Below are 115,343 nucleotides of genomic sequence, written 5' to 3' on the forward strand. Positions count from 1 at the left end.
CGACGAGCTACCAGGCTGCTCCACCCCGCGTCCGTGGATGCGCACTATACTCTGCTAACATTTTCATGCAACCCTTTTTTCACCTGGATCACGGTTTAAGGGCGAAATTGAACAAAAACAAGGCATTTCAGTTTAAATTTTGCGCGGAATTTGCGTCAGGGTAACCCTGCTCGTTTCATTAGCTGGCGGGGTTTGTTATCTTCTTTGCGTATGAATGACAGCGAAAAGATGAGAACAATGAAAGGACGTTGGGTAAGTTATCTTCTTTTGGGGGCGGTGGTTGCTATGCTTGCTGCCTGTTCCTCTAAACCGACCGATCGCGGACAGCAGTATAAAGACGGGAAGTTTACCCAGCCTTTCTCACTGGTGAACCAGCCTGACGCCGTTGGCGCCCCCATCAACGCCGGTGATTTTGCCGAGCAGGTGAGCCAGATCCGCAGTGCCTCTCCGCGCCTGTACGGCAGTCAGAGCAGCGTCTATAACGCCGTTCAGGACTGGCTACGTTCCGGCGGCGATACCCGTACCATGCGCCAGTTTGGAATCGACGCCTGGCAGATGGAAGGAGCCGATAACTACGGCAACGTCCAGTTTACCGGTTATTACACACCAGTTGTTCAGGCGCGCCACACGCGTCAGGGCGAATTCCAGTATCCCATTTACCGTATGCCGCCAAAACGCGGACGCTTGCCGTCTCGCGCAGAGATTTACGCTGGCGCGCTGAGCGACAATTACATTCTTGCCTACAGCAATTCTTTGATGGATAACTTCATTATGGATGTGCAGGGCAGTGGCTATATCGATTTTGGCGACGGCTCCCCGCTTAATTTCTTCAGCTATGCAGGGAAAAACGGGCATGCTTATCACAGTATCGGTAAGGTCCTGATCGATCGCGGCGAAGTGAAGCGGGAAGACATGTCGATGCAGGCGATCCGTCACTGGGGGGAAACGCACAGCGAAGCGGAAGTCCGCGAACTGCTGGAACAAAACCCGTCGTTTGTTTTCTTTAAGCCGCAGTCTTTCGCGCCAGTGAAAGGCGCAAGCGCGGTGCCGCTGATTGGCCGGGCTTCCGTTGCCTCTGACCGCAGCATTATCCCGCCGGGGACAACATTGCTCGCTGAAGTCCCGCTGCTCGACAACAACGGCAAATTCAACGGTCAGTATGAGCTGCGTCTGATGGTGGCGCTGGATGTCGGCGGTGCGATAAAAGGCCAGCACTTCGATATTTATCAGGGAATTGGTCCGGACGCCGGACATCGCGCAGGTTGGTATAACCACTATGGTCGCGTCTGGGTGCTGAAAAGCGCGCCTGGCGCTGGTAACGTGTTTAGCGGCTGAATATGGTATTCTGAGCGCTGTTTCTATGGATCAGACAGGGTGAGGGATAACCTCGCCCTTTTTAATTCTGAGGTGGTATGTCAGTAGTAATAAGTGATGCCTGGCGTCAGCGCTTCGGCGGCACGGCGCGTTTGTACGGTGAAAAAGCGCTGCAACTGTTTGCCGATGCGCATATTTGCGTGGTCGGGATTGGCGGCGTTGGTTCGTGGGCGGCAGAGGCGCTGGCGCGTACGGGCATCGGCGCCATTACCCTTATTGATATGGATGACGTCTGCGTCACCAACACTAACCGCCAGATTCATGCCCTGCGCGATAACGTTGGTCTGGCGAAAGCAGACGTCATGGCAGAACGTATTCGCCAGATCAATCCGGAATGCCGGGTCACCGTGGTCGATGACTTTGTCACGCCGGATAATGTCGCGGAATATCTGCGCGCAGGCTTCAGCTATGTCATTGACGCCATTGACAGCGTGCGACCGAAAGCGGCGCTGATCGCGTACTGTCGTCGCAACAAAATTCCGCTGGTCACCACCGGCGGCGCGGGCGGACAGATCGATCCCACTCAGATCCAGGTGACGGATCTGGCGAAAACGATTCAGGACCCGCTGGCGGCAAAGCTGCGCGAGCGGCTGAAAAGCGACTTTGGGGTGGTGAAAAACAGCAAGGGTAAGCTGGGCGTTGACTGCGTATTCTCCACTGAGGCGCTGGTTTATCCTCAGTCAGACGGCAGCGTTTGCGCGATGAAAGCGACCGCGGAAGGACCCAAACGGATGGACTGCGCATCGGGATTCGGCGCGGCGACGATGGTGACCGCCACGTTTGGCTTTGTCGCGGTCTCTCATGCGTTGAAGAAAATGATGGCGAAGGCGGCGCGTCAGGCTTAGTGGGATCCGAAATGGCGCCGGCAATCAGGGAGATGAAGCTGCGCTTATTTTGCCTACGGTTCGTTAAGATCCGGCGTCCTGGGCCGCGACCATAATCGCCTCGTTCAGCGCGTTCAGCCCCTGACTGCGCGACGCGCTCAGTTGCGCGCGCAACCCCAGTTCATCGAAGAACGCCAGCGGTGACTGCGCCAGCAGCTGCGCCGCGGTTTTCCCTTCGACAGCTGCCAGCAACACCGCCAGCAGTCCACGTACAATCCGCCCCTCGCTATCGCCGTAAAAGTGCAGCGCGCCATTTTCTCCACGGGTGTAACCCAGCCAGACGCGATTTTCGCAGCCCGCGATCTCCTTCGCCTGGGCTTTGAGAGCGTCGGGCAGCGTCGGCAGCTGTTTTCCCAGTAATATCAACTGGCGGTATTTATCTTCCCACTGGTTGAGCGGCAGGAAGGTCTTGCGCAGCGTCTCTTCATTCACGGTTGTGCCGAACGGGTGTCCGGCAAACATTGGGCTTGTCATTCATCCACCAATAGCTCAAGCGCCCGATCAACGGCGTTGACCAGCGCATCCACATCACTCTTTGTATTATACGGCGCAAATGAGGCGCGCAGGGTACCCGTTACGCCCATTTCCGCCAGCAGCGGCTGGGCGCAGTGCTGTCCGGCGCGCAGGGCGATACCGTATTCCGCCAACAGCGTGACCATATCGCTATGGTGAACGCCTGCAAAATCAAAGGCCAGCAGGCTGGCGTCCTGACAGCGGAAGGAGCGAAAACCGGGACGCTTCGCCAGCGCGTCTTCCGCCAGCGTCGCCAGCCCGCGGCTCCAGTTTTCCGCCTGGGCAGTATCGGTATCGGCTAACCATTCCAGCGCCGCGCTCATCCCGATGACGCCTGCGACGTTAGGCGTTCCAGCTTCCAGCTTCCACGGCGCGGCCTGAGTAGTGAAGCCGTCAAAGCTGACGGTGTCGATCATCTTACCGCCGCCAAGCCACGGCGACATGGCCGCCAGCAGTTCTGGTTTGCCGTAGAGCACGCCAATTCCCGTTGGACCGTACAGCTTATGCGCGGAAAACGCGTAGAAGTCGATGTCGAGCCGTTGTACATCGGCGGGAAAATGGACCACGCCCTGCGCGCCATCCACCATGACCACCATGCCTGCACGATGGGCAAGGGTAATGGCGCGGGCTAAGTCCGGACAGCCGCCGGTAACGTTCGACATTTGTCCCAGCGCGAGGATGCGGCTACGCGGCGTTATTCTCTCCGCCAGGCGCTCAACGTCCGGTAAAAATTGCGCATCGAGCGGCAATTTAACCACTTTCGCGCCGGTTTGCTCCGCCACCATCAGCCAGGGAACGAGATTGGCGTGATGTTCGGCGGCGCTGACGATGATTTCATCGCCAGGCTGAAGGCGGGGGCGAGCGTAGCTTTGCGCCACCATGTTAATGGCCTCGGTGGTGCCGCGAGTCCAGACGATGGTTTTGTCATTCGGCGCGTTCAGCAGCCGTGCGACCTGCTCCCGGGCGGCTTCGTAGCGTGCGGTAAGGCGTTGAGCTTCGGCAAACTGGCTGCGATGCACGTTTCCGGCGCTCAGGCTGTAGAATTGCTGCGTCGCGTCAATAACGGCCTGTGGCTTCAGCGCCGTGGCGGCGCTGTCGAGATAAACCCCGGCGTCGGCCAGTGCGGGAAACTGCGCGCGAAACTGCGCGGGATTGAAAGCGTTCATGGTATTCCTCAGTTCAGTCAGCCGATCGTGGCGCAATTTTGCCGCCGTGACAAGGCTTGCCTGTCACCAGGAATCTTCTGGATAACCTGGCGAAATCAGACCAGTGTCTTATGCTGAATAGTGTTAGGCAAATGTTTCTGCCTGTTACGGAGTACGTTTTTAATAGCATAAACAGCTTTAAGGAGAAGAAGATGAAAAAGACTGCCGCAATTATTTCTGCATGTATGCTGACTTTTGCCCTGAGCGCCTGTTCCGGTCCGAACTATGTAATGCACACCAACGATGGTCGCAGCATCGTGTCTGACGGTAAACCGCAGACCGATAACGATACCGGGATGATTTCTTACAAAGACGCTAACGGCAACAAACAGCAGATCAACCGTACTGACGTGAAAGAGATGGTCGCGCTGGAAGACTAATCCGTAGCGGACAGGTAAAAAAAAGCACCGCAATTTGGCGGTGCTACATTAATCACTATGGACAGACAGGGTAAATGTACAGGAAGTGAAAAAGGGTAGCTTCGCTACCGTGGTCTGAATCGCAGACCAATTGCAAACACAACAACACAACATCACAACCGTAAGCCAAAAGCCCACCAGAACACGCATTCCGATAAAACTTTTCGTTCCGGCTCAGGAAGTGCCGCCACTATAGGTATTTGCTGGTAGTTCCTCAACGGACAAATTATAATGGCTCAGATAAAAAAAACTAATAGGTTACAGCTTGTAATCTAATTGTTAAATTGTTTTAACATCAAAGTCTAATAGCCATGTCTAAACGTCTTCCACCTCTGAACGCATTACGTGTTTTTGATGCCGCCGCACGGCATCTCAGCTTCACTCGCGCAGCAGAAGAGCTTTTTGTGACGCAGGCCGCAGTAAGCCACCAAATCAAGTCACTTGAGGATTTTTTGGGACTTAAACTGTTTCGGCGACGCAACCGTTCTCTTCTTCTCACCGAGGAAGGCCAAAGCTACTTCCTCGACATCAAAGAGATTTTTTCGCAATTAACCGAAGCGACGCGTAAACTTCAGGCGCGAAGCGCAAAAGGGGCGCTGACGGTCAGTTTATTGCCCAGTTTTGCGATCCAGTGGCTGGTTCCCCGACTCTCTAGCTTTAACTCAGCTTATCCGGGAATCGACGTCAGGATCCAGGCGGTGGACCGTCAGGAAGACAAGCTGTCGGACGATGTCGACGTGGCGATTTTTTATGGTCGCGGCAACTGGCCGGGCTTGCGCGTCGAAAAATTGTACGCAGAATATCTGTTGCCCGTCTGTTCGCCGCTGCTGCTGACGGGGGATAAGCCATTGAAGTCGCCAGAGGATCTGGCGAAGCACACGCTATTGCATGACGCCTCGCGCCGCGACTGGCAAACCTATACGCGCCAGCTGGGCCTGAATCATATTAACGTCCAGCAGGGGCCGATCTTCAGCCACAGCGCGATGGTGCTGCAGGCGGCGATTCACGGTCAGGGCGTTGCGCTGGCGAATAACGTGATGGCGCAATCGGAAATTGAGGCCGGACGTCTGGTCTGTCCGTTTAACGATGTGTTGGTGAGTAAAAACGCATTTTATCTGGTTTGTCATGACAGTCAGGCAGAACTGGGTAAAATAGCCGCCTTCCGTCAGTGGATCCTGGCGAAAGCGGCGGCTGAACAAGAGAAATTCCGCTTTCGCTACGAACAATAACTTACTTAGGGTATTACCATGACCAGCCGTTTTATGCTGATTTTTGCCGCTGTCAGTGGCTTTATCTATGTTGCTCTGGGCGCTTTCGGGGCGCACGTGCTAAGCAAAACCCTTGGTGTGGTTGAGATGGGCTGGATCCAGACCGGTCTGCAATACCAGGCGTTTCATACGCTGGCGATCTTCGGTCTGGCGGTCGCGATGCAGCGCCGCATCAGCATCTGGTTCTACTGGAGTAGCGTTTTTCTGGCGTTAGGCACTGTGTTGTTTAGCGGCAGCTTATATTGCCTGGCGCTGTCGCATTTGCGCCTGTGGGCGTTTGTGACCCCGGTTGGCGGGGTGAGTTTCCTGGCAGGGTGGGTGTTGATGTTAATCGGCGCCGTTCGTTTGAAGCGTAAGGGCGTTGTTCATGAATAAAGTGGTGTTGTTGTGTCGCCCGGGCTTTGAAAAAGAGTGCGCTGCGGAAATTACCGATAAAGCGGGACGTCGCGAATTGTTTGGCTTTGCGCGCGTTAAAGAAAACGCGGGATATGTCATTTATGAATGTTATCAGGCCGATGATGCGGAAAAAATTATCAGCGAGCTGCCGTTCAGTTCACTGATCTTCACCCGCCAGTGGTTTGTGGTGGGCGAGCTGCTGCAGCATTTGCCGCCGGAAGACAGGATCACGCCGATCGTCGGTATGCTGCAGGGCGTGGTCGAGAAGGGCGGCGATCTGCGGGTTGAAGTGGCGGACACCAATGAAAGCAAAGAACTGATGAAGTTCTGCCGCAAGTTTACGGTGCCGTTGCGCGCCGCGCTGCGTGACGCAGGCATTCTGACGCACTATGAAACGCCGAAGCGTCCGGTGGTCCACGTCTTCTTTATCGCGCCGGGATGCTGTTATACCGGTTATTCGTATGCCTCAAATAACTCCCCGTACTACATGGGCATTCCGCGCCTTAAGTTTCCCGCCGACGCCCCAAGCCGCTCGACGCTCAAGCTGGAAGAAGCGCTGCACGTGTTCATTCCGGAAGATGAGTGGGATGAGCGTTTGGCGAACGGGATGTATGCGGTGGATTTAGGCGCCTGCCCCGGCGGCTGGACTTACCAACTGGTGAAGCGGAACATGTGGGTTTACTCGGTCGATAACGGTCCGATGGCGCAAAGCCTGATGGATACCGGACAGGTGACCTGGCTGCGGGAAGATGGCTTTAAGTATCGCCCGAACCGTAACAACATCTCATGGATGGTATGCGATATGGTGGAGAAACCGGCGAAAGTGGCGGCGCTGATGGCGCAGTGGCTGGTGAATGGCTGGTGTCGTGAAACCATTTTTAACCTCAAGCTGCCGATGAAAAAACGCTATGAAGAAGTCTCCCAGAACCTGGCGTATATTCAGGCGCAACTGGATGAACATGGCGTGAACGCGCAGATCCAGGCGCGTCAGCTCTATCACGATCGCGAAGAAGTCACGGTGCACGTGCGTCGCCTGTGGGCGGCGGTAGGCGGGCGTCGCGACGAACGCTAAAACTACGCCGGAAGAGGCCTCGTTTGGCGCTATCTTGCCGACACGTCTGAAACAATAGACGTCACCTCATCCAGATGACCCAGCCGGGCCTCTCCCGAACGGTTGAATTTGCTTTTATCGATCAGCAGCAGCGACTGCGCGGCGCGACTCAGCAGTACGGATTTATATTCAGCGTTAAAAGCACTGGAATCCCACAGCGCGCCGTGGCGGTCGATTCCTTCACAGGAAAAGATAAACAGATCAATTTCCAGCGTTTTCAGTTGAGAAATGAGTGAGGGATTCACATAACAACGGTGTTTACGCTCAAGCGTACCGCCAGAACAAATCAGTTGAATGTGCTCGCGCTTGCCTAGCGCCTGGCAGATTGGCTGACTGTTGGTGAACACCTGAATGTCGATATCCGGTAGCTGCCGCGCCAGATACCAGCAGGTTGAACTGGCATCCAGCGCAATGACCATACCGTTTTCGATCCAGCCGAGCGCCTTTCTGGCAATGTCTGCTTTGTGGGCGTAATGGCTTTTCAGACGAAGAGAAAACGGATCGCCGTTATCTCCGTTTTCCCGCCGAATGCTTTTTGCCCGTCCGTGGCTACGCAACACTTTGCCCTGACTTTGTAACGCGCTGAGATCGCGGCGGATGGTCTCTTTACTGACATTAAGCAGCGCGGCCAGCGCGTCAGTGGTCAGGCTTTGATGCTGACTAAGCAGATGCACTATCGCTTGCTGACGTACCGCTTTCATCGCTGACCCTCTCACCGTCCGGAAAACTCTGCCGCAGGTGAGATTACGGCGTTACGCCTTTTTTTAAAAGAATATTCCCGTATTTGGCGCGCTCGCCGGTGATGACGATCGCAAAAGCCTTTTGCGCGCGTTCGTAAAAAGCGAAGCGATCGATGCGCACAATGTCAGGGCAAGGCATTTGCAACGAAAGGGCATCGCGATAGCGGGTCTCAACATCCGGGTCGAGGGTATCACCCTCAACCGCCGCCATCATCACCACCGGCGGCGCATAGCTGTCCAGCTCGAACAGCGGAATGATCGCCCGCAATAATTCGCTAACCTGCAGTCCATCGGCGCGGATTGTCTGCGGCCCCATGCTGTGTGCCGGAAAGTGCGCGTCCGAGAAAACGATCTCGTCGCCATGTCCCATTTCCGCCAGCACCTTGAGCAGTTCAGGCGAGATTAATGGAGAAAGTGTTTTAAGCATGAACCACTCCTTTAGTGTGATGGATAGGGTGACTGAGGATGAAAATAACGGTACTGGTAGCGCACCTGCTCGCGCGCCTGCTGCGGACTGGCAAATTCGCCAACGCCATACCAGCCAAACATCGCCGCCCCGGCGACGGTGGTCTCCGCGTCGTCAAGCACCTTAATGGGGAGGTTCAGCACGTTGGCTTTGATTTGATTCCACAACGGGTTGCGGCTTCCTCCCCCCACCAGCAGAAGCTCCGTTGCCCGGAAGTGCCCGATGCTTTCCAGCATATGCAGGTTTTGGCGAAGCTGTTCCGTTAAGCCTTCCAGCGCCGCGCGGTATAAATGCGCGCGAGTGGTGGCGAGCGTTACCCCTTGCCAGCCCGCCAGCGGGGAGGTAAGCAGTTCACACTGCATTCTGACCCCTTCAGCGCCAGGCGGTACACGCTGTGCCTCATCAATTAGCGTTTGCCAGGGCGTGTCGGGCGTCCATAACAGTTTGCGCGTCCATTCAAGTACGCCGGAGGCCAGCCACTGCATGCCGGGGTTATACAATCCGCTCTGGCTGTCCAGCTCACAGGTTGATCCGGCATAGCGGCTTAACGTCGCGGTATCGACCTGGCGACTGCGTACCATCAGGATTTCCCAGGTGCCGGAGGAGAGCACCGGCTCGTCCTGCGCCGCGCCCGCGCCAAACAAGGCAAACTGAGTGTCGTGTCCGGCGGAGATCACCGGAACGCCCGGCGGCAGTCCCAGCAGCGTCGCAGCGGTAGGCTGCAGCAAGCCGATTCGTTCACCCGCTTCTACCAGCCGGGGAAACAGCGCGCGCGTCAAACCGGCGGCCTGCAAAATATCGCCGCTGAAATCGCGCTGGTGAAGGTTCAGCAACTGGCTGGTGCCGGCCATTGTGATATCGGTGGTGAATTCGCCGGTCAGACGCTGATTAATCAGTGAGGAGATAAACAGCCAGGCATGCGCCTGCGCCAGAAGCGCAGGGTGATTCTCTTTCAGCCACACCAGCTTATACAGGGTATTAAAGCTGAATGCGCCCACGCCGGAAATCGCCTGAAGCTGGCGTGGCGGCATAAAACGGCCGATGGCGTCCATGACCGCCGCCGTGCGCGGGCATTTCCAGCTAATTACCGGATACAGCAGTTCGCCGCGCGCATCCACCAGCGCGCCGTCAACGCCAAAGGTGGTCACCGTAATGCCGCGAACCCGGCAGGCGGACAGTTCGCCGCTCAGCATCCGGCAACACCCGGCGAAGCGTTGCAGTATGGCGTCAAGCGACCACTGATGCCACGCGCTGTTTTCAGTGGCCGCCTCGCTGGCGTTAGGCACCGAGGCGCGGGCGACAATCTTGCCCTGCTGATCGACGGCTATCGCCCGCACGTTGGTTGCGCCACAGTCGAGAACCAGAATAACGTCATTTTTCATAAGGACTCCCGTTGCCGGATGGCATTACGCTATCCGGCCCACGTCGAATCTTAACGCTTATACAGCGGCCCGTAGTTCTGGCAGGCGCGGTAATCCTGACCTTCGATATCCATGCCGTGCGCGGCCCAGGCGGAAGGGCGATAAATTTTCGCTTCGTCCACGTTATGCATACAGACCGGAATACGTAGCATTGCAGCGAGGGTAATGAAGTCAGCGCCAACATGTCCCACGGTGAGCACCCCGTGGTTTGCGCCCCAGTTTGCCATGACCGAATAAACGTCAGTGAACGGTCCTTTGCCGGTTAGCCGCGGAGCGAACCAGGTGGTCGGCCAACTGGAGTCAGTACGCTTGTCGAGTGTGTCATGAACCGCTTTCGGTAGCGCCACGCTCCAGCCTTCGGCGATCTGCAATACCGGCCCCAGTCCCTTGATGATATTCACACGGGTCATGGTGAACGGGACGCCGCCTTCGCTCAGGAAGCGTGACGAATAGCCGCCACCGCGAAAATACTCGTGGATCGCCGGGCACCATTCGGTGGCTGCCAGACAGGCGTCGGCTTCCTCTTGCGTCACCTCCCAGTGCGGTTTCAGCGTCGGGTTGCCGTCACTGTCCCGCTGTTTACAGGTGCCGTCGAGCGCGGCGGAACCGGAGTTGATCAAGTGGATGATGCCGTGTTCCGCCGTACCGCTGAGGGTATGGCCGGTGACGCGTTTAACCGCGTCCGGCGACCAGTAGGTACGCACGTCAGCGAAGACCTGCGCCGTGCCGGTCAGTTGATGGCCGAACAACATCGCGACGCCGTTCAGGCTGTCGTTTTCAGTGGCGACCACCAGCGGTTCGCGCACTCCGTTCCAGTCAAAGGAGCTGTTTAGCAGCGCTTCGGCGGTATCGCCGTTCGGGTATTGATCGGTCCAGTGGCGCTGTCCCTGAAAACCTGCCGCGATGGCGTTGTAGCCGAGGGACTCTTCCACGCGTCCCCTCTCCGCCAGCTTGCTGTTGCCCTGCATCATGTCGCGGATGCACATTGCCATCAGCAGGCTTTCGCGCAGGATGTGTCGGCTCTGTTCAGCGTTGCGCTGGTACTGTTTCGCATTTTTATCTTCGCCAAAGCGGAAATGGGCATCGGCCCAGGCCAGCGCCATTTCCAGTTCGGCTTCGTCGTAAATGTTATGATCGATACGGCGGCGCAGTTCGGTCATATCGACGGACTGCACCTTCATGCCGAGCCAGGACTCAAAGAAATTATGATCGACTATCGATCCGGCAATACCCATTGAGACACCGCCCAGCGAGAGGTAGCTTTTGCCCTTCATGCTGGCCACCGCCAGTCCTGCCCGCGCAAAGCGCAACAGCTTCTCTTCCACGTCGGCAGGAATGGCGCTGTCGCCTGCATCCTGCACATCCTGACCGTAAATGGAAAACGCCGGGATCCCTTTCTGGCTATGGGCCGCCAACGCCGCAGCCAGATACACCGCTCCCGGGCGTTCAGTGCCGTTAAATCCCCAGATAGCCTTTGGACGCATTGGGTCCATATCGATGGTTTCGCTGCCGTAGCACCAGCACGGGGTAACGGTGATTGTCAGACCGACGTTCAGGCCGCTGAATTTTTCTTCGCAAGCGGCGGCTTCCGCCATCCCGGCAATGCAGCTGTCGGCAATGACGCATTCGACGGGCGCGCCGCAGGCATAGCGCAGCTTTTCCGTCAGCAGAGCGGCGGTAGCTTTCGCCATATTCATGGTTTGGGTTTCCAGTGATTCGCGAACGCCCATACGGCGTCCGTCGATCACCGGACGAATACCGATTTTTGGCAGGGACATTTTCTTCATGCGTGGTTCCTCATCTTCGTTTAGACGCGCTGCGCAGGCGAAAAGAGGCGCCACCGCGGCAGTCGGCTGAAAAAATGTGTTTTTGCTAACTCGAGTTAGCTTAGGTATTGGCAGGTTTTTTACACAACTTTTTTCTGACGGGATTGTGAGAAACTTCACGAGAAGTGGTTAAAATTCGATCTACGTCAAATAAAAGCGCATGACGATTTCTATAAAAATCAATCTATTTCAATTGGTTAAAATAAAGAGTCTGCCCGGCGTCACAAATTCACGCCAAATAATTTGGCTATTTGGGGTGGCTAAAATAGCTTTAAAAGGCAAATCGCTAACTCGAGTTAGCAATATTCAGCATTGAGCCAACGTGACGTATCACTGTTTTCAGGAAGAATTCACATTCGCGGTAAGGGGCGGCCCTGAGAACGTACTTCGCCTGATTTACAGCCTGCGGTTTCTGATTATTGAGGAAAGCAGCAATGTCCGAAACATTTTTACAGATGAATCATATTACGAAACGCTTTCCCGGCGTATTAGCGTTGAGTAATGTGAATTTCACGCTCCGTAAAGGCGAAGTCCATGCGCTATTAGGTGAAAATGGCGCGGGTAAATCAACGCTAATGAAAATTTTAGCGGGCGTTTATCAACCGGACGAAGGCGAGATTATCTTTGAGGGAAGACCGATCGCGTTTAGCGATCCGCTTAGCGCGCAAAATGCTGGCATCACCATTATTCATCAGGAATTTAATTTATTTCCTGAATTAACCGTTGAAGAGAATATCTTTATTGGCCGCGAGTATTGTAAAAATAACCGTTGGCGGCTGGATGAAAAACAGCAGCGCCAGGCGGCGACGGATATTTTGCAAAAGCTCAATCTGAATATTGCCCCCGATACGTTGGTCTCAGACCTGACGGTCGCGCAGCAGCAAATGGTGGAAATCGCCAAAGCGATCTCGGTTAACGCCAAAATTTTGATTATGGACGAACCCACCGCGGCGCTTACCGAAACGGAGATTGAGAGCCTGTTTCGCGTTACCCGACTGCTCAAGGCGCAGGGGACCGGCATTGTTTACATCTCGCACCGTCTGGAAGAACTGGCGCTGATCGCCGATCGCGCCACCGTGATGCGCGACGGTCAGTACATCGATACCGTGGAGTATGAAACGGTAAAAATCAGCGATCTGATAGCGATGATGGTGGGCCGCGAGTTGGGCAATATCTTTCCCCCTCGCGCGCGAAAGGCGCGCCGGGAGCCGGTGCTGGAGGTCTGCGGGTTAACGCGAAAAGGCGTGCTGAACGATATTCACTTTACCCTTCACCGCGGTGAAATTCTTGGTTTCGCCGGGTTGATGGGGGCTGGACGAACCGAACTGGCGCGGGCGATTTTTGGCGCCGATCCGGTCGATGCCGGGACGATAAAGCTCCACGGCAAAGCGATCGTGATTAACGATATTGCCGATGCCATCGCGCAAGGTATTTGTTATTTAACGGAAGACCGCAAGAAGGAAGGGCTGGCGCTCAATCTTTCCGTCGAGCGTAACATTATGCTGGGCAATTACCCTGAGTTTTCTGACCGCTTTGGCAATGTTGATACCCGACGTTGCCAGCAAATCAGCGAGGAGCAGGTAAACGCGCTCAGAATAAAAACGCCGCATCTCGAACAGGCAGCCATTAATTTAAGCGGTGGGAACCAGCAGAAAATTATTATTGCCCGCTGGGTGTGTAAGGATACTGAAATTCTCATTTTTGATGAGCCAACCCGGGGAATTGATGTCGGGGCAAAACTGGAAATCTATGAATTAATGAATCGCCTGGTGGCGAAAGGTAAATCGATAATCATGATTTCCTCTGAATTACCGGAAGTGTTAGGCATGTGCGATCGCATCTTAGTGATGCGCAGCGGTCGTATTACCGGTGAATTAACTGCCGATAACGCCACACAGGAAAAAATCATGCAGTTCGCGACGTTAGAGGATTAAATCATGACCATCTCTGTCACCTCATCTGCTACGAATAATAAGAAATTAAAAGTTAACAAAGCGCTACTGATGCGCCTCGCGCCGCTGTTGAGTCTGATCATTCTGATCATTTTCTTTAGCTTCAGTTCGCCCTTTTTCTTTAATACCGAAAATATCATGACCATCGCGTTACAAACCTCGGTGATTGGCATTATGGCGATTGGCGTGACCTTTGTGATTATCACCGCAGGAATCGACCTTTCATTAGGCTCAGTGGTGGCGTTTTCCGGCGTCGCGGTGGGAATTTGCGCCACCCTCGGGCTGCCGCTGCCCGTCTGTATTCTGGCGGGCGTCATTGCCGGAGGGCTTTGCGGTTACGTCAACGGCCTGCTGGTCACCAAAATGACCATCCCGCCGTTTATTGCCACCCTCGGGCTGATGATGTCCGTTCGCGGGATCAACATGGTGATGACGGATGGCCGCGCAATCTATTTTGCCGATTACCCCACCTTTAAGCTGCTGGCCCAGGGGCGTTTGTTCGACGTGCTGCCGTATCCGGTGTTTTATCTCGTTATCGTGGCGCTGGTGGCCGGGTACATTCTCAAGAAAACGGTGATTGGCCGCTATGTCTATGCCGTCGGCAGCAATGAGGTGGCGGCGCATCTCTCCGGTATTAAGGTCCAGCGGGTCAAAATATTCGTTTACGCCTTTTGCGGGCTACTGACCGGCATCGCGGGCGTCATTCTGGCCTCACGCCTGAACTCCGGGCAGCCTACGGTTGGCGTCGGCTATGAACTGGAGGCGATTGCGGCAGTCGTTATCGGCGGCACCAGCCTGATGGGCGGCATTGGCACCATCGGCGGCACTATCATTGGCGCGTTCATCATGAGCGTACTGAAAAATGGCCTGAACCTGATGGGCGTTTCCCAGTTCTGGCAAATGGTGGCGATGGGCATTGTGGTGGTGGCCGCTGTGTACCTTGATACCTTACGCAAAAAAATTCGTTGATTTACGCTCCCGGCAGTCACGGGGCATACAGACCCTGACGTAAAGGGTGAGACACTCACAACGGAGTCACATAATGAAAACCAGGCATCTTGTTTATGCGTTATCCCTGCTGGCGTGCATCTCTTCCGGCGCGCTGGCGAAAGATTTAAATCTTCCGGTGATCAGTAAAGGTTTCCAGCATGAATTCTGGCAAACCGTGAAAATGGGGACCGAAGCGGCGGCGAAGGAGCTGGGCGATAAAACCAGCTATGTCGGCCCTGCCGATGAAACTCAGATCGCCGAGCAAATTCAACTGGTGGAAAACGCAATGGCGAAGAAGCCCAATGGCCTGCTGCTGGCGGCGCTGGACGCTAACGCGCTGGCGCCGCTGGTAGAAACCGCCAATTCACGCGGTATCAAGGTGGTGACCTTTGACTCTGGCGTTAATTCTGATATTCCGGTGAGCTTCGTGGCGACCAATAACCGCAAAGCCGGGGCGGAAGCCGCCGACGCGCTGGCGGCGCAGGTGAATAAGAAAGGCAAGGTTGGCATTATCGCCCACGTAGCGGGGACGTCGTCGGCGATTGAACGTTCGGAAGGATTCATTGCGCGCATGAAGGAGATGTACCCGGATATTCAGGTGCTGCCGGTACAGTACAGCGACGGCGATCCGCAAAAAGCGATGGATAAAACCATCGATATGATCCAGGCGAACCCGGATCTGGCGGGGATCTACGGCACGAATGAGGGATCAACGCTCGGTGTCGCCAACGCCATCGACAGCCAGAACCTGAAAGGCAAAGTGAAAGTCATTGGCTTCGACAGCACTGAGGCGATTATCAATTTCCTGAATGCTGGCGTGATTCAGGGGTTTGTGGTGCAGGATGCGTTTCAGATTGGCTATCAGGGGATCAAAACGCTGAATGCGGCGCTTTCTGGCCAAACGGTGCCGAAAGAGATCGACATTCCGGTGAAATTTGTCAGTGCGCAAAATATCAATACGCCGGAAATTGACAAGCTGTTGCATCCGTTTGGCAAGAAATAAGGCCGTGGGGGGCGAGGCCTGCGCCCCCGTTTATGCGTAACGCCCGCCGGCTCACGCTTAAGCGACTGATGCGGTAAGACAAAAGTGTAAAATGCTTTTATGATTGTGAATTGACGCTTGGACGGTGACTGGGGCAATGACATGGCTAAGACAGTAGAACAGATAGCCAGCGATCTGAATTTATCGGTAACGACCGTGAGACTGGTGCTAAATGGAAAAGCTGAACAGTATCGCATCAGCCTCAAGACACAAACGCGAATAAACGAATATGTGGAGCGCTATGGATATGTCATTAACCATTCCGCCCGTAGCCTTAAGCTAAATAAAACGTATACCCTGGGACTCATTGTTCCCAATATTTCTAACGTCTTCTTCGCCACGCTGGCAGAAAAGCTGGAACAGCGCTGTCGGCGTTCCGGCTACCAGTTGATGATCAGCTGTACCTATGACGATGTGGATTACGAAAATAAGTTAACGAAAGCGTTAATCGCCCGTAATGTCGATGGTCTGTTTATTGTGCCTTCGACCCTGGAAAATCAGCAGCACCATTTACGCCAGGTGAGAAAACCGATGGTATTGCTGGATCGTGATTTTAAATATACCGATAACGCGCTGGTGGAAAGCCATAATATGTCGGGCGGTGAGCAATTAACCCGGCAATTACTGGACGCAGAAAAATTACCGGTCTGGTTTCTGGTGGGCGATACCGGTTTACCGAGTATCAGCGACCGTCTTAACGGTTATCTGAACGCACTCAGAGAAAAAGGCATTCACCATCGTGACTGGGTGCGCGAAGGGCCGGTAAACACCCCGGAAGGCGGTTACGAGATCATGCAAACGCTGATGGATGAACAAGGATGCCCGCAAGCGTTTATCGCGTCCTCATTGCCGGTTCTCGAAGGGGCGGTGAGAGCGATCCGCGATCGCGTTGGCGTCGTGCCGCCTGACATCAATATCGGCACCTTTGACGAACATCCGATGCTTGGGTTTTTGTCGAATAACGTCTGGTCGATGCAGCAGGATGAAAACGCCTGGGCTGAAAAGGCGGTGGACATGATGCTCAGTGCAATCGATGAACGACCAGTGAAAGAAACCGTAAAAGTGGAAATGAAATTAATTAAGCGCGTAAGACAAAAATAAGATGCGCAAAAAAATCAGCCATTGAACCGATTACCCGGAGAACAAAGATGGAAAGAACGCAATTATCCCGTGAAATCATTGAAACCTGTTTAGAAATGACCCGACTGGGGCTTAATCAGGGAACGGCGGGAAACGTCAGCGCGCGTTATCAGGACGGCATGTTAATTACGCCCAGCGGCATTCCTTACGAACGCATGACGGAAAATATGATCGTCTTTGTCGATAACGACGGCCATTATGAAGACGGGAAATTGCCCTCCAGCGAATGGCGTTTTCATCTGGCGGCGTATCAGACGCGCCCGGACGCGAATGCCGTGGTCCACAACCATGCGATTCATTGCACCGCGGTTTCTATCCTTAACCGCCCGATCCCGGCTATTCATTACATGATTGCCGCAGCGGGGGGGAATACCATTCCTTGTGCGCCTTATGCGACCTTTGGCACCCGTGAGCTTTCCGGGCACGTCGCCGTCGCGCTGAAAAATCGTAAAGCCACGCTGTTGCAGCATCATGGGTTGATCGCCTGCGAAGCGAATCTGCAAAAAGCGCTGTGGCTGGCGCATGAGGTGGAAGTGTTAGCGCAACTGTACATGAGTACGCTGGCGGTGGTTGACCCGGTGCCCGTGTTATCAGATGCAGAGATTGCCGTGGTGCTGGAGAAATTTAAAACTTACGGTTTGCGCATAGAGGAATAATTACAATCACTACGCTTTGACCAGCCGTAGCTGCTGCAGGTTGCCGTCGAGTTGTAAATCCGTTTGCAGTCGGGCGATATCGCGACAGAGAAAAGCCATCTCTTTATGCTCATCCAGTTTTTTACGCCACTTTTCCGGCACTTCCGCCAGGTGTGCGTAAAGTCCTTCCAGCGTCTGAAACTGCGCCAACAGCTGCGTGGCGCTTTTCGGACCGATACCGGCGACGCCGGGCACCTTTGAGCTACTGATCCCCGCCAGTCCCCAATAGTCTGGTAACTGTTGGGGCGAGACGCCAAACTCTTTTTCAATGAAGGGGGCATCCAGCCAGCGCTTCTGAAAGTAGTCGCGGATGCGCAGCGTCGGGGAGAGAAGCTGGCAATAACCTTTGTCTGTCGACACGATGGTGGCCTGATGACCGGCCTGAGTGACTTTCACCGCCAGCGTTGCCGCCAGGTCGTCAGCTTCGTGACCGTCAGATACCCAGCAGGCGACGCCGCGCTGTTCAAAGGCGGCACGCAGAGCGGGCATCTCGTCATGCAGGTCATCCGGCATTGGCGGGCGACCCGCTTTGTAATCCGGAAGCCGTTGGTGACGCCATCCGCTGTTTCGCGCTTCATCATCAAATACCGCCACGGCGTGGGTGGGTTGGCTGTGGAGAATCAGCTGATCCAGCGCGTGCTGGCAGGTCTGCGCGCACGGCGAACCCTGCACGGCATGAATGCGGCGAATCAAATTGAGCGCGTCGACAATAAGCAGATGGACAGCCACGGTGTTCTCCCTTTACAACCTGCGGGTAGGGTAACATTCACGGCGAAATGAGGCGAGCCTGGCATGGTTTGCCCGGTAAGCGCTGTGCCACCGGGCAGACGGCAGGCGTTAGTCGCAGGTGACGATTTTCATCGCCAGACCGCCGCGAGAGGTTTCGCGGTATTTGGCGTTCATGTCTTTTCCGGTTTCATACATGGTTTCGATCACTTTATCGAGGCAGACGCGCGGTTCGCTGGTGCGACGCAGCGCCATACGCGCCGCGTTGACCGCTTTCACCGAGGCGATCGCGTTACGTTCGATGCACGGCACCTGTACTTGTCCCGCGACCGGGTCGCAGGTCAGACCGAGGTTGTGTTCCATGCCGATTTCCGCCGCAATGCACACCTGCGCCGGGCTGCCGCCCAGCAGTTCCGCCAGACCCGCCGCCGCCATAGAGCACGCCACGCCGACTTCGCCCTGGCAGCCTACTTCCGCACCGGAAATGGAGGCGTTCATTTTGTACAACGAGCCAATCGCACTGGCAACCAGCATATAGCGGGCCAGCGAGTTCGCATTCACTTCACGGATGAACTTATCGTAGTACGCCAGCACCGCCGGAACGATACCGCAGGCGCCGTTGGTCGGTGCGGTGACTACGCGCCCACCGGCGGCGTTTTCTTCGTTAACCGCCAGCGCGAACATGTTGATCCAGTCCACGACGGCCATTGGATCGGTCGTGGTTTTATCCTGGCTGACCAGCATCCGGCGCAGCGCCGCCGCACGGCGCGGCACACGCAATTTCCCGGGCAGAACGCCTTCGGTGGTAATGCCGCGCTCAATACCGCTGCGCATCACTTCCCAGACGTTGGCAAAGTGCTGTTCCAGCTCTTCTTTGCTGTGCAGCGCCAGTTCGTTTTGCATCATCAGGCCGGAAAGCGAGAGCCCGGTTTCTGCGCAATGTCTTTGCAGATCGGCGGCAGATTTGTATGGATAGGGCACTTCGACTGGCGCACTGTTCGGTAAACCGAAATGGTCTTCATCGACGATGAAGCCGCCGCCAATGGAGTAATAAGTCTGGCTGTAGAGGACGGTTTCTCCTGCCAGCGCGGTAATGCGCATTCCGTTCTCGTGCAGGGACAGGTTGTCGGCATGGAAATTCATGCACTTATCCACCGGGAATTCGACCTCATGCTGACCATTTGCCAGCAGCAGACGCCCGTGGGTATTCACATCCTGAATGAAACTCGGAATGGCATCGATGTCGACGCTGTCCGGCAGATTTCCCGCCAGACCCATAATAATCGCGATATCGGTGTGGTGGCCTTTCCCCGTCAAAGACAGAGAGCCATAAACATCCACTACGACGCGGGTGACATCGGTAAGCATGTTGCGGGCAATCAGATCGTCCGTGAACTGTTTGCCTGCCTTCATTGGTCCAACGGTATGAGAACTGGAAGGGCCAATGCCGATTTTGAAGATATCGAAGACGCTAATCATAGGACTTCCATTAAATAAAGCTCGGGAGGACGCGCCGCCCACAGGCGGCGCTGTAAAACTTAGCTGAACAGAGAGTAGAAAATTGCGGAGATAGCGATCAGACCCATGATGACAACGAAGACGTTGCTGATATGGCCGCTGTACTTACGCATTGCCGGTACTTTCTGAATCGCGTACATCGGCATCAGGAACAGAATCATCGCGATGATCGGGCCGCCCAGGGTTTCGATCATACCGAGAATGCTCGGGTTCAGCGTCGCGACAATCCAGGTGGTCACCAGCATGAACAGCGCGGTAATGCGGTTCAGTTTGTTGATCTCGATGGATTTACCTTTACCACGCAGAGATTTGATAACCATGCCGTTGAAGCCTTCACGCGCGCCCAGATAGTGGCCGAGGAAAGACTTCGTGATGGCGATCATCGCAATGATCGGCGCCATCCAGGCGATGATCGGCGCGTTAAAGTGGTTCGCCAGGTAAGACAGAATCGAGATATTCTGCTCTTTCGCCGCAGCGAGATCCGCCGGGGACAGGCTCAGTACGCAGCTGAAGACGAAGAACATGACCGTCAGCACCATCATGATGTGGGCGAACGCCAGAATCTTAGCGCATTTTTTCTCGGCGCCGTCGCCGTACTCTTCACGCTTCGCTACCGCGAAAGAGGAGATGATCGGCGAGTGGTTGAAGGAGAAGACCATCACCGGGATCGCCAGCCACAGGGTCATCCACAGGCCGTTGCCGGTAGAGGCGGCGGTATCAAAGGACAGCGTTTCCAGCGCCGCGCCGTTCCACTGCGGGATCAGGTACAGAGCCAGCAGCATCAGCGCTGCCACAAACGGGAACACCAGGATGCTCATCGCTTTCACGATCATCTGCTCGCCGAAACGCACGATAGTCATCATACCGACAATCAGGATCAGGGACAGAATCGCACGCGGCGGCGGCGTGATAGCCAGCTGATGCGTCAGAAAGCTTTCCACCGTGTTGGTGATCGCCACGCTGTAAACCAGCAGGATAGGGTAAATGGCAAAGAAATAGAGCAGGGTAATCAGCTTACCTGCGCCGATACCGAAGTGCTCTTCAACCACTTCAGTGATGTCTTCGCCCGGGTTTTTACCGGACAGAACAAAGCGGGTCAGGCCGCGGTGGGCAAAAAAGGTCATCGGGAAAGCGATAATCGCCATGATGATCAGCGGAATCATGCCGCCGACGCCTGCGTTGATTGGCAGGAACAGTACGCCCGCACCGATAGCCGTGCCGTAAAGGCCCAGCATCCACATGGTATCTGTCTTGCGCCATGCGCTTCGGGAATCAATCGAAGCAATAGTGCTGGTTTGAGTGGTTTCCATCTATTTCTCCTGGAGGATGCTAAAAGTCAGGTTGCTGGTCTAATCCAATGAAAAAAGTCCCGACCGTAAAACGAAATTTCATCAAAGACGATTTTTATATAATTTTTCGCCGTAATAATTTGCGGGCGGAAAGATACAGATAACCAATGAATCTATCAGTGATCGCGATCCCAAATGCAATAATCCACCTTTAATGTGGATAAAATTGGATCATTAATCTGTCAAAAAATCATCAAAGCGAATTTACGCGCGCGAAGGCTAGCATTAACGATACAGTGACGGGAAGTTTTCCCCGAGAGATGCGGAGGTTACGCTGTAAAAGTGCCATTTATTGGTGGTTTCTGATGCCTAAGCAAAGTTAAGAATGATAAAACGCGGTATCTCAGGGCGGGTAATCGTTTGCGTAGAAAAATAATGAGTATGATTTATAAGTGAAACTAATTAATTAGCGAGGCTATCTTATTGGTATCAATAAAAAAACCGGAAGGGCCTGCAGCCGTTTCCGGTTCGTTCAGGACTTTTCGCCTCAGGCGCAGATTTCGTAGCAGGGAATGTATGCAGAGCCAGGCAGCTTCATACGGTGTTGCGCGACAAACCCTTGCAGTAGATCGTCCATGCGCCGCATCATCGCCTTATCGCCATGGATTTTGTAAGGACCATATTGCTCGATGGCGCGAATGCCGACTTCCTTCACGTTACCCGCGACGATCCCGGAGAACGCGCGACGCAGGTCTGCCGCCAGCACTTCAACGGGCTGGTCAGGGTACAGCTTCAGGTTAGCCATATTTTCATGGGACGGTTCGAACGGCATTTGCAGATCCGGCGCGATGCGAATCGACCAGTTGAAGCTGTAGGCATCGCCAGTGTCACGACGGTTCTCTTTCACCCGCGGCATCGCTTTTTTCATCAGACGCGCCACTTCCGCCGCATCGTCGATAATAATCCGGTAGTGACTGCGCGCCGCTTCACCCAGCGTGTGCACGATAAACTCGTCCAGAACGCGGAAGTAGTCGGCGCTCTCTTTCGGGCCGGTGAGGATCAGGGGCAGCACCTGATCTTTGTTCGCCGGATTCATCAGGATCCCCAGCAGGTACAGCAGTTCTTCCGCAGTACCGACGCCGCCCGGGAAGATGATAATCCCGTGGGCGATGCGTACGAACGCTTCCAGACGTTTTTCAATGTCCGGCATGATGATCAGTTCGTTGACCAGCGGATTTGGCGGTTCGGCGGCGATGATCGACGGTTCGGTCATGCCGATAAAACGACTGTCTTTGTAACGCTGCTGGGCGTGACCCACTGCCGCGCCCTTCATTGGCGCTTCCATTGCCCCCGGCCCGCAGCCGGTGCAGATGTTCAGTTCACGCAGACCCAGTTGCGTGCCGACGCGGCGGGCGTACAGGTACTCATTTTCATTAATCGAGTGGCCGCCCCAGCACACCACCATGTTTGGCGCTTCGCCCACGTGTAGCGCTCTGGCGTTACGCAGAATGGAGAACACCAGGTTGGTAATGTGTACCGAACTTTCGAGATCCAGATGCTGGAAACGACCCGCGTTATGGATCTGGCCGTTGACAAACAGGATGTCGCGCAGCACGGCAAACAGGTTGGCCTGTAGCGCGCGGATAATACGTCCGTCAACGAAAGCGTCTTCCGGTGGGTTGATCAGCTCCAGCTTCACGCCGCGCTCGCGGCGCAGCACGTTGATGTCGAAGGTTTCAAAGCGGGACAGCAGCTCTTTGCTGTTGTCAGTCAGACTGCCGGAGTTTAAGACGGCAAGCGAACAGTTACGAAACAGTTGATACAGGTCGCTGCTGGCCGTGCGTTTAAGCATATCGACTTCCAGTTGCGACAGCATGTCCATTGAGCCAAGCGGGCTAATATGTGTAATCAAGTAAACTCCTTATGGGACGCAAAACGTCATTCCCTGTTGATTACAATAGCCCTGGCTTATGATCTTTCACAACCTTGAGTGCGGAATCAGGCACGCAAAACGGTGAAATAATTTACTGGCGAACCAGTCTGCCGAGCGCAGGAACGAAATCGGTATTGCTCCGCCATGGGTTAATATCCAGTCCGCCACGGCGGGTGTAACGCGCGTAAACGCTGAGGGTTTCCGGCTGGCAGAAGCGCAGCAGGTCATTGAAGATGCGTTCCACGCACTGTTCATGGAACTCGTTATGATGACGGAAGGAAACCAGGTAACGCAGCAGCTTTTCGCGATCTATTTTCCGGCCGCGATACTGGATCTGAATGGAGCCCCAGTCCGGCTGGTGAGTGATCAGACAGTTGGATTTCAGCAGATGGCTGACCAGTGTCTCCTCTACGACTTTTTCGCCGTTGGCGGCATCCTGCAGTGCGTCGGTGGTGAACTGATAGTTGTCGATGCTGATGTCCTGATCGTCAATACAGGCGCCATGAAAATGGGCGATCGGCTGGCCTTCCAGCTCATCCAGGCGGTACAGCGCGACGCTGACTTGTCCTTGCGCGCAAGCGCTGAGATCGTTTTCCAGCGTCTGGCGCACCGCGTCCCAACTGTCAAAACGGGTCTGGTTAAAGCTGTTGAGATAGAGCTTAAAGCTTTTGGATTCAATCAGGTTAACGCTGGCGTAATCCAGTTCCACCTGCCCGACCGCGACCTGCGGCAGGCCTTTGGCGTTCAGCCACGACAGTTCGTACAGCGTCCAGATGTCGCCGCCGTGAAAGGGCAGGCGGTCAGCGTGGAGGCCGAGCGGGTCGCGATTGAGGCTGCGGGGAACGCCCTGTAACAGGCTGGCGTCGTAATTATCCCGGTAATCGGTTGATTTACCAAGAGTCAGGCCGTCAAGCGCCTGATGGTTTTCATAAGAAGACATGTTTCACCGTCGTAAACCAGATACACTATGGCTCCAGTGTATCCTGGCTTTTATGATGAGAGAAACCGGTGAACGAACAGACTGCATTGGCCCTGAAGGCTTTTACGACGCGTTATTGCGACGCATGGCATGAAAAACAGCAAAGTTGGCCGATGAGCGAGGAGCTGTATGGCGTGCCTTCTCCCTGCATCATTTCCTCTACTCAGGACGCGGTTTACTGGCAGCCGCAGCCGTTTGAGGGCGAGTCGAATGTAAACGCGGTTGAACGCGCCTTTGATATTGTGATACAACCTGCCCTTCACGCGTTTTACACCACGCAGTTTGCCGGCGATATGCCCGCACAGTTTCACAATGAAACGCTGACGCTGCTGCAAACCTGGAGCGCTGACGATTTCCGTCGGGTTCAGGAAAACCTGATTGGTCATCTGGTTACGCAAAAACGTCTGAAGCTGCCGCCGACGCTGTTCATCGCCACCCAGGAAAATGAACTGGAGGTGATTTCAGTGTGTAATCTGTCTGGTGATGTCATCAAAGAAACGCTGGGAACGCGGCAACGCACCGTTCTGGCTCCCTCCCTTGCGGAATTCCTTACTCAGCTTAAGCCTGTTCTGTAATCCATTTACCTGGTAATGTTGTGAGAGATCTCTTACACGCCCTGTAGGAGATCGCCAGGTGATAAGTGAAGACTTAAGGGCATAAGAATTATCAATATCCTAATAAATCAGATGGTTAACTAATTCGTGTCAACTTTCATATGAAATTTTCCTTAAGGCATTGCCTGTAAGTCCCTTGTAAGACGGCGTAAAAAAGGCGATTCTATGTACGTCGACAGGGAGTCGCACAACGAAGCGAACATCAGGATGATGGCGCTTTGGCAGGACACACCAGGACGGTGTTGCAAGGAGAGGCTTCAGGACGAAGCAAAGTGGAAAACGCAGGAAGGCGTTAAAGGACACCTCCAGGAAGGAGAACGAGAGCCGGTCAGGATGGTCGGTGGGTCAGGAAGGCCAGGACACTTCAGGATGAAGTTTTCACATCGGGGTGGTGTGAGCAGGATGCGCACGTTCAGGATGAACAACGGGTCGCAAGACCGCTGGAAAAGTTGTCAAGGATGAGCAGGGAGCACTAAAAGTAGCTGGAATGCTGCGAAACGAACCGGGAGCACTGTTTTTACAGTGCTCCCTTTTTTTATTTCTTTTTTTACTGGTGGTATTCTTCGCGCCACATTTTTCTTTACTGAGGTGACTTCATGACGACTCATGACCGTGTGCGTCAGCAGCTTCACGCACTGGAAGCGCTGCTGCGCGAGCATCAACACTGGCGGATGGATGAACCCGAAGCCCACCTGTTTACCAGTACGCAGCCTTTTTGCATGGATACCATGGAGCCGCTCGAGTGGCTGCAATGGGTGTTGATCCCCCGGATGCATGCCCTGCTGGACAGCGCCCAGCCATTGCCTGAGGCTTTTGCCGTCGCGCCGTACTACGAAGTGGCGCTGAGCGCCGATCATCCGCAGCGTGAGGTTCTGATCGCCGCGCTTCAGGCGCTGGATGCGCTGTTTGCGCAAGATAAATCCTGATGCTGGAGATTCTGTATCAGGATGAATGGCTGGTGGCGGTCAATAAACCCTCCGGTTGGCTGGTACACCGCAGCTGGCTCGATCGCGATGAAAAAGTGGTGGTGATGCAGACCGTGCGCGATCAGATTGGTCAGCACGTTTTTACCGCCCACCGTCTCGACAGGCCCACCTCCGGCGTCCTGCTGATGGGGTTGTCCAGCGAAGCCGGACGACGGCTGGCGCAGCAGTTTGAGCAGCATCAGATCCAAAAGCGCTACCACGCGATTGTACGCGGCTGGCTGATGGACGACGCGGTGCTCGACTATCCGCTGGTAGAAGAACGGGACAAAATCGCCGATAAATTTGCCCGCGAGGATAAAGAGCCGCAGCCAGCGGTGACCCATTATCGCGGTCTGGCGACCGTAGAAATGCCGGTGGCAACCGGGCGGTATCCAACGACGCGTTACGGTCTGGTGGCGTTAGAGCCAAAAACCGGCCGCAAGCATCAGCTCAGGCGTCACCTCGCGCATCTGCGTCATCCGATTATCGGCGACAGCAAGCATGGCGATCTGCGGCAAAACCGCAGCGCAGCGGAACATTTCGGCTGCCATCGTCTCATGCTGCACGCCAGCGCGCTTTCTCTGACTCATCCCTTTACCGGCGAGCCGCTGACGATTCGCGCCGGGCTGGATGCGGTCTGGATGCAGGCGCTGGCGCATTTTGGCTGGCGAGGATGTCTCCCCGACAATGAAAGGGTTGAGTTAAGCGCGTCGGCAGGTCAGGATGAAGGCGTAAATTCGTAACTCAGGGAGTCAGTAAGCATGGCGAAAATAGGCATTTTTGTCGGGACGATGTACGGAAACTCGCTGTTGGTTGCCGAAGAAGCCGAAGCGATCCTCACGGCGCAGGGACATGAGGCGACCGTTTATGAAGATCCTGAACTGAGCGACTGGCAGAACTATCAGGATAACGTCGCACTGGTGGTGACCTCCACAACGGGGCAGGGAGATTTACCTGACAGCATCGTGCCGCTGTTTCAGGGCATAAAGGATAATCTGGGGTTTCAGCCCAATTTGCGCTACGGCGTTATCGCGCTGGGCGACAGCAGTTACGTGAATTTCTGTAACGGCGGCAAACAATTTGATGCCCTGCTGCAGGAACAACGCGCGCAGCGCGTCGGCGAGATGCTGTTGATTGATGCCAGCGAACATCCGGAACCCGAAAGCGAATCGAATCCCTGGGTGGAACAGTGGGGAACGCTTTTATCGTGAGAGTAAACCCTCCCCCTACCGGGAGGGACTCCTGCTTGCGCCAGTAAGCAAGGGGGACAACCTGAAATCAGTTTAGTCAAAACTGAATCGTGTTAGCATCGGGCAAATGCCTAAAATCCTTTCAGACGAAAGGGTTTTTATTGACGTTTTCATAGGGTCAAGCGACCTGATTCACACTCCTGCCTTTTCTGCCTCTCCTGCCGGGCGAATTCCCTGACTGCTTTTCATTTCCGTGAAGTCGCTTCCATTACCCTGGGCTTTTGCCACAAACCGACGCGTTATCCCCCTGAAATGTTGTGTTGTTGCACGGTGAGCAACCTCCTGGCGCTTTTTATACTTCTCCTGCCAGTTATAAAAAAGCAGTACGCAAGGCGAACGACCTACAAAAAGCTGCCATGTATGAAACGTCACCTCTGATTCCCTACCGGCTGTGCAGTTCAGAGTGAGCGTGACTAACGCGAAAATTCAGGAGTGCAACAATGAGTTCATTAAGTCAGGCTGCGAGCAGTGCGGAAAAACGCACTAACGCCCGCTACTGGATAGTGGTGATGCTGTTTATCGTCACATCCTTCAACTACGGCGACCGCGCGACGCTTTCTATCGCTGGTTCCGAGATGGCCAAAGACATTGGCCTCGATCCGGTCGGTATGGGTTACGTTTTCTCTGCGTTCTCATGGGCCTACGTTATCGGTCAAATTCCGGGTGGCTGGCTGCTCGACCGCTTTGGTTCCAAACGCGTCTACTTCTGGTCCATCTTTATCTGGTCGATGTTTACCCTCCTGCAGGGCTTCGTCGATATCTTTAGCGGCTTCGGCATTATCGTCGCGCTGTTTACGCTACGTTTCCTGGTCGGTCTGGCGGAAGCGCCCTCTTTCCCGGGCAATAGCCGTATCGTCGCAGCGTGGTTCCCGGCGCAGGAAAGGGGAACCGCGGTGGCGATTTTTAACTCCGCGCAATACTTTGCCACCGTTATTTTCGCCCCCATCATGGGCTGGCTGACCCACGAAGTAGGCTGGTCGCACGTGTTCTTCTTCATGGGCGGACTGGGTATCGTCATCAGCTTCATTTGGTTGAAGGTGATCCACGAGCCGAACCAGCATCCGGGCGTCAACCAGAAAGAGCTTGAGTACATTGCAGAGGGCGGCGCGCTGATCAACATGGATCAGAAGAGCAACAAAGCTAAAGTGCCGTTCAGCGTGAAATGGGGACAGATCAAGCAACTGCTGGGCTCACGCATGATGATCGGGGTTTATATCGGCCAGTACTGCATCAATGCGTTGACGTACTTCTTTATCACCTGGTTCCCGGTTTATCTGGTGCAGGCGCGGGGCATGTCGATACTGAAAGCGGGTTTTGTGGCCTCGGTTCCCGCCATCTGCGGCTTTGTTGGCGGCGTACTGGGCGGCATTATCTCCGACTGGCTGATGCGCCGTACCGGCTCGCTGAATATCGCCCGTAAAACGCCGATTGTGATGGGGATGCTGCTGTCGATGGTGATGGTGTTCTGTAACTACGTTAACGTCGAGTGGATGATCATCGGCTTTATGGCGCTGGCGTTCTTCGGTAAAGGGATTGGCGCGCTGGGCTGGGCGGTAATGGCGGACACCGCGCCGAAAGAGATCAGCGGTCTGAGCGGCGGTTTGTTCAACATGTTCGGCAACATCTCCGGTATCGTGACGCCTATCGCCATCGGCTACATTGTCGGCACGACCGGCTCCTTCAACGGCGCGCTGATCTACGTGGGGATCCATGCGTTGGTCGCGGTGCTGAGCTACCTGGTGCTGGTGGGTGATATTAAACGTGTCGAACTGAAACCTGTTGCGGGGCAATGATCATGACAACGCAATCGAGTCCTGTTATCACCGACATGAAGGTCATTCCGGTGGCCGGACATGACAGTATGCTGCTGAACATCGGCGGCGCGCATAACGCGTACTTCACCCGAAATATCGTGGTGCTCACCGACAACGCCGGGAATACCGGCGTTGGCGAGGCGCCGGGCGGAGACGTGATTTATCAAACGCTGGTCGATGCCATTCCGATGGTGCTCGGTCAGGAGGTGGCCCGGCTGAATAAAGTGGTTCAGCGGGTGCATAAAGGCAACCAGGCTGCAGACTTTGACACCTTCGGCAAAGGGGCGTGGACGTTTGAACTGCGCGTTAACGCGGTCGCCGCGCTGGAAGCGGCGCTGCTCGACCTGCTGGGCAAAGCGCTGAATGTGCCAGTCTGTGAGCTGTTAGGGCCTGGCAAGCAGCGCGATGCGGTGACGGTGCTGGGTTACCTGTTCTATATCGGCGATCGTACAAAAACCGATCTGCCCTATCTGGAAAACACCCCGGGGAACCACGACTGGTATCATCTGCGCCATCAGGAAGCATTAACCCGCGACGCGGTCGTGCGTCTGGCGGAAGCCTCGCAGGATCGCTACGGCTTTAAAGATTTTAAACTCAAGGGCGGCGTTCTGCCGGGCGAGCAGGAGATTGAAACTGCCCGTGCGCTGAAAACACGTTTTCCGGATGCGCGTATCACCGTTGATCCGAACGGCGCCTGGCGGTTGGATGAAGCCATTGCGTTATGCAAAGGGCTGAACGATGTGCTGACCTACGCGGAAGATCCCTGCGGCGCGGAACAGGGCTTCTCTGGTCGCGAAGTGATGGCGGAATTCCGTCGGGCGACCGGGCTGCCGGTCGCAACCAACATGATCGCGACCAACTGGCGCGAGATGGGCCACGCGGTGATGCTCAACGCCGTTGATATTCCGCTCGCCGATCCGCATTTCTGGACGCTTTCCGGCGCGGTACGCGTGGCGCAACTGTGTGACGACTGGGGCCTGACCTGGGGCTGCCATTCCAACAATCACTTTGATATCTCTCTGGCGATGTTTACTCACGTTGGCGCGGCCGCGCCAGGCAAACCGACCGCCATTGATACCCACTGGATTTGGCAGGAGGGTGATTGCCGCCTGACCCGACATCCTCTGGAGATCAAAAACGGCAAAATTGCCGTTCCGGACGCGCCTGGGCTGGGCGTTGAGCTGGACTGGGATCAGGTGCATAAGGCGCATGAAGCGTACAAAAAGCTGCCCGGCGGCGCGCGCAATGACGCAGGCCCGATGCAGTATCTGATCCCCGGCTGGACTTTTGACCGCAAACGCCCCGTTTTCGGTCGTCACTGATTTTGAAAAGGACAAGATTATGAGCGCACAATTTACCACTCCCGTTGTTACCGCCATGCAGGTGATCCCGGTTGCCGGTCACGACAGCATGCTGATGAACCTGAGCGGCGCGCACGCTCCGTTTTTCACGCGTAACATCGTCATTATCAAAGATAACTCTGGCCACACCGGCGTTGGTGAAATTCCCGGCGGCGAAAAGATCCGTAAGACACTGGAAGATGCGATCCCGCTGGTGGTGGGGAAAACGCTGGGCGAATACAAAAATGTGTTAACCGCGGTGCGGAATGAATTTGCCGATCGCGACGCGGGTGGTCGTGGATTGCAGACCTTCGACCTGCGTACCACCATTCACGTGGTGACCGGTATCGAAGCGGCGCTGCTTGACCTGTTGGGTCAGCATCTTGGCGTTAACGTGGCGTCACTGCTCGGCGACGGACAGCAACGTAGCGAAGTGGAAATGCTCGGTTATCTGTTCTTCGTCGGTAACCGTAAAGCGACGCCGCTGCCGTACCAGAGCCAGCCGGATGAGCAATGCGACTGGTATCGCTTGCGCCATGAAGAAGCGATGACCCCGGATGCGGTGGTGCGCCTGGCGGAAGCCGCGTATGAAAAATATGGTTTCAACGACTTCAAACTGAAAGGCGGCGTGCTGGCCGGAGAAGAAGAAGCCGAGTCCATCGTGGCGCTGGCGAAACGCTTCCCGCAGGCGCGGGTGACGCTCGACCCGAACGGCGCATGGTCGCTGAATGAGGCGATTAAAATTGGTAAGTACCTGAAAGGTACGCTGGCCTATGCGGAAGATCCGTGCGGCGCCGAGCAGGGTTTCTCCGGACGCGAAGTGATGGCGGAGTTCCGTCGCGCTACCGGCTTGCCGACGGCGACCAATATGATCGCAACTGACTGGCGTCAGATGGGCCATACTCTGTCGTTGCAATCTGTGGATATTCCGCTGGCGGATCCGCACTTCTGGACGATGCAAGGTTCTGTGCGCGTGGCGCAGATGTGCCACGAGTTTGGTCTGACCTGGGGCTCGCACTCTAATAACCATTTCGATATTTCACTGGCGATGTTTACCCATGTCGCGGCCGCCGCGCCGGGCAAGATCACCGCTATCGACACTCACTGGATCTGGCAGGAAGGCAACCAGCGTCTGACCAAAGAACCGTTCGAGATCAAAGGCGGTATGGTTCAGGTTCCGGCGAAACCGGGACTGGGCGTTGAGATCGACATGGATCAGGTGATGAAGGCGCATGAGCTGTATCAGAAACACGGCTTAGGCGCGCGTGACGACGCGATGGGCATGCAGTATCTGATTCCGAACTGGACCTTTGATAACAAGCGTCCTTGCATGGTGCGTTAAGACCTGTGCCGGTCCCCTTTCGGACCGGCCATTTTTTTATTTGTAGTATGACGGGTATATGCTTAACAGAGTCAACATGCGTAAGGACGATTTATGAAAATAGTGATCGCACCGGACTCATATAAGGAAAGTTTGAGTGCTCTTGAGGTGGCGAGCGCCATTGAACAGGGGTTTCGCGAGATCTGGCCCGATGCGGATTACGTCAAGCTGCCGGTCGCTGATGGCGGTGAAGGAACGGTTGAAGCCATGGTTGCGGCGACGGCGGGACGCATTGTTGACGTTGAGGTCATGGGGCCTCTGGGCGAGCCGACGCAGGCTTTTTATGGATTATCCGGCGATGCGCGCTCCGCCTTTATTGAAATGGCGGCGGCCAGCGGGCTGGAGCAGGTTCCTCCCCATCGGCGCGATCCGTTAAAAACCACCTCCTGGGGTACCGGAGAGCTTATTCGACATGCTCTGGACGCGGGCGTGGAACATATCATTATCGGGCTTGGCGGCAGCGCGACCAACGACGGCGGCGCGGGTATGGTTCAGGCGTTAGGGGCAAAACTGCTCGACGCCCGGCATGCCGACATCGCCCAGGGCGGCGCGGCGCTGGAAACCCTCGACCGCATTGATATTAGCCAGTTAGACCCGCGTCTGGCCGGATGTCGCATTGAGGTAGCGTGCGACGTCACCAATCCGTTGACCGGTAAGCAGGGCGCTTCGGCGGTGTTCGGGCCGCAAAAAGGGGCGACGCCGGAGATGATTGTGCGCCTGGATCGGGCGCTGGAACATTATGCGCAGCTCATCGCCCGCGATCTGGATGTGGATGTCTCTACGCTTGCGGGCGGCGGCGCGGCAGGGGGAATGGGCGCGGCGCTGTATGCATTCTGCGGCGCGCAGCTGCGGCGCGGCATTGAGATTGTGACCGACGCGCTGCATCTCGATGCCTGCGTCGCCGACGCCGATCTGGTGATTACCGGCGAAGGGCGCATCGACAGCCAGACCATTCACGGTAAGGTGCCGGTTGGCGTGGCGAACGTGGCAAAACGCTATAACAAGCCAGTGATCGCGATTGCCGGCAGCCTGACCGCGGACGTTGGCGTGGTGCACGAACATGGGCTGGATGCGGTGTTCAGCGTCATTTACTGCATCTGTACTCTGGACGACGCCCTGAAAAATGCGGAAGACAACGTGCGGATGACGGCGCGAAATGTGGCTGCAACGATCAAGATTGGGCGGCTTTCAGGCTAATTTCCCCAATGGCGCAACGCTTATCAGGCCTGCAATTATCCTGTCCGCAGGCCCGGTAAGCCGCTTACATTACTTTCCGCCAATAGACAGTCACCCCAGTATCTTCTTCGCTTCGCGCGCCACGTTGTCCATCTCGTCGAGCAGTTCGAGGAATTCAGGTTCCAGTTCGCTTTCGGGCGTACCGTTACGTAACTGGCCTTCCAGCAGCTGACAGAGATTTTTCATCCGTGGAACCCCGCTGTAGCCACAGCTGCCGTGCAGCTTATGAATTAAATCGACTAACCCATCCGGGTTTTCGCCGACCAGTTGTTCTTCGATGCAGTTACGCACTTCCGGCAGGAAATCGATCAGCATTTGCAGCATATCGCGCGCCAGATCCGGTTTTCCTGCCGCCTGGCGCAGCGCCAATTGCCAGTCGAGCGTCGCGTTTGGATTAAAAATCGGCTCGGGCGGCTCAGCCGTCAGCATCCGCGTGGTGACGCCGGTGCCCGGTTTGTAGCGCAGCAGCAGGTTATGCAGCTTTTCTTCTTCAATCGGCTTCGCCAGATAATCATTCATACCGGCGCTCAGCAGCTTCTCCTTCTGACCCGCCATTGCATGTGCGGTCACGGCAATCACCGGCGTTTGCTGTTGGTGAGGAAGCTGGTGGATCAACTCACAGGCGCGAATGCCGTCCATATCCGGCATCTGAATATCCATCAGGATCAAGTCGAACTGCATCTGTCTGGCGCGATCCACCGCCTGTTGGCCGCTGTCGCAAAGCTCAACGTGCTGCACCAGATCGTCCAGTAAGGCGCCGATCAGTTTCAGGTTAGCGGGGTTATCATCTACCGCCATTACCGTCATGGCGATCTTGTTTTCGTCGGATGGCAGGGCGTCATGATGGTAATTCTGGCGGCACAACTCCACCAGCGCGGGCAGCAGTCGCGTTGAGGTCAGCGGTTTTAACAGACAACTCGCCACGCCGTCTTGCTTAAGTTTTTCCGCGTTAACCTGCGCGTGACACGGCAGCGCCAGCATCAGGAAGTCGGTCATTTCCGTCGCCTGAATCAGGCGTTCATGCTGCATGGTCAGCGGTTCGTTGAAGGTCACGGCGACGCCCAGCAGCATGTAGTCGTAATGCTCTACCGCCAGCGCGGAGAACGAAGGACTGTAAATCACCTCCAGCGGCGTTTCCGCGAGGATATCTAAAGTGCATTGCGCGGCAGCGGCATTTGGCTCAACGTAAGCGATGCGCTTCCCGGTCAGGCAGCCAGTGGCCGGACCATCGCTGACCACGTTCGGATTCAAATCCAGGTTGATATGGAACCAGAACGTCGAGCCCCGGTTCGGCTGGCTATGGAAGGAGATATCTCCCCCCATTTCATTGACCAGCTTCTGTGTAATCACCAGCCCCAGCCCGGTACCGCCATGGCGACGGGAGATACTGGCATCGGCCTGACGGAAGGCCTGGAACAGGCGTGACTGGTCGCGTTCAGGAATACCGATACCGGTATCACGAATCTGGACCTCTATCTGGACTTTGGTATTACTGATCGCGCGTTTCTCGACCAGAATATCGATGTTGCCGCTTTCGGTAAATTTGATCGCGTTGCCGACCAGGTTGGTAATCACCTGCTGTAAGCGCAGCGGGTCGCCGATGACGTTGTCCGGAACGTCATTTTTAATGTTAAGCGTCAGCTCAAGGCCTTTATCGTGGGACGAGTGCGCCAGCAACGTCACCACTTCATCCAGCGTATTGCGCAGGGCGAAGGGAATGCTTTCCAGAATCAGTTTGCCCGCTTCCAGCTTGGAAAAGTCCAGCACGTCGTTAATGATCGCCAGTAGATTATTTGCCGAACGCTCAATGGTGTTCAGGTGGTCACGCTGGGTGGTGTTCAGCTCTGTTTTCAGCGTCAGGCGAGTAAAGCCGATGACACCGTTAAGCGGCGTGCGTAGCTCATGGGACATATTGGCCAGAAACTCGGACTTGATGCGGGCGGCTTCCTGGGCGCGCTTCTTCGCCAGATCCAGCTCAACGTTCTGGATCTCCATCTGTTCAAGCGTTTCACGCAGATCGGAGGTCGCCTGATCGATGTTGTGCTGCATCTCTTCGTGATAGGCGGCAAGCGACATCGCCATGGAGTTAATGCCGTTTTTCAGCATGTCCAGTTCACCCAGCATGAAACCTTCAACCCGGCTGTCGAGCTGCCCGCGACGAATGCGATCCACCGTGTTGACCATGTTACGAATAGGCCCGGTCACGTCGCGCATCAGGCGCCAGCCAAAAATGAGCGCGATGCCGATGCAGAACAGCATCATCACCGTGGAGATGAAAATTTCTTTATACTGCTGCAGGCGAACAGACTTGAGATCCAGCTCAAGCGCCACATATCCCAGCATATTATGCGCATTTTTCGCATCGGTTAACGCAGACTCGTCCGGTGAATAGCTTTCCGACACGATCGGCGTTCGCAGGATTAAAATGTCGCCATGGCGTTCCACGCTCAACCGGCGTGGAAACGGCAGACCCGGCGGAAGCTGGAGCTCCGACGGGTTAAGATTAAAGTTCGATGTGACGAACAGGCGGTTATTCTCGTCGTAGACCGAAATCGCCCGCACGATCTCTGAATGGCGGCGATGCAGAACGCTAATCAACTGGCCGATAGATTCGCGGTTTTGCAGATTCATACCATATTCAGTGGAGACGGCGAGCGGCTCAATAATGCTCGCGCCGGCATCTTCCAGTTGACGCTGCAGGTCGTGATAGCGATGAACGACAAAAAAGATACTTAGCAATAAACCGATCAGTACGGTCGGCGCCAGGATCAGAATCATCATGCGAGCGCGCAGGCTGTAGTTGGTCATGGAGTTCCGTTATGGGACAATTAGGGTCACACTGTTAATTTGAGAATAATCTCGTCGATGGCGCAATTCTACTCTGCAAAACGGCGCGTGACGACGCGCCAGATCATAACCGTTACAGTCACTGACCTGGATGCCTTTGGTCAGGGCGTGGCGCGGCATAACGGAAAGGCGCTGTTTATCCCAGGATTACTGCCGCAGGAAAGTGCGGAGGTGGTCATTACTGAAGATAAAAAACAGTACGCCAGAGCGCAAGTGAAGCGCCGGTTAAATGAAAGCCCTGAGCGCGTCGCGCCGCGCTGCCCCCATTTTGGCGTTTGCGGCGGCTGCCAGCAGCAGCACGCCAGCGTTGCCCTGCAACAGCGCAGCAAACGCGCCGCGTTAGCGCGCCTGATGAAAAATGACGTGGCAGAGGTCATCGCCGGGGAGCCGTGGGGTTATCGCCGTCGCGCGCGCTTAAGCCTCCATTACCCGCCGAAAACCCAGCAACTGCAGATGGGCTTTCGCCAGTCGGCATCCAGCGACATTGTTGACGTCACCCGGTGCCCTGTTCTGGCGCCCCAGCTTGAGGCGCTGTTGCCTGACCTCAGGGCATGTCTGGAGACATTACAGGGAAAACGCCATCTGGGGCACGTCGAACTGGTGCAGGCGGGCAGCGGCACGCTGATGATCTTGCGCCATACGGCGCCATTAAGCGCCCATGACCGGGAAAAACTGGAACGCTTTTCGCATTCACAGAACCTGGCGCTTTATCTGGCGCCCGCAAGCGAGATACTGGCGTCCGTTTCGGGGCAAACGCCCTGGTACGAGTCAAACGGGCTACGCTTAAACTTTAGTCCGCGCGACTTTATCCAGGTCAACGAAGGGGTGAATCAGCAGATGGTCGCCCGGGCGCTGGCGTGGCTTGACGTACAGCCGGACGATCGCGTGCTTGACCTTTTTTGCGGCATGGGCAACTTCACGTTGCCGCTCGCGACGCTGGCGGCGAGCGTAGTGGGCGTCGAAGGCGTACCCGCGCTGGTTGAGAAAGGGCGTGAAAACGCGCGGCAAAATGCATTACAGAATGTGACATTCTTTCATGCCAATCTGGAAGAGGATGTAACCCAACAGCCGTGGGCGAAAAACGGCTTCGACAAGGTCCTGCTGGACCCTGCGCGCGCCGGGGCGGCGGGCGTGATGCAGCATCTTGTAAAATTACAGACTGACCGCATTGTTTATGTATCCTGTAACCCTGCCACGCTGGCGCGGGACAGTGACGAATTATTACGTGCGGGATACCAAATTCAGCGGCTGGCAATGCTCGACATGTTCCCGCACACTGGGCACCTGGAATCAATGGTTCTGTTTGAGCGCAAGTAATAACTTCCGGCTTGCTGAATTCGGCAGGCCCGGTCCCTTAAGGAGAGGACAATGGTTGCGGTAAGAAGTGCACATCTAAATAAAGCTGGGGAATTTGATCCGAAAAAATGGATCGAAAGTCTTGGGATCGCCAGCCAGCAGTCGTGTGAACGCTTAGCCGAAACCTGGGCGTATTGCCTGCAACAGACACAGGGGCATCCGGACGCGGAACTGCTGCTGTGGCGCGGCGTCGAGATGGTGGAAATCCTTTCGACGCTGAGTATGGATATCGACACGCTGCGGGCGGCGCTGCTGTTCCCGTTAGCCGACGCCAACGTGGTCAGCGAAGACGTTCTGCGCGAAAGTGTGGGCAAATCGATCGTCAACCTGATCCATGGCGTGCGCGACATGGCGGCGATTCGCCAGCTTAAAGCCACGCACACCGACTCCGTTTCGTCCGAGCAGGTCGATAATGTTCGCCGTATGCTACTGGCGATGGTGGACGATTTCCGCTGTGTGGTCATTAAGCTTGCCGAACGTATTGCCCATCTGCGTGAGGTGAAAGACGCGCCGGAAGATGAGCGCGTGCTGGCGGCGAAAGAGTGCACGAACATTTACGCTCCGCTGGCCAACCGTCTGGGTATTGGTCAGTTGAAATGGGAGCTGGAAGATTACTGCTTCCGCTATCTGCATCCGGCGGAATACAAGCGTATCGCCAAACTGCTGCATGAGCGTCGTATCGATCGCGAACACTATATTGAAGAGTTCGTTGGCCATCTGCGCGCCGAAATGAAAACCGAAGGCGTGAAGGCGGAAGTTTACGGACGTCCGAAACATATCTATAGCATCTGGCGCAAGATGCAGAAAAAAGATCTGGCCTTTGACGAGCTGTTTGACGTACGCGCCGTGCGTATCGTCGCCGAGCGTTTGCAGGACTGCTACGCCGCGCTGGGCATTGTACACACCCACTATCGTCATTTGCCGGATGAGTTTGACGACTACGTCGCTAACCCAAAACCAAACGGTTATCAGTCTATTCATACCGTGGTGCTGGGGCCGGGCGGTAAAACCGTTGAGATTCAAATCCGCACCAAACAGATGCACGAAGATGCCGAGCTGGGTGTCGCCGCGCACTGGAAGTATAAAGAAGGGGCGGCGGCAGGCGGCGCGCGTTCGGGTCATGAGGATCGCATCGCCTGGCTGCGTAAGCTGATCGCCTGGCAGGAAGAGATGGCGGATTCGGGCGAAATGCTCGATGAAGTGCGCAGCCAGGTTTTTGACGACCGGGTGTATGTGTTTACGCCAAAAGGCGATGTGGTCGACTTACCTGCGGGCTCCACGCCGCTTGACTTCGCCTATCACATTCACAGTGACGTGGGGCATCGTTGCATCGGGGCGAAAATTGGCGGGCGTATCGTGCCGTTTACCTATCAGTTGCAGATGGGCGATCAGATCGAAATCATCACCCAGAAGCAGCCGAACCCCAGCCGCGACTGGCTTAACCCGAACCTGGGCTATGTCACCACCAGCCGCGGACGCTCAAAAATCCACGCCTGGTTCCGCAAGCAGGATCGCGACAAGAATATCCTTGCCGGTCGCCAGATCCTTGACGATGAGCTGTCGCATCTGGGGATCAGCCTGAAAGAGGCGGAAAAACTGCTGCTGCCGCGCTACAACTTTAACGAGCTGGAGGAACTGCTGGCGGCGATCGGCGGCGGCGATATCCGCCTTAACCAGATGGTCAACTTCCTGCAGTCGCAGTTCAACAAACCGAGCGCGGCTGAAGAAGATGCCGCCGCGCTGAAACAGCTTCAGCAGAAAACTTACGCGCCGCAGAATCGCCGGAAAGACGACGGTCGGGTTGTGGTGGAAGGGGTTGGCAACCTGATGCACCACATCGCGCGTTGCTGCCAGCCGATTCCGGGCGATGAGATCGTCGGATTCATCACTCAGGGGCGCGGGATTTCCGTTCACCGCGCCGACTGCGAACAACTGGTGGAACTGCGCGCGCATGCGCCGGAGCGGATTGTGGATGCGGTGTGGGGCGAAAGCTATTCGGCGGGTTACTCGCTGGTGGTGCGCGTTCAGGCTAACGACCGCAGCGGGTTACTGCGTGATATCACCACCATTCTGGCGAACGAAAAGGTCAACGTGCTGGGTGTTGCCAGCCGCAGCGACACGAAGCAGCAACTGGCGACCATCGATATGACCATCGAAATCTACAACCTGCAGGTGCTGGGGCGCGTTCTCAGCAAGCTCAACCAGGTGCCGGATGTGATTGACGCGCGTCGTCTGCACGGCAACTAACGATAATACAGGCCGGATCGCGCGGTACGCCGCCATCCGGCTTTTTTTTGCCCGACAGCGTTTGGCTTGACGGGCCTGGAGGTTCAGGACATACCCATGACACAAATTGATCGCCTGCTTAACATCATGCAGCGCCTGCGCGACCCGGAAAACGGCTGCCCGTGGGACAAAGAACAGACTTTTGCCACCATTGCGCCCTATACGCTGGAAGAAACCTATGAAGTCCTTGACGCGATTGCGCGCGAAGACTTTGACGATCTGCGCGGCGAATTGGGCGATTTGCTGTTTCAGGTGGTGTTTTACGCGCAAATGGCGCAGGAAGAAGGGCGCTTTGATTTCAATGATATTTGCGCTGCCATCAGCGACAAACTCGAACGCCGTCACCCGCACGTTTTTGCGGACGTTTCCGCCAGCAACAGTACGGAAGTCCTGACTCGCTGGGAGCAGATCAAAACCGAAGAACGGGCGCAAAAAGCGCAGCATTCCGCGCTGGATGATATCCCGCGCAGCTTACCCGCGCTGATGCGGGCGCAGAAAATCCAGAAGCGTTGCTCAAACGTCGGGTTTGACTGGACCACGCTCGGGCCGGTCGTCGATAAAGTGTATGAAGAAATCGACGAGGTGATGTATGAAGCCCGACAGGCGGTGGTTGACCAGGCTAAACTCGAGGAAGAAATGGGGGATCTGCTGTTTGCCACCGTCAATATGGCGCGTCATTTGGGGACCAAAGCCGAGATTGCCCTGCAAAAAGCCAACGAAAAATTTGAGCGTCGCTTTCGCGAAGTCGAACGGATTGTTGCGGCGCGCGGCCTGGAAATGACAGGAGTCGATCTGGAAACCATGGAAGACGTGTGGCAGGAAGTAAAACGCCAGGAAACTGATCTCTAACGGAATTTTGCGAACAAGCGCTATTTGTGCGGTTTTTTAAATGACAAGCGCTTGATTTGCGTCAAAAACATTTACCCAAAAGGGGCTATTTTCTCACTCCTTATGATAGTCCTGGCCTGGGAAGGAGACGGAGAATGAAAGTTTGTGGCGCTCGCTGTGTTCGGGTATACTACTTTCCCGTCCTGGTTATTCCATCGTTTCACCCTAACTTCTCAGGTTCAGCATGACAACGAACTATATTTTTGTGACCGGCGGGGTCGTATCCTCTCTGGGTAAAGGCATTGCCGCAGCCTCCCTCGCAGCCATTCTTGAAGCCCGTGGCCTCAATGTGACCATGATGAAACTGGATCCGTACATCAACGTCGATCCTGGCACCATGAGCCCAACCCAACACGGGGAAGTGTTCGTTACTGAAGACGGCGCTGAAACCGATCTGGATCTTGGCCACTACGAGCGTTTCATCCGTACCAAAATGACCCGTCGTAACAACTTTACGACTGGTCGTATCTACTCTGATGTTCTGCGTAAAGAGCGCCGTGGTGACTATCTGGGCGCAACCGTGCAGGTTATCCCACACATCACCAACGCCATTAAAGAACGCGTCCTTGCCGGTGGCGAAGGGCATGACGTTGTGCTGGTTGAAATCGGCGGTACCGTAGGGGATATCGAATCCCTGCCTTTCCTCGAAGCGATTCGTCAGCTGGCGGTCGATATTGGTCGTGAACATGCGCTGTTCATGCACCTGACGCTGGTGCCTTACATGGCGGCGGCTGGTGAAGTAAAAACCAAACCGACACAGCACTCCGTTAAAGAGCTGCTTTCCATTGGTATTCAGCCAGACATCCTGGTTTGCCGTTCCGATCGCGCGATTCCGGCAAACGAACGTGCGAAAATTGCATTGTTCTGTAACGTGCCTGAAAAAGCCGTTATTTCAATGAAAGATGTCGATTCCATTTATAAAATTCCGGGCCTGTTGAAATCTCAGGGTCTGGACGATTATATTTGTAAACGATTCAGCTTGAACTGTCCGGAAGCTAACCTGTCTGAATGGGAACAGGTAATTTATGAAGAAGCCAATCCGGGCGGCGAAGTGACTATCGGTATGGTCGGCAAATACATTGAACTGCCGGACGCCTATAAGTCGGTTATCGAAGCGCTGAAACACGGTGGTCTGAAGAATCGCGTCTCCGTCAACATCAAGCTGATTGATTCGCAGGATGTTGAAACGCGCGGCGTCGAAATTCTGAAAGATCTGGACGCTATTCTCATCCCTGGCGGCTTCGGCTACCGTGGTGTTGAAGGCAAGATCGCCACTGCACGCTATGCGCGTGAGAACAATATTCCTTACCTCGGCATTTGCCTGGGTATGCAGGTTGCGCTGATCGAATTTGCGCGCAACGTAGCGGGAATGGAAAACGCGAACTCTACGGAATTTGTGCCAGACTGTAAGTACCCTGTCGTGGCGCTGATTACGGAATGGCGCGACGAAGACGGTAACGTCGAGGTCCGTACCGAGAAAAGCGATCTGGGTGGTACTATGCGTCTTGGCGCACAGGCTTGCCAGTTGTCCGACGATAGCATGGTTCGCCAGCTGTACGGCCAGCCAGTCATCACCGAGCGCCATCGTCACCGCTATGAAGTCAACAACATGTTGTTGAAACAAATTGAAGCTGCGGGTCTGCGCGTTGCGGGCCGCTCCGGGGACGATCAGTTAGTCGAGATCATCGAGGTGCCTAACCATCCATGGTTCGTTGCCTGCCAGTTCCACCCGGAATTTACTTCAACGCCGCGTGACGGGCATCCGCTGTTTGCAGGCTTCGTGAAGGCCGCCAGCGAGTATCAGAAGCGTCAGGCGAAGTAAGAAGTAAAAAAGTTAGAACGGCAACGCGTACCAAAGGTACGCGTTGTTTGTCTGGAGTTTTAGTTAACTAGTGACTCGAGGAAAACCTAATGTCCAAAATCGTTAAAGTCATCGGTCGTGAAATCATCGACTCCCGTGGTAACCCGACTGTTGAAGCCGAAGTACACCTGGAAGGTGGTTTCGTCGGTATGGCTGCTGCCCCGTCAGGTGCCTCTACGGGTTCCCGCGAAGCGCTGGAACTGCGCGATGGCGACAAATCCCGTTTCCTGGGTAAAGGCGTAACCAAAGCAGTTGGCGCGGTTAACGGTCCGATCGCTCAGGCTATCCTTGGCAAAGACGCCAAAGATCAGGCTGGTATCGACAAGATCATGATCGATCTGGACGGTACTGAAAACAAATCCAACTTCGGTGCGAACGCAATCCTGGCGGTATCTCTGGCTAACGCCAAAGCCGCTGCTGCCTCTAAAGGCATGCCGCTGTACGAGCACATCGCTGAACTGAACGGTACTCCGGGCAAATATTCCATGCCGGTTCCGATGATGAACATCATCAACGGTGGCGAGCACGCTGACAACAACGTCGACATCCAGGAATTCATGATTCAGCCGGTTGGCGCGAAAACCGTTAAAGAAGCCATCCGCATGGGTTCTGAAGTTTTCCATCACCTGGCAAAAGTGCTGAAAGGCAAAGGCATGAACACTGCGGTGGGTGACGAAGGGGGTTATGCGCCGAACCTGGGTTCTAACGCCGAAGCACTGGCTGTTATCGCTGAAGCGGTAAAAGCTGCTGGCTACGAGCTGGGCAAAGACATCACTCTGGCGATGGACTGCGCAGCGTCTGAATTCTACAAAGACGGTAAATACGTTCTGGCTGGCGAAGGCAACAAAGCGTTCACCTCTGAAGAATTCACTCACTTCCTGGAAGAACTGACCAAGCAGTACCCGATCGTCTCTATCGAAGACGGTCTGGACGAGTCTGACTGGGACGGTTTCGCATACCAGACTAAAGTGCTGGGCGACAAAATTCAGCTGGTGGGCGACGACCTGTTCGTGACTAACACCAAGATCCTGAAAGAAGGTATCGAGAAAGGCATCGCTAACTCCATCCTGATCAAATTCAACCAGATCGGTTCTCTGACCGAAACCCTGGCTGCAATCAAGATGGCGAAAGACGCGGGCTACACTGCCGTTATCTCTCACCGTTCTGGCGAAACTGAAGATGCGACCATCGCTGACCTGGCTGTAGGTACCGCTGCTGGCCAGATCAAAACCGGTTCCATGAGCCGTTCTGACCGCGTTGCTAAATACAACCAGCTGATCCGTATCGAAGAAGCGCTGGGCGAAAAAGCACCGTACAACGGTCGTAAAGAGATCAAAGGCCAGGCGTAATCCTGAACTTTCGTTCTTCTAAAAAACCCGCTTCGGCGGGTTTTTTTATGCCTGCGGTAAAGCAGCTCTCGCACATGACCTTAAGGGCAACATCTGCGATACTTAACGTTTATTCCCCTTACAGAGATGACTATGCAGTACCCGATTAACGAGATGTTCCAGACCCTGCAAGGCGAGGGTTATTTTACCGGCGTTCCCGCTATTTTTATTCGCTTACAGGGATGCCCGGTTGGCTGCGCCTGGTGTGATACCAAACATACATGGGATAAGCTCGCGGATCGGGAAGTGTCGCTGTTCAGCATTCTGGCGAAAACTAAAGAGAGCGACAAATGGGGGGCAGGCAGTGCAGAAGATCTGCTTGCCATCATTGGTCGACAGGGCTGGACGGCTCGCCATGTGGTGATCACAGGAGGGGAACCCTGCATTCACGATCTGATGCCGCTAACCGAACTGCTCGAAAAGAATGGCTTTAGTTGCCAGATAGAAACCAGCGGCACTCATGAAGTGCGCTGTTCTCACTCAACCTGGGTCACCGTCTCACCAAAAGTGAATATGCGTGGCGGTTACGACGTGCTGTCGCAAGCGCTTGAGCGTGCTGATGAAATCAAACATCCTGTGGGACGTGTGCGTGACATTGAAGCGCTGGACGAACTGTTGGCGACGCTGACGGACGAAAAGCAGCGCGTTATCGCACTCCAACCCATCAGCCAGAAAGACGATGCGACCCGTCTGTGCATTGAAACCTGTATCGCCCGCAACTGGCGGTTGTCGATGCAAACGCATAAATATTTGAACATTGCCTGACAACCGCGTCAGACGTCACAGTGCAGGCCGGATAAGGCGCTTCGCGCCGCTATCCGGCACAGGGCGGGGCCGCCATGCCGGATCTGACGGTGTAGCGGGTACGTTATGCGTTAGACCAGCTTTGAATCGAGTCGACGTTATCCAGACTGCCATGCAGCACTTCATACGATTTTTTCAGAATCACATCGGTATGGCTGGTTAAATCGCGGAAGATCCCTTTATTCAATGCATCATAGCGCCTGGCGTGGCTCTCTGTCGGCATGAAGACATCTTTTACCCGCACCATTTTTTCTGTCGCCGTCTCATAGTCCGGATATAATCCAAGCCCTACCGCTGTATTGATAGCGGCCCCAAGACTGGCGCAACCGTTTATCACATTCCGCCTCGTTGGCAGGTTGAACACATCGGCAAAGATTTGCATAAACAGATCGCTGTTTGAACCGCCCCCCGTAATGATGAGATGTCTGGCAAAGCGGCCCATTTCATTACACATCTCGTCGTAGTTATTTTTCAGGGTCAGGGCAACGCTCTCCAGAATGGAGCGATAGATCCAGGCGTAGTCCATACTGGAATCAAAACCAATCATTATGCCGCGCTTGAAGGGTTCCCAGGGATTGGTGAGCCAGTCCAGAACGGTCATCAGGCCGTTGCAGCCAGGTGGAACGCAGGCGGCTTTTTTATTTAACAAATCCTCCGGTGAAAGATCCTGCGCTTTTGCCTCCGCAAACAACGATTCACCCAACATATCGCGCAACCAACTGACCGTCCACATGCCTTTACGGATACCATAGCCTTCATACAGTAAGGTTTCAGGAACAGAAGACATAATCGGCCAGTAAGCGCGCGGTTCTACAGGCAGCGTTTTACCGTTCATCATCAGGGCGATATAAGTGCCCAGAGAAATCACTGCGGTTTCGTCGTCCAGTAATCCCGCGCCCAGCGCCTCTACCGGTTTATCGCTGGTGGTGCAGACGACGGGTAATCCAACTGGGAAATGGGTAGCCAGTGCAGCCTCGCGGGTCAGATGACCGAGCACGGTGCCGGGCATCTGAACATCAAACAGCATATTGCGTGGAATATTGAATTTCCTGATAACCTCTTCATCGTCACTCCATGTCCAGGTCTTATAATCCACCGGCCACTGGCCAAAATAATTGGCGATGTTGTCTTTAAACTCGCCGGTTAAGCGATGAGACAGATAACCTGAAAATGACGTAACGTAGGCCACATCGGGGTTGTTGTGCTCATAGGGACGCGTAACGCGCGTATCCTGCCAGCTTATCAGCGGAGCGGCCGGGGTGCCGTCGGCTTTAAGCAAAGCGCGACAGCAGCGAATGGAGCCAAGCCCAATGCCGACAATGTCCTTTTTATCTCCCGCGAATTGGCTCATTAATTCTCTGCCGGCAAAGCATAAAGAGGTCCATAAATCGTCGTCAGGATGTTCCGCGGTATCAGCATCCGGCGTGTGCATAGGTTGCAGTTGCCCTTTACCTTCACAAACAATATTGCCATTCAGATCGTACATCACAACTTTGGTACTCTGACTTCCACCATCAATTCCAATGATGTATTTCTTCGACATTGCCATTCTCCTTTAATTTTCTCTCTTCACTCTCCGGTGGTATCAGCAGCCAGTGAGGTTAACTTTTCCGGTACGGCGTTGGCGGTACGAATTTTGCGAAACAGTAAGAAGGTAAAAAAGATCACCATGCACAGCGCCGCCAGCCCCATCAGCCACATGTTGCGGTAAGCTTCGGCAGCTGGCAGGGTGTCCTGCCAGTACCCGACGATCGGATAGACAAAGACGTCGGGCAGGAAACCGATCACTGAACAGATCCCTACGGTGGTTCCCATAATGTAAGACGGCGTTCTGGCTTCGCCGGGACAGGCCCAGTACAGTCCACGGGAGGCGTAGCAGGTGAAACCGAGGAGCAGAATCAACCCGATCCCCATCACCACAGACTGCGGGTTGGTATTGGTCGCCAGCAGTGCGATGAGCGTGAGCGCGCCGACACAGGAGAGCAACTGGATCACCCGCGTAGGGGATTTGATTTTGCTGTAAGTGGTAATGATCCCGCCCAACGGTCCGCAGATCGCACGGAAGATTTTATTGATGACGATCCCCATGTAGCTTGCCGCCACCAGCGACATGCCGTACATTTCGGTCAGATAATTGGTGGAGTAGCTGAGAATGGCATAGATGGTAAAGACGCCGAAAATGACCATACTGCAGTACCATGTCGTGCTGATACGCAATACCGCCAGAATATCGCGTAGCTGAAACGTCTGTTTTTCGACCGCCACACTGTCGCGACGGGCGTGGCTGTCGCTAACGAAGAACCAGCATAAAATGCCCAGCAGGATGTACACAACGCTGTAAATCAGAATCACGGCCTTCAGGCTGTTGCTGTCATCCGGCGCGAAGCGGGAAAAGACCCACATAGTGAATACCGCCAGTGACATAACGCCCACGCCGCGAAGCCCTTCCATCCAGCCCATTATTTTGCCCTGCTCGCTGTGGTCTCCCAGCAGTGACGCGGCTTTGATTGAGACTGACCACAGCATCAGGATCGTGGTGACTGCAAAAGCGACCTGGATACAGAGCATGACCCACAACGGTGGGTAAGTCATCATCAGCAGACCGAGCATGCCGGTTAATATCATTGCTGAGGTAATCATTTTGCGATGCGAAAATTTATCGGCAATAACCCCGCTGGGAGCATAAAGAATAATAGCGGCAACGCCGAACGTACTCATTATTAGCCCGATTTCGGTATTGCTAAACCCCATAAATTTTGCCATGGGAATCTGATATATATAGCGTAAATAAGCCAGATCGAAACTGACGCCTCCGCTAAAGCTTATAATAGCGAGGGTTATCCAACGACGATATGAGTTCTGGTGCATATCGAATTCCCATTTTTGACAGACAAAAAAAAGAGAAAAGTAAACCGCCTTTTCAGGTGGATTACTTTTCTCAGGTCTCTAGTAATTGCATTCAGAAATAGCATGGAAGGGCTAATAAGTGTGTGAGAATAATCACGCTTCTGGATGTTTGGCTTATTTATAAAATGAAACGGGCAACTGTGATTTCGATCACGTAAGATAGATTAACGCTGTGTTAAAACATATCACAGTTACCAGAGATAATGAGAAAGGTAACTTCCCTGTCGCCGGGGAAGTTACCTTTCTTTTTTTTTGCCTTAAGGAATGTGGAGCTTACTATGTCGATCGAATCTCTCAATGCGTTCTCAATGAATTTTTTCTCGTTGCAAGGAAAAACCGCGATCGTAACGGGCGGCAACAGCGGCCTGGGCCTCGCTTTCGCAACGGCGTTGGCGAAGGCTGGGGCGAATCTGTTTATCCCGAGCTTTATAAAAGACCATGAGGAAAGCAGGGAACTTATTGAAAAACAGGGTGTTGAAGTTGAGTTTATGCATGTGGATATCACGGAAAAAGGGGCGCCGCAGAAGATTATCGCCGCCTGCTGCGAACGTTTCGGCACAGTGGATATTCTGGTGAATAACGCCGGGATTTGTAAGCTGAACAAAGTACTGGACTTTGGCCGCGCGGACTGGGATCCGATGATTGACGTTAACCTGACCGCGGCATTTGAGTTAAGCCATGAGGCCGCCAAAATAATGATCCCGCAACATAGCGGTAAAATTATTAATATCTGTTCTTTGTTCTCTTATCTTGGCGGGCAATGGTCGCCAGCTTATTCCGCAACTAAACATGCGCTTGCCGGGTTGACGAAAGCATATTGTGATGAACTGGGGCAATACAATATCCAGGTTAATGGCATTGCCCCTGGCTATTATGCAACAGATATTACATTAGCGACGCGCAGTAATCCGGAAACAAATCAACGGGTGTTGGATCATATCCCGGCAAATCGTTGGGGAGATACTCAGGATTTAATGGGCGCGGCGATATTCCTTGCCAGTCAGGCTTCTGATTATGTTAACGGTCATTTACTGGTCGTCGATGGTGGTTATCTGGTCCGCTAATTTATGGCGGTGGTTTCTGTTTTTATTCATTATTCCGAATGACTTATCAGGAAGGAAGGGCTATGACTTTATCTCGAGAAGCGATTGTTGACCAGTTAAAAGAAATTGTCGGTTCAGAACGTGTCATTACCGATGAAACGGTGTTAAAGAAAAACAGTATTGATCGCTTTCGCAAATATGCGGATATTCACGGCGTTTATACGCTGCCACTGCCCGCGGCTGTCGTGAAGCTGGGATCGACAGAACAGGTGTCCCGCGTACTGGCGTTTATGAACCAGCATAAAATCAATGGCGTACCGCGTACCGGCGCATCCGCAACCGAAGGCGGGCTGGAAACCGTAGTCAAAAATTCCGTTGTCCTTGATGGCGCAGGGATGAATCAGATCCTGAGCATTGACGTTGAAAATATGCAAGCGACGGCGCAGTGCGGCGTTCCGCTTGAGATTCTGGAGAACGCGCTACGTGAGAAAGGTTATACCACCGGCCATTCGCCGCAATCTAAACCCCTGGCGCAGATGGGTGGGCTGGTAGCGACCCGCAGTATTGGGCAGTTTTCCACCCTGTACGGCGCGATTGAAGATATGGTCGTCGGGCTGGAAGCGGTGCTGGCGGATGGAACTGTCACCCGAATTAAGAACGTCCCGCGCCGCGCTGCCGGGCCGGATATTCGCCATATTATTATCGGTAATGAAGGCGCGCTGTGCTATATCACTGAAGTCACAGTGAAAATTTTTAAATTTACGCCGGAAAACAATCTCTTTTACGGCTATATCCTTGATGACATGAAGGTTGGTTTCGATATCCTCCGCGAGGTGATGGTAGAGGGATATCGGCCCTCCATTGCGCGCCTGTATGACGCCGAGGACGGCACCCAGCACTTCACCCATTTTGCCGATGGCAAATGCGTACTCATCTTTATGGCCGAGGGAAACGCGCGGATAGCGAAAGCGACCGGTGAAGGGATTGCTGAGATCGTGGCGCGCTATCCGGAGTGCCAGCGTGTGGACAGCAGGCTTATTGAGAACTGGTTCAATCAACTGAACTGGGGGCCGGAGAAAGTGGCGGCTGAGCGGGTGCAGATCCTGAAAACCGGCAATATGGGATTCACGACAGAAGTGTCGGGCGGTTGGGGATGTATTCACCAGATCTACGAAAATGTGATCAGGCGTATCCGTAATGAGTTTCCCCACGCGGATGATATCACCATGCTCGGCGGTCACTCTTCTCACAGTTATATCAACGGCACCAATATGTATTTTGTCTATGACTACAACGTAGTGGACTGTAAGCCGGAAGAAGAGATCGATAAATACCATAATCCACTGAATAAGATCATCTGCGAAGAGACTATCAGACTGGGCGGCTCAATGGTGCATCACCACGGCATTGGTAAGCATCGCGTTCACTGGAGCAAGCTGGAGCATGGCAGCGCATGGCCGCTTCTGGAAGGTCTCAAACGCCAGTTTGATCCGAACGGCATAATGAATACGGGGACGATTTATCCCATCGAGAAATAACGTAACAGGTGGCTTCCCGCTCGGGAAGCCACTTTTTTTACCGGACAATGAAGGGGTAGAAATGAACACTTCACCGGTGCGCATGGATGACTTACCGTTAAATGCTTTTCACTGCCGTATTGCGGCGTTAACCTTTGGCGCGCATCTTACTGACGGATATGTTCTTGGTGGGGTGGGTTACGCCATTATCCCATTGATGTCAGCAATGCAACTGACGCCTTTTATGGCCGGGATGATTGGCGGAGCCGCGTTGCTCGGGCTTTTTCTCGGTAGCCTTATACTGGGCTGGGTGTCCGATCATATCGGCCGACAGAAGATTTTTACCTTCAGCTTTATGCTGATCACTATCGCTTCATTTTTGCAGTTTTTCGTCTCAACGCCGGAACAGCTGATCGCGTTACGGATCCTCATCGGGATTGGGCTTGGCGGCGATTATTCCGTCGGCCATACGCTGTTGGCTGAATTTGCGCCGCGACGTCATCGGGGAGTTCTGCTCGGAGCATTCAGCGTGGTATGGACTATCGGCTACGTACTGGCGAGTCTGGTTGGACATCATTTCATTTCCGCAAGCCCGGATGCCTGGCGCTGGCTGCTTGCCTCGGCGGCGTTGCCCGCACTGTTGATTACTTTGCTTCGTTGGGGAACGCCGGAATCACCTCGCTGGCTGATACGCCAGGGACGCTTTGCGGAAGCTCATGCGGTGGTTCATCGCTATTTTGGCCCGCACGTCCTGCCCGGCGATGAAATTGCCGCCGCGTCCACTAAACATATTAAAACGCTCTTTTCCGCTCGCTACTGGCGGCGAACAGTTTTTAACAGCGTTTTCTTTGTCTGCCTGGTGATCCCGTGGTTTGTTATCTATACCTGGCTGCCGACGATTGCCCGGACTGTTGGTCTGGAGGATGCGCTTACCGCCAGCCTGCTGCTGAATGCGCTATTAATTGTCGGCGCACTGCTGGGGCTACTATTAACGCATCTGTTGACGCATCGTCGGTTCCTGCTCGGCAGTTTCCTTCTGCTTGCGGCAACGCTGTTCGTGATGGCTTTCTTGCCGCCAGGCAGCGCTTTCACATTGCTGCTGTTTGTTCTGTTCAGCACCACGATTTCTGCTGTCAGCAACCTGGTGGGGATCCTGCCTGCGGAAAGCTTCCCGACTGATATTCGTTCGCTGGGCGTTGGATTTGCGACGGCGATGAGTCGGCTTGGCGCTGCGATAAGCACCGGTCTGTTACCTTTGATGCTGGCGCAATGGGGAATGCAGGTCACGTTGTTGCTATTGGCGGGCGTGTTACTGATTGGATTTATCGTGAGCTGGCTATGGGCGCCGGAAACGAAGGCATTGCCGCTGGCGGTGGCCGGGAGGGTGGAGAAAAGACAGGGAGGGGTAAATGAACATTCTGTTAGCGTTTAAAGCAGAGCCGGACTCCGGCATGCTGGCGGAAAAGGACTGGCTGGCTGCGACACAGGATACCTGCGGCCCCGACACCGCTTTGCTGCGCAGCTCGCCTGGCACCGACGAGCAGGCCGCCGCCGCATTGCTGTTGGCTGAGCGCCGGGCAGGTTGTGAGATGGTCCTGACGGCGCTGAACATCGGCGATGAACGGTCGCTGCACTGGTTACGCTATTTTTCCGCGCTGGGTTTTGATAAGACGGTACTGCTGGAGAACGGGGCGGATCTGCGATTTGCGCCAGCATTCATCGCCGGGCAGATCGCCGACTGGCATTACCGTCACGGGGCCGACCTGATTATCACCGGATGCCAGAGTAGCGAAGGGCAGAACGGGCAAACGCCGTTTCTGCTGGCGGAAATGCTGGGGTGGCCATGCTTTAGCCAGGTGACGCGTTTTGCGCTTGAGGCGCCCTTCATCAGCGTTGATCAGCGAATGGAGTCCGGGCTTCGTCGTTGCCGGGTACGTCTTCCGGCGGTCATCGCCGTCAGACAGTGTGGCGAAGTGGCGCTCCCTGTGCCCGGCATGCGCCAGCGCCTGGCGGCGGCCAAAGCGGAGATTATCCGCCAGCCCGTCGACATTGTGGTGCCTCAGGGGCGCAATTGTCTGGCGCTGACGCGACCGGAACAGCGACGGCGCGCGAAAATTATCGACGGCGCGACGGCGCAAGAAAAGGCCCGGATTTTATGGCGGGACTATTTGCGTCAGAGGTGCGCGCCATGAAAATAGCAATGATTACCACGCCCGGAGAATGTGCGGCAATGGTGGGATGGATCGCGGCAAATGCCCCCGGTGCGGCGGAAGTGGAGCGCTGGGTAATCGATTCCGTACCGGCGGTTGCGGAACAGGTGCTCGACGCGCTGGCCGCCCAATGGGCGATAACGCCTGCCGGGGTGCTGATCTTTCCCTCTGGTTCGTTCGGCGATGAGCTTGCAACACGTCTGGCCTGGCGGCTACGGGGTGATAGCGTATGTCAGGTGGTTACCGCAGACCTGCAACAAGGGCGGGTGAGTAAATCACATTGGGGGGGCGCGCTCTTAGCGTCCCTGCCTGTCTCCGGTTGTCCTGTGTGCCTCTCACTGGCGCGCCAGCCTGATGCGGGCGCGTCAGCGTCGGTTTTGCCAGTTATGACGGAACGACGTATCGTCCCGGCGGAACCACCTGACTGGCTCGAACACCTTGAAAGCGTGAAAAGCGAAAACAGGCACCCTCTGTTACAGGCCAGCCATGTTCTGGTGGTTGGGCAGGGAGGCCGCGAGGTTGAAGAGGATAAAATCACCGCTCTGGCCCAGGCGCTACGCGCCGAGGCGGGATACAGCCGGGCGCGGGTGATGAACGGCGGAGTGGATGTGGAACGGATGGTTGGCATCACCGGCCATCTGCTTTCGCCGGATGTCTGTATTGTGGCGGGAGCTTCCGGCGCGGCGGCGTTGATGGCCGGGATTCGCCAGAGTCAGTTTGTCGTGGCGATAAATTGCGATCCCGACGCGCCTGTTTTTTCCCAGGCGGATGTCGGTATCGTCGATGACTGGCCAGAGGTGCTGGAGGAACTCGTGGCGTGTACGAAAACGTAGCCTCAGGGTGTTTGCCCTCCGGCCGCTGAGGCTAATTCAGCTTTTTAGCCAGCGTCCAGACGTCGGTATTGGTGGTGGAAAGCGCCGCCACGCCGGCTTTTATAGCATTGCGCGCGTCTTCCTCATCGCAGACCAGCCCGCCGGCAATCAGCGGCTGGCGTATTTTTTCCGTGACCCAACCCAGCACTTTTGGCATGCAGCCGGGCAAAATCTCAATACAGTCCGGATTTGACTGCGCGACTTGCTTATCAATATTGTGAAAAGAGATGGAGTCGACGATAAACAGGCGATGGATGCAGAAAAAGCCCTCCGCCCGTGCGGCTTTAAGCATCGGGGCTTTGGTGCTGATGATGCCATCTGCCTCGGTGACCAGCTTCAGAAACTGAATGACCACCTCTTTATTCGATGCTCCCTCCAGCAGATCAACGTGGATAAACGCATATTTTCCGGCATTCTTGATCTTCTTCACGATGTTGCTGATGGTGCAGATATTGCCATACAGCACGGAGATGAACAGACATTCGGAGTCAATCGCTAACTGCAGGCTGGCATTATCTTTTACGGCGGCAATGACGGGATTCTGGCGGAGCAGGTGTAACAGGGGCATAGATTATCCTTATAAATATTAGCCGAAGCGGTAAGCGATGCCAGCACCGGACGCGGGATAGCGCCACTGTAGCAACATTTCATCGTCGCACAACAGGCGACAGGCGCCGCACTCCAGACAGCCGCGAAAGTCGATGAGCAATTCGCCTTCCGGTGACAGGGAATACAGCCCGGCAGGGCAGGCGGCGATCAACCGCGCGGCCGTTTCGTGGTCGATCTGCCTGGCGGGAACGATATGGGAAAAACTGGCGGGACGCCAGACGTTGCGGGCTACAGACATCGTATGCTCCTGATAATATCGCCTGCTAAATGACGCAGGCCGTGACGACGGAGATGACGCCAGACAACCTGGCGCAGCGGGGCCACCGGTCCCTCTCCCTGACGCCAGATTTCGCGGGAAACATCATCCATCAGCGCGGGCCATTGACGATACCATCCCGGGCGCTGTAACAGGTCCGGAAGATGACGGTAGCGTTGCAGAACGTCCCACAGCAGACTGTGCTGAATATCCTGATGGTAGGCCGGAAAAAGATTTTGCGGATCGCGTTTCTGGCAGGCGTGAATTAGCGTTTGCGCCGCGGCCTGCGCGCCGAGAAGCGCCATGTCCATTCCTCTGATTGTGAAGCCGGTATTGACGCAGCTACGTAGCGCATCTCCGACCAGCAGCCAGCCTTCCCCTGCATATTGCACGGGCAGACTATGCAGGCCGCCTTCCGGCACCAGATGGGCGCCGTACTCCAGTGTTTCGCTGCCTTTGAGTAAAGGGCGAAGCGCCGGATGCGTTTTCAGCCGCTCCAGCAGTCTGCCTGCCGGAATATCACCCTGCGCCAGCGAGGAGAGGGGACAGACGACGCCAAAAGAGAGCGTGTCCTGATTGGTATACAGGAACGCTCCGCCGGGCCGATCGGCACAAATTTCACCACTGAACAATATCGCTGCGCCTTCTTCAGAAGATAAGCGAAAACGCTCCTCAAGCAATTGTTTGTCCAGCGCCAGCGTTTCTTTTATCCCCAGCGCCATACTGCTTCGCGATGGCGGCGGCAAAAAACCATAACGTTCCGCCAGAAGGCTGTTTGCGCCTTCCGCCAGGACAACATAGCGGGCGCGCAGCGTCTCGTTGTCAGCAATCACGCCGCAAACCCTGCCCTTTTCACAATGCAGCGCTTCAACCGTCACGCCGCTGATAAACTGAACACCTTCGGCTTCCGCCTGGGCGACAAACCAGGGATCGAAGCGGGCGCGCAACAGGCTCCATGACTCCCCGTCCGAACGCAGGCTGGAGTAGGTTGTCGCGCCGTCATGCGTGAGTAACGTGAGGTTTTCCTGGGTAATTCGTCGTTCCAGCGGGGCGGTGCGTTGGAAGTGGGGGAGAAGTTCGGCGAGCGCATGCGCGTAGAGTCGTCCGCCGGAAAGGTTTTTACTGCCGGGGCGTTCTCCACGCTCAAGCAACAGCACCGACAGTCCGGCGCGGGCGCAACGTAAAGCACAAGCGGTTCCCGCTATCCCTGCCCCGACAAAAATAATATCGAAATCGTCAACCATGCTGTGCTCCTTTATCCAGAGCACATAACCCTATCAGATTGACGGTAAAGGAATGTTGACTCCCGGCACATCCCGGTTATACGCCAGGCAGTTGGGGAAAAATGCGGATCATTCGCCGCGATAGACGCAGCCTGCCGTACACGTTTCTTTTACCATCACCGCGCTCAGTAACGGTACTGCGGGTTTTACCTGTTCCCAAATCCACTTCGCCAGCACTTCGCTGGTGGGATTCGACAAACCCGGAATATCATTCAGGTAGTAGTGATCCAGACGGTCATAGGTCGGCTTAAACGCCGCCTTCAGTTCTGCAAAATCAATAATCCAACCCGTGTGCGGATCAACTTCGCCGGTAACCTCCAGGCGCACCATAAAAGAGTGCCCGTGCAGACGACCACATTTATGTCCTTCCGGGACGTGCGGCAAACGGTGAGCGGCTTCGAAGGTGAAATCTTTAAACAGGGTGGTGGTCATCTTAAATTCTCAGTCAGGCAAAAACCGCCGTAGGGTACAGCAAAGTACATTTTTTCGCATTAACTAAAGCGGCCATGACGCGTTGATTACGGAATTGACGCGATGAATAATGTGTATCTCTATATATTTCAGTGGGTTATTTAATCGCTTTTATTGTTAATAACGATAACTAAAACAGGTTAGTCCATTTGGTTATTTGATATTTCCAACCCTTCTTTAATTGTTATTATCCCCGCCGTTAACCTTACCCTCAGTTTGGGTTTTATCGCTTAAATCCGCTTTGCTTACTGGAACATAACGACGCATGACGACACAGGCCCCACCTTCCGCTTTGCTTCCGCTGAACCCGGAGCAGTTGGCGCGCCTTCAGGCGGCCACAACCGATCTCTCGCCCACGCAGCTTGCCTGGGTCTCTGGCTATTTCTGGGGCATGCTGAATCAGCAGCCGGGCGCAGCCGTGTCACCGCCTGCGCCGGTCGCTGAAATGCCGGGCATCACGCTGATTTCCGCTTCCCAGACCGGCAACGCGCGCCGTGTCGCGGAAGCGCTGCGTGATGATTTGCTGGCGGCTAAACTCAGCGTCACGCTGGTCAACGCAGGCGACTACAAATTCAAACAGATCGGCAATGAAAAGCTGCTGGTTGTTGTGGCTTCCACGCAGGGAGAAGGGGAACCGCCGGAAGAAGCCGTCGCGCTGCACAAGTTCCTGTTTTCGAAAAAAGCGCCGAAGCTGGAAAATACCGCCTTTGCCGTGTTCGGTCTTGGCGATACGTCGTATGAATTCTTCTGCCAGGCCGGGAAAGATTTCGACAGCAGGCTGGCGGAACTGGGCGGTGAGCGTTTACTGGATCGCGTGGATGCCGACGTCGAATACCAGCCCGCCGCCGCAGAATGGCGTGCGCGCGTGGTTGACGTGTTGAAATCCCGTGCGCCGGTCGCTGCCCCTTCGCAGGTCATTGCCAGTGGTGCGGTTAACGAAATTCACTCCAGCCCCTACACTAAAGAAGCGCCGCTCAGCGCATCGCTTTCGGTCAATCAAAAGATTACCGGGCGTAATTCAGAAAAAGACGTGCGCCATATCGAGATCGATCTTGGCGATTCCGGCCTGCGTTACCAGCCCGGCGATGCGCTGGGCGTCTGGTATCAGAACGATCCGGCGCTGGTTAAAGAGATTGTCGAGCTGGTATGGCTGAAAGGCGATGAACCCGTAACGGTTGACGGGAAAAACCTCCCGCTGTCGGAGGCGTTGCAGTGGCATTTTGAGTTAACGGTCAACACCGCCAATATCGTTGAAAACTACGCCACGCTAACGCGCAGTGAATCCCTGTTGCCGCTGGTGGGCGATAAAGCGCAGTTGCAGCACTATGCGGCGACGACGCCGATTGTCGACATGCTGCGCTTCTCACCGGCACAACTGGACGCAGACGCGCTGATCGGCCTGCTGCGTCCGCTTACGCCGCGCCTGTATTCCATTGCCTCATCGCAGGCGGAAGTGGAAAGCGAAGTGCATATTACCGTCGGCGCGGTACGTTATGAGGTGGAAGGCCGTGCCCGTGCCGGTGGTGCGTCCAGTTTCCTCGCCGATCGTGTCGAAGAAGAAGGCGAAGTGCGCGTGTTCATCGAACACAATGATAATTTCCGTCTGCCGGAAAACCCACAAACGCCAGTCATTATGATCGGTCCTGGTACCGGCATCGCCCCCTTCCGCGCCTTTATGCAGCAGCGCGCGGCGGATGAAGCGCCGGGGAAAAACTGGCTGTTTTTTGGCAATCCGCACTTTACCGAAGATTTCCTCTACCAGGTGGAATGGCAGCGCTACGTTAAAGAGGGCGTGCTCACGCGCATCGATCTGGCCTGGTCACGCGATCAAAAAGAAAAAGTCTACGTACAAGACAAACTGCGCGAACAGGGCGCAGAACTGTGGCGCTGGATTAACGACGGCGCGCACATTTATGTCTGCGGCGACGCCAATCGCATGGCGAAGGACGTTGAGCAGGCACTGCTGGACGTGATTGCTGAATTCGGCGGGATGGACGCCGAAGCAGCGGATGAATTTTTAAGTGAGCTGCGCGTAGAGCGCCGTTATCAGCGAGATGTCTACTAATGAGCGAAAAACATCCAGGACCACTGGTGGTCGAAGGTAAACTGTCAGACGCCGAGCGCATGAAGCTGGAAAGCAACTACCTGCGCGGCACCATTGCTGAAGATCTGAATGACGGTCTCACCGGCGGGTTTAAAGGCGACAACTTCCTGCTGATCCGCTTTCACGGTATGTATCAGCAGGACGATCGCGATATCCGCGCCGAGCGCGCCGAGCAGAAGCTGGAGCCGCGTCACGCGATGCTACTGCGCTGCCGTTTGCCGGGCGGCGTCATCACCACGAAACAGTGGCAGGCGATCGACAAGTTCGCGGCTGAAAACACGATTTACGGCAGCATCCGTCTGACCAACCGTCAGACCTTCCAGTTCCACGGCATTCTGAAGAAAAACGTGAAGCCGGTGCACCAGATGCTGCACTCCGTTGGACTGGATGCGCTGGCGACCGCCAACGACATGAACCGCAACGTGCTCTGCACCTCGAACCCTTATGAGTCTGAGCTGCATGCCGAAGCCTACGCGTGGGCGAAGAAAATCTCTGAGCATCTGCTGCCGCGCACCCGCGCTTATGCGGAGATCTGGCTGGATCAGGAAAAGGTCGCGACCACCGATGAAGAACCGATTCTCGGTCAGACCTATCTGCCGCGTAAGTTCAAAACCACGGTGGTGATCCCGCCGCAGAATGATATCGATCTGCATGCCAACGACATGAACTTTGTCGCCGTGGCGGAAAACGGCAAGCTGGTGGGCTTTAACCTGCTGGTGGGCGGCGGATTGTCCATCGAACACGGTAACAAGAAAACCTATGCCCGCACCGCGAGCGAGTTCGGCTTCCTGCCGCTGGAGCACACGCTGGCGGTGGCGGAAGCGGTGGTCACCACCCAGCGCGACTGGGGTAACCGCACCGACCGTAAAAACGCGAAAACCAAATACACCCTGGAGCGCGTGGGCGTTGAGACATTTAAAGCGGAGGTTGAACGTCGCGCGGGGATCACATTTGCGCCGATTCGCCCGTATGAATTCACCGGTCGCGGCGATCGTATCGGCTGGGTAAAAGGCATCGACAATAACTGGCACCTGACGTTGTTTATTGAAAATGGCCGTATTCTGGATTATCCGGGCCGTCCGCTGAAAACGGGTCTGCTTGAGATTTCGAAGATCCATAAAGGTGAATTCCGCATTACCGCTAACCAGAACCTGATTATTGCCGGCGTGCCGGAGAGCGAAAAAGCGAAAATAGAGAAGATCGCGCAGGAGAGCGGCTTAATGAATGCCGTAACGCCGCAGCGGGAAAACTCAATGGCTTGCGTCTCGTTCCCGACCTGTCCGCTGGCAATGGCAGAGGCTGAACGCTTCCTGCCGACCTTTATTGATAAGGTCGATACGCTGATGGCGAAGCATGGGGTGAGCGATGAGCATATTGTTATGCGCGTGACCGGTTGCCCGAACGGCTGTGGCCGCGCCATGCTGGCGGAAGTGGGGCTGGTCGGGAAAGCGCCGGGGCGTTACAACCTGCATCTGGGCGGCAACCGCATCGGAACGCGTATTCCCCGCATGTTTAAAGAGAATATCACCGAGCCGGAGATTCTGGCCTCGCTGGATGAACTGATCGGGCGCTGGGTGAAAGAGCGCGAAGCGGGTGAAGGCTTCGGCGACTTTACGGTGCGTGCGGGCATTATTCGCCCGGTGCGCGATCCTGCGCGGGATTTTTGGGAATAACCACGCCTTTGCCCGGAGGCGCTTCGCTTACCGGGCCTTTAGGTTTTCAGGCCGGGCAAACGTCATTGCCGCCCGGCAATGCAGGCAAACGAGGTTCTTATGTCCATACTCGATCTAAACGCCCTGAACGATCTGCCAAAAGTTGAACGTGTTATGGCGTTGGCAGAAATCAACAGCCAGCTGGAAAAACGGGATGCAGAAGGCCGCGTGGTCTGGGCGCTGGAAAATCTGCCCGGTGAATACGTGCTGTCGTCCAGCTTTGGCATTCAGGCGGCGGTCAGTTTGCATCTGGTCAATCAGATCCGCCCGGACATTCCGGTGATCCTCACTGATACCGGTTATTTGTTTCCGGAAACCTACCGCTTTATTGATGAGTTAACGGACAAGCTCAAGCTGAACCTGAAGGTGTACCGCGCGACTGAAAGCGCCGCCTGGCAAGAAGCGCGCTACGGCAAACTCTGGGAACAGGGCGTTGAGGGCATTGAGAAATACAATGAGATCAACAAAGTCGAGCCGATGAACCGTGCGCTGAAAGAGCTGAACGCGCAAACGTGGTTTGCTGGTTTGCGTCGCGAGCAGTCCGGGAGTCGGGCCCATCTGCCGGTGCTGGCCATTCAGCGTGGGGTGTTTAAGGTGTTGCCCATCATCGACTGGGACAACCGCACGGTGTACCAGTACCTGCAAAAACACGGCCTGAAATACCACCCGCTGTGGGATGAAGGCTATCTCTCGGTGGGCGACACGCACACTACCCGCAAGTGGGAGCCGGGGATGGCAGAAGAAGAAACCCGCTTCTTTGGCCTGAAACGCGAATGCGGTTTGCACGAGGGGTAATTTCTTCAGGAAGGTTGAATCACCATAATACTTGCCCTGGTGAAACATAAGAAAGCCTACAGGCTCTTTTATTCCATATTCTAATACCACTCAACCACTGCGTTTTGATGTTATGGAATAATCAGTAAAGCATTCAATGAAAAACTCTTGATACTCCAGTGAGTTATGTGTTGACAGATCCCTGCGAAAGCGGGGATTTAATGACGATAACCATGTTGTTATAGGGCTAAAATTCTGAGACTTCCGTCACGGTATCCCGCCATCATGCGCGCGCTTATTTTCCCGAAAATGTCTGACCTCATCCAGCCTGTCATGATACTTTAGCAAAAAGTGCTGAAAGTGAAATTTCGTTATCTCATAAAAAGAGAGCAATATTCCTGGAGTGGTTAAGAAAAATCAGCCAAAAAAAGCATCGGCAATTTTATCTAACTGTTTTTGCAATATGTAAAATTTATATTTATTGGCGATAACTCATTTTGGTTAGGATTTTTCCATTAAAAATCACGTTTCGTAATTATATCACCATCTTGCTTAGTTTTATTCTTTTCCATACCATAGCAATTAAGGGACGGTATATATAGGAAGGAAATCCAACCTGCTGATTTTTTTAATGTATCAGTCGCATCATTTTATTTCCCTCCCGCTATCACCCGCTAAAAATCCCCAAGTATTTTACGCAAGAGGGGCGTTTTTTTTATTTTTATCTGTATCACACGCATGGTATTAAATGATGAAGCTTAAAACACAACTGACGACACTTGCATTTCTGACGGCGATATCATTATCGCAATCTTCCTTTGCCGCGACATTTTGCGGTAGCCGCACCAGCGTATCGTATGGCGGCTCTGCAACGGTGACTGGCGATCTTGACGCAAATCGCTGCATCGAAATTGGCGCATATAACTATGGTGGGGTTAATGGCTACGCTGGCACGGCAATGAACGTCAATATGTTGAGCGGTAGCCTGATGAGTGTGCTCGGTTTTATGGAAGATTCTATCGTCAACTCGGGCGCCGAAGTTTACATCACGCAGGTCTCAAAAATAGCGAATGGTGGTTTTGATAGTACAGTACCCGCTACCGCATCCAATATAAAAATTAAAAGTGGCGGCTTAGTACGCGTATATGATGGTGGCACGCTGCAAAATTCTCATCTGGAAGGGGGGACCGCTTATGTTTCTAACAGTGGGAACACCGGGAGTACTGGTAAAGCCATAGATAATAACGTCAGTGATGGCGGGAAATTATTTGTCTACGAAGGTGGCAGCAGCAGCGGTACCGTTATTGATCAAGGCGGCTACGAATATGCTCAGCAGTCTGGAGTCTCCAGTAATGCGCAGATTAACGGCGGCATCCAGTATGTGACCTTATCGGGTATCGCAAATAGCGCGACCATCAATGAAGATGGACGTCAATATGTCTATAACAGCGGCGTAGTGAATGATACAACCATCAAAAGCGGTGGCATTCAGTACTTGTTTATCAACGGTTCGGATACATCAGCCATTGCCGGCGTCGCCAATAATACGACGTTGTTTGGTACCGGGGCGCAGGTATTACAACAGGGCGGTACGGCTAACATCGTCACCCTGAACGATAATGCCGTACAGACGATTTACGCTGGCTCTGCGGCGAATAATGTGACGCTGAACGATGCGGCGATACAGACGGTGTATGGTAATGCGACCACGGAAAATGCCACCATTAACGGCAGCGCGAAATCCTGGTTGGCGAATAGCGCAACAATGACAGGAGCAACGCAGGTTAATGACCGGGGGCAATTGCAGCTTTCTACATCCGCTGATGGCGGGGCGAGGGCAGATAACGTAGCGCTGAATGGCAGCGATTCAACATTGTTGATTATCGCCAACAGCAGTGACAGTGACGCGGCAACCGTAGGGGCCTTGTCTGGACAAGGTAATGTCAGGTATTACACTGGCAGCTATGCCACCAGCGGTGCGGCTATTTACTCCAGACTGAATGTTGACTCACTGTCTGGCAATTTACATTTTTACTTCAATACCTCTTTAGAAGGCGGCAAAGGGGACTACCTGAACATCACCACGGGTACCGGCAACCATAACGTTACCGTAGCCGATTCAGGTGCGGAGATCACAGAGCCGGATAGACGCAGCCTTGATATTATTTCCGATGCAAGCGGTGGAGCGAGTTTTAGCCTTGCCACGCTCGCCGGTACCAATATTAATGCCATTGACGGCGGTACTTACATGTATTCGCTTTATGAAAGAGATGAAGACACCGGTAAAATTTGGTATCTGGCAGCAGAAAAAGAGCCTGTAGTCGAAATTCCGGAGCCAGAACCGGGAGAAGAAACTCCGACTCCTGAACCGGGCGAAGAAACCCCGACACCTGTCGAACCTACACCTGATCCGGGTCAGGAAATTCCGTCCATCACGGACAAGCCGAAAACCACGCCCGCGACGGATGCTGTGCTTTCTATGTCAGCGGCGCCCGTTATCATGTTTAAAAACGAGATGCAGAATTTACGCTTCCGGCAAGGCCTGGCGGAGAAAACGGAAGGTGACAATGGCGCATGGGTGCGTTTCACGGGTGGAAACTCAAATATCGACAGCGGGCATACTGACTTTAAACTTGAACAATCAGGAATAGAGTTAGGCGTTGACCAAATAATGGCAACCGAAGGCGCCAAAACACGTGTTGGTCTGTTTACAAGCTATAACAGCGGTAAGGTGAAGCATGCGCGAGGGGGCGTAAGCCGTATTGATAGCCTTAGCATTGGCGCACAGGCCACCTGGTTTCACAACGAGGGATGGTATGTTGATGGCATACTGAAGTACAACCATTTTGATAACGCTTTAAATGCAGTATCGACAAATGGAAGCGGTATTTCGGCCGATTACAGTCAACATGCTCTGGGCGCAGCGATCGAAGTGGGTAAGAGCATCCATTTCCAGAACCATTTTTGGTTTGAGCCGTATGCAAAGGTTGCCGCAATTCAGGTTAAAGGTCAGGATATCAAACTGAATAATGGCATGAAAGGCAGCATTGACGATCAGGATTCGCTGACCACAGAAGCTGGTTTTAATCTTGGACGCACTTTCCTGCTAAACAAAGGGACATCTATTACGCCGTATTTCAAAGCGGCGTGGGTGCATGAATATGTCGACAACAACAGTACGACAATTAACCAGCGCAATACGTTTACCACCAATCTTTCCGGTGACCTGGGAAAAGCGGGTATCGGGGTAAGTGCGTCCTTCAACAAGGAGCTTTCACTGTTTGCCGAACTTGATTATGCAAAAGGGAATAAGCAAGAAGACCCTGTTCAGGCGAATCTTGGATTCCGTTACAGCTTCTAATCATCCATGTTCTCTCTTCTGAACAACAAACCGGTACGTTGTGCCGGTTTGTTTACCAGCTGACCCGATGTTTCAGACGTAACTGCTCTAAGCGTTTTAAATTACCCAGTTTCTTACACAGCGAGTATTGGTAATTATAAACACTCTTAACAGAACAGTTGAGTTTTTGTGCGATGAAAGACGTTGAGTGCCCACTTCCAAACATCCTTAAAACTTGCATTTCATTTTCTGTTATTTCAACAATACCTTTAGGTTTGACCTTTTTTCCGCGTAAGATATCTTCTGCGTCCTTCATAAAGGAGGCGCGTTCGTTGCCTGCCACCAGTATAGCAATAATCTCTTTTCTTCTGTTGAACCAGTACCTGGCCATTGACTTCATTGACCGGTCGGTGACCAGTACAATGCTCATCTCAAAATTTTTAAGTTTTTCCAGCCAGGCAATGTCGATGAACAATGGCAGATTCTCAATGCAAAAATCAACAAAGATAACGCCCCTTGGTAATTTGCACGCGTATTTTCTGAAGACTAAATGATGCAGTGATGCCGAGAAAAAATAGTTGTCCTCAGGCCATATGATTATTTTTTTATTTTCACAAAGTACAGCCCAAATGGTTTTTTGATCGCTGGTTGGACAATGTAACCCACAACCTACACAGTGAGTGATATCGGGTATTTCTTTTATTTTCAAAATGTACCTTCACTATTAATTTATTTTCGAAGAGAACCATAATGAAGCGAGTATGAACAAACAGTAAACATGTTTCTTTATCGAAATATATTTACGTTGACATACAGAAAATAGCGGAAATTTAAGAAAAGCCCTTTTCCCGTTAAGCACCCGATCGCCTAAAAGTTAAAAAAGTAGAAAAGAAAAAGCAATGATACTTTGTGATGCCAGGTGTTTTTCCCACACAGAGCGAGAGCTGCTTTCATTTTCGAAGCATTTTGTGAAATACATTTAACATTTTGTGCTATTTACCTTTACATAAACCCGCGCCATCGCCAGCAATAATCCTAAAATTGTCTGGAAAGAATCCTGGTAAACAGGATAAAAAGCAATATCAGTATCGCATAACCTTGAGATACTTTTCTGCGAAGCATCAGAATAATCCATCTTTTCCATAATAATAGAGAAGTGAAATATATCTAGAATAGCAACAAATAAAACAATAATATTTAGATAAGGAATGTTATTTCTCCATAATGGACGCATTGTGAACTACCATAAAGATTACCCCATTAAATGCCAAAGCTGTGCCTGGCAATGTAATATGACCGATACTTTTAACGTGCGCATGCTCAATTGCATGGAGAGTCAATATATTATCTGGCCTATAGGGAATTTCCTACTGGAAAAAGGAATAACTCTCTTGCTGAAGGATAATTATTACAATATTCATTCGGGTGGGATGATTTTTGTTGATTTTTCCCATTATTATCTTTCTCTATTTTCTGACGATGCATGGCTGAATCATTTGAAAAAAGTGCCGATGAAGATAGTTTTGCTTAGCGATCAAACGATGGAGCCTCTTGCCGGTTACTGGAAACATAAGGAAACGTGTATCGTTGATGTATTGACTGTACGAACCTACAAGCCGTTAGCATTGCGCAAGTCCGGACGTATGGTTTCAATGAACCAGAGCCAAAAGATAACGAGGGCGACGGGTCTTGAAGTAAAGATCCTGCATTTACTCCTTTCCGGTTACAGCACCCAGGAAGTGGCGGAAATAGTCAGAATAAGCAACAAAAGTGTTTTTAACCTAAAGTACTCCTTAGAGCGGAAGATGGGTAAAAAGTTGAAAGAATTGATTATTTTATAAATGCCAGTCTTTCTTATCAGCCTCTTCTCATCTGAGGGGCAGGGTTAAAAATGTCGTCAGGCGTCGAACTGTGATCTGTTTGTCGAAAACTAAAATGAATAATCTGAAAATAATGTCTGAAGCTGTTTTACCCTCTCGTTTGCATTACTCTTGATGACGTTATTGCCGGAGGCAGTAACGTCATTTTAACACTGAGGGAAAAACAGATGAAAAAAATCATTTTTGCTACGGCACTGACGCTGGTGTCCGGCACTTCTTTTGCAGCAATCACCGAAACCTGTCAGCAATATTTTGACGATGTTGATACATTAATTGTTGAAGCGTCAAAATCCAGCGAACAAGCTAAACAACAAATGGAGGCCATGAAACCGCAGTTGGAACAGGCTAAAAAACAACTTGCGGAATTACCGGCGGAAAACCAGGATGCTGGCTGTAAGCAAGGTGCGGCGGCGCTGGTTCAAATGAAACAGTCCATGGGTCTCAAATAACGCCCTGGTTATACCGCGTACCGCAATTACTTCCGGGCCGGATAAATCGTTGACGTTATCCGGCTTTTTGCGGTTTGCTATTCCCGTAGGCAAAATGCACCCTTCACATCACATTACTCGTCATCGATTTACTTTGCGTTAAATTGCTTGTTTTATAACGATTCTTCAAGGTGATTATTGGATTTTCTCTTCTCTCATTTTACAGTGCTGACTATTTCGGTAGAAATTTTCAAATAATAATTCCGTATTCCTGCTACTTAATAACAGTTTTATTTCATGAAAAAATAGTGTGGCGCCAGAGAATTGCGTGAAGGCGATCTGTGGTCATGTAGACTGGCAACTGGCCCTGCGTGCGTCAGGGCCAGGCGATATGGGAAACTTAAGACGCTTTCGCCAGCTCTTTCACCAGCGGCAGCATGATACGCATCACGTCCCGGTTGCGGCGCTCAATGCGCCCGGGAAGCGCTTTATCGATATGCTGCTGGTTATCCAGGCGAACGTCGTGCCAGCTGTTGCCTGCCGGGAAGGACGCCGTTTTCGCGCGCTGCTGATACCCGTCTTTTTTACCGAGGTTCCAGTTCGTGGCCTCAACGGAAAGCACCGCAATTCCGGCTCTGTCGAACACTTCCGCATCGTTACAACAGCCGGTGCCTTTCGGGTAATCCTTATTCATCCCCGGATTGGTGGTCGCGGCAATGCCGTGACTGCGGGCAATGGCGAGCGCCCGGTCGCGGGTTAATTTGCGCACGGCTTCCGGAGTGCGCTGTCCGCTATTAAAGTACAGCTTATCGCCAGTAATCAGGTTATCGAGATTAATCACCAGCAGGGTGTTTTTCTTCTCCGCTGCGCTCATACGCTTAAGGAGATTTTCCGCGCCGAGTTTGCCTTCTTCCTCGCCGCTGGTGGCGATAAAACGAATGCCGTATTCGGTGGGGACATCTTTCAGACGTTCGGCCAGCTCGAGCATCACGCCCAGACCCGCGGCGTTATCGTCCACGCCCTGTAGGGTCAACCCGCCCAGATTCGCGTCGATGTCGGCGTCGCTTTGCGGGGCGTAGGTATCCAGGTGCGCCATGATAATAATTTGCTGCGGCGCTTTGCCTTCATGGGCGGCAATCACGGTGCTACCGGTCAAGTTATGCCAGTTCTTGCGGTTATCTTTCGCGGTATAAATATAACGGCTGTTAAAGGTACGAATATCGCTGCGATACCCCATTTGCGCAAACTGCTGACGTAAATAGTCAGCGGAAAGCATTTCAGCCGGGGAACCCGTCATTCGACCGGGAAAGACGGTCGCAATATGCCGGGTTTGTAATGTCGCAAAATCGCCAGGTGACGATGCTGACACCTGTGCGGGAGCCATAAAGCAGACGCCGAGGGCCAGAATGGCGACAAAACGGCGCGTTGCGGAAAACATAGTGAGTCCTTAAATAGCCTGCCAGGGAGACGCCCTGAATACAAAGCAAAAATTTTAACCCGCCTAGTATGAAACCGCGGCCCGACTAACACAATTTCATTTGCTCTGAAATGCCCGAAAAACCGCTGGCTTAAGCACTTTTTGATATTTGCTTTCCCAGATCGTTATTCCTTTGAGGAACTACTCATTCCAATTCGTAATTTCATTCGTTCTGCTGCGCTCCCTATAGTCGGGTTATCTGACGCGCTCGACAGTAGCGGTATTGTAAAGGAACGGCTATGGACCAAAAACGACTCACCCACCTGCGACAGCTGGAAGCGGAAAGCATCCATATTATTCGCGAGGTGGCGGCAGAATTCTCCAACCCGGTAATGCTCTATTCTATCGGTAAAGACTCCAGCGTCATGCTGCATTTGGCGCGTAAGGCGTTTTACCCGGGAACGCTGCCGTTTCCGCTGCTGCACGTCGACACCGGTTGGAAGTTCCGCGAAATGTACGAATTCCGCGACCGTACCGCGAAAGCTTACGGTTGCGAGTTGCTGGTGCATAAAAACCCGGAAGGGGTAGCGATGGGCATTAACCCGTTTGTCCACGGCAGCGCCAAACATACCGACATCATGAAAACCGAAGGCTTGAAGCAGGCATTGAACAAGTACGGGTTTGACGCTGCGTTCGGCGGCGCGCGTCGTGACGAAGAAAAGTCTCGCGCTAAAGAGCGCATTTACTCTTTCCGCGACCGTTTTCATCGCTGGGATCCCAAAAACCAACGCCCGGAACTGTGGCACAACTATAACGGACAGATTAACAAAGGCGAGAGCATCCGCGTCTTCCCGCTTTCTAACTGGACGGAACAGGATATCTGGCAGTACATCTGGCTGGAAAACATCGAGATTGTCCCGCTGTATCTGGCGGCTGAGCGTCCGGTGCTGGAGCGCGACGGCATGTTGATGATGATCGACGACGATCGCATTGACCTGCAACCGGGGGAAATGATCAAAAAACGGATGGTGCGCTTCCGCACCCTCGGCTGCTGGCCGCTGACCGGCGCGGTTGAATCGAATGCCCGGACATTACCGGAAATTATTGAAGAGATGCTGGTTTCGACCACCAGCGAACGTCAGGGGCGGGTCATCGACCGCGACCAGGCAGGCTCTATGGAGCTGAAGAAACGTCAGGGGTATTTCTAAGGAACCGCCATGAACACCACACTTGCACAACAAATCGCCAATGAAGGCGGCGTCGAAGCCTGGATGGTCGCCCATCAGCATAAAAGCCTGCTGCGTTTCTTAACCTGCGGCAGCGTGGATGATGGCAAAAGTACCCTGATTGGTCGTCTGCTGCATGACACGCGCCAGATTTACGAAGACCAGCTCTCATCGCTGCATAATGACAGCAAACGTCACGGGACGCAGGGCGAGAAACTGGATCTGGCGCTGTTGGTGGATGGCCTACAGGCTGAACGCGAGCAGGGGATCACCATTGACGTCGCGTACCGTTATTTCTCCACCGAGAAGCGCAAATTTATCATCGCCGATACGCCTGGGCACGAGCAATATACCCGTAACATGGCGACCGGCGCGTCCACCTGCGATCTGGCGATCCTGCTGATCGATGCGCGAAAAGGCGTGCTGGATCAAACCCGACGCCATAGCTTTATTTCCACGCTGCTGGGGATCAAGCACCTGGTCGTGGCGATCAACAAAATGGATCTGGTCGGTTTCAGCGAAGAGACTTTTGCGCGCATTCGGGAAGATTACCTGAACTTTGCCGGGCAGTTGCCGGGGGATCTGGATATCCGCTTTGTGCCGCTGTCTGCGCTGGAAGGCGACAACGTGGCTTCCCGAAGCGAGAGCATGCCGTGGTACAGCGGCCCGACACTGCTGAAAGTGCTGGAAACCGTTGAGATCCAGCGGGTGGTGGACAACCAGCCAATGCGCTTCCCGGTGCAGTACGTTAACCGTCCGAACCTTGATTTTCGCGGTTACTCCGGCACTCTGGCCTCCGGGAACGTCCACGTGGGTCAACGCGTTCGGGTGCTGCCGTCCGGCGTGGAGTCCAGTGTGGCCCGCATCGTCACCTTTGACGGCGATTTGGAGCAGGCGTTTGCCGGTGAGGCGATCACCCTCGTTTTAAAAGATGAAATCGATATTAGCCGCGGCGATTTGCTGCTGGATGCGGGCGACACGTTACCTGCCGTACAACGCGCCGCTGTAAATGTGGTGTGGATGGCAGAACAGCCGTTGGCACCGGGTCAGAGCTACGAAGTCAAAATTGCCGGCAAAAAGACTCGCGCGCGCATTGACGGCGTGCAGTATCAGGTAGATATCAACAACCTGACCCAGCGTGAGGTGGAAAACCTGCCGCTGAACGGCATTGGCCTGGTTAATCTGACCTTTGACGAACCGCTGGTGCTGGACACCTATTCGCAGAATCCGGTGACCGGCGGACTGATCTTTATCGACCGTCTCAGCAACGTTACCGTCGGGGCGGGCATGGTGCGTGAGCCCATTGCGCAGGCAGCGACAGCCTCAACCGGGTATAGCGACTTTGAGCTGGAACTGAATGCGCTGGTGCGCCGTCACTTCCCCCACTGGGGCGCGCGCGATCTGCTGGAGGGCAAATAATGGCGCAGCATGACGAAAATGTCGTCTGGCATGCGCATTCCGTTACGCCGCACCAGCGTGAGCAACGCCATGGTCATCGTGGGGTTGTACTGTGGTTTACCGGACTTTCTGGGTCGGGAAAATCGACGGTGGCCGGCGCGCTGGAAGAAGCGCTGCACGCGCTCGGCGTCAGCACATATTTGCTTGATGGCGATAACGTGCGCCACGGCCTGTGCAGCGACCTGGGCTTTAGCGATGCCGACCGCAAAGAGAACATTCGTCGGGTCGGCGAGGTAGCGAATCTGATGGTGGATGCCGGGCTGGTGGTGCTGACAGCGTTTATCTCGCCGCACCGGGCGGAGCGGCGGATGGTGCGTGAGCGGGTAGGCGAAGGGCGTTTTATTGAGGTGTTTGTCGATACGCCGCTGGAAACCTGTGAAGCGCGCGATCCAAAGGGGTTATATAAGAAGGCGCGCGCCGGTGAGTTGCGCAACTTTACCGGTATTGATGCGGTTTACGAAGCCCCTGAATCGCCAGAGATTCATCTGAATGGTGAACAATTAGTAACAAATTTGGTGAGTCAATTGTTAGACCTGCTGAGACAGGACGATATTATCAGATCCTGAGACACCTGACCTGTTTGCCCGGTCAGTCAAGGTTACAGGATTCGATATGCGTAATAGCCAGAACATCACCCTCCCGGCGTCCGAAACGTTTTCTGCCGATGACGAAACCACCTGGTCGCTACCCGGCGCCGTGGTGGGATTCGCGTCATGGCTGCTGGCGCTGGGGATCCCTTTTTTGGTGTATGGCCCTAACACCTTGTTTTTCTTCATCTATACCTGGCCATTCTTTCTGGCCCTGATGCCCGTCGCGGTTGTCGTGGGCATCGCCCAACATTCCCTCTTCAACGGAAAATTGCGCTACAGCATTGTCGCCACGCTGCTGACGGTGTGCGCGATGTTCGGCGCGCTGTTTTTGTGGCTGCTGGGCTAAAGCGCGACCGCTGTCCATAATTCAAACCGTAACCAACAATGAGATGATGTTCCCGGGGTGCCGGGTATACGTTATGCAGGGCAAATGTGGTACATTTGCCCGCGTTGTCGCGGCATTCCCGCCCACAGCATAGAGTCGTTTGTGGAAGTATGGGATGATAGTGCCGTTTTTCAGGGGGCAGGATGGGTAAACTAACGCTGCTGTTGCTGGCTTTACTGGTCTGGCTGCAGTATTCGCTGTGGTTCGGTAAGAACGGTATACATGACTACAGTCGCGTCAACGATGACGTGGCGGCGCAGCAGGCGACGAACGCCAAACTTAAAGCGCGTAACGATCAGCTTTTCGCCGAAATTGACGATCTCAATGGCGGTCAGGAAGCTATCGAAGAACGCGCACGCAACGAACTCAGCATGACGAAACCGGGCGAAACGTTTTATCGCCTGGTGCCCGACGCGTCTAAACGCGCGCAAACTGCGGGGCAAAATACTCGATAAACCATCCAGGGATTTAACATGGCAGCCACTTATTTGGATGTTTGCGCCGTGGTGCCGGCGGCCGGCTTTGGCCGCCGTATGCAAACTGAATGTCCTAAGCAGTACCTCTCGATCGGCAATAAAACCATTCTCGAACACTCGGTCCATGCGCTGCTGGCGCACCCCCAGGTCACTCGCGTGATCATTGCCATCAGCCCAGGCGACAGCCGCTTTGCACAACTTCCGCTGGCGCAACATCCGCACATCACCGTGGTGGACGGCGGCAATGAGCGTGCCGATTCCGTTCTGGCCGGGCTTCGCGCCGCAGGCGACGCAGAATGGGTGCTGGTGCACGATGCGGCGCGCCCCTGTCTGCATCAGGATGATCTCGCCCGCCTGCTGGCGATCCGCGAAACCAGCCGCACCGGCGGGATCCTTGCCGCCCCGGTGCGCGACACGATGAAGCGCGCCGAACCGGGCGTTGCGGCCATCGCCCATACCGTCGAACGCACCGATCTATGGCATGCGCTGACGCCGCAATTTTTCCCGCGTGAACTGCTGCATGACTGTCTGACCCGCGCGCTGAACGAAGGCGCGACCATTACCGACGAAGCCTCGGCGCTGGAGTACTGCGGCTTCCATCCACAGCTTGTTGAAGGGCGGGCTGATAATATCAAAGTAACGCGTCCGGAAGATTTAGCGCTGGCTGAATTTTATCTGACCCGAAAAAACCATGAGGAGATAGCGTAATGCGAATTGGACACGGTTTCGACGTACATGCCTTTGGCGGCGAAGGCCCGGTTATCATTGGCGGCGTGCGCATCCCGTATGAGAAGGGCCTGTTAGCGCATTCTGACGGCGACGTCGCGCTCCACGCGCTGACCGATGCGCTGCTCGGCGCAGCCGCGCTGGGGGATATCGGCAAGCTGTTTCCGGATACCGATCCGGCATTTAAAGGCGCGGACAGCCGTGAATTGCTGCGTGAAGCCTGGCGTCGCATTCAGGCCAAAGGCTATACCCTCGGAAACGTTGATGTGACGATTATTGCCCAGGCGCCAAAAATGCTGCCGCACATTCCGCAGATGCGCGTGTTTATCGCGGAGGATCTCGGCTGTCACATGGATGACGTTAACGTGAAAGCCACCACCACGGAAAAACTCGGCTTTACCGGACGGGGGGAAGGGATCGCCTGTGAGGCGGTCGCGTTACTGATAAAGGCGGTGAAATGACAGCGTTTGACGATCTCACCTGGCTCCACGGCAAACCGCAGAGCACCGGGCTGCTGAAAGCCAACCCGGAAGATTTTGTGGTTGTGGAAGATTTAGGTTTTGAGCCCGACGGTGAAGGTGAGCATGTCCTGGTGCGGATCCTCAAAAACGGCTGCAATACCCGTTTTGTCGCGGACGCGCTGGCGAAATTTCTGAAAATTCACGCCCGGGAAGTCAGCTTTGCCGGGCAAAAAGATAAGCATGCCGTCACCGAACAGTGGCTGTGCGCGCGTGTGCCGGGCAAAGCGATGCCGGACCTGAGCGCCTTCCAGTTGGAAGGTTGCAAGGTGCTGGAGTATGCGCGCCACAAGCGTAAGCTGCGTTTAGGCGCCCTGAAGGGTAACGCGTTTACGCTGGTGCTGCGCGACATCAGTCAGCGTGATGAGGTGGAATCCCGTCTGAAGGCGATTAATGAGGCGGGGGTGCCCAACTATTTTGGCGCGCAGCGCTTCGGCATTGGCGGCAGTAACATACAGGGCGCGCTGCGCTGGGCGCAAAGCGATGCGCCGGTGCGCGATCGCAATAAACGCAGTTTTTGGTTGTCGGCGGCCCGTAGTGCGTTGTTTAATCAAATTGTCAGCGAGCGTTTGAAAAAACCAGACTTTAATCAAGTTGTTGACGGCGATGCGCTACAATTAGCGGGACGCGGAAGCTGGTTCGTGGCGACGTTGGAAGAGCGGGCGGAATTACAGGCTCGCGTCGACGCTAAAACGCTGATGATTACGGCTTCGCTTCCCGGTCGCGGTGAATGGGGAACCCAGCGTGATGCGCTGGCGTTTGAACAGGCCGCTATCGCGGAAGAAACGCAGTTACAGTCATTACTGGTGCGTGAAAAAGTAGATGCGGCGCGCCGGGCGATGCTGCTTTATCCGCAACAGATGCGCTGGAACTGGTGGGACGACGTCACCGTCGAACTGCGTTTCTGGTTGCCTGCGGGGAGCTTCGCCACCAGCGTAGTGAGGGAACTGATTAACACAATGGGTGATTATGCGCATATTGCTGAGTAACGATGACGGGGTCCACGCACCCGGTATACAAACGCTGGCGAAAGCGCTGCGGGAGTTTGCCGACGTACAGGTCGTCGCCCCGGATCGTAACCGCAGCGGCGCGTCGAACTCATTAACGCTGGAATCTTCGCTTCGCACCTTCACCTTTGATAACGGCGACATTGCGGTCCAAATGGGTACGCCCACTGACTGCGTTTATCTGGGCGTAAATGCGCTGATGCGTCCGCGTCCGGACATCGTGGTGTCCGGGATTAACGCCGGGCCGAATCTCGGCGATGATGTGATTTACTCGGGGACCGTCGCCGCGGCGATGGAAGGACGGCATCTTGGTTTTCCGGCGCTGGCCGTTTCGCTGGACGGCTATCAGCATTACGAGACCGCCGCCGCCATCACCTGCCGTATCCTGCGCGCGTTAAGCCGTGAGCCGCTGCGTACAGGACGGATCCTGAACATCAACGTCCCGGACCTGCCGTTGGATCAGATCAAAGGGATCCGCGTAACCCGCTGCGGCAGCCGCCATCCGGCGGATAAAGTGATCCCGCAGGAAGATCCGCGTGGCAATACGCTGTACTGGATTGGCCCGCCGGGCGACAAGCATGACGCCGGGCCTGACACCGATTTTGCCGCGGTGGAGGACGGTTATGTCTCCATTACGCCGCTGCATGTGGATTTAACCGCGCACAGCGCGCATGATGTGGTTTCTGACTGGTTAGACAGCGTGGGAGTTGACACGCAATGGTAAGCAGACGCGTACAGACGCTTCTTGATCAACTTCGCGGGCAGGGGATCCGCGATGAGCATGTGCTTGAGGCGCTAGCCGCCGTGCCGCGCGAAAAATTCATCGATGAAGCGTTTGAACATAAAGCCTGGGATAACATCGCGCTACCGATAGGACAGGGGCAAACGATCTCGCAGCCCTATATGGTCGCGCGTATGACCGAATTGCTGGAACTGACGCCGCAGTCGCGGGTGCTGGAGATCGGCACGGGTTCCGGGTATCAGACGGCGATACTGGCGCATCTGGTGCACCATGTCTGCTCGGTCGAACGCATCAAAGGGCTGCAATGGCAGGCGCGCCGTCGCCTGAAACAGCTTGATTTACACAATGTTTCAACTCGTCACGGCGATGGATGGCAAGGTTGGCAAGCACGTGCGCCGTTTGACGCTATCATTGTGACGGCAGCACCGCCGGAGATCCCGACTGCGTTAATGACGCAACTGGACGAGGGCGGCATTCTCGTTTTGCCCGTGGGCGATGAGCATCAGTTTCTGAAACGGGTGCGTCGTCGGGGCGGCGAATTTATTATCGACACCGTGGAAGCCGTGCGTTTTGTTCCCCTGGTCAAGGGCGAACTGGCATAGAAAACGGCCCGAATACCTGGAGTTTTCCTGGTTATTTTGCAACAGGTCAGCGTATTGTGAAGACGTTTTCCAGTGCTTTCATGGTTATTATGTCACTAGTTGTTAACCAATTTTTTCCTGGGGGATAAATGAGCGCGGGAAGCCCAAAATTCACCGTCAGCCGCATCGCGGCATTGTCACTGGTTTCGTTATGGCTGGCAGGCTGTTCAAATTCCTCTAATCCGCCAGCGCCAGTCAGTTCCGTTAATGGCAGCGCCCCTGCGAACACGAATTCTGGGATGCTGATTACGCCCCCGCCGACAATGGGGAGCGCGAATACCGCACAGCAGCAAACGCCGCAAATTCAGCCGGTCCAGCGTCCGGTGAGTCAACCGACGCAAATCCAGCCCGTTGCGGAGCAACCCGTTCAGATGGAAAACGGTCGTATTGTGTACAATCGTCAGTATGGGAACATTCCGAAAGGTAGCTATACCGGCGGCAGTACCTACACCGTTAAAAAGGGCGATACGCTATTTTATATCGCGTGGATCACCGGCAACGACTTCCGCGATCTTGCGCAACGGAATAACATTCCGGCCCCGTATGGCCTGAATGTTGGGCAGACCCTCCAGGTCGGCAACGCGTCCGGTGCGCCAATCACGGGCGGAAATGCGATCACCCAGGCCGATGCGGCCGCGCAAGGAGTTGTGACCAACCCTGCACAAAATTCCGCCGTCGCTGTTGCGTCGAAACCGACAATTACGTATTCTGAGAATTCAGGTGAACAAAGTGCTAACAAAATGTTGCCTAACAACAAGCCTGCTGGGACAGTTGTCACAGCGCCTGTAACGGCTCCGGCGGTTAGCACAACCGAATCGACTGCAAGCAGTACGTCTACCAGTTCGCCAATTTCAACATGGCGCTGGCCGACGGAAGGCAAAGTGATCGAAAACTTTGGCGCTACCGAAGGGGGCAATAAAGGGATCGACATTGCAGGCAGCAAAGGACAGGCAATTGTCGCGACCGCAGATGGCCGCGTCGTGTATGCCGGTAACGCGCTGCGCGGTTACGGTAATCTTATTATCATCAAACATAACGATGATTACCTGAGTGCCTACGCCCATAACGATACAATGCTGGTCCGGGAACAACAGGAAGTGAAGGCGGGGCAAAAAATAGCGACCATGGGTAGCACCGGAACCAGTTCTACACGCTTGCATTTTGAAATTCGTTACAAGGGGAAATCCGTAAACCCGCTGCGTTATTTACCGCAGCGATAAATCGACGGAACCTGGCTGACACTTGCTAGTTCCGTCAAGGGATCACGGGTAGGAGCCACCTTATGAGTCAGAATACGCTGAAAGTTCATGATTTAAATGAAGACGCGGAATTTGATGAGAACGGAGTTGAGGTTTTTGACGAAAAAGCCTTAGTTGAAGAGGAACCCAGTGATAACGAGTTGGCTGAAGAGGAGCTGTTATCGCAGGGGGCCACACAGCGTGTGTTGGACGCGACTCAGCTTTACCTTGGTGAAATCGGATATTCGCCACTGCTAACAGCCGAAGAAGAAGTGTATTTCGCGCGTCGCGCACTGCGCGGAGATGTTGCCTCACGCCGTCGGATGATTGAAAGCAACCTGCGTCTGGTGGTGAAAATTGCCCGCCGATACGGCAATCGTGGTCTGGCGTTGCTGGACCTGATCGAAGAGGGCAATCTGGGGCTTATCCGTGCCGTCGAGAAGTTTGACCCGGAACGCGGGTTCCGCTTCTCAACATACGCAACCTGGTGGATTCGCCAGACGATTGAACGGGCGATTATGAACCAAACCCGTACCATTCGACTGCCTATTCACATTGTAAAAGAGCTGAACGTTTACCTGCGTACCGCCCGTGAGTTGTCCCATAAGCTGGACCACGAACCGAGCGCGGAAGAAATCGCAGAGCAACTGGATAAACCGGTTGATGACGTTAGCCGTATGCTTCGTCTTAACGAGCGCATTACCTCGGTGGACACCCCGTTGGGTGGCGACTCCGAAAAAGCGTTGCTGGACATCCTGGCCGATGAAAAAGACAACGGTCCGGAAGACACCACGCAGGATGACGATATGAAGCAGAGTATCGTCAAATGGCTGTTCGAACTGAACGCCAAACAGCGTGAAGTGCTGGCACGTCGTTTCGGTCTGCTGGGTTATGAAGCTGCGACACTGGAAGATGTGGGCCGCGAAATTGGTCTCACGCGTGAACGTGTTCGTCAGATTCAGGTTGAAGGTCTGCGTCGTCTGCGGGAAATTTTGCAGACTCAGGGACTGAATATCGAAGCGCTGTTCCGCGAGTAAGCAAAGTTCCATCAAGAAAGACCAGTCTCTGTGAGGCTGGTCTTTTTTTTGGGGATTGTCCGGCAAGTCCAGGGGAACGGGCTTCAGGCCGGATAAGGCGTGAGCCGCGCCAGGAAAATCATTCCATCATTTTACGCACCAGGCGCGTGAACTGTTCGCGCTCTTCTTCGCTTAGCCGCCCCAGAAATTCCTCATCCACGCGGTTGCCCAGCGGCATCGTCGTTGTCAGCAACGCTTCGCCCTGCGCAGTGAGAAAAACAAAGCGTCGACGTTTATCCAGCGGATCGTTTTCTCGCCTCACCAGCCCGCGTTTTTCCATTCGGCTTAGCATCTCCGCCAGCGTAGCTTTCGTACTTACCGCAGCCTCGGTGAGGTCGACCTGCTCAATGCCAGGGCGCTCGGCAATAGCGCGCATGACGGCGTACTGAGGTTTGGTCAGCTCCGGTAATTCATGCTGCCAGCGTGCGGTATGCTGCTGAAAAAGCTGCCGTAACAGGTGAAACGCTGTGTTTCGTAACGCCATGGGAACTCCGGTTTGCGTATCGGCTTCTATCATAGCGGTTTCTTACCGGTTTTTTAATGCAGCCGTTTTAAGCGATCCGTGCGGTGCAATTTTCAGGATCTTGTTGTTACTTCATCGCTGGCGTATTTTAATGCAAACGTTCGTATACGAACAATATTGAGGCGATGAATGAGACTGATTGTTGGGATGACCGGCGCAACAGGCGCGCCGCTTGGCGTGGCGCTGCTTCAGGTGTTGCGGCAGATGCCGGAGGTGGAAACGCATCTGGTGATGTCAAAGTGGGCCAAAACCACCATTGAGCTGGAAACGCCCTGGCGGGCGCGGGACGTTGCGGCACTGGCTGATTACTGTCATAGCCCGGCGGATCAGGCGGCCACGATCTCCTCGGGATCCTTTCGTACCGACGGCATGATCGTCATTCCGTGCAGTATGAAAACGTTGGCCGGTATTCGCGCAGGCTATGCCGAAGGCCTGGTGGGGCGCGCTGCCGACGTGGTGCTGAAAGAGGGGCGCAAACTGGTGCTGGTGCCGCGCGAAATGCCGCTTAGCACCCTGCATCTGGAGAACATGCTTGCCTTATCCCGCATGGGCGTGGCGATGGTGCCGCCGATGCCCGCGTTCTACAACCATCCACAAACCGTAGATGACATCACTCAGCATATCGTGGCGCGCGTACTCGACCAGTTCGCGCTTGAGCATCCCCACGCCCGCCGCTGGCAGGGGTTGCAGCAGGAGCGGAATTTTTCTCAGGAGAATGAATAATGGCATTTGATGATTTACGCAGCTTTTTACAGGCGCTGGACGAGCAGGGGCAACTGCTGAAGATCGGTGAAGAAGTGAGCGCCGAGCCGGATCTGGCGGCAGCCGCTAACGCCACCGGACGTATTGGCGACGGCGCGCCCGCGCTGTGGTTTGATAACATTCGTGGCTTCACCGACGCGCGCGTGGCGATGAACACCATCGGTTCGTGGCAAAACCACGCGATCTCACTGGGCTTGCCACTGAATACGCCGGTAAAAAAGCAAATCGATGAGTTTATTCGTCGCTGGGATCACTTTCCCGTTGCGCCGGAACGCCGGGCGAATCCAGCATGGGCGGAAAACACCGTCGACGGCGATGCGATCAACCTTTTCGACATCCTGCCGCTGTTTCGACTGAACGACGGTGACGGCGGTTTTTACCTCGATAAAGCCTGCGTGGTCTCCCGCGATCCGCTTGACCCGGACAACTTCGGCAAGCAAAACGTCGGGATTTACCGCATGGAAGTCAAAGGCAAGCGCAAACTTGGTCTGCAACCGGTGCCGATGCATGACATCGCGCTGCATCTGCATAAAGCGGAAGAGCGCGGTGAGGATCTGCCGATTGCGATTACCCTCGGTAATGATCCGATCATCACTCTGATGGGCGCCACACCGCTGAAGTACGATCAGTCGGAGTATGAAATGGCCGGCGCGCTGCGCGAAAGCCCGTATCCCATCGCCACCGCCCCGCTGACCGGCTTTGACGTACCCTGGGGCTCCGAAGTGATCCTCGAGGGCGTCATCGAAAGCCGTAAGCGCGAGATCGAAGGGCCGTTCGGGGAGTTTACCGGCCACTACTCCGGCGGACGCAATATGACGGTGGTGCGTATTGATAAAGTCTCTTACCGCAGCAAACCGATTTTTGAGTCGCTTTATCTCGGGATGCCATGGACTGAAATCGACTATCTGATGGGACCGGCGACCTGCGTACCGCTGTATCAGCAACTGAAAGCGGAATTCCCGGAGGTTCAGGCGGTAAACGCGATGTACACCCACGGCCTGCTGGCGATTATTTCGACCAAAAAGCGCTACGGCGGTTTTGCCCGCGCCGTGGGCCTGCGCGCGATGACCACGCCGCACGGTCTCGGCTACGTGAAGATGGTGATTATGGTTGACGAAGATGTCGATCCGTTCAACCTGCCGCAGGTGATGTGGGCGCTGTCGTCGAAGGTCAATCCAGCGGGAGATTTGGTGCAGTTGCCGAATATGTCGGTGCTGGAGCTGGATCCCGGTTCAAGTCCGGCGGGGATCACCGACAAGCTGATTATTGACGCCACCACGCCGGTTGCGCCGGACAACCGCGGACATTACAGCCAGCCGGTCTGCGATCTCCCGGAAACCAAAGCCTGGGCGGAGAAACTGACCGCCATGCTGGCTAACCGTAAATAAGGAGGAGCAGATGATTTGTCCACGTTGTGCCGATGAGCAGATTGAAGTGATGGCGACCTCGCCGGTGAAGGGGGTCTGGACGGTTTACCAGTGTCAGCATTGCCTGTATACCTGGCGCGATACCGAACCGCTACGCCGTACCCGCCGCGAGCATTATCCCGAGGCGTTTCGCATGACGCAGAAGGATATCGACGACGCGCCGATGGTGCCTGCTATCCCGCCGTTGCTGGCGGAAGATAAGCGTTAATACAGAACCGGATAGCAGCGACGCTTTATCGGGCCTACGAATTCTTAACGCCGTAGGCCCGATAAGCGCAACGCCACCGGGCGATAACGGTTACACCAGGCTCTTGAGCCGATAAATCCACTCCAGCGCCTGGCGCGGCGTCAGCGAATCCGGATCGAGATTTTCCAGCGCTTCCACGGCAGGAGAAGTGTCTTCTGGCATCGACAGCAGGGACATCTGCGTGCCATCGACCTGCGTAGCGGCAGCGTTCGGCGAAATGCTTTCCAGCTCGCGTAACTTCTGGCGCGCGCGCTTAATCACCTCTTTCGGCACACCCGCCAGCGCCGCCACCGCCAGACCATAGCTTTTGCTGGCCGCGCCGTCCTGCACGCTGTGCATAAAGGCGATGGTATCGCCATGTTCCAGCGCATCCAGATGGACATTGGCTACCCCTTCCATTTTTTCCGGTAATTGGGTCAGCTCGAAGTAGTGTGTCGCAAACAGCGTCAGCGCCTTGATCTTATTCGCCAGGTTTTCCGCACAGGCCCATGCCAGCGACAGGCCGTCGTAAGTGGAGGTGCCGCGTCCGATTTCATCCATCAGCACCAGGCTGTTCTCGGTGGCGTTATGCAAAATGTTGGCGGTTTCAGTCATCTCCACCATGAAGGTGGAACGCCCGGAAGCCAGATCGTCTGCCGCGCCGACGCGGGTGAAGATGCGATCAATCGGACCAATCTCCACTTTCTGGGCGGGCACATAGCTGCCAATGTATGCCAGCAGCGCGATCAGCGCGGTCTGACGCATATAGGTGCTTTTACCCCCCATGTTCGGCCCGGTGATAATCAACATCCGCCGCTGCGGCGTGAGATCCAGCGGGTTGGCGATAAACGGCTCATTGAGCACCTGCTCAACCACCGGATGACGGCCTTCGGTAATGCGAATGCCCGGCTTATCGGTGAAGACAGGGCAGGTATAGTTGAGTGTGTAAGCGCGCTCTGCCAGGTTCACCAGCACGTCGAGTTCCGCCAGCGCATTAGCGCTTTGCTGCAGATCAGCCAGATGTGGCAGCAGCAGGTCGAACAGTTCGTCATAAAGCTGTTTTTCCAGCGCCAGCGCTTTGCCCTTAGAGGTGAGCACTTTATCTTCGTACTCTTTCAACTCCGGTATAATGTAGCGCTCGGCGTTTTTCAGCGTCTGACGGCGGACGTAGTTGATTGGCGCCAGGTGGCTCTGCCCGCGGCTAATCTGAATGTAGTAACCGTGTACGGCGTTAAAACCGACTTTGAGGGTGTCCAGTCCGGTACGTTCGCGCTCGCGGATCTCCAGCCGGTCGAGATAGTCGGTCGCGCCGTCAGCCAGCGCGCGCCATTCGTCCAGCTCTTCGTTGTAGCCCGGTGCGATAACGCCGCCGTCACGGACCAGCACCGGCGGCGCGTCGATGATGGCGCGCTCCAGCAGATCGCGCAGTTCAGCAAATTCGCCCATCTTTTCGCGCAGCCTCTGCACGGGAGCGCTGTTTACCGACTCCAGTTGCGCGCGCAGTTCCGGAAGCTGCTGGAAGGCGTGACGCATACGGGCGAGATCGCGAGGACGGGCGGTTCGCAGGGCCAGACGCGCGAGGATACGCTCCAGATCACCGACCTGACGCAGCACCGGTTGCAGGTCGCCAGTGGCATCCTGTAACGCGCCGATAGTTTGCTGACGTTCGGTGAGGATGTTGATGTCGCGCACCGGCATATGCAGCCAGCGTTTGAGCATACGGCTGCCCATCGGTGTCACGGTGCAGTCGAGCACCGAGGCCAGCGTATTGTCCACGCCGCCCGCCAGATTCTGGGTGATTTCCAGATTACGACGCGTAGCGGCATCCATAATGATGCTGTCCTGCTGGCGCTCCATGGTGATGGAACGGATATGCGGCAGAGAGGTGCGTTGGGTATCTTTCACATACTGCAAAAGGCATCCTGCGGCGCAAAGCCCACGCGGCGCGTTTTCGACGCCGAAACCGATCAGATCCCGGGTGCCAAACTGCAAATTAAGCTGTTGGCGAGCGGTATCAATCTCGAATTCCCATAGTGGGCGACGACGCAACCCACGGCGCCCCTCAATCAGCGCCATCTCGGCGAAATCTTCCGCGTACAGTAATTCTGCCGGGTTGGTGCGTTGCAGCTCGGCAGCCATCGTTTCGCGGTCGGCGGGTTCGCTCAGACGAAAGCGCCCGGAGCTGATATCCAGCGTCGCGTAGCCGTAGCCTTTGCTGTCCTGCCAGATGGCGGCCAGCAGGTTGTCCTGGCGCTCCTGCAACAGCGCTTCATCGCTGATGGTGCCTGGCGTGACAATGCGAACCACCTTACGTTCAACCGGACCTTTGCTGGTGGCCGGGTCGCCAATCTGTTCGCAAATAGCGACTGATTCGCCCTGATTGACCAGCTTCGCGAGATAGTTTTCGACGGCATGGTGGGGGATGCCCGCCATTGGAATCGGTTCGCCCGCCGACGCGCCGCGTTTGGTCAGCGATATATCGAGCAACTGTGACGCACGTTTCGCATCGTCATAAAACAGTTCGTAAAAGTCACCCATGCGGTAAAAAAGCAGGATCTCAGGATGCTGGGCTTTCAGCTTGAGATACTGCTGCATCATGGGGGTATGGGCGTCGAGATTATCGATTGTACTCATGAAGTTGTGTCCAGTTCCCTGAATTTAAACGGATTGCGATGCTTTTCGTTTTCGTTGTTATCACATAAGGGGCTTATGATAACGGAGATAAGCAACTCAGGGAAAGCGAGGATCGAGACTTCTCGATCCTCATTCCATTTCGGTTTAGCCAAACCGTGGCAGGAGGTTAAAGGTGCTGCCGAACCAGCAAAGAATGACCGTAATGCCGAACAATATCACCACCATGGGGATCGCTCTGCCGCCCCATACGGTGAACATTTTATCCGGAAAGCGTTCACGCGATTTCAGCGCAAGGAATGCCGGCACGATAACCGCCCAGATGGTGGCACACAGTCCGGCTCCGCCAATCGCGTAGATAAAACCGTTTGGGAACAGCAGGTACAACGCAGCCGGAGGTAAAAAGGTAAACAGCAGGGTTTTGAATCGCCCGAGGGGGGAATTGTCGATTTTGAACAGATCCGCCAGGTAGTCGAACAGCCCCAGCGTGACGCCAAAGAATGAACTGGCTACCGCAAGGTTAGAAAAGATCAGCAGAAAAAACTCGATAATGCCATGTTGGTTAGTGCCTAAAAATGACTTTACCAGCGAATCAACATTGCCGCCTGAGGCGATGATCTCCTTGAAGTTGCTGCGATGAATATTGCCCATCGTGCAGTACAGCCAGAACAGATAAATCACCAGCGCCAGCAGTGAACCAAAGACGATGCTTTTGATCAGCTTATCCTTTCTCTTGCCGTAACAGATAATCAGGCTGGGAATATTGCCGTGAAAACCGAACGAAGCCAGGCAGACCGGAACCGCCATCAAAATATAGGGCAGATAGGTGCGATTGGCCTGTGGCTCGGCGATGTCCCTGAGAATGGAATAGTCAACCTGAAAGAAGAATGAGCCGAACACCACGATAAAGGCAATGATCTTAATGCCGAGAAAAAAAGAGGTGATGCGACTTGCGGCGAGAGAACTGATCCACAAAATGCTGGCGACGAAGATTGCGCTACCTATGCCCACGATCCTCGGGTTCACATGTGTGCCGGTGTTAATCGCAATGGTTTCGCTAATGATTGCCCCGTTCGCCGAAATATAGGCATAGGTCAAAATATATAACACAAAAGCGACGGTGATGCCGCTGATGATGTTCCACTTCGCGCCTATTAAATCTTTCGTAATCGTGTTAAAGCTGGATCCTACGGGGTAATTAAGGTTGGCTTCTAATAACAATAACCCGGAATGCAACATGGAAAACCAGGAGATAATTAAAATAAACGCCCCCCAGAAAAACCACGCGCCAGCAAGGTCAACCGGTAAAGCAAACATCCCGCCACCAATAACGGTGCCGGCAATCACCATAATTCCCCAAAATGAGGAGTGTTTTTTATTTGCGTCTTCGTCCATGGCGTTCCCTTAATGATAACGGCTAAGTCGGTGTTGTCGTCAGGAATAACAATAATGCCAGGCTTGAATTCGCCAGCGGCGTTATCAAGGCGATAACGCCGCTGGCGTCAGGGTTAATTACACTTCCGCGAGTCGCGCGGTAAAGTGACGTAAGACTTTTGGCTCGTAGGTGAAGGTTAACCCTTTAATATTATGGGCATTCTCTTTGACGTGTCCGAAGGCTTCAATAATAAAGTCCATATGCGTTTGGGTGTACGTCGCGCGGGGGATGGTTAAGCGCAGCAGCTCGGCCGGACACGGTAGCTGCTTGCCGGTTTTCGGATCGCGGCCAAGCAGGAATGACCCAATCTCGACGGCGCGAATGCCCGCGACTTTATACAGTTCGCAGGCCAACGCCTGGGCCGGGAACTGCTCAGCAGGAATATGCGGCAGCAGCTTACCGGCGTCGACGAATGCCGCATGCCCGCCCGCTTGCTGACAGGTCACGCCGATGGCTTCCAGGCCGTCTACCAGGTACTGAACCTGCGCGATGCGGTAGGATAGCCAGTCCTGGTTCATCCCATCGTAGAGGCCCGCGGCCAGACGCTCCATTGCGCCGCCTTCCAGCCCGCCGTATGTCGGGAAGCCTTCCTGCACCACGCAAATTGTCCTGCATTCGGTATACACATCGAGGAAACTGTCGTCTTTAATGCACAGCAGCCCGCCCATTGGCACCATGGCATCCTTCTTCGCTGACATGGCGAGCATATCCGCATACTTATAGGTCTCGCGGGTGATCTCTTCAATGGTCCAGTCCTGATAACCCGGCTCCCGTTGCTGAATAAACCAGGCGTTTTCCGCAAAGCGCGCCGAGTCCATTACCACCGGAATATCGTACTTCTTCGCGATAGCGTACATCGCTTTCAGGTTCGCGAGCGAAACCGGCTGGCCACCCGCCGAGTTACAGGTAATGGTCGCCACGATATAAGGGACATTATTCGGGCCGACGGTTTCAATTTCATGCTCCAGACTCTGCAGATCAAAATCACCCTTAAAGTCATTGCGAACGGCAGTATCAAACGCTTCCTTAATGTAGACGTTGCGAACGGTACAGCCGTTAATCTGGCTATGACCCTGGGTGGTGTCGAAGAAATAGTTGGAGAAAGCCACCATTTTGCTGCGATCGAGGCCTTTTTCCTGCTCGCGTTTTTTGATCAGCACCGGAATGTAGATTTGTTCAGCGCCGCGCCCCTGGTGCGTTGGAATGGTGTACTGATAACCAAAAATATCGTTCACCGCTTTGCATAACGCATAATAGCTTCGGCTGCCGCTGTAAGCTTCATCGCCGCGCATCATTGCCGCCTGCATATTTTGCGTGACGGCGCCGGTGCCGCTGTCAGTCAGCAGATCAATAAAGACATCTTCGCTATCCAGCAGGAAGGGGTTCATCCCGGCGTTAATAATCGCATTGTCACGATGCTCCCGGGTGGTGCGTTTTACCGGTTCAATAACGCGAATACGAAAAGGTTCTGGCAGATGTTTAAAGTTATTCATGATGTCATCCTTTAATCTTTATTTTGGGCGCGCGATTCCCGGGGTTATTCATGAAATATGAAAACCACTTTTCTGACGCAATACGAATTCGTCTTTATGATTAACCGTAGATCGCCGAAACGACTGACCTTCGCCAATTTATCAGGGCGAGTCAAAACCGCTGCGGTGAAACAGAAATCATAAAAACAAGTATGGGATATCAGTTACTGGCTAAATAAATAGCCTGCAATGATATTGCGGTGGAGGCGTATGTGGCGTTAAGGACGGTGATTGACAATAACGGTGTCAATATTAAACCATTTGGACATTTTATAAGATGTGGTCAGGATGTTCATAATGTACGTTCTCCATTAGTCACGAATATACATTATGTTATTTTCTCTTTTTGTCTAATCTTTGTGCATTCAATTGTGAATTTGGTCACGAACGATGTCATTCAACGATTTTATCAGCGTAAAAGAGGAGCGCTACGTCGCGATCCTCTTTATGCCACGAAATCAGACGGGCTGGCGGCTCCGCATTTCAGATCGCCGATCGCGAAGGGATGAATAAATAAACGCGACGATAAAAATCACCGTAAACAGCACAACAATCGTTGGCGCAGGGGCGCTGTCTAAGAAAAAGGATAAATAGACCCCGAGAAACGCGCTGATCGTCGACAGCAACACCGCCAGCAACAGCGCGTGGCCAAAACGGCGGGTGAGCAGAATGGCAATCGCGCCAGGGGCGATCAGCAAAGAAATCGACAAAATAATGCCGACCGATTTTAACGTGGCGACAATGGTCAGGGCGATCATGCACAGCAGACCGTAATGCAGCAGCGTGGTGTTCAGCCCACAGGCTTTCGCCTGATGGGGATCGAAAGCGTGCAGCAGCAAATCTTTCCATTTTACGCCGATAATCAGTGCGATCCCCAGGGCAATAAGCGCGGTTTGCAGAATATCGACCAGCGATACCCCAAGCATGTCGCCGAACAGAATATGGTCCAGATGCACTTCAGACTGAATTGACACGTACAGCACCAGCCCTGCGCCAAACATACCAGAGAATACGATCCCCATGATGGTATCGCGTTTAATGCGGCTGTTATCGTCGAGAAAGCCCGTGGCGACAGCGCAAAACAGCCCGGCGATAAACGCGCCGATAGCCAGCGGAATACCGACGATATACGCCAGCACAATACCCGGAAACACCGCGTGACTCATGGCATCACCCATGAGCGCCCAGCCTTTCAGCACCAGAAAGACCGACAGCAGCGCGCAGGGAATAGCGACAATGACGGAAATGGCAAGGGCGTTCAGCATAAAGTCGAACTGAAAAGGCTCAAGCAGTGTGCTTAAGAACATGACGTCTCCTTAAGGCGTGCGCGACGTCGGTTAGCGAGCAGTCCGTGCTTCGGCGCAAATATAAACGCCAGCAAAAACAGTAATGTTTGCAGGACCACGATAATTCCTCCGGTGGCGCCGTCCAGCCAGTAGCTGAGCCAGGCGCCGAAGAAGCTGGTCAGGCTGCCAATGGCGACAGCGAGAGTCAGTAAACGCGGAAAGCGGTCGGTTAACAGCCAGGCCGTTGCGCCGGGCGTGACCACAAGGCAGATCACCAGAAAGGCTCCAACGGTTTGCAGGGCGGCAACGGTCGACACCGACAGCAGGGTAAAAAACAGCAGCTTCAGACGACCCGGGTTCAGGCCAATCGAACGGGCGTGGTTTTCATCAAAGAAGGTGACCATCAGGTCTTTCCACTTTAACAACAGGATGAGCAAAGAAACCACGCCGATAATTGCTAACTGCAGAATGTCTTCCGGCGCGATAGCCAGCACGTTACCGAGAATTATCGTCTGAATATTCACCGACATCGGGTTTAGCGACACCATAAACAGTCCGATGCCAAAAAATGAGGAAAAAATCAGACCGATAATGGCGTCCTCTTTTAACCGGGAGCGCTGATTAAGAAACAACATACTGCCCGCCGCCAGGCCGCCGGAAAGAAACGCGCCGACAGAGAAGGGAAGACCCAGCATATACGCCCCGGCGACGCCGGGCACGATCGAATGCGACAGCGCATCGCCAATCAGCGACCAACCCTTGAGCATCAAATAGCAGGAGAGAAACGCGCACAGGCCGCCGACCATCGCCGAGACCCACATTGCATTGAGCATGTACTGATAGCCAAACGGCTCGGTCAGCCAGTTCATCATTGGCCTCCCTCAACCGTACGGCGGGCGATAAACGGGCGTTCATCATCAGTAATGATATGTTCTTCGCCGCCGCTGAGCGCGACGTGTCGCAAAACGCCGCTGAACGCCAGTTCCAGGTTTTCGGCGGTAAAGGTGGTATCGGTAGGGCCGCTAGCCAGCACCGTGCCTTTGATCATCACGGTGTAATCGCAAAACTCGGTTACCGAGCCGAGATTATGCGTCGATACCAGCATGGTGCGCCCCTCGTCGCGCAGTTCACGCAACAGCGCAATAATGCGGGCTTCGGTTTTAACGTCCACACCGGTGAAAGGTTCATCCAGCAGGATCACCTGACCCTCCTGGGCGATCGCTCTGGCAAGAAATACGCGTTTTTTTTGCCCGCCGGACAGTTCACCAATCTGGCGGTGGCGGTACGCCAGCATATCTACCCGTGCCAGCGCCGCATCGACGCGCGCATGATCTTCCGCGCTCGCTCGCCGCAGCCAGCCCATGTGACCGTAGCGTCCCATCATCACCACATCTTCCACCAGCACCGGAAAAGACCAGTCCACTTCTTCGGACTGCGGCACATAAGCGATAAGATTGTGCTTCAGCGCCTTGCTCACCGGCTGTTGCAGAATGGCGATATTCCCTGCAGCCAGCCGGACAAAGCCCATTAGCGCCTTAAACAGCGTCGATTTTCCCGAGCCGTTCACCCCGACCAGCGCGGCGATGGAGCCGCCCGGCACCTGAAACGTAGCATCCCGCAGCGCGGTGTGACCGTTGCGATACGTCACCGTCAGCTGATTCACGGTAATCGCAGATGGACTCATGGTTGGCTCCTCAGACCGTCGTTAATCCCCTTGACGATGGTTTCAGTGGTGACGCGCAGCAGCTCGAGATAGGTCGGAACCGGACCGTCTGCCGCGCTCAGGGAGTCGACATACAGCACGCCGCCATAGTGTGCGCCGGATTCCCGCGCCACCTGGCGGGCAGGTTTATCCGGGACGGTGCTTTCACTGAATACCGTAGGGATGTGGTGTGCTTTGATGGCGTCGATCACTTTGCGCACCTGCTTCGGCGTGCCCTGCTGATCGGCGTTGATTGGCCAGAGATAAAGCTCTTTCAGCCCGTTATCGCGCGCAAGGTAAGAGAAAGCCCCTTCGCTGGTGACCAACCAGCGTTTGTCGGCGGGGATCTTCGCCAGTTCGGCCTGTAACGGAGCCAGCGCCTTGCGGATTTCCGCTTTATAGGTCTCGGCGTTTTTCTGGTAAACCGCGGCGTTGTCCGGATCGTATTTCACCAGTGCAGCGCGAATATTATCGACATAGATTAAGGCGTTTTCTGCCGACATCCACGCGTGCGGATTAGGCTTCCCGTTATAGGGACCTTCGCTGATGCCCATTGGCTTCACGCCGTTTGAGACCGTGACTTCCGGTACGCCGTCCAAATGCTGGTAAAAGCGGGCAAACCACAGTTCCAGATTCAGGCCATTAGAGAGGATCAACTGCGCGCCCTGCGCCCGTTTAATGTCGCCAGGCGTGGGTTGATACTCATGAATTTCTGCGCCGGGCTTGGTGATGGAACTGACGTCTGCCGCATCGTCCGCGACATTTCGCGCCATGTCAGCGATCACCGTGAAGGTGGTAATGACTTTGAATTTCTCTTTTGCATACGCAGGCGACAGCGCAAAAACGGCAAGTGCGCCAGTGAACAGGAGCGATGTTAAACGGGGCAGGTGCGGCATAGTATCCCTCATAATAAAGTGGTTAATTATTCATCGAATATAGCCTTTGCTATGTTATATAGCACAAGGTATAGATAAGATACAGTTAAATGAAAATAATTCTTATTTGACTGACCGGTAAGGAACCTGTCACCTTCGGGGGATAGTGTCGTGAATAGTTAAGTTGTAGAATAAATGCATCTTAATGCCGCGGAGGGCACATCATGACCGGCAAGCGTATTGCTCGTGAAAAATTGACGATTAAAAAGATGATCGCGCTATACGAAAGCCAGTGTCCGCAGGCGTCTGACGAATCAGGGCACTATGACGCGCTGTTCGCCTATGCGCAAAAGCGGCTGGACAGATGCGTGTTTGGCGAGGAAAAACCGGCCTGTAAACAGTGTCCGGTGCACTGTTACCAGCCCGCTAAGCGCGAGGAAATGAAGCAGATCATGCGCTGGGCGGGGCCGAGAATGCTCTGGCGGCATCCGATCCTCACCGTTCAGCATTTGATTGACGATAAACGTCCCGTTCCGGCGCTGCCCGAAAAATTTCAGCGTAAGAAGCGCAGGGAAGAGGACTGACCGGGTGGGGCGAATAAGGCGCATGCGCCTTATTCGTCAATGACCTTTTACACCAGCGCGTCCTTATCAATCCCCAGTCTTTTCATGCGCGACAGCAGGGTTGTGCGCTTCAGGCCCAGACGCTGGGCTGCGCCTTTCGGCCCAGCAACCACGCCGTTGGTCTCTTTTAATACGCGCATAATCAACTGGTACTCATCCTCGCCGTCCTGCGCCACTTCGGTCGCCACCGGCGGCGTGTGAGGCGTGAGCATTCCCATATCCGGCAGCGAGAGCTGAAGCACGTTGCCTCTGGTGAGCAGTACGGCGCGCTCAATAACGTTTTCCAGTTCACGTACGTTACCCGGCCACTCCATACTGCTAAGCGTACGCAGGGTTTCCGCCGGAATACTGTCGATATTGCGTCCCAGACGGCGGGCGATCTTAAAGGTAAACGCTTTGACCAGCAGTGGAATATCTTCCGGGCGCTCGCGCAACGGCGGCAACTGGATCGGAAAAACGTTCAGCCGGTAGTAAAGGTCGCTGCGAAACTCGCGGTCGAGAACCATTTTTTTCAGATCGCGGTTAGTGGCGGCAATCAGGCGCACATCGGTCTGGATCAGTTTGTTGCTGCCCAGCCGTTCAAATTCCTGCTCCTGTAACACGCGCAACAGTTTCGGCTGCAACTCCAGCGGCATATCGCCCACTTCATCCAGAAACAGGGAACTTTTATCCGCCAGCTCAAAACGGCCTATCCGCTGCGCGCTGGCGCCGGTAAACGCCCCGCGCTCATGACCGAACAGATCGCTTTCCAGCAGTCCGGCGGGCATTGCCGCGCAGTTCATTTTCACCATGCGGCGTGCGTTGCGGCCGCTCAGGTTATGAATCGCCCGGGCAATCAACTCCTTCCCGGTACCGGTTTCACCGAGGATCAGCACCGTACTGTCGCTTTGCGCGACCATCTCTACCTGCTTCAGCACGCTGTACATTGCCTCGCTGCGACCGATGATCTCGCCGAACTCACTGTCGACGTTGTTGAGCTGTTCGGTCAGCGCCAGGTTCTCGTCCACCAGACGTTCTTTCAGACGGTGGATTTCCTGATACGCCCGCGCGTTATCGACGGCGATCGCCACACGTTCGGCAATCTGGCGCAGCAGCTTCAGGTTGGCGGTGGTAAACACTTTTTCTTCGCACTGCGCCAGTTTCAGCACCCCGACCATGCTATTGCCTGACATCAGCGGCAACAGGCACAGCGTCTGGATCTGATTACCCCAGGTTTCAAACAACATCCGTTCATACGGTGCCAGCGCATCCCGTTCATTGAGGTTGATCAGCAGCATCTCTTTGCTTTTAAACACCCGTTCGGTCAGGGTACCGGCTTCATCGACCTCGCTCTGTTCGTGCGCGGGATGATTCTGATCGAGATAATGCGTGGAATAGATATTGAGTTTGTTTTTCCGGTGGCTGCGCAGAACGATGCTGATGTCGTCAATGTTGAAATAATGATGGATCTCTTTGGCGACTTCGCTCACCAGTTCGTCCATATCCAGACGCGAGAGCACCGCGTTGGTGATGGCGACCAGAATACGGAAGTTATCGCGCTCCCGGCACAGAAGTTCGTAATCGACGTTATTGGTTACCCGGCACTGGATCTGCTCTGCCACCACGCCGACGATCTGGGTGAAGGTTTGCAGGCGCTGGTACTCCTTTTCGCTCCAGGAACTTGCTTCACGGCGGGTAAACTCGCAGCCGCCGAAAATGCGTCCTTCCGCCGCCAGCGGCAGCAGGCAGTAATGCCCGAAGGGCTCATACAGACCGCCGGATGCCAGTTGCGGCCAGGTCTCGCTGAACTCGGTATAGTGACAGTGCAGGGCGTCAGGACGGGAGAGGATCCGACGAATCGGCCCGTGAGCCAGCACCGTCTCATCCTCATAAGCGACGGGTTTACCCTGTTCGCGCGTGGCGTAATACGATGCGCGCTGCGTTTCGGCTTGCCACAACACTATCGCCGCGCTGTCGGCAAGCGCAGAGCGCTTTACCAACTGCGAAAGCGCCTCACTCAGCGATTGCAGGTCGGGCTGCTGTAATAATGTACGAGTGATATCGAACAATCCTTGCTGCCCGAGATCGCTCATCGGTGTATACGACATGTTGCTTTTCCAGGAAAGTACCGCTGCGCGGTGAGAAAAGTGAGTTAAATTATAGGTATTCTTTTGCGTTTATTGCGGGCCACTGGGTCGACCCGCTTGTACTGGCCGGACAAGCATTTAGCGTCATCCGGCAACATAACGAACTTAACAGATCCGCGGCAGCGGCTCGGCGTGCGGGAGATCGAGCGTTCGCTTCACGCCGTACAGACCCGCCAGCCGCACGCCTTTACGCTCGACCACGTCACCAATCAGCGCGGCGTCGCGCCCCAGCGGATGCGCATGCAGCGCCGCCAGCACCGCTTCTGCCGCATCTCGTTCCACGGCAATCACCAGTTTGCCTTCGTTGGCAAAGTTGAGCGCGTCCAGCCCCAGCAGCTCGCATACTCCCCGAACGGCAGGCTTTACGGGAAGTGCGGATTCGGACAGCTCAATGCCGTAACCGCAGGCGGCGGCAAATTCATGGACCACCGCGTTGACGCCGCCGCGGGTGGCGTCGCGCAGCGCCTTCACGCCCGGAATATCCCGCAGGGCCTGAATCAGCGGCGTCAGCACCGCGCAGTCGCTGACCAGTTCGCCGTCCAGCCCGAGCTGTTCGCGCAGGTTGAGGATAGTGGCGCCGTGGTCGCCAAGGGTGCCGCTGACCAGCAGCACATCGCCCGCAGACAGGGTTTGCGCGCCCCAGTGGATGCTGGCAGGAATCGCCCCCATTCCGGCGGTGTTGATAAACAGCTTGTCCGCCGCGCCGCGCTGCACGACTTTGGTGTCGCCGGTGACGATGGCGATATTTGCTTCGCGCGCGGTCGCCGCCATGCTGCTCACCACGGCTTTCAACGTCTCCATCGGCAGGCCTTCTTCAAGAATAAAGCCGCAGGAGAGATAGCGCGGAACAGCGCCGCTGACCGCCACGTCGTTGGCGGTGCCGCAGATCGCCAGCTTGCCGATATTGCCGCCGGGGAAAAACAGCGGGTCAATAACGTAGCTGTCGGTCGAAAAGGCCAGCCGATCGCCTTCGGCCACCAGTTGCGCCAGTTCCAGCCGCGCCTGGTCTTCCTGCTCGGCGAGCCACGGGTTGGCGAAGGCCTCCATAAACAAGCTGTTAATCAGCTGCTGCATGGCCTGTCCGCCGCTACCGTGGGCGAGTTGTACGCTGTTCATGCTTCACACTCCTGCTGACGATACTGATACCAGGCGGCACATGCGCCTTCTGAAGACACCATCAACGCGCCAAATGCGCTTTCCGGATTACAGGTTTTGCCAAACAACGGACACTGATGCGGCTTACATTTGCCGGTCAGCACTTCGCCACAGCGCGCGCGCGGGTCGTCGTAAACCTGCTGCGGCGCCGGACGGAAGTGGGCTTCAGCATCAAAACGCTGATAATCAGGCGTCAAATGCACGCCGGACGATTCAATCACCCCCAGACCGCGCCACTCGCTGTCGCCGGTCACGCAAAACACCTCGGCGATCGCCTGCTGCGCCAGCAGATTTCCGGCGTCGGGCACCACGCGGCGGTACTGGTTTTCCACCTGGCTGTGGGCCGCTATTTTCTGCTCAACCAGCATCACTACGCCTTGCAGTAGATCAAGCGGTTCGAATCCGGCGACCACCAGCGGACGATCGAACTCATGTGCTATGAAATCATAGGCGTTGGTGCCAATCACCATACTGACGTGGCCCGGCGCGAGGAACGCGTCGATGCCGTTGTCGGGCTGCTCAAGCAGGCTGCGCAGCGTCGGAATGAGGGTGATGTGCTGACAGAAAAAGTAAAAGTTCTGCACATCGCGCTGTTTCGCCTGCTGTAAGGTAATGGCCGTGGTTGGCATGGTGGTTTCAAACCCCAGACCGAAGAACACCACTTTGCGCGTCGGGTTTTCCTGCGCCAGTTTAAGGGCATCCATCGGCGAATAAACGATGCGCACATCCGCGCCGCGGGCTTTCGCCTGTAACAGCGATCCCTGTTTGCCGGGTACGCGCATGGCGTCGCCAAAGGTACAAAAAATCACCTCCGGATGGCTGGCGATTTCAACGCAGCTGTCGATGCGTCCCATTGGCAGCACGCAGACCGGGCAGCCCGGGCCGTGAATGAATTCCACGTTCTCCGGCAGCAACTGGTCGAGACCAAACTTAAAGATTGCGTGGGTATGACCGCCGCAGACTTCCATAATGCGCAGCGGACGTTCAGGGGTGTAAGGCAGCAGCGCGGCGCGTTCGCGCAGGTGCTCAATCAACTGCATCACCTGTTCCGGCGCGCGGTATTCGTCAACAAAACGCATTATTTTTCCTCGCCGTACAGCAAAGCGCCGACGTCCGGCTCTACATCAAACATGTTTTGTAGCGCGTCGAGGGTGTCGCGCGCTTCGGCTTCGTTGATGACGCTCATCGCGAAACCAACGTGCACCAGTACCCATTGACCGAGACGCGGCGCGCCGTTTTCGTCATGGCTGCCGACCAGCGTCAGATCGACGTCGCGCTGGATGCCGCAGACGTCGACTTTGGCCTGGTTACCGTCAATGGCGCGGATTTGGCCGGGAACGCCTATGCACATCGCTGTGCCTCCAGCCAGTTGAGCCATTTCTCCATCCCTTCGCCGCTGGTGGCGGAAATGAGGATGATCTCGATGTCCGGGTTGACTTCCCGGGCGCTGGCCATGCATTTCTCTACGTCAAAATTGAGGTACGGCAGCAGATCGACTTTGTTAAGCAGCATTAACGAGGCGGCGGCAAACATATGCGGGTATTTCAGCGGCTTGTCTTCACCTTCGGTAACGGAAAGCACCGCGACCTTGTGGCGTTCGCCGAGATCGAAGCTGGCCGGACAGACAAGGTTGCCGACGTTTTCGATAAACAGGATGCCGTTATCGTCAAGCGGTAAGCGTGGCGCGGCGTCGGCAATCATCTGTGCGTCGAGATGGCAGCCTTTGCCAGTGTTGACCTGAATCGCTGGCGTGCCGGTCGCGCGAATGCGCGCGGCATCGTTGACCGTTTGCTGGTCGCCCTCAATGACCGCGCAGGGAACCCGGTCTTTCAGTTTCATCAGCGTTTCGGTGAGCAGGGTGGTTTTACCGGAACCAGGGCTGGAGACGAGGTTGAGCACCAGGTGTTGACGGGCGGCGAAGCGGGCGCGGTTGCGCTCGGCCAGACGGTTATTTTTATCCAGCACGTCGATTTCTACTTCCAGCATGCGGCGCTGGCTCATGCCCGGCGCGTGGGTGCCGGCTTCGCCGTGTCCGTAATGCAGATCGCCTTCTTCGCTCTGGCTCGGGGTGAAGGCAGACGTTTTAATACCGGTAATATTCAGCGCCGGGCGGGCTGCCGGGGCAAAAGGCGCGCTACGAAACGCCGAATGCGGGTTATGCTCATCACCCTCTATATAAAGGTTGCCTTCACCGCAACCGCACGTTGTACACATTGCTCACTCCTGGTCTCTTTCTTGTTACAGGCTTTCTGCCGGATAAGGCGCAACCGCCGCCCGGCTTAATCTTCTGTTCCATCAATTTCAATTCGCCGAATCTGTAATCCGTCGTCTGCCACGATGCGTAGCATGTCGCTGTTGCATTGCGGACAACGGCGTACGCGGTGGGTCAGTAACGTGACGTATTCCTGACAGCACTCGCACCAGCATTCGGCTTCTTGCTGTTCGAGGTGCAGTTTACAACCTTCCGCAACAGTGCCACGGCATACCAGATCAAAACAAAAGGAGAGAGCGCTGCTTTCAACGCAAGAAAATGCGCCAATTTTGAGCCAGACCCCAGTTATGCGTTTTGCGCCATGCGCAGCGGCCTGCTGTTCGATCAATTCCAGCGCCCGCTGGCAAAGGGTGATTTCGTGCATGTTGCCTCCCGATGTGTTGGCCAGGGTTAAGCAATAAGCGTGCCAGCATGATTATTGTTAAGGCTCGCTGATGACGACGATGACGAAATGACATGTCATTCGCGCGACGAAAGCGAAGGGCGAATTTTAAAAATCATTAAAAACAAAGAGTTAAAAAGTGGCATGGAATATGCTTATGGCTGGCTATCTCAGTTAAACGGGTAACCTGTCATGACTATTTGGGAAATAAGCGAAAAAGCCGACTACATCGCGCAGCGGCATCGTCGCCTACAGGACCAGTGGCATATTTACTGCAATTCGCTGGTCCAGGGGATCACCCTGTCAAAAGCGCGGCTGCATCATGCGATGAGCTGCGCGCCGGATAAAGACCTGTGCTTCGTCCTGTTCGAACACTTTCGCATCTACGTGACGATGGCGGAGGGCTTTAACAGCCACACCATTGAATACTACGTCGAAACGAAAGACGGTGAAGATAAACAGTTGATTGCGCAAGCCCAGCTCAGCATTGAAGGCAGTGTGGACGGTCGGATCAGCAACCGCGACCGCGAGCAGGTGCTGGAACACTATCTCGACAAAATCGCCAGCGTTTATGACCGTCTGTATGCCGCCGTCGAGAGCGGTTCGCCGATCAATCTGAGCCAACTGGCGGCGGGTGAAAGCCCGGCAGCGTAAGACCGGGACACGACCCGTTTGACATCGTGACGTCGCCGTACGTGTCGTCACGGGAATTTTTAGGGACAGGTGTGTCGATAAGTGTCGAAAGTGACATTTCATCGCCATCTTTTCGTCAAAAATGACTATCACCTGAGGAATGCCTGGTGAATCGTTTTGTAATTGCTGACTCCACGCTCTGTATCGGCTGCCACACCTGTGAAGCCGCCTGTTCAGAGACGCATCGCCAGCACGGCCTGCAGTCTATGCCGCGCCTGAAAGTGATGCTTAACGAAAAAGAATCTGCGCCGCAGCTGTGCCACCATTGTGAAGACGCGCCCTGCGCCACCGTGTGTCCGGTTAACGCCATTAACCGGGTGGATGGCGCCGTACAGCTTAATGAAAGCCTGTGCGTCAGCTGCAAACTGTGCGGCATCGCCTGCCCGTTTGGCGCCATTGAATTTTCCGGCAGCCGACCGCTGCACATTCCGGCGAACGCGAATACACCAAAAGCGCCGCCCGCGCCACCCGCGCCGGCTCGCGTCAGCACGCTGCTGGACTGGGTGCCTGGCGTACGGGCTATCGCGGTGAAGTGCGATCTGTGCAGCTTCGACGAACAAGGCCCGGCCTGCGTGCGGATGTGTCCGACCAAAGCCCTGCATCTGGTAAATAACATGGATATCGCCCGCGCCAGCAAACGTAAGCGTGAGCTGACCTTTAACACCGATTTCGGCGATCTCACCTTGTTTCAGCAGGCTCAGAGTGGGGATGCAAAATGAGCGCAATTTCATTAGTCACCAGCGGCGTGGCCTGGTTCGCCGCCGCCGCGGTTCTGGCATTTCTGTTTTCGTTTCATAAAGCGCTGAGCGGCTGGATCGCCGGGGTTGGCGGCGCGGTCGGCAGCCTGTGTGCGGCTGGCGCGGGTTTTACGGTGCTCATCAGCGCAACTGCCGTCAGCGGCCTTATGCCGGCGATCGGTCATAGCGTACAAATCACCCCGCTGAATGCGATCTGGCTGATCACCCTCGGACTGTGCGGACTGTTCGTCAGCCTCTATAACATCGACTGGCATCGTCACCCGCAGGTTAACGCTAACGGCCTGTTGGTGAACCTGCTGATGGCGGCGGCAGTTTGCGCGGTGGTGGCCAGTAACCTCGGCACACTGGTGGTGATGGCGGAAATTATGGCGCTGTGCGCTGTGTTCCTGACCGGATGCAGTAAAGAGGGCAAGCTGTGGTTTGCGCTGGGGCGTCTCGGTACGCTGCTGCTGGCGATCGCCTGCTGGCTGGTGTGGCAGCGCTACGGCACGCTGGAACTGCGTCTGCTGGACGTGCGCACCCAGACGCTACCGCTGGGCTCGGATATCTGGCTGCTTGGCGTCATCGGCTTTGGCCTGCTGGCAGGGATTATTCCGCTGCACGGCTGGGTGCCGCAGGCGCACGCAAACGCCAGCGCGCCAGCCGCGGCGCTGTTCTCTGGCGTGGTCATGAAGGTCGGACTGCTGGGCATCCTGTCGCTGTCGCTGATTGGCGGCAACGCGCCGCTGTGGTGGGGCGTTACGCTGCTGGTGCTTGGGATGATCACTGCTTTTGTCGGTGGTCTGTATGCGCTGATGGAACATAACATCCAGCGTCTGCTGGCTTACCACACGCTGGAAAACATCGGCATTATCCTGCTCGGTCTTGGCGCGGGCGTCACCGGCATTGCACTAAATCAACCAGCGTTAATTGCGCTGGGGCTGACCGGCGGGCTGTATCACCTGGTCAACCACAGCCTGTTTAAAAGCGTACTGTTTTTGGGGGCTGGTAGCATCTGGTTCCGAACCGGTCACCGCGACATTGAAAAGCTGGGCGGCATCGGTAAGCGTATGCCAGTCATTTCTGTCGCGATGCTGGTGGGGTTGATGGCGATGGCCGCGCTGCCGCCGCTGAACGGCTTCGCAGGCGAGTGGGTGATCTATCAATCCTTCTTCAAACTGGGTAACAGCGGGGCCTTTGTGGGTCGCCTGCTGGGGCCGCTGCTGGCGGTTGGCCTGGCGATTACCGGCGCGCTGGCGGTGATGTGTATGGCGAAAGTGTTTGGCGTCGCCTTCCTTGGCGCACCGCGCACTAAAGAAGCGGAAAACGCCTGCTGTGCGCCGATCCTGATGGGCGTAAGTGTGGTGGCGCTGGCGATTTGCTGCGTGCTGGGCGGCGTCGCCGCGCCGTGGCTGCTGCCGATGATCGCCACAGCCGTTCCGCTACCGCTGGAAACGGCGAACACCACGGTTTCACAACCCATGATCGCACTGCTGCTGATCGCCTGTCCGCTGCTGCCGTTCATCATCATGGCAATGTTTAAGGGCAACCGCCTGCCGTCACGTTCGCGCGGTGCGGCGTGGGTCTGCGGTTACGATCATGAGCAGTCGATGGTCATTACCGCGCACGGCTTTGCCATGCCGGTGAAGGAGGCTTTCGCGCCCGTCCTCAAACTGCGCAAATGGCTGAATCCGGTTTCGCTGGTGCCGGGCTGGCAGAACGCGGCGGCGCCGTTGCTGTTCCGTCGCCTGGCGCTGATTGAACTGGCGGTACTGGTGGTGATTGTGGTTTCACGAGGAGCCTGAGAATGAGTGTCTTATATCCGTTAATTCAGGCGCTGGTGTTATTTGCCGCTGCGCCGCTGTTGTCCGGCGTGACCCGCGTGGCGCGCGCCCGTCTGCACAATCGCCGCGGGCCGGGCGTTCTGCAGGAGTACCGCGACATTATCAAACTGCTCGGTCGACAAAGCATCGCCCCTGCCGACTCCGGCTGGGTGTTTCGTCTGACGCCGTTTGTGATGGTTGGCGTGATGCTGACTATCGCCACCGCGCTGCCGGTGGTGACCGTCGGTTCGCCGCTGCCGCAACTGGGCGATCTGATCACCCTGATTTACCTGTTCGCCATCGCCCGTTTCTTTTTCGCCATCGCCGGTCTGGATACCGGCAGTCCGTTCACCGCCATCGGCGCCAGCCGTGAAGCGATGCTCGGCGTGCTGGTGGAGCCGATTCTGCTGCTGGGGCTGTGGGTCGCCGCGCAGGTGGCGGGTTCCACCCACATCAGCAATATCACCGATACGATTTACCACTGGCCTGCGGCCCGCAGTATCCCGCTGATCCTCGCGCTGTGCGCCTGCGCGTTCGCCACCTTTATCGAGATGGGCATACTGCCGTTTGACCTGGCGGAAGCGGAGCAGGAGCTGCAGGAAGGCCCGCTGACGGAATACAGCGGTAGCGGCTTTGCGGTACTGAAATGGGGCATCAGCCTCAAGCAACTGGTGGTGTTGCAGATGTTCGTCGGCGTGTTCCTGCCGTGGGGACAAATGGAAACATTCAGCATGGGCGGTCTGCTGCTGGCGCTGGTGATTGCCGTCGCTAAGTTGTTCATCGGCGTGCTGGCGATCGCCCTGTTCGAAAACAGCATGGCGCGTTTGCGTTTTTGCGCCACTTCCCGCGTGACTTGGGCCGGTTTTGGGTTTGCGTTTTTAGCGTTCGTCTCCTTGCTGGTGGCGTGATTGAAGAGAGTTTGAGCATGTCTGAAGAAAAATTAGGTCAACACTACCTTGCGGCGCTGCACCAGGCTTTTCCTGGCGTGGTGCTGGACGAAGCCTGGCAGACCCGAGATCAGCTCACCCTTACCGTGAAGGTGAATTACCTGCCGGAAGTGGTTGAGTTTCTCTACTATAAACAGGGCGGCTGGCTCTCGGTCTTATTCGGTAATGACGAACGCCAGCTGTGCGGGCATTACGCGGTTTACTACGTGCTGTCGATGGAGCAGGGCCAGAAGTGCTGGATCACAGTGCGTGTGGAAGTGGACCCGAACAAACCGGAATATCCGTCTGTTACGCCGCGCGTGCCCGCTGCCGTCTGGGGCGAGCGCGAAGTGCGCGATATGTACGGGCTGATCCCGGTCGGCCTGCCGGATGAGCGCCGTCTGGTGCTGCCGGACGACTGGCCGGACGAACTCTATCCACTGCGTAAAGACAGCATGGACTATCGCCAGCGCCCCGCGCCGACGACCGACGCTGAAACCTACGAGTTTATCAACGAGTTGGGCGACAAGAAAAACAACGTGGTGCCGATCGGCCCACTGCATGTCACCTCTGACGAGCCGGGACACTTCCGCCTGTTCGTCGATGGCGAAAACATTATCGACGCCGACTACCGTCTGTTCTACGTCCACCGCGGCATGGAAAAGCTGGCGGAAACCCGTATGGGTTACAACGAGGTGACTTTCCTTTCGGATCGCGTGTGCGGTATCTGCGGTTTCGCTCACAGCACCGCCTACACCACTTCCGTTGAAAACGCGATGGGCATTCAGGTGCCGGAACGCGCGCAGATGATCCGCGCCATTCTGCTGGAGGTGGAGCGTCTGCACTCCCATCTTCTGAACCTCGGTCTGGCCTGTCACTTCACCGGGTTTGACTCCGGCTTTATGCAGTTTTTCCGCGTGCGTGAAACCTCCATGAAGATGGCGGAGATCCTCACTGGCGCGCGTAAAACTTACGGTCTTAATCTGATCGGCGGAATTCGTCGTGACCTGCTGAAGGACGACATGATCCAGACCCGTCAACTGGCCCAGCAGATGCGTCGCGACGTACAGGAACTGGTGGATATGCTGCTCAGCACGCCTAACATGGAGCAGCGCACCGTGGGTATCGGTCGTCTTGACCCGGAAATTGCCCGCGACTTCAGCAACGTCGGCCCGATGGTGCGCGCCAGCGGTCATGCCCGTGATACCCGCGCCGATCACCCGTTCGTTGGTTACGGTCTGCTGCCGATGGAAGTCCACAGTGAGCAAGGCTGCGACGTGATTTCTCGTCTGAAAGTGCGTATTAACGAGGTTTACACTTCGTTGAACATGATCGACTTCGGCCTGGACAACCTGCCGGGCGGCCCGCTGATGGTGGAAGGGTTCACCTACATTCCGCACCGCTTCGCGCTGGGCTTCTCGGAAGCGCCACGTGGGGATGATATCCACTGGAGCATGACCGGCGACAACCAGAAGTTGTACCGCTGGCGCTGCCGTGCGGCAACCTACGCTAACTGGCCGACCCTGCGTTACATGCTGCGCGGCAACACCGTTTCCGACGCGCCGCTGATTATCGGTAGCCTCGATCCTTGCTACTCCTGTACCGACCGCATGACCGTGGTTGATGTGCGCAAGAAGAAAAGCAAGGTCGTGCCGTACAAAGAACTTGAGCGCTACAGCATTGAGCGTAAAAACTCGCCGCTGAAATAAGGAGTCGCCATGTTTACCTTTATCAAAAAAGTGATTAAAACCGGCGCGCCGACGTCGTCTTATCCGCTGGAGCCGATTGCGGTTGATAAAAATTTCCGCGGCAAACCGGAGCACAACCCGCAGCAGTGCATTGGCTGCGCGGCCTGTGTTAACGCCTGTCCGTCGAATGCGCTGACCGTTGAAACCGATCTGGCCACCCATGAGCTTGCCTGGCAGTTCAACCTCGGACGCTGCATTTTCTGCGGGCGCTGTGAAGAAGTCTGCCCGACGGCGGCGATCCGGCTTTCTCAGGAATATGAACTGGCGGTGTGGAAAAAAGAGGATTTCCTGCAGCAGTCTCGCTTTGCGCTGTGCAACTGCCGCGTATGCAACCGTCCTTTCGCGGTGCAAAAGGAGATCGACTACGCCATCGCCCTGCTGAAGCATAACGGCGACAGCCGTGCGGAGCATCACCGTGAAAGTTTTGAGACCTGCCCGGACTGCAAGCGTCAGAAATGCCTGGTGCCGTCCGACCGTATTGAACTGACTCGCCATATGAAAGAGGCCAGCTGATGAGCACATTATTAGGCCCACGCGACGCCAACGGCATTCCGGTGCCGATGACGGTGGACGAATCCATCGCCAGCATGAAGGCGTCGTTACTGAAAAACATCAAGCGTTCGGCTTACGTTTACCGCGTGGACTGTGGCGGCTGTAACGGCTGCGAAATAGAAATTTTCGCCACCCTGTCACCGTTGTTTGACGCCGAACGCTTCGGCATCAAGGTAGTTCCGTCGCCGCGCCATGCGGATATACTGCTGTTTACCGGCGCGGTGACCCGCGCGATGCGTTCTCCTGCGCTGCGCGCATGGCAGTCCGCGCCGGACCCGAAGATTTGCATCTCTTATGGCGCTTGCGGCAACAGCGGCGGGATTTTCCACGACCTGTACTGCGTCTGGGGCGGTACCGATAAAATCGTGCCGGTCGATGTCTACATTCCGGGCTGTCCTCCCACCCCTGCGGCAACGCTGTACGGTTTTGCGATGGCGCTGGGGCTGCTGGAGCAAAAAATCCATGCGCGCGCACCGGGGGAATGTGACGAACAGGCGGCGGAAATTTTGCATCCTGACATGGTGCAGCCGCTGCGTGTGAAGGTGGATCGCGCGGCGCGGCGGCTGGCGGGTTACCGTTATGGGCGACAGATCGCCGACGATTATCTCAACCAGTTAGGTAAAGGAGAGCATCAGGTGGCGCGCTGGCTGGAGGCGGAAAACGATCCGCGCCTGACTGAGATCGTTACCCATCTGAACCAGGTTGTTGAGGAGGCTCGCATCCGATGAGTGAAACGGTGGTGTTCAGTCAACTGAGCCGTAAGTTTATTGATGAGAACGATGCAACGCCCGCCGAGGCGCAGCAGGTTGTCTATTACAGCCTGGCGATTGGTCACCACCTGGGGGTCATCGACTGCCTGGAGGCGGCGTTGACCTGCCCATGGGATGCGTATCTTGCATGGATTGCCACGCTGGAAGCAGGCAGCGAAGCTCGGCGGAAAATGGAAGGGGTGCCGAAGTACGGCGAGATCGTGATCGATTTTAATCATGTGCAAATGCTGGCGCGGGCGTTTGACAACGCGCTCGCGCGGCAAACTCCGCAGCAGCAGGTGTGGAGTAAACAAATGCTCGGCATGTTGCATGATATTCACCAGGAAAGCGCCATTTATCTGATGGTGAGGAGGCTGCGTGACTGATGTTTTATTGTGCGTCGGTAACAGTATGATGGGCGACGATGGCGCGGGTCCGCTGCTGGCGGAGAAATGCGCTGCCCAGCCACAGGGAGGTTGGGTCGTGATTGACGGCGGTAGCGCGCCAGAAAACGACATCGTGGCGATCCGCGAGCTGCGACCGGATCGCCTGCTGATTGTCGACGCGACCGATATGGGACTGAATCCTGGAGAGATCCGCGTTATCGATCCTGATGACATCGCCGAAATGTTCATGATGACCACCCATAATATGCCGCTGAACTATCTCATCGACCAGCTCAGAGACGATGTCGGCGAAGTGATATTCTTAGGCATTCAGCCGGATATCGTCGGCTTTTATTATCCGATGACCCAGCCGATCAAGGATGCGGTGGAAACCGTCTATCAACGCCTTGCCGGATGGGAAGGGCACGGCGGTTTCGCTCAGCTTGAGACGCAGGAGGCGTGATTTCAGGCGACTGAAAACGCGAAAGCACATTGCCGGATAGCGCTGTCAGCGCCTGATCCGGCAAACGGTTCTCCATCAATTCAGTGCGTCAGGCGGATAAGCGAAACATCATCAGGCTTCTGTGGTTGTCTCCGCGCTATGCCGTGCTCTTTACTCTTTCGCCTGCTCAATAATCAGTTTTCCGTGCATTACCGCCACATTAACGATCGTTCCGGTGGGAAACCCCGCCTGTTCCAGCCAGTCTCCGTTGATGGTCAACGATGCGTGCCGACTGTAGCGCCGCGTATTACCGGTTTTACGATCTTCATGCCGCTTGCGGACATAGCTGACCTTTAAGCGACGAAACGGTTTACTGATTGCGGCATTATGCGTGTCAGTTTCAAACGTCATAAACGATTCCTTGTTACCACGGTGGATGTGATTACTGTATAAAATGCCAGTAAAAATGCGTCGGGGCAAACCTGAAACTGGAAGGCGGATTCCGTAATTTAAATGCAAGAGATGTAACGAAAGGGAAGGAACTGCCGGATAAGGGTCATCCGGCAATCTGGTTACGCCAGGTCTTCGCCGTTGCTGGCAATCACTTTTTTGTACCACCAGAACGACTTTTTACGGGTTCGTTCGAGGGTGCCGTTTCCGGCGTCGTCGCGGTCGACGTAGACAAAACCGTAGCGCTTGCTCATCTCACCGGTCGACGCAGACACCAGGTCAATGCAGCCCCAGGTGGTGTAGCCCATCAGCGGTACGCCATCCTCAATGGCGTCGGCCATGGCGCGGATATGTTCACGCAGGTAACTAATACGGTAATCGTCGTTAATTTCACCGTTCACACCGATTTCATCTTTGGCGCCGAGGCCGTTTTCCACCAGGAACAGCGGCTTCTGATAGCGGTCATACATCATGTTCATGGTGATGCGCAGACCGAGCGGGTCGATGCCCCAGCCCCAGTCACTGACCTGAAGATAGGGGTTGCGCAGCGATTTAACCACGTTAGCCGCACGGGTGTTTTGCGTGTTCATCTCCGCCGACGCACAACGCGAGGCGTAGTAGCTGAACGACACAAAATCGACGGTATTTTTCAGGATCGCATCATCTTCCGGCGCTTTCTCAATCACCACGCCTTTCTCACGAAACACGCGAGCGGAATAAGCCGGGTAGGCGCCGCGCGCCTGTACGTCGATAAAGAACAGGTTTTCGCGGTCTTTCTCCAGCGCCATCCATACGTCTTCCGGTTTGCAAGAGTAAGGATAAAAATTACCGCCCGCCAGCATACAGCCCACCTGGTTCTGCGGGTTAATGTCATGGGCTATTTGGGTCGCCAGCGCGCTGGCGATCAGCTCATGATGGGCGGCCTGATATTTCACCTGATCCGGATTCTCGCCTTCTTCAAACACCAGACCGGCCCCCGAAAAGGGACTGTGCAGCATGATGTTAATTTCATTGAAGGTCAGCCAGTATTTCACCAGACCGTCAAACGCTTCAAAGCAGGTGCGCGCGTAGCGGGTGAAGAAGTCCACCATTTTGCGGTTGCGCCACGAGCCGTATTGCGTGACCAGATGCATTGGCACGTCGAAGTGGCAGAGAGTGACCAGCGGTTCGATACCGTACTTTTTACATTCGGCAAAAACGGCGCGGTAAAAGGCAATTCCCTCTGCGTTGGGCGTCAGTTCGTCGCCGTTCGGGTAAATGCGGCTCCAGGCGATCGAGGTGCGAAAAACGGTGAAGCCCATTTCCGCCATGAGCGCAATATCCTCTTTGTAGCGATGGTAAAAGTCGATCGCCTCATGGCTTGGGTAAAACTCGTCATTCCGCAGTTCGAAACGCTTTTCCAGACCCAGCTTAACCGGCATGCGATGCTCGCCGTGCGGGATCATATCCACGGTGGCCAGCCCTTTGCCGCCTTCGCGATACGCCCCTTCAGACTGGTTAGCGGCGAGTGCGCCGCCCCATAAGAATCCTTGCGGAAATACAGACATAGTAAACCTCAGTTAATGCCAGTCAGACGCTGGCCTCTTTTGCAGTGTTCGGTTGGGCGCCGTGGTGTTTCCGCGCCTGCGCGGCAGCGTCTTCAACGGGGAGGTCTTCAAAGCCGAGCAGTAGCGTCAGCACGAATGACAGCACCACCGCCAGCGCCATGACGCCAAACACCCAGACAATGGTCATCGGATTGGTGGGATCAAAGAACTGTACGCTGGTAAACAGGCCCGGCGCCGCCATGGAGTGGCTGGCGAGCCCCGCCATACCGGCGACCGCGCCGCAGATAAAGCCGCTAATGAGGCTTGCGATCAGCGGACGTTTCAAACGTACCGCCACGCCGTACAGCGCCGGTTCGGAAATGCCCGCCATGATGGCGGAGGCGGCAGCGGCCAGCGCGGTCTGGCGCAGCTCCGGGTTTTTAGTTTTCCATGCCACGGCAAGGGAGGAGCCGCCCAATGACAGGTTCGCGCCGATTTCAGAGGGCATCACCATGCCTTCTTTGCCCGTTTCGGCGATGGTCTGAATGATGGTCGGCGTGAAAACGCGGTGCATCCCGGTCATCACCAGCAGCGGCCAGAGCGCCCCCATAATGGCGACGGAGAGCCAGCCAAGATAGCCGTGAATGGTGTAGACCAGCGCAGAGATCGCGCTTCCGATCCAGATCCCAATCGGCCCGATCAGGACGATAGCGAGCGGGGCGGCAATCAGCACGATCAGCATCGGTTTAAGGAAGTTTTTGGTGACCGCAGGCGTAATGCGATCGACCCAGCGTTCGATGTACGACAAGCACCAGGTCATCACCAGCGCCGGGATGACCGTATAGGTATATTTCACCGCCGTGACCGGGATCAGGGCAAACTCCACATGCTCGCCCTGCGCCGCTTTCGCCATCAGGTCGATAAAGCTCGGATGCACCAGCACGCCCGCAATTGCGATGGCCAGCGACATATTGGTTTTGAATTTGATGGCGGCGGACGCGGCGACCATCAGCGGCAGGAAGAAGAACGCGCCGTCGCCAATCACCGTCAGAAGTGTCAGAGTGGAGGAGCCTTTCTCCAGTACGCCAGTCATCTCAAGGATCATGGCCAGCAGTTTCAGCATCGATCCGCCGATAATCGCCGGGATCAGCGGCGACATGGTGCCGATCAGCGCATCAAGGATCCCCGCGCCTATCCGCTTCAGCGTCAGTTTCGGTTTCCCTTCGGGTTCTGCGGGCTGCATTTCGCCCGGCAGCAGGCTGACGACGTCGCGATAAGCCTGGGACACGGTATTGCCGATGATCACCTGGCACTGGTTGTCACTGCGAACAACACCGAGTACGCCGCTGATGGATTTCAACGTGGCGCCGTCAACCTGCGAATCATCTTTGATCACGAAACGCAGGCGCGTCATGCAGTGCGTCACTGCGCTGATATTGTCGACGCCGCCCAGAGCCGTCACCACGGCGCGCGCCAGCGCTGCATAGTTTTTTGACATAGGATTTTTATCCTGTTTTATCAGTAGGGTACGTTTAATTTATGCCGTACGGTCGGGTGAGCGAGCGTCGGTTATGAAACGCTTATGAGAAACCGGTTCCACAAAATCATGAATAGTTTGTATTTATTCGGCAATAGATAAAAATTACTATTTTTCATAAATGTGATTTTTGTCACTTATGTTTTTTGCCTCTGTTTTACCATCTGGGACAACCACGCAGCGGTGCAGTACACTGCGTCACATTGCGGGAAAAGGAAGATAAAATATGACGACGATGCTGGAGGTAGCGAAGCGGGCCGGGGTGTCGAAAGCGACGGTTTCGCGGGTGCTTTCAGGGAATGGCTACGTCAGCCAGGAGACAAAAGATCGCGTGTTTCAGGCGGTAGAAGAAAGCGGTTATCGTCCCAATCTTCTGGCGCGCAGTCTGGCGGCGAAATCCACCCAGACGCTCGGCCTGGTGGTGACCAATACCCTTTATTATGGCGTCTATTTTAGCGAGCTATTGTTTCATACCGCGCGGATGGCGGAGGACAAAGGACGTCAGTTGCTGTTGGCCGATGGTAAACACAGCGCCAGGGAAGAGCGCCAGGCGATTCAGTACCTGCTGGATTTGCGCTGCGACGCGATCATGATTTATCCGCGTTTTCTCAGCGTCGATGAGATCGATGAGATCATCGATAGCCATTCGCAACCGATTATGGTGCTGAACCGCCGGCTGCGTAAAAACAGCAGCCACTGCGTCTGGTGCGATCACAAGCAAACCAGTTTCAACGCGGTGGCGGAGTTGATTGCTGCCGGGCACCGGCACATCGCCTTTATTACCGGCTCGATGGATTCGCCCACCGGGGTTGAGCGTTTGTCAGGCTATAAAGACGCGCTGACCCGACACGGTATCGCCGTCGACGAACGACTGATCGTCAAAGGCAAATGGACGCCAGCCTGCGGCGCGGCGGGGGTAAAAACGCTGCTTTCGCGCAATGTGGCCTTTACCGCGCTGGTCGCCAGTAATGACGACATGGCGATCGGCGCGATGAAGCAGCTACACGACAGCGGGCTGGCGGTACCGGCGCAGGTGTCGGTGATCGGTTTCGATGACATTGCGTTGGCGCCGTATACCCTTCCGGCGCTTTCCAGCGTGAAGATCCCGGTGACCGAGATGATTCAGGAAACCATGGGGCGTCTCATCTTTATGCTCGATGGCGGGGCGTTCACGCCGCCGAAGACCTTTACCGGTACGCTTATCCCACGTGATTCCCTGATTTCCCGCTCGGGTCAGTAAGGGTTGTCATCCGTCATCGTCATTCGTGACGATGACACCTTTCTGGTGGGCTAATTTTTATAAATTGTTATATATAACAATAAGATAAAAACTGGCATGATTTGTGAATGCTCAGGCGCACGAACTGTCATTGCTGGAGAAATTGATGAACCGTTTCATCATTGCAGACGCCAATAAATGCATTGGTTGCCGTACCTGTGAAGTGGCCTGCGTGGTCTCCCATCAGGAAAACCAGGACTGCGCGTCCCTGACCCCTGAAACCTTTTTACCCCGCATTCATGTCATTAAAGGCGTAAATGTTTCTACCGCGACGCTGTGCCGCCAGTGCGAAGACGCACCCTGCGCCAATGTCTGCCCGAACGGCGCCATCAGCCGCGACAAAGGCTTTGTTCACGTGATGCAAGAGCGCTGCATTGGTTGTAAAACCTGCGTGGTGGCCTGTCCGTATGGCGCGATGGAAGTGGTCGTACGTCCGGTTGTTCGCAACAGCGGAGCAGGGCTGAATGTTCGTGCGGAAAAAGCGGAAGCCAACAAATGCGACCTGTGCCATCACCGCGAAGCGGGACCGGCGTGTATGGAAGCCTGCCCGACCCATGCGCTGATTTGCGTTGACCGCAATAAGCTCGAGCAGCTCAGTGCGGAAAAACGTCGCCGCGCCGCGCTGGATTCCTCTGCGTCTTTGCTGTTCTGATCGCTGAAAATCCGCGTAAAATAGTTCAGCTTTTACGCCTGATGGCGCTGCGTTTATCAGGCCCGCAAGCGCGACAATAGGTAGGCCGGAGGAGGCGAAGCCGCCTTCCGGTACAGTGCGGATCACGGTGAGAGAAGACGATGGAAACAATCAACCATGCTGGCGTAGCGCTGCGCATTCGGGGCAAAGTGCAGGGCGTTGGATTTCGCCCTTTTGTCTGGCAACTGGCGCAGCATCTGCAGTTGCATGGCGATGTCTGCAACGATGGCGACGGCGTGGTGGTGCGTTTGCTGGAAGACCCCGCAGTGTTTATCACCGCGCTTCACAAACATTGTCCCCCGCTTGCGCGGATTGACAGCGTAGAGAGAGAGCCGTTTACCTGGTCGCTGCCTCCTGCGGAATTTACCATCCGACAAAGCGCGGGCGGCGCCATGAACACGCAGATCGTGCCCGATGCGGCGACCTGCCCGGAATGTCTGGCGGAAATGAACGCGCCTGGCGAACGGCGCTACCGTTATCCCTTCATCAACTGTACGCACTGCGGTCCGCGCTTTACGATTATTCGCGCGATGCCCTATGACCGTCCTTACACCGTCATGGCGGCCTTTCCGCTGTGTCCAGCATGTGACAAAGAGTACCGCGATCCCCATGACCGTCGCTTTCACGCCCAGCCGGTGGCGTGTCCGGCCTGCGGTCCGCACCTTGAATGGCGGAGCGGCGAAGAACGTGCAGAAAAAGACGCCGCGCTGATGACGGCGGTCAACGTGCTGAAAGCGGGGGGAATCGTTGCCGTTAAGGGCATTGGCGGATTTCATCTGGCTTGCGACGCACGAAATTCCCGGGCGGTGGCCACGCTACGCATGCGTAAGCGTCGTCCGGCGAAACCGCTGGCGGTGATGTTGCCTGACGATCGCGGTCTGCCGGAAGCGGCGCGCAACGTGTTGCGCACGCCCGCCGCACCGATTGTGCTGATCGACAAACGGCACGTGGCTGCATTATGCGAGGCCATAGCCCCCGGCCTCAACGAAGTGGGAGTCATGCTGCCAGCCAATCCGTTGCAACATCTGCTGTTACAGGAACTGGGTTTTCCGCTGGTCATGACCTCCGGCAACCTTAGCGGCAAGCCGCCAGCCATCACCAATACGCAGGCGCTGGATGATTTGCAGGCCATCGCCGACGGATTCCTGCTGCATAACCGCGACATTGTGCAGCGAATGGACGATTCGGTGGTACGCGAAAGCGGTGAAATGCTGCGGCGTTCGCGCGGGTATGTGCCGGACGCGCTGACGCTGCCGCCGGGATTTCGCGACCTGCCGCCGATGTTGTGCCTGGGGGCGGATCTGAAAAATACCTTCTGTCTGGTGCGTGGCGGGCAGGCGGTTCTCAGCCAACATCTGGGCGATCTGAGCGATGATGGCATCCAGAGCCAGTGGCGCGAGGCGCTGCGCTTGATCCAGAACATCTACGACTTTACGCCCCAGAGGCTGGTTTGCGATGCCCATCCGGGTTATGTCTCCAGCCAGTGGGCTGGCGAGATGGCGTTGCCGACGGAAACGGTGCTTCATCATCACGCCCATGCGGCGGCCTGTCTGGCCGAACACGGCTGGCCGCTGGACGGCGGCGATGTTATCGCCCTGACCCTGGACGGTATCGGCATGGGAGAGGCGGGCGCGCTGTGGGGCGGCGAATGTCTGCGGGTAAATTACCAGGACTGTGAACATCTCGGCGGGCTGCCAGCCGTGGCGCTGCCGGGGGGCGATCTCGCCGCGATTCAACCCTGGCGCAATCTGCTCGCCCAGTGCCTGCAGTTTGTTCCTGACTGGCAGCAGTCGCCAGAAACCGCCGCGGCGCAGCAGCAGAACTGGCCCGTGCTAGCCCGCGCCATTGAGCGAGGGATCAACGCGCCGCTGGCCTCTTCCTGTGGTCGCTTATTTGACGCTGTAGCGGCGGCGTTGGGCTGCGCGCCCACGTCGCTCAGCTATGAAGGCGAAGCCGCCTGTGCGCTGGAAGCGCTGGCCGTTCAGTGCGACGATGTTTCACATCCGGTGACGTTACCGTTGAGCGGAAACCTGTTGGATCTGGTGACCTTCTGGCGGCAATGGCTGGACTGGCAAGCCCCGCAGGCAGAACGCGCATGGGCATTCCATGACGCGCTGGCGCAAGGGTTTGCCACGATGATGCGCAAGCAGGCCACTGCGCGGGGGATCTCCACGTTGGTCTTTAGCGGCGGCGTGATGCACAACCGTTTGTTGCGGGCGCGACTGATGGTTCACCTGTCTGATTTTAATCTGCTGTTTCCGCAGCAGCTCCCGGCGGGCGATGGCGGACTTTCGTTTGGGCAGGGCGTAATTGCGGCGGCGCGCTGGCTGGCGCGGCATAAATAAAAAAGCCCCGGGACTGCCGGGGCAAAGCAACAAGCAATAATGAACGTCCGTGTTCGTGAGGTTAATAAAGCAGGGGCATTGTGGCCGGAGGGCGCGGCAGGCGTTACGCCGGCAACGATTTCAGCAGGGCGAAGGCCTCTTTCATGCGGTCTTCGCTCACGACAAAGGCGCAAAGTTGCCCTTCCTCGTTCATCCCCTTTGCCACCATTCCGTCGGATTCCGCGCTGATCTGCCAGGCGAGATCGCGTCGCTGGGTTTCTCCGGCAAGATGCAGCGGCAGTTCCGGGGTTTTGACTTTTACCAGCATGGCGGGCAGTTTCAGCGGCGCGTTGCCGCCGAGCAGGTTTTTCGCCAGGTACATTGCGCTAAGCTGTATTGGTTGCAGGAATGGCAGTACCTGACCGTTGATTTCTGCGCAGTCGCCAATGGCATAAATATCCGCGTTGCTGGTTTGCAGACAGGTATCCACGCAGACGCCGCGATTCACGTTCACACCGGCGCGGCGCGCCAGCGCGGTTTCCGGTCGCAGGCCGGTGGCGGCAATCACGGCATCCACTTCGATGCTGCGTTCGCGATCCAGCGCGGCGCGAATACCGGTGGCGGTTTTTTCCAGACGCTGTAACTGAGACTTCAGCAGCAGATGCACGCCCATGTCGGTAAGCCGGTGCTGTAAGCGACTGCTTACTTCCGGCGGCATCAGCGAGGCGAGAAGGCTGGCGGCGTTGTCGATCAGCGTGACCGCCTTGCCCGCACGGCAAAAATCCATCGCTAATTCGCTGCCGATAAGACCTCCCCCGACAATCAGCACCCGCTGGGCGTCGCGCAACTGCGTTTCACAGGCGCGGTATTCTTGCTGGCTGTTTAACGTGAGCATTAACTCACGTCCCGGGACGGGCGGAACAAAGGCTGCCGCGCCCGTGGCAAGGACCAGCTTTTCATACTGCCATTGCGTATCCTGACTTTTCACCACGTGGGCGTCGGCATCGATGTCGGTCACCCAGGTATGCGGGAACAGGCGCAGGTTGAACTGTTCGGCAAACTCGCCCGCCGACTGGCGGGTGAGATCGTCGGCGCGTTGCGACTGGCTTATCACATGGCTGAGATCGGGTTTGTTGTACTCGTCCATGCTATCGGCGGCAATCAGGGTTAACGGGATTTCCGCGTCCTGTTTACGGATGTTTTTCACTAACTGGCGGGCGGCAAAGCCCGAACCAATGATAACGATTCCCCGGTTCATTTTGCCTCCGTCGCCAGCTCGTCGAACACGTCCTTACCTAAAGAGCATTCCGGGCACAGGAAGTTGTCCGGAACCTCACTCCACGGCGTACCCGGTGCGACGTCCTGCAGCGGCTCACCTTTTTCCGGGTCGTAGATCCACTGGCAGACGCTGCACTGCATGCAGGGGCCGAGATCGGCGGCCGCTGGGGTTTCAACTGGCGCGCTTTCTGCTGCTACCGCTTTCGGCGCGGCTTCCGGCAGCGGTGCGAGCGCCCACTGACGGGCAATGTCGCGCCCGTGCTGACGGCACAGTTCCAGCGCGTCCAGATCCGGACGCCATTTCGCCTTCAGACTCAGGGACATCTCAAAGCCGGCATCCTGCAGGCGGGTAGAGAGACGATCAACCGCGCCGCCGCTCCAGCCGTGAGAACCAAAAGCGCTGGCGCGCTTGTTACGAAAGCGCAAGCCGGTCATCTCTTCCACCAGTCCGGCGATTTTTGGCATCATCACATTATTCATCGTCGAGGTACCGACCAGTACGCCTTTGGATCGGAAGACGTTGGTCAGGATTTCGTTTTTGTCACTGCGGGCGACGTTAAAGATTTTTACCGCCACGTTTGGGTCAACTTCGTTAATCCCCTGGGCGATGGCATCCGCCATCATGCGGGTATTGTTGGACATGGTGTCATAGAAGATAGTGATGCGATCTTCCTGGTAGTCTGCTGCCCATTTCAGATACAGCTCAACGATTTGCGTGGGATTATCGCGCCAGACCACGCCGTGGGAGGTAGCGATCATATCGACCGGCAGGTTAAAGCCGAGGATTTCAGTGATCTTGGGCGTCACCAGGCGGCTGAACGGCGTCAGGATGTTAGCGTAGTAGCGTTGGCACTGTTCAAACAGTTCGGTTTGATCCACTTCATCATTGAACAGACGTTCGTCGCAGTAGTGCTGGCCGAAGGCGTCGTTACTGAACAACACCGCATCGCCGGTCATGTAGGTCATCATACTGTCCGGCCAATGCAGCATCGGGGTTTCGACGAAGATCAGCTGTTTGCCGTTGCCGATATCCAGTGTGTCGCCAGTTTTCACTACCTTAAAGTTCCATTCCGGATGATGGTGATGGCCGGTGATCGAATCGATGGCGTTGGCGGTGCAGTAGATTGGCGTGTCCGGGATCTGAGTCATTAGCTCCGTCAACGCCCCGGCATGATCTTCTTCCGCGTGGTTAATAATGATGTAATCGATATCCGCAAGGTCAATTTCACCCCGTAAATTCTGTACGAATTCGCGGCTGAATTTATGATCAACGGTGTCGATCAATACGTTTTTTTCTTCGCGAATCAGATAGCTGTTATAGCTGCTGCCGCGCAGCGTTTTGTATTCGGTGCCGTGAAAATCGCGTACTTCCCAGTCACGTTGGCCAACCCAATGAATGTTATTTTTAACCAGAATAGACATAGCAACCTCAATTAATTCAGCGTTGTTCAAAAGTGTTGTTTTGCTTATTGCAGGTTACGTGCCAACTATTTATCTCTTTGATTTTTGATGATTTGTTAGTTTTTATATTTATAGTGATAGTCAAAAAGACTATGATTAATGATGTCAATATGACATTATGTATTGTCAAAATGACAATGAGGTAGCCATGAGTTTTTCCGTTGACGTACTGGCGGGGATCGCCATCGAATTACAGCGCGGCGTCGGGCATCAGGATCGCTTTCAGCGCCTGATAACCACGCTACGCCAGGTGCTGGAGTGCGATGCTTCCGCGCTGCTGCGTTATGAGGCGCGCCAGTTTATTCCGCTGGCGATCGACGGTCTGGCGCAGGACGTGTTGGGCAGGCGCTTTACCCTGGAAGGTCACCCGCGTCTGGAAGCCATCGCCCGCGCCGGGGACGTGGTGCGTTTTCCCGCAGACAGCGATCTGCCTGACCCCTACGATGGGCTGATTCCCGGTCAGGAGAGTTTAAAAGTGCATGCCTGCATCGGCCTGCCGCTGTTTGCCGGGCAAAACCTGATCGGCGCGCTGACTCTTGATGGTATGGAGCCCGACCAGTTTGACGTTTTCAGCGATGAGGAGCTCCGCCTTATCGCCGCGCTGGCCGCTGGCGCGCTCAGCAATGCGCTGCTGATAGAACAGCTGGAAAGCCAGAATATGCTGCCCGGTTCGACGACCGATTTCGGCCAGGTAAAAGAGACGCAGATGATTGGCCTGTCGCCCGGCATGATGCAGTTGAAAAAAGAGATTGAGATTGTGGCGGCGTCCGATCACAACGTTCTGATCAGCGGCGAAACGGGTACCGGGAAAGAGCTGGTGGCAAAAGCGATTCATGAAGGTTCGCCGCGCGCGGTAAATCCGCTGGTGTATCTGAACTGTGCCGCGTTGCCGGAAAGCGTGGCGGAGAGCGAACTGTTTGGTCATGTCAAAGGCGCGTTTACCGGGGCCATCAGCAACCGT

General features: G+C 55.2%; 107 protein-coding genes (1 of these 107 running past the window's edge). 65 read left to right on the forward strand and 42 right to left on the reverse strand.

Features of this window, described 5'->3' with window-relative positions:
• Window positions 1–237 precede the first annotated feature (237 nt).
• Window positions 238–1,335: a murein transglycosylase A gene (gene mltA, locus APU02_RS04240; protein ID WP_060569366.1), complete on the forward strand. Its 1,098-nt coding sequence runs from the start codon at window positions 238–240 to the stop codon at window positions 1,333–1,335.
• Between the two features lie 77 nt (window positions 1,336–1,412).
• The gene (gene tcdA / locus APU02_RS04245; RefSeq protein WP_060569367.1) at window positions 1,413–2,219 is read left to right on the forward strand and encodes a tRNA cyclic N6-threonylcarbamoyladenosine(37) synthase TcdA; all 807 of its coding nucleotides are present in this window, start codon (window positions 1,413–1,415) and stop codon (window positions 2,217–2,219) included.
• A 63-nt stretch (window positions 2,220–2,282) separates the two neighbouring features.
• Here tcdA and csdE read toward each other — a convergent pair whose 3' ends face one another.
• Window positions 2,283–2,732: a cysteine desulfurase sulfur acceptor subunit CsdE gene (gene csdE, locus APU02_RS04250; protein ID WP_060569368.1), complete on the reverse strand. Its 450-nt coding sequence runs from the start codon at window positions 2,730–2,732 to the stop codon at window positions 2,283–2,285.
• Window positions 2,729–3,937 (reverse strand): cysteine desulfurase CsdA, encoded by a 1,209-nt coding sequence (gene csdA / locus APU02_RS04255; protein ID WP_042288875.1) that lies wholly within the window; start codon window positions 3,935–3,937, stop codon window positions 2,729–2,731. The genes csdE and csdA overlap by 4 nt, the downstream gene beginning before the upstream one ends.
• A gap of 191 nt (window positions 3,938–4,128) precedes the next feature.
• Here csdA and APU02_RS04260 point away from each other — a divergent pair, with 191 nt between their 5' ends.
• From APU02_RS04260 to rlmM, 4 genes are all read left to right on the forward strand, one after another.
• A complete protein-coding gene (locus tag APU02_RS04260; RefSeq protein ID WP_012906999.1) occupies window positions 4,129–4,356 on the forward strand; it encodes a YgdI/YgdR family lipoprotein in 228 nt (75 codons plus the stop codon).
• A gap of 350 nt (window positions 4,357–4,706) precedes the next feature.
• Window positions 4,707–5,624 carry a glycine cleavage system transcriptional regulator GcvA gene (gcvA, locus tag APU02_RS04265; RefSeq protein WP_042288871.1) on the forward strand — a complete coding sequence of 306 codons (918 nt, stop codon included), beginning with the start codon at window positions 4,707–4,709 and terminating at the stop codon, window positions 5,622–5,624.
• 18 nt (window positions 5,625–5,642) lie between these two features.
• Entirely contained in the window at window positions 5,643–6,038 is a 396-nt protein-coding gene (locus tag APU02_RS04270; protein WP_042288868.1) for a DUF423 domain-containing protein, read from the forward strand.
• Window positions 6,031–7,131 carry a 23S rRNA (cytidine(2498)-2'-O)-methyltransferase RlmM gene (gene rlmM / locus APU02_RS04275; protein ID WP_042288866.1) on the forward strand — a complete coding sequence of 367 codons (1,101 nt, stop codon included), beginning with the start codon at window positions 6,031–6,033 and terminating at the stop codon, window positions 7,129–7,131. The genes APU02_RS04270 and rlmM overlap by 8 nt, the downstream gene beginning before the upstream one ends.
• 29 nt (window positions 7,132–7,160) lie before the next feature.
• Here rlmM and fucR read toward each other — a convergent pair whose 3' ends face one another.
• The 4 genes from fucR to fucI are packed head-to-tail and all read right to left on the reverse strand — an operon-like array spanning window position 7,161 to window position 11,584.
• On the reverse strand, window positions 7,161–7,871 hold the full coding sequence (fucR, locus tag APU02_RS04280) for an L-fucose operon activator (protein WP_060569369.1): 711 nt from the start codon (window positions 7,869–7,871) through the stop codon (window positions 7,161–7,163).
• A gap of 43 nt (window positions 7,872–7,914) precedes the next feature.
• The gene (gene fucU, locus APU02_RS04285; protein WP_060569370.1) at window positions 7,915–8,337 is read right to left on the reverse strand and encodes an L-fucose mutarotase; all 423 of its coding nucleotides are present in this window, start codon (window positions 8,335–8,337) and stop codon (window positions 7,915–7,917) included.
• A gap of 11 nt (window positions 8,338–8,348) precedes the next feature.
• On the reverse strand, window positions 8,349–9,758 hold the full coding sequence (gene fucK / locus APU02_RS04290) for an L-fuculokinase (protein ID WP_060569371.1): 1,410 nt from the start codon (window positions 9,756–9,758) through the stop codon (window positions 8,349–8,351).
• A 50-nt stretch (window positions 9,759–9,808) separates the two neighbouring features.
• Complete coding sequence (fucI, locus tag APU02_RS04295) at window positions 9,809–11,584, reverse strand: L-fucose isomerase (RefSeq protein ID WP_042288856.1); 1,776 nt, start codon at window positions 11,582–11,584, stop codon at window positions 9,809–9,811.
• Between the two features lie 473 nt (window positions 11,585–12,057).
• Here fucI and APU02_RS04300 point away from each other — a divergent pair, with 473 nt between their 5' ends.
• The 5 genes from APU02_RS04300 (at window position 12,058) to fucA (ending at window position 17,403) form a co-directional block, all read left to right on the forward strand.
• Window positions 12,058–13,557: a sugar ABC transporter ATP-binding protein gene (locus APU02_RS04300; RefSeq protein ID WP_042288853.1), complete on the forward strand. Its 1,500-nt coding sequence runs from the start codon at window positions 12,058–12,060 to the stop codon at window positions 13,555–13,557.
• A 3-nt stretch (window positions 13,558–13,560) separates the two neighbouring features.
• Window positions 13,561–14,544 (forward strand): ABC transporter permease, encoded by a 984-nt coding sequence (locus APU02_RS04305; RefSeq protein WP_042288851.1) that lies wholly within the window; start codon window positions 13,561–13,563, stop codon window positions 14,542–14,544.
• Window positions 14,545–14,617: 73 nt separating this feature from the next.
• Window positions 14,618–15,568: an ABC transporter substrate-binding protein gene (locus APU02_RS04310; protein ID WP_060569372.1), complete on the forward strand. Its 951-nt coding sequence runs from the start codon at window positions 14,618–14,620 to the stop codon at window positions 15,566–15,568.
• A 141-nt stretch (window positions 15,569–15,709) separates the two neighbouring features.
• Complete coding sequence (locus APU02_RS04315) at window positions 15,710–16,708, forward strand: LacI family DNA-binding transcriptional regulator (protein WP_042288844.1); 999 nt, start codon at window positions 15,710–15,712, stop codon at window positions 16,706–16,708.
• 47 nt (window positions 16,709–16,755) lie between these two features.
• The gene (gene fucA / locus APU02_RS04320; RefSeq protein WP_060569373.1) at window positions 16,756–17,403 is read left to right on the forward strand and encodes an L-fuculose-phosphate aldolase; all 648 of its coding nucleotides are present in this window, start codon (window positions 16,756–16,758) and stop codon (window positions 17,401–17,403) included.
• 9 nt (window positions 17,404–17,412) lie between these two features.
• On the opposite strand, the gene xni is transcribed toward fucA, so the two are convergent.
• The 5 genes from xni to queF form a co-directional block, all read right to left on the reverse strand.
• Complete coding sequence (xni, locus tag APU02_RS04325; protein ID WP_042288840.1) at window positions 17,413–18,171, reverse strand: flap endonuclease Xni; 759 nt, start codon at window positions 18,169–18,171, stop codon at window positions 17,413–17,415.
• Window positions 18,172–18,279: 108 nt separating this feature from the next.
• Window positions 18,280–19,647: an L-serine ammonia-lyase II gene (gene sdaB / locus APU02_RS04330; protein ID WP_042288836.1), complete on the reverse strand. Its 1,368-nt coding sequence runs from the start codon at window positions 19,645–19,647 to the stop codon at window positions 18,280–18,282.
• Window positions 19,648–19,706: 59 nt separating this feature from the next.
• Window positions 19,707–20,996: an HAAAP family serine/threonine permease SdaC gene (gene sdaC / locus APU02_RS04335; RefSeq protein WP_042288834.1), complete on the reverse strand. Its 1,290-nt coding sequence runs from the start codon at window positions 20,994–20,996 to the stop codon at window positions 19,707–19,709.
• 526 nt (window positions 20,997–21,522) lie between these two features.
• The gene (gene ppnN / locus APU02_RS04340) at window positions 21,523–22,887 is read right to left on the reverse strand and encodes a nucleotide 5'-monophosphate nucleosidase PpnN (protein WP_042288832.1); all 1,365 of its coding nucleotides are present in this window, start codon (window positions 22,885–22,887) and stop codon (window positions 21,523–21,525) included.
• A 112-nt stretch (window positions 22,888–22,999) separates the two neighbouring features.
• The gene (queF, locus tag APU02_RS04345) at window positions 23,000–23,848 is read right to left on the reverse strand and encodes an NADPH-dependent 7-cyano-7-deazaguanine reductase QueF (protein WP_060569374.1); all 849 of its coding nucleotides are present in this window, start codon (window positions 23,846–23,848) and stop codon (window positions 23,000–23,002) included.
• Between the two features lie 68 nt (window positions 23,849–23,916).
• Here queF and syd point away from each other — a divergent pair, with 68 nt between their 5' ends.
• From syd to APU02_RS04370, 4 genes are all read left to right on the forward strand, one after another.
• On the forward strand, window positions 23,917–24,462 hold the full coding sequence (gene syd / locus APU02_RS04350) for a SecY-interacting protein (protein ID WP_042288827.1): 546 nt from the start codon (window positions 23,917–23,919) through the stop codon (window positions 24,460–24,462).
• A gap of 635 nt (window positions 24,463–25,097) precedes the next feature.
• Entirely contained in the window at window positions 25,098–25,427 is a 330-nt protein-coding gene (locus APU02_RS04360) for a YqcC family protein (RefSeq protein WP_042288825.1), read from the forward strand.
• On the forward strand, window positions 25,427–26,209 hold the full coding sequence (truC, locus tag APU02_RS04365) for a tRNA pseudouridine(65) synthase TruC (RefSeq protein ID WP_042288822.1): 783 nt from the start codon (window positions 25,427–25,429) through the stop codon (window positions 26,207–26,209). Before APU02_RS04360 ends, truC begins: the two co-directional genes overlap by 1 nt.
• 18 nt (window positions 26,210–26,227) lie before the next feature.
• Window positions 26,228–26,677, forward strand: a complete 450-nt coding sequence (locus tag APU02_RS04370) for a flavodoxin (RefSeq protein ID WP_042288819.1) — start codon at window positions 26,228–26,230, stop codon at window positions 26,675–26,677.
• Window positions 26,678–26,848: 171 nt separating this feature from the next.
• Here the strand turns inward: APU02_RS04370 and APU02_RS26540 are convergent, their stop codons facing one another.
• Entirely contained in the window at window positions 26,849–27,088 is a 240-nt protein-coding gene (locus tag APU02_RS26540; protein WP_072014993.1) for a hypothetical protein, read from the reverse strand.
• Window positions 27,089–27,156: 68 nt separating this feature from the next.
• Between APU02_RS26540 and gudP the strand changes: the two genes are divergently transcribed.
• From gudP to APU02_RS04390, 4 genes are all read left to right on the forward strand, one after another.
• Window positions 27,157–28,509: a galactarate/glucarate/glycerate transporter GudP gene (gene gudP, locus APU02_RS04375; RefSeq protein WP_042288816.1), complete on the forward strand. Its 1,353-nt coding sequence runs from the start codon at window positions 27,157–27,159 to the stop codon at window positions 28,507–28,509.
• Between the two features lie 2 nt (window positions 28,510–28,511).
• Window positions 28,512–29,852: an enolase C-terminal domain-like protein gene (locus APU02_RS04380; protein ID WP_042289059.1), complete on the forward strand. Its 1,341-nt coding sequence runs from the start codon at window positions 28,512–28,514 to the stop codon at window positions 29,850–29,852.
• A 19-nt stretch (window positions 29,853–29,871) separates the two neighbouring features.
• Window positions 29,872–31,212 (forward strand): glucarate dehydratase, encoded by a 1,341-nt coding sequence (gudD, locus tag APU02_RS04385; RefSeq protein WP_042288813.1) that lies wholly within the window; start codon window positions 29,872–29,874, stop codon window positions 31,210–31,212.
• 93 nt (window positions 31,213–31,305) lie between these two features.
• The gene (locus APU02_RS04390) at window positions 31,306–32,448 is read left to right on the forward strand and encodes a glycerate kinase (RefSeq protein WP_042288811.1); all 1,143 of its coding nucleotides are present in this window, start codon (window positions 31,306–31,308) and stop codon (window positions 32,446–32,448) included.
• A 90-nt stretch (window positions 32,449–32,538) separates the two neighbouring features.
• Here the strand turns inward: APU02_RS04390 and barA are convergent, their stop codons facing one another.
• A complete protein-coding gene (gene barA / locus APU02_RS04395; RefSeq protein WP_060569375.1) occupies window positions 32,539–35,295 on the reverse strand; it encodes a two-component sensor histidine kinase BarA in 2,757 nt (918 codons plus the stop codon).
• Between the two features lie 57 nt (window positions 35,296–35,352).
• Between barA and rlmD the strand changes: the two genes are divergently transcribed.
• From rlmD to queE, 6 genes are all read left to right on the forward strand, one after another.
• Window positions 35,353–36,651, forward strand: coding sequence for a 23S rRNA (uracil(1939)-C(5))-methyltransferase RlmD (gene rlmD, locus APU02_RS04400; protein WP_060569376.1), 1,299 nt, complete (start codon window positions 35,353–35,355; stop codon window positions 36,649–36,651).
• Between the two features lie 51 nt (window positions 36,652–36,702).
• Entirely contained in the window at window positions 36,703–38,937 is a 2,235-nt protein-coding gene (gene relA / locus APU02_RS04405; protein ID WP_042288805.1) for a GTP diphosphokinase, read from the forward strand.
• A gap of 96 nt (window positions 38,938–39,033) precedes the next feature.
• Window positions 39,034–39,825, forward strand: a complete 792-nt coding sequence (gene mazG / locus APU02_RS04410; RefSeq protein ID WP_042288804.1) for a nucleoside triphosphate pyrophosphohydrolase — start codon at window positions 39,034–39,036, stop codon at window positions 39,823–39,825.
• A gap of 223 nt (window positions 39,826–40,048) precedes the next feature.
• Window positions 40,049–41,686, forward strand: a complete 1,638-nt coding sequence (pyrG, locus tag APU02_RS04415) for a CTP synthase (glutamine hydrolyzing) (RefSeq protein ID WP_060569377.1) — start codon at window positions 40,049–40,051, stop codon at window positions 41,684–41,686.
• An 89-nt stretch (window positions 41,687–41,775) separates the two neighbouring features.
• A complete protein-coding gene (gene eno / locus APU02_RS04420; protein ID WP_042288799.1) occupies window positions 41,776–43,074 on the forward strand; it encodes a phosphopyruvate hydratase in 1,299 nt (432 codons plus the stop codon).
• A gap of 132 nt (window positions 43,075–43,206) precedes the next feature.
• A complete protein-coding gene (gene queE, locus APU02_RS04425) occupies window positions 43,207–43,878 on the forward strand; it encodes a 7-carboxy-7-deazaguanine synthase QueE (protein WP_042288797.1) in 672 nt (223 codons plus the stop codon).
• A 103-nt stretch (window positions 43,879–43,981) separates the two neighbouring features.
• On the opposite strand, the gene APU02_RS04430 is transcribed toward queE, so the two are convergent.
• Both APU02_RS04430 and APU02_RS04435 read right to left on the reverse strand, forming a co-directional pair.
• The gene (locus APU02_RS04430) at window positions 43,982–45,460 is read right to left on the reverse strand and encodes an FGGY-family carbohydrate kinase (protein ID WP_060569378.1); all 1,479 of its coding nucleotides are present in this window, start codon (window positions 45,458–45,460) and stop codon (window positions 43,982–43,984) included.
• 26 nt (window positions 45,461–45,486) lie between these two features.
• On the reverse strand, window positions 45,487–46,785 hold the full coding sequence (locus APU02_RS04435; RefSeq protein ID WP_060569379.1) for an MFS transporter: 1,299 nt from the start codon (window positions 46,783–46,785) through the stop codon (window positions 45,487–45,489).
• A 317-nt stretch (window positions 46,786–47,102) separates the two neighbouring features.
• On the opposite strand from APU02_RS04435, the gene APU02_RS04440 reads away from it, so the two are divergent.
• The 5 genes from APU02_RS04440 to APU02_RS04460 all read left to right on the forward strand — a co-directional run bounded on the left by APU02_RS04440 (window position 47,103) and on the right by APU02_RS04460 (window position 52,427).
• Window positions 47,103–47,888 carry an SDR family oxidoreductase gene (locus APU02_RS04440; RefSeq protein WP_042288792.1) on the forward strand — a complete coding sequence of 262 codons (786 nt, stop codon included), beginning with the start codon at window positions 47,103–47,105 and terminating at the stop codon, window positions 47,886–47,888.
• A gap of 62 nt (window positions 47,889–47,950) precedes the next feature.
• Window positions 47,951–49,405, forward strand: a complete 1,455-nt coding sequence (locus tag APU02_RS04445; RefSeq protein WP_060569380.1) for an FAD-binding oxidoreductase — start codon at window positions 47,951–47,953, stop codon at window positions 49,403–49,405.
• Complete coding sequence (locus APU02_RS04450) at window positions 49,389–50,816, forward strand: MFS transporter (RefSeq protein ID WP_239692848.1); 1,428 nt, start codon at window positions 49,389–49,391, stop codon at window positions 50,814–50,816. Before APU02_RS04445 ends, APU02_RS04450 begins: the two co-directional genes overlap by 17 nt.
• On the forward strand, window positions 50,794–51,576 hold the full coding sequence (locus tag APU02_RS04455) for an electron transfer flavoprotein subunit beta/FixA family protein (protein ID WP_060569382.1): 783 nt from the start codon (window positions 50,794–50,796) through the stop codon (window positions 51,574–51,576). The genes APU02_RS04450 and APU02_RS04455 overlap by 23 nt, the downstream gene beginning before the upstream one ends.
• Window positions 51,573–52,427 (forward strand): electron transfer flavoprotein subunit alpha/FixB family protein, encoded by an 855-nt coding sequence (locus tag APU02_RS04460; protein ID WP_060569383.1) that lies wholly within the window; start codon window positions 51,573–51,575, stop codon window positions 52,425–52,427. Before APU02_RS04455 ends, APU02_RS04460 begins: the two co-directional genes overlap by 4 nt.
• 31 nt (window positions 52,428–52,458) lie before the next feature.
• Here APU02_RS04460 and APU02_RS04465 read toward each other — a convergent pair whose 3' ends face one another.
• From APU02_RS04465 to queD, 4 genes are all read right to left on the reverse strand, one after another.
• Window positions 52,459–53,034 carry a glycerol-3-phosphate responsive antiterminator gene (locus APU02_RS04465; RefSeq protein ID WP_042288779.1) on the reverse strand — a complete coding sequence of 192 codons (576 nt, stop codon included), beginning with the start codon at window positions 53,032–53,034 and terminating at the stop codon, window positions 52,459–52,461.
• Window positions 53,035–53,052: 18 nt separating this feature from the next.
• A complete protein-coding gene (locus tag APU02_RS04470; RefSeq protein WP_042288777.1) occupies window positions 53,053–53,313 on the reverse strand; it encodes a ferredoxin in 261 nt (86 codons plus the stop codon).
• A complete protein-coding gene (locus APU02_RS04475; RefSeq protein ID WP_060569384.1) occupies window positions 53,304–54,575 on the reverse strand; it encodes an FAD-dependent oxidoreductase in 1,272 nt (423 codons plus the stop codon). Before APU02_RS04475 ends, APU02_RS04470 begins: the two co-directional genes overlap by 10 nt.
• A gap of 108 nt (window positions 54,576–54,683) precedes the next feature.
• Window positions 54,684–55,046, reverse strand: coding sequence for a 6-carboxytetrahydropterin synthase QueD (gene queD / locus APU02_RS04480; RefSeq protein ID WP_060569385.1), 363 nt, complete (start codon window positions 55,044–55,046; stop codon window positions 54,684–54,686).
• Between the two features lie 304 nt (window positions 55,047–55,350).
• Here queD and cysJ point away from each other — a divergent pair, with 304 nt between their 5' ends.
• From cysJ to APU02_RS04500, 4 genes are all read left to right on the forward strand, one after another.
• Window positions 55,351–57,150, forward strand: coding sequence for an NADPH-dependent assimilatory sulfite reductase flavoprotein subunit (gene cysJ, locus APU02_RS04485; protein ID WP_060569386.1), 1,800 nt, complete (start codon window positions 55,351–55,353; stop codon window positions 57,148–57,150).
• Complete coding sequence (cysI, locus tag APU02_RS04490; RefSeq protein WP_042288765.1) at window positions 57,150–58,862, forward strand: assimilatory sulfite reductase (NADPH) hemoprotein subunit; 1,713 nt, start codon at window positions 57,150–57,152, stop codon at window positions 58,860–58,862. The genes cysJ and cysI overlap by 1 nt, the downstream gene beginning before the upstream one ends.
• A 99-nt stretch (window positions 58,863–58,961) precedes the next feature.
• Window positions 58,962–59,696 (forward strand): phosphoadenosine phosphosulfate reductase, encoded by a 735-nt coding sequence (cysH, locus tag APU02_RS04495; protein WP_042288763.1) that lies wholly within the window; start codon window positions 58,962–58,964, stop codon window positions 59,694–59,696.
• Between the two features lie 727 nt (window positions 59,697–60,423).
• Window positions 60,424–63,036: an autotransporter outer membrane beta-barrel domain-containing protein gene (locus APU02_RS04500; RefSeq protein WP_082636768.1), complete on the forward strand. Its 2,613-nt coding sequence runs from the start codon at window positions 60,424–60,426 to the stop codon at window positions 63,034–63,036.
• 52 nt (window positions 63,037–63,088) lie between these two features.
• On the opposite strand, the gene APU02_RS04505 is transcribed toward APU02_RS04500, so the two are convergent.
• Window positions 63,089–63,724, reverse strand: coding sequence for a helix-turn-helix transcriptional regulator (locus tag APU02_RS04505; protein ID WP_060569388.1), 636 nt, complete (start codon window positions 63,722–63,724; stop codon window positions 63,089–63,091).
• 270 nt (window positions 63,725–63,994) lie between these two features.
• On the reverse strand, window positions 63,995–64,249 hold the full coding sequence (locus APU02_RS26545; protein ID WP_157845131.1) for a hypothetical protein: 255 nt from the start codon (window positions 64,247–64,249) through the stop codon (window positions 63,995–63,997).
• Window positions 64,250–64,307: 58 nt separating this feature from the next.
• Here APU02_RS26545 and APU02_RS04510 point away from each other — a divergent pair, with 58 nt between their 5' ends.
• Window positions 64,308–64,856: a LuxR C-terminal-related transcriptional regulator gene (locus APU02_RS04510; RefSeq protein WP_060569389.1), complete on the forward strand. Its 549-nt coding sequence runs from the start codon at window positions 64,308–64,310 to the stop codon at window positions 64,854–64,856.
• A gap of 206 nt (window positions 64,857–65,062) precedes the next feature.
• Entirely contained in the window at window positions 65,063–65,344 is a 282-nt protein-coding gene (locus APU02_RS04515) for a DUF5339 domain-containing protein (RefSeq protein ID WP_060569390.1), read from the forward strand.
• A 379-nt stretch (window positions 65,345–65,723) separates the two neighbouring features.
• On the opposite strand, the gene APU02_RS04520 is transcribed toward APU02_RS04515, so the two are convergent.
• Window positions 65,724–66,761 (reverse strand): aminopeptidase, encoded by a 1,038-nt coding sequence (locus APU02_RS04520; protein WP_060569391.1) that lies wholly within the window; start codon window positions 66,759–66,761, stop codon window positions 65,724–65,726.
• Window positions 66,762–67,039: 278 nt separating this feature from the next.
• On the opposite strand from APU02_RS04520, the gene cysD reads away from it, so the two are divergent.
• The 10 genes from cysD (at window position 67,040) to APU02_RS04570 (ending at window position 74,470) form a co-directional block, all read left to right on the forward strand.
• Window positions 67,040–67,948 (forward strand): sulfate adenylyltransferase subunit CysD, encoded by a 909-nt coding sequence (cysD, locus tag APU02_RS04525; RefSeq protein ID WP_042288720.1) that lies wholly within the window; start codon window positions 67,040–67,042, stop codon window positions 67,946–67,948.
• A gap of 9 nt (window positions 67,949–67,957) precedes the next feature.
• Window positions 67,958–69,385: a sulfate adenylyltransferase subunit CysN gene (gene cysN / locus APU02_RS04530; protein ID WP_060569392.1), complete on the forward strand. Its 1,428-nt coding sequence runs from the start codon at window positions 67,958–67,960 to the stop codon at window positions 69,383–69,385.
• Window positions 69,385–69,990 (forward strand): adenylyl-sulfate kinase, encoded by a 606-nt coding sequence (cysC, locus tag APU02_RS04535; RefSeq protein WP_042288712.1) that lies wholly within the window; start codon window positions 69,385–69,387, stop codon window positions 69,988–69,990. The genes cysN and cysC overlap by 1 nt, the downstream gene beginning before the upstream one ends.
• Window positions 69,991–70,036: 46 nt before the next feature.
• The gene (locus APU02_RS04540; RefSeq protein WP_042288710.1) at window positions 70,037–70,360 is read left to right on the forward strand and encodes a DUF3561 family protein; all 324 of its coding nucleotides are present in this window, start codon (window positions 70,037–70,039) and stop codon (window positions 70,358–70,360) included.
• A gap of 182 nt (window positions 70,361–70,542) precedes the next feature.
• Complete coding sequence (ftsB, locus tag APU02_RS04545; protein ID WP_042288707.1) at window positions 70,543–70,854, forward strand: cell division protein FtsB; 312 nt, start codon at window positions 70,543–70,545, stop codon at window positions 70,852–70,854.
• A gap of 18 nt (window positions 70,855–70,872) precedes the next feature.
• Window positions 70,873–71,583, forward strand: a complete 711-nt coding sequence (gene ispD / locus APU02_RS04550; protein ID WP_060569393.1) for a 2-C-methyl-D-erythritol 4-phosphate cytidylyltransferase — start codon at window positions 70,873–70,875, stop codon at window positions 71,581–71,583.
• Entirely contained in the window at window positions 71,583–72,062 is a 480-nt protein-coding gene (ispF, locus tag APU02_RS04555; RefSeq protein ID WP_060569394.1) for a 2-C-methyl-D-erythritol 2,4-cyclodiphosphate synthase, read from the forward strand. Before ispD ends, ispF begins: the two co-directional genes overlap by 1 nt.
• Window positions 72,059–73,108, forward strand: coding sequence for a tRNA pseudouridine(13) synthase TruD (gene truD / locus APU02_RS04560; RefSeq protein WP_060569395.1), 1,050 nt, complete (start codon window positions 72,059–72,061; stop codon window positions 73,106–73,108). The genes ispF and truD overlap by 4 nt, the downstream gene beginning before the upstream one ends.
• Window positions 73,089–73,850: a 5'/3'-nucleotidase SurE gene (gene surE, locus APU02_RS04565; protein ID WP_042288698.1), complete on the forward strand. Its 762-nt coding sequence runs from the start codon at window positions 73,089–73,091 to the stop codon at window positions 73,848–73,850. Before truD ends, surE begins: the two co-directional genes overlap by 20 nt.
• Window positions 73,844–74,470, forward strand: a complete 627-nt coding sequence (locus APU02_RS04570) for a protein-L-isoaspartate(D-aspartate) O-methyltransferase (RefSeq protein ID WP_042288697.1) — start codon at window positions 73,844–73,846, stop codon at window positions 74,468–74,470. Before surE ends, APU02_RS04570 begins: the two co-directional genes overlap by 7 nt.
• Before the next feature lie 46 nt (window positions 74,471–74,516).
• Here APU02_RS04570 and APU02_RS26855 read toward each other — a convergent pair whose 3' ends face one another.
• Complete coding sequence (locus APU02_RS26855; RefSeq protein WP_229264090.1) at window positions 74,517–74,738, reverse strand: hypothetical protein; 222 nt, start codon at window positions 74,736–74,738, stop codon at window positions 74,517–74,519.
• On the opposite strand from APU02_RS26855, the gene nlpD reads away from it, so the two are divergent.
• Both nlpD and rpoS read left to right on the forward strand, forming a co-directional pair.
• Window positions 74,644–75,729, forward strand: coding sequence for a murein hydrolase activator NlpD (gene nlpD / locus APU02_RS04575; RefSeq protein WP_233459309.1), 1,086 nt, complete (start codon window positions 74,644–74,646; stop codon window positions 75,727–75,729). The genes APU02_RS26855 and nlpD overlap by 95 nt on opposite strands.
• Window positions 75,730–75,791: 62 nt before the next feature.
• A complete protein-coding gene (gene rpoS / locus APU02_RS04580; RefSeq protein WP_042288692.1) occupies window positions 75,792–76,784 on the forward strand; it encodes an RNA polymerase sigma factor RpoS in 993 nt (330 codons plus the stop codon).
• Window positions 76,785–76,902: 118 nt separating this feature from the next.
• On the opposite strand, the gene APU02_RS04585 is transcribed toward rpoS, so the two are convergent.
• On the reverse strand, window positions 76,903–77,307 hold the full coding sequence (locus tag APU02_RS04585) for a MarR family winged helix-turn-helix transcriptional regulator (protein ID WP_060569397.1): 405 nt from the start codon (window positions 77,305–77,307) through the stop codon (window positions 76,903–76,905).
• A 168-nt stretch (window positions 77,308–77,475) separates the two neighbouring features.
• On the opposite strand from APU02_RS04585, the gene APU02_RS04590 reads away from it, so the two are divergent.
• From APU02_RS04590 to APU02_RS04600, 3 genes are read left to right on the forward strand one after another with little or no spacing between them, the layout of a single operon-like run.
• Entirely contained in the window at window positions 77,476–78,069 is a 594-nt protein-coding gene (locus tag APU02_RS04590; protein WP_060569398.1) for a non-oxidative hydroxyarylic acid decarboxylases subunit B, read from the forward strand.
• Window positions 78,069–79,496: a non-oxidative hydroxyarylic acid decarboxylases subunit C gene (locus APU02_RS04595; protein ID WP_060569399.1), complete on the forward strand. Its 1,428-nt coding sequence runs from the start codon at window positions 78,069–78,071 to the stop codon at window positions 79,494–79,496. The genes APU02_RS04590 and APU02_RS04595 overlap by 1 nt, the downstream gene beginning before the upstream one ends.
• Window positions 79,497–79,506: 10 nt before the next feature.
• A complete protein-coding gene (locus tag APU02_RS04600; protein ID WP_060569400.1) occupies window positions 79,507–79,743 on the forward strand; it encodes a non-oxidative hydroxyarylic acid decarboxylases subunit D in 237 nt (78 codons plus the stop codon).
• A 90-nt stretch (window positions 79,744–79,833) separates the two neighbouring features.
• Here the strand turns inward: APU02_RS04600 and mutS are convergent, their stop codons facing one another.
• The 7 genes from mutS to sitA all read right to left on the reverse strand — a co-directional run bounded on the left by mutS (window position 79,834) and on the right by sitA (window position 89,243).
• A complete protein-coding gene (mutS, locus tag APU02_RS04605) occupies window positions 79,834–82,395 on the reverse strand; it encodes a DNA mismatch repair protein MutS (RefSeq protein WP_060569401.1) in 2,562 nt (853 codons plus the stop codon).
• A gap of 144 nt (window positions 82,396–82,539) precedes the next feature.
• Window positions 82,540–83,787, reverse strand: coding sequence for a low affinity tryptophan permease TnaB (gene tnaB / locus APU02_RS04610; RefSeq protein WP_060569402.1), 1,248 nt, complete (start codon window positions 83,785–83,787; stop codon window positions 82,540–82,542).
• 117 nt (window positions 83,788–83,904) lie between these two features.
• Window positions 83,905–85,320, reverse strand: a complete 1,416-nt coding sequence (tnaA, locus tag APU02_RS04615; protein ID WP_042288670.1) for a tryptophanase — start codon at window positions 85,318–85,320, stop codon at window positions 83,905–83,907.
• A gap of 497 nt (window positions 85,321–85,817) precedes the next feature.
• Window positions 85,818–86,666 carry an iron/manganese ABC transporter permease subunit SitD gene (sitD, locus tag APU02_RS04620; RefSeq protein WP_060569403.1) on the reverse strand — a complete coding sequence of 283 codons (849 nt, stop codon included), beginning with the start codon at window positions 86,664–86,666 and terminating at the stop codon, window positions 85,818–85,820.
• A complete protein-coding gene (gene sitC / locus APU02_RS04625) occupies window positions 86,657–87,514 on the reverse strand; it encodes an iron/manganese ABC transporter permease subunit SitC (RefSeq protein WP_060569428.1) in 858 nt (285 codons plus the stop codon). The genes sitD and sitC overlap by 10 nt, the downstream gene beginning before the upstream one ends.
• Window positions 87,514–88,329, reverse strand: coding sequence for an iron/manganese ABC transporter ATP-binding protein SitB (sitB, locus tag APU02_RS04630; RefSeq protein ID WP_042288665.1), 816 nt, complete (start codon window positions 88,327–88,329; stop codon window positions 87,514–87,516). The genes sitC and sitB overlap by 1 nt, the downstream gene beginning before the upstream one ends.
• Window positions 88,326–89,243, reverse strand: coding sequence for an iron/manganese ABC transporter substrate-binding protein SitA (gene sitA, locus APU02_RS04635; RefSeq protein WP_060569404.1), 918 nt, complete (start codon window positions 89,241–89,243; stop codon window positions 88,326–88,328). Before sitA ends, sitB begins: the two co-directional genes overlap by 4 nt.
• 203 nt (window positions 89,244–89,446) lie before the next feature.
• Here sitA and APU02_RS04640 point away from each other — a divergent pair, with 203 nt between their 5' ends.
• Window positions 89,447–89,806 (forward strand): nitrous oxide-stimulated promoter family protein, encoded by a 360-nt coding sequence (locus APU02_RS04640; protein ID WP_060569405.1) that lies wholly within the window; start codon window positions 89,447–89,449, stop codon window positions 89,804–89,806.
• A gap of 47 nt (window positions 89,807–89,853) precedes the next feature.
• On the opposite strand, the gene flhA is transcribed toward APU02_RS04640, so the two are convergent.
• The 6 genes from flhA to hypA all read right to left on the reverse strand — a co-directional run bounded on the left by flhA (window position 89,854) and on the right by hypA (window position 95,762).
• Window positions 89,854–91,932 carry a formate hydrogenlyase transcriptional activator FlhA gene (gene flhA, locus APU02_RS04645; protein ID WP_060569406.1) on the reverse strand — a complete coding sequence of 693 codons (2,079 nt, stop codon included), beginning with the start codon at window positions 91,930–91,932 and terminating at the stop codon, window positions 89,854–89,856.
• A 144-nt stretch (window positions 91,933–92,076) separates the two neighbouring features.
• On the reverse strand, window positions 92,077–93,087 hold the full coding sequence (gene hypE / locus APU02_RS04650) for a hydrogenase maturation carbamoyl dehydratase HypE (RefSeq protein WP_042288653.1): 1,011 nt from the start codon (window positions 93,085–93,087) through the stop codon (window positions 92,077–92,079).
• Window positions 93,084–94,205, reverse strand: a complete 1,122-nt coding sequence (gene hypD / locus APU02_RS04655; RefSeq protein ID WP_060569407.1) for a hydrogenase formation protein HypD — start codon at window positions 94,203–94,205, stop codon at window positions 93,084–93,086. Before hypD ends, hypE begins: the two co-directional genes overlap by 4 nt.
• The gene (hypC, locus tag APU02_RS04660) at window positions 94,205–94,477 is read right to left on the reverse strand and encodes a hydrogenase 3 maturation protein HypC (protein ID WP_042288645.1); all 273 of its coding nucleotides are present in this window, start codon (window positions 94,475–94,477) and stop codon (window positions 94,205–94,207) included. The genes hypD and hypC overlap by 1 nt, the downstream gene beginning before the upstream one ends.
• Window positions 94,468–95,340 carry a hydrogenase nickel incorporation protein HypB gene (gene hypB, locus APU02_RS04665; protein ID WP_060569408.1) on the reverse strand — a complete coding sequence of 291 codons (873 nt, stop codon included), beginning with the start codon at window positions 95,338–95,340 and terminating at the stop codon, window positions 94,468–94,470. The genes hypC and hypB overlap by 10 nt, the downstream gene beginning before the upstream one ends.
• Window positions 95,341–95,405: 65 nt before the next feature.
• Window positions 95,406–95,762 carry a hydrogenase maturation nickel metallochaperone HypA gene (hypA, locus tag APU02_RS04670; protein WP_060569409.1) on the reverse strand — a complete coding sequence of 119 codons (357 nt, stop codon included), beginning with the start codon at window positions 95,760–95,762 and terminating at the stop codon, window positions 95,406–95,408.
• A 210-nt stretch (window positions 95,763–95,972) separates the two neighbouring features.
• Here hypA and hycA point away from each other — a divergent pair, with 210 nt between their 5' ends.
• The 9 genes from hycA to hycI all read left to right on the forward strand — a co-directional run bounded on the left by hycA (window position 95,973) and on the right by hycI (window position 103,857).
• On the forward strand, window positions 95,973–96,434 hold the full coding sequence (gene hycA, locus APU02_RS04675) for a formate hydrogenlyase regulator HycA (RefSeq protein WP_042288635.1): 462 nt from the start codon (window positions 95,973–95,975) through the stop codon (window positions 96,432–96,434).
• A 146-nt stretch (window positions 96,435–96,580) separates the two neighbouring features.
• Window positions 96,581–97,192, forward strand: a complete 612-nt coding sequence (hycB, locus tag APU02_RS04680) for a formate hydrogenlyase subunit HycB (RefSeq protein ID WP_012907204.1) — start codon at window positions 96,581–96,583, stop codon at window positions 97,190–97,192.
• Window positions 97,189–99,015 (forward strand): formate hydrogenlyase subunit 3, encoded by a 1,827-nt coding sequence (gene hycC, locus APU02_RS04685; protein WP_060569410.1) that lies wholly within the window; start codon window positions 97,189–97,191, stop codon window positions 99,013–99,015. Before hycB ends, hycC begins: the two co-directional genes overlap by 4 nt.
• 2 nt (window positions 99,016–99,017) lie before the next feature.
• Window positions 99,018–99,941 carry a respiratory chain complex I subunit 1 family protein gene (locus APU02_RS04690; protein WP_060569411.1) on the forward strand — a complete coding sequence of 308 codons (924 nt, stop codon included), beginning with the start codon at window positions 99,018–99,020 and terminating at the stop codon, window positions 99,939–99,941.
• Window positions 99,942–99,958: 17 nt separating this feature from the next.
• Window positions 99,959–101,668, forward strand: a complete 1,710-nt coding sequence (gene hycE / locus APU02_RS04695) for a formate hydrogenlyase subunit HycE (RefSeq protein WP_042288622.1) — start codon at window positions 99,959–99,961, stop codon at window positions 101,666–101,668.
• A 9-nt stretch (window positions 101,669–101,677) separates the two neighbouring features.
• A complete protein-coding gene (hycF, locus tag APU02_RS04700; protein ID WP_060569412.1) occupies window positions 101,678–102,220 on the forward strand; it encodes a formate hydrogenlyase subunit HycF in 543 nt (180 codons plus the stop codon).
• Window positions 102,220–102,987, forward strand: coding sequence for a formate hydrogenlyase subunit HycG (gene hycG / locus APU02_RS04705; RefSeq protein ID WP_042288616.1), 768 nt, complete (start codon window positions 102,220–102,222; stop codon window positions 102,985–102,987). Before hycF ends, hycG begins: the two co-directional genes overlap by 1 nt.
• Window positions 102,984–103,394 carry a formate hydrogenlyase maturation HycH family protein gene (locus APU02_RS04710; RefSeq protein WP_060569413.1) on the forward strand — a complete coding sequence of 137 codons (411 nt, stop codon included), beginning with the start codon at window positions 102,984–102,986 and terminating at the stop codon, window positions 103,392–103,394. The genes hycG and APU02_RS04710 overlap by 4 nt, the downstream gene beginning before the upstream one ends.
• A complete protein-coding gene (gene hycI, locus APU02_RS04715; RefSeq protein ID WP_060569414.1) occupies window positions 103,387–103,857 on the forward strand; it encodes a hydrogenase maturation peptidase HycI in 471 nt (156 codons plus the stop codon). The genes APU02_RS04710 and hycI overlap by 8 nt, the downstream gene beginning before the upstream one ends.
• A 150-nt stretch (window positions 103,858–104,007) precedes the next feature.
• Here hycI and APU02_RS04720 read toward each other — a convergent pair whose 3' ends face one another.
• From APU02_RS04720 to ascF, 3 genes are all read right to left on the reverse strand, one after another.
• Window positions 104,008–104,247, reverse strand: a complete 240-nt coding sequence (locus APU02_RS04720; RefSeq protein ID WP_042288608.1) for a SymE family type I addiction module toxin — start codon at window positions 104,245–104,247, stop codon at window positions 104,008–104,010.
• Window positions 104,248–104,408: 161 nt separating this feature from the next.
• The gene (locus APU02_RS04725; RefSeq protein ID WP_060569415.1) at window positions 104,409–105,833 is read right to left on the reverse strand and encodes a 6-phospho-beta-glucosidase; all 1,425 of its coding nucleotides are present in this window, start codon (window positions 105,831–105,833) and stop codon (window positions 104,409–104,411) included.
• Between the two features lie 22 nt (window positions 105,834–105,855).
• The gene (gene ascF, locus APU02_RS04730; RefSeq protein ID WP_042288601.1) at window positions 105,856–107,310 is read right to left on the reverse strand and encodes a PTS cellobiose/arbutin/salicin transporter subunit IIBC; all 1,455 of its coding nucleotides are present in this window, start codon (window positions 107,308–107,310) and stop codon (window positions 105,856–105,858) included.
• 265 nt (window positions 107,311–107,575) lie between these two features.
• Between ascF and APU02_RS04735 the strand changes: the two genes are divergently transcribed.
• From APU02_RS04735 to hypF, 3 genes are all read left to right on the forward strand, one after another.
• Window positions 107,576–108,589: a LacI family DNA-binding transcriptional regulator gene (locus APU02_RS04735; protein ID WP_060569416.1), complete on the forward strand. Its 1,014-nt coding sequence runs from the start codon at window positions 107,576–107,578 to the stop codon at window positions 108,587–108,589.
• Between the two features lie 145 nt (window positions 108,590–108,734).
• On the forward strand, window positions 108,735–109,280 hold the full coding sequence (gene hydN, locus APU02_RS04740; RefSeq protein ID WP_042288595.1) for an electron transport protein HydN: 546 nt from the start codon (window positions 108,735–108,737) through the stop codon (window positions 109,278–109,280).
• 140 nt (window positions 109,281–109,420) lie between these two features.
• Entirely contained in the window at window positions 109,421–111,664 is a 2,244-nt protein-coding gene (gene hypF / locus APU02_RS04745) for a carbamoyltransferase HypF (protein ID WP_060569417.1), read from the forward strand.
• A 103-nt stretch (window positions 111,665–111,767) separates the two neighbouring features.
• Here hypF and norW read toward each other — a convergent pair whose 3' ends face one another.
• Entirely contained in the window at window positions 111,768–112,901 is a 1,134-nt protein-coding gene (norW, locus tag APU02_RS04750; RefSeq protein WP_060569418.1) for an NADH:flavorubredoxin reductase NorW, read from the reverse strand.
• The gene (gene norV / locus APU02_RS04755) at window positions 112,898–114,343 is read right to left on the reverse strand and encodes an anaerobic nitric oxide reductase flavorubredoxin (protein ID WP_060569419.1); all 1,446 of its coding nucleotides are present in this window, start codon (window positions 114,341–114,343) and stop codon (window positions 112,898–112,900) included. Before norV ends, norW begins: the two co-directional genes overlap by 4 nt.
• 187 nt (window positions 114,344–114,530) lie before the next feature.
• On the opposite strand from norV, the gene norR reads away from it, so the two are divergent.
• A protein-coding gene (gene norR, locus APU02_RS04760; protein WP_060569420.1) for a nitric oxide reductase transcriptional regulator NorR crosses the window boundary here: on the forward strand, window positions 114,531–115,343 show its 5' portion. Its footprint extends 705 nt past the window's final position; the window shows 813 of its 1,518 coding nt (coding positions 1–813); it begins with the start codon at window positions 114,531–114,533; its stop codon lies off the right edge, out of view.

The organism is Citrobacter sp. 50677481, from assembly GCF_001463265.1.
GTDB lineage: Bacteria > Pseudomonadota > Gammaproteobacteria > Enterobacterales > Enterobacteriaceae > Citrobacter_A > Citrobacter_A sedlakii.

Coding starts and splice junctions, on each gene's coding strand:
- fucI (WP_042288856.1), bottom strand. CDS start 11,584: ATGAAGAAAATGTCCCTGCCAAAAATCGGTATTCGTCCGGTGATCGAC.
- APU02_RS04735 (WP_060569416.1), top strand. CDS start 107,576: ATGACGACGATGCTGGAGGTAGCGAAGCGGGCCGGGGTGTCGAAAGCG.
- gudD (WP_042288813.1), top strand. CDS start 29,872: ATGAGCGCACAATTTACCACTCCCGTTGTTACCGCCATGCAGGTGATC.
- ascF (WP_042288601.1), bottom strand. CDS start 107,310: ATGTCAAAAAACTATGCAGCGCTGGCGCGCGCCGTGGTGACGGCTCTG.
- fucU (WP_060569370.1), bottom strand. CDS start 8,337: ATGCTTAAAACACTTTCTCCATTAATCTCGCCTGAACTGCTCAAGGTG.
- hycA (WP_042288635.1), top strand. CDS start 95,973: ATGACTATTTGGGAAATAAGCGAAAAAGCCGACTACATCGCGCAGCGG.
- cysN (WP_060569392.1), top strand. CDS start 67,958: ATGAACACCACACTTGCACAACAAATCGCCAATGAAGGCGGCGTCGAA.
- hycC (WP_060569410.1), top strand. CDS start 97,189: ATGAGCGCAATTTCATTAGTCACCAGCGGCGTGGCCTGGTTCGCCGCC.
- APU02_RS04710 (WP_060569413.1), top strand. CDS start 102,984: ATGAGTGAAACGGTGGTGTTCAGTCAACTGAGCCGTAAGTTTATTGAT.
- APU02_RS04260 (WP_012906999.1), top strand. CDS start 4,129: ATGAAAAAGACTGCCGCAATTATTTCTGCATGTATGCTGACTTTTGCC.
- cysC (WP_042288712.1), top strand. CDS start 69,385: ATGGCGCAGCATGACGAAAATGTCGTCTGGCATGCGCATTCCGTTACG.
- ftsB (WP_042288707.1), top strand. CDS start 70,543: ATGGGTAAACTAACGCTGCTGTTGCTGGCTTTACTGGTCTGGCTGCAG.
- hypE (WP_042288653.1), bottom strand. CDS start 93,087: ATGAACAGCGTACAACTCGCCCACGGTAGCGGCGGACAGGCCATGCAG.
- cysH (WP_042288763.1), top strand. CDS start 58,962: ATGTCCATACTCGATCTAAACGCCCTGAACGATCTGCCAAAAGTTGAA.
- fucK (WP_060569371.1), bottom strand. CDS start 9,758: ATGAAAAATGACGTTATTCTGGTTCTCGACTGTGGCGCAACCAACGTG.
- norW (WP_060569418.1), bottom strand. CDS start 112,901: ATGAACCGGGGAATCGTTATCATTGGTTCGGGCTTTGCCGCCCGCCAG.
- mutS (WP_060569401.1), bottom strand. CDS start 82,395: ATGAGTACAATCGATAATCTCGACGCCCATACCCCCATGATGCAGCAG.
- cysI (WP_042288765.1), top strand. CDS start 57,150: ATGAGCGAAAAACATCCAGGACCACTGGTGGTCGAAGGTAAACTGTCA.
- APU02_RS26545 (WP_157845131.1), bottom strand. CDS start 64,249: ATGCGTCCATTATGGAGAAATAACATTCCTTATCTAAATATTATTGTT.
- cysJ (WP_060569386.1), top strand. CDS start 55,351: ATGACGACACAGGCCCCACCTTCCGCTTTGCTTCCGCTGAACCCGGAG.
- fucA (WP_060569373.1), top strand. CDS start 16,756: ATGGAAAGAACGCAATTATCCCGTGAAATCATTGAAACCTGTTTAGAA.
- gudP (WP_042288816.1), top strand. CDS start 27,157: ATGAGTTCATTAAGTCAGGCTGCGAGCAGTGCGGAAAAACGCACTAAC.
- APU02_RS04390 (WP_042288811.1), top strand. CDS start 31,306: ATGAAAATAGTGATCGCACCGGACTCATATAAGGAAAGTTTGAGTGCT.
- hypC (WP_042288645.1), bottom strand. CDS start 94,477: ATGTGCATAGGCGTTCCCGGCCAAATCCGCGCCATTGACGGTAACCAG.
- APU02_RS04600 (WP_060569400.1), top strand. CDS start 79,507: ATGATTTGTCCACGTTGTGCCGATGAGCAGATTGAAGTGATGGCGACC.
- ispF (WP_060569394.1), top strand. CDS start 71,583: ATGCGAATTGGACACGGTTTCGACGTACATGCCTTTGGCGGCGAAGGC.
- surE (WP_042288698.1), top strand. CDS start 73,089: ATGCGCATATTGCTGAGTAACGATGACGGGGTCCACGCACCCGGTATA.
- APU02_RS04475 (WP_060569384.1), bottom strand. CDS start 54,575: ATGGTTGACGATTTCGATATTATTTTTGTCGGGGCAGGGATAGCGGGA.
- sdaC (WP_042288834.1), bottom strand. CDS start 20,996: ATGGAAACCACTCAAACCAGCACTATTGCTTCGATTGATTCCCGAAGC.
- APU02_RS04460 (WP_060569383.1), top strand. CDS start 51,573: ATGAAAATAGCAATGATTACCACGCCCGGAGAATGTGCGGCAATGGTG.
- hycF (WP_060569412.1), top strand. CDS start 101,678: ATGTTTACCTTTATCAAAAAAGTGATTAAAACCGGCGCGCCGACGTCG.
- APU02_RS04515 (WP_060569390.1), top strand. CDS start 65,063: ATGAAAAAAATCATTTTTGCTACGGCACTGACGCTGGTGTCCGGCACT.
- hypD (WP_060569407.1), bottom strand. CDS start 94,205: ATGCGTTTTGTTGACGAATACCGCGCGCCGGAACAGGTGATGCAGTTG.
- mltA (WP_060569366.1), top strand. CDS start 238: ATGAAAGGACGTTGGGTAAGTTATCTTCTTTTGGGGGCGGTGGTTGCT.
- rlmD (WP_060569376.1), top strand. CDS start 35,353: ATGGCGCAATTCTACTCTGCAAAACGGCGCGTGACGACGCGCCAGATC.
- sitC (WP_060569428.1), bottom strand. CDS start 87,514: ATGAACTGGCTGACCGAGCCGTTTGGCTATCAGTACATGCTCAATGCA.
- APU02_RS04380 (WP_042289059.1), top strand. CDS start 28,512: ATGACAACGCAATCGAGTCCTGTTATCACCGACATGAAGGTCATTCCG.
- csdA (WP_042288875.1), bottom strand. CDS start 3,937: ATGAACGCTTTCAATCCCGCGCAGTTTCGCGCGCAGTTTCCCGCACTG.
- pyrG (WP_060569377.1), top strand. CDS start 40,049: ATGACAACGAACTATATTTTTGTGACCGGCGGGGTCGTATCCTCTCTG.
- truC (WP_042288822.1), top strand. CDS start 25,427: ATGCTGGAGATTCTGTATCAGGATGAATGGCTGGTGGCGGTCAATAAA.
- tcdA (WP_060569367.1), top strand. CDS start 1,413: ATGTCAGTAGTAATAAGTGATGCCTGGCGTCAGCGCTTCGGCGGCACG.
- APU02_RS04690 (WP_060569411.1), top strand. CDS start 99,018: ATGAGTGTCTTATATCCGTTAATTCAGGCGCTGGTGTTATTTGCCGCT.
- queF (WP_060569374.1), bottom strand. CDS start 23,848: ATGTCTTCTTATGAAAACCATCAGGCGCTTGACGGCCTGACTCTTGGT.
- tnaB (WP_060569402.1), bottom strand. CDS start 83,787: ATGGACGAAGACGCAAATAAAAAACACTCCTCATTTTGGGGAATTATG.
- hycE (WP_042288622.1), top strand. CDS start 99,959: ATGTCTGAAGAAAAATTAGGTCAACACTACCTTGCGGCGCTGCACCAG.
- APU02_RS04270 (WP_042288868.1), top strand. CDS start 5,643: ATGACCAGCCGTTTTATGCTGATTTTTGCCGCTGTCAGTGGCTTTATC.
- APU02_RS04300 (WP_042288853.1), top strand. CDS start 12,058: ATGTCCGAAACATTTTTACAGATGAATCATATTACGAAACGCTTTCCC.
- eno (WP_042288799.1), top strand. CDS start 41,776: ATGTCCAAAATCGTTAAAGTCATCGGTCGTGAAATCATCGACTCCCGT.
- hycG (WP_042288616.1), top strand. CDS start 102,220: ATGAGCACATTATTAGGCCCACGCGACGCCAACGGCATTCCGGTGCCG.
- APU02_RS04315 (WP_042288844.1), top strand. CDS start 15,710: ATGGCTAAGACAGTAGAACAGATAGCCAGCGATCTGAATTTATCGGTA.
- APU02_RS04595 (WP_060569399.1), top strand. CDS start 78,069: ATGGCATTTGATGATTTACGCAGCTTTTTACAGGCGCTGGACGAGCAG.
- sdaB (WP_042288836.1), bottom strand. CDS start 19,647: ATGATTAGCGTCTTCGATATCTTCAAAATCGGCATTGGCCCTTCCAGT.
- APU02_RS04510 (WP_060569389.1), top strand. CDS start 64,308: ATGACCGATACTTTTAACGTGCGCATGCTCAATTGCATGGAGAGTCAA.
- sitB (WP_042288665.1), bottom strand. CDS start 88,329: ATGAGTCCATCTGCGATTACCGTGAATCAGCTGACGGTGACGTATCGC.
- rlmM (WP_042288866.1), top strand. CDS start 6,031: ATGAATAAAGTGGTGTTGTTGTGTCGCCCGGGCTTTGAAAAAGAGTGC.
- APU02_RS04370 (WP_042288819.1), top strand. CDS start 26,228: ATGGCGAAAATAGGCATTTTTGTCGGGACGATGTACGGAAACTCGCTG.
- truD (WP_060569395.1), top strand. CDS start 72,059: ATGACAGCGTTTGACGATCTCACCTGGCTCCACGGCAAACCGCAGAGC.
- norV (WP_060569419.1), bottom strand. CDS start 114,343: ATGTCTATTCTGGTTAAAAATAACATTCATTGGGTTGGCCAACGTGAC.
- cysD (WP_042288720.1), top strand. CDS start 67,040: ATGGACCAAAAACGACTCACCCACCTGCGACAGCTGGAAGCGGAAAGC.
- APU02_RS04540 (WP_042288710.1), top strand. CDS start 70,037: ATGCGTAATAGCCAGAACATCACCCTCCCGGCGTCCGAAACGTTTTCT.
- gcvA (WP_042288871.1), top strand. CDS start 4,707: ATGTCTAAACGTCTTCCACCTCTGAACGCATTACGTGTTTTTGATGCC.
- csdE (WP_060569368.1), bottom strand. CDS start 2,732: ATGACAAGCCCAATGTTTGCCGGACACCCGTTCGGCACAACCGTGAAT.
- tnaA (WP_042288670.1), bottom strand. CDS start 85,320: ATGAATAACTTTAAACATCTGCCAGAACCTTTTCGTATTCGCGTTATT.
- hydN (WP_042288595.1), top strand. CDS start 108,735: ATGAACCGTTTCATCATTGCAGACGCCAATAAATGCATTGGTTGCCGT.
- APU02_RS04470 (WP_042288777.1), bottom strand. CDS start 53,313: ATGTCTGTAGCCCGCAACGTCTGGCGTCCCGCCAGTTTTTCCCATATC.
- ispD (WP_060569393.1), top strand. CDS start 70,873: ATGGCAGCCACTTATTTGGATGTTTGCGCCGTGGTGCCGGCGGCCGGC.
- rpoS (WP_042288692.1), top strand. CDS start 75,792: ATGAGTCAGAATACGCTGAAAGTTCATGATTTAAATGAAGACGCGGAA.
- APU02_RS04520 (WP_060569391.1), bottom strand. CDS start 66,761: ATGTTTTCCGCAACGCGCCGTTTTGTCGCCATTCTGGCCCTCGGCGTC.
- mazG (WP_042288804.1), top strand. CDS start 39,034: ATGACACAAATTGATCGCCTGCTTAACATCATGCAGCGCCTGCGCGAC.
- APU02_RS04570 (WP_042288697.1), top strand. CDS start 73,844: ATGGTAAGCAGACGCGTACAGACGCTTCTTGATCAACTTCGCGGGCAG.
- barA (WP_060569375.1), bottom strand. CDS start 35,295: ATGACCAACTACAGCCTGCGCGCTCGCATGATGATTCTGATCCTGGCG.
- APU02_RS04440 (WP_042288792.1), top strand. CDS start 47,103: ATGTCGATCGAATCTCTCAATGCGTTCTCAATGAATTTTTTCTCGTTG.
- hypB (WP_060569408.1), bottom strand. CDS start 95,340: ATGTGTACAACGTGCGGTTGCGGTGAAGGCAACCTTTATATAGAGGGT.
- APU02_RS04590 (WP_060569398.1), top strand. CDS start 77,476: ATGAGACTGATTGTTGGGATGACCGGCGCAACAGGCGCGCCGCTTGGC.
- APU02_RS04455 (WP_060569382.1), top strand. CDS start 50,794: ATGAACATTCTGTTAGCGTTTAAAGCAGAGCCGGACTCCGGCATGCTG.
- APU02_RS04500 (WP_082636768.1), top strand. CDS start 60,424: ATGATGAAGCTTAAAACACAACTGACGACACTTGCATTTCTGACGGCG.
- APU02_RS04430 (WP_060569378.1), bottom strand. CDS start 45,460: ATGTCGAAGAAATACATCATTGGAATTGATGGTGGAAGTCAGAGTACC.
- flhA (WP_060569406.1), bottom strand. CDS start 91,932: ATGTCGTATACACCGATGAGCGATCTCGGGCAGCAAGGATTGTTCGAT.
- hypA (WP_060569409.1), bottom strand. CDS start 95,762: ATGCACGAAATCACCCTTTGCCAGCGGGCGCTGGAATTGATCGAACAG.
- sitA (WP_060569404.1), bottom strand. CDS start 89,243: ATGCCGCACCTGCCCCGTTTAACATCGCTCCTGTTCACTGGCGCACTT.
- APU02_RS04720 (WP_042288608.1), bottom strand. CDS start 104,247: ATGACGTTTGAAACTGACACGCATAATGCCGCAATCAGTAAACCGTTT.
- sitD (WP_060569403.1), bottom strand. CDS start 86,666: ATGTTCTTAAGCACACTGCTTGAGCCTTTTCAGTTCGACTTTATGCTG.
- queE (WP_042288797.1), top strand. CDS start 43,207: ATGCAGTACCCGATTAACGAGATGTTCCAGACCCTGCAAGGCGAGGGT.
- APU02_RS04445 (WP_060569380.1), top strand. CDS start 47,951: ATGACTTTATCTCGAGAAGCGATTGTTGACCAGTTAAAAGAAATTGTC.
- queD (WP_060569385.1), bottom strand. CDS start 55,046: ATGACCACCACCCTGTTTAAAGATTTCACCTTCGAAGCCGCTCACCGT.
- APU02_RS04310 (WP_060569372.1), top strand. CDS start 14,618: ATGAAAACCAGGCATCTTGTTTATGCGTTATCCCTGCTGGCGTGCATC.
- hypF (WP_060569417.1), top strand. CDS start 109,421: ATGGAAACAATCAACCATGCTGGCGTAGCGCTGCGCATTCGGGGCAAA.
- fucR (WP_060569369.1), bottom strand. CDS start 7,871: ATGAAAGCGGTACGTCAGCAAGCGATAGTGCATCTGCTTAGTCAGCAT.
- APU02_RS04465 (WP_042288779.1), bottom strand. CDS start 53,034: ATGCCCCTGTTACACCTGCTCCGCCAGAATCCCGTCATTGCCGCCGTA.
- APU02_RS04360 (WP_042288825.1), top strand. CDS start 25,098: ATGACGACTCATGACCGTGTGCGTCAGCAGCTTCACGCACTGGAAGCG.
- APU02_RS04305 (WP_042288851.1), top strand. CDS start 13,561: ATGACCATCTCTGTCACCTCATCTGCTACGAATAATAAGAAATTAAAA.
- APU02_RS04585 (WP_060569397.1), bottom strand. CDS start 77,307: ATGGCGTTACGAAACACAGCGTTTCACCTGTTACGGCAGCTTTTTCAG.
- relA (WP_042288805.1), top strand. CDS start 36,703: ATGGTTGCGGTAAGAAGTGCACATCTAAATAAAGCTGGGGAATTTGAT.
- APU02_RS04725 (WP_060569415.1), bottom strand. CDS start 105,833: ATGTCTGTATTTCCGCAAGGATTCTTATGGGGCGGCGCACTCGCCGCT.
- APU02_RS04640 (WP_060569405.1), top strand. CDS start 89,447: ATGACCGGCAAGCGTATTGCTCGTGAAAAATTGACGATTAAAAAGATG.
- APU02_RS04435 (WP_060569379.1), bottom strand. CDS start 46,785: ATGCACCAGAACTCATATCGTCGTTGGATAACCCTCGCTATTATAAGC.